This window comes from Variovorax sp. LjRoot175, assembly GCF_964253805.1.
Lineage (GTDB): Bacteria > Pseudomonadota > Gammaproteobacteria > Burkholderiales > Burkholderiaceae_C > Variovorax.
In genome coordinates this window covers 2184396-2295514 of the sequence record NZ_CAXURY020000001.1, presented here as the reverse complement: position 1 = coordinate 2295514, position 111119 = coordinate 2184396, and the positions used below count along the sequence as shown (strand labels likewise).

At 68.1% G+C, this 111119-nt stretch carries 106 protein-coding genes and 2 riboswitches (2 of these 108 cut by a window edge); of the genes, 65 read left to right on the top strand and 41 right to left on the bottom strand.

Going from position 1 to position 111119, the window contains the following annotated elements; genetic code table 11:
- Window positions 1-180, top strand: the 3' portion of a protein-coding gene (locus ACSQ89_RS11530; RefSeq protein ID WP_436292453.1) for an amidase. It extends 1350 nt beyond the left edge of the window; only the last 180 of its 1530 coding nucleotides appear in the window; its start codon lies beyond the left edge, outside the window; its stop codon occupies window positions 178-180.
- Between the two features lie 21 nt (window positions 181-201).
- On the opposite strand, the gene fusA is transcribed toward ACSQ89_RS11530, so the two are convergent.
- Entirely contained in the window at window positions 202-2262 is a 2061-nt protein-coding gene (gene fusA / locus ACSQ89_RS11525) for an elongation factor G (RefSeq protein WP_436292452.1), read from the bottom strand.
- A 108-nt stretch (window positions 2263-2370) separates the two neighbouring features.
- A complete protein-coding gene (locus ACSQ89_RS11520) occupies window positions 2371-3204 on the bottom strand; it encodes a hypothetical protein (RefSeq protein WP_436292451.1) in 834 nt (277 codons plus the stop codon).
- 108 nt (window positions 3205-3312) lie between these two features.
- On the opposite strand from ACSQ89_RS11520, the gene ACSQ89_RS11515 reads away from it, so the two are divergent.
- Window positions 3313-3798 carry a SixA phosphatase family protein gene (locus tag ACSQ89_RS11515; protein WP_436292450.1) on the top strand — a complete coding sequence of 162 codons (486 nt, stop codon included), beginning with the start codon at window positions 3313-3315 and terminating at the stop codon, window positions 3796-3798.
- A gap of 9 nt (window positions 3799-3807) precedes the next feature.
- On the opposite strand, the gene ACSQ89_RS11510 is transcribed toward ACSQ89_RS11515, so the two are convergent.
- Genes ACSQ89_RS11510 through imuA form a run of 4 tightly spaced genes read right to left on the bottom strand, consistent with a single transcriptional unit; the run spans window position 3808 to window position 9830 of the window.
- Window positions 3808-4383, bottom strand: coding sequence for an NnrU family protein (locus ACSQ89_RS11510; RefSeq protein ID WP_436292449.1), 576 nt, complete (start codon window positions 4381-4383; stop codon window positions 3808-3810).
- Between the two features lie 51 nt (window positions 4384-4434).
- Entirely contained in the window at window positions 4435-7755 is a 3321-nt protein-coding gene (locus ACSQ89_RS11505; RefSeq protein ID WP_436292448.1) for an error-prone DNA polymerase, read from the bottom strand.
- Window positions 7748-9061 carry a Y-family DNA polymerase gene (locus ACSQ89_RS11500; protein ID WP_436292447.1) on the bottom strand — a complete coding sequence of 438 codons (1314 nt, stop codon included), beginning with the start codon at window positions 9059-9061 and terminating at the stop codon, window positions 7748-7750. The genes ACSQ89_RS11505 and ACSQ89_RS11500 overlap by 8 nt, the downstream gene beginning before the upstream one ends.
- Entirely contained in the window at window positions 9030-9830 is an 801-nt protein-coding gene (gene imuA / locus ACSQ89_RS11495) for a translesion DNA synthesis-associated protein ImuA (protein ID WP_436292446.1), read from the bottom strand. Before imuA ends, ACSQ89_RS11500 begins: the two co-directional genes overlap by 32 nt.
- Before the next feature lie 122 nt (window positions 9831-9952).
- Between imuA and ACSQ89_RS11490 the strand changes: the two genes are divergently transcribed.
- Genes ACSQ89_RS11490 through ACSQ89_RS11480 form a run of 3 tightly spaced genes read left to right on the top strand, consistent with a single transcriptional unit; the run spans window position 9953 to window position 11439 of the window.
- A complete protein-coding gene (locus tag ACSQ89_RS11490) occupies window positions 9953-10279 on the top strand; it encodes a type II toxin-antitoxin system RelE/ParE family toxin (protein ID WP_436292445.1) in 327 nt (108 codons plus the stop codon).
- Window positions 10276-10614: a helix-turn-helix domain-containing protein gene (locus ACSQ89_RS11485; protein ID WP_436292444.1), complete on the top strand. Its 339-nt coding sequence runs from the start codon at window positions 10276-10278 to the stop codon at window positions 10612-10614. The genes ACSQ89_RS11490 and ACSQ89_RS11485 overlap by 4 nt, the downstream gene beginning before the upstream one ends.
- A 3-nt stretch (window positions 10615-10617) precedes the next feature.
- On the top strand, window positions 10618-11439 hold the full coding sequence (locus ACSQ89_RS11480; protein WP_436292443.1) for an aldo/keto reductase: 822 nt from the start codon (window positions 10618-10620) through the stop codon (window positions 11437-11439).
- Between the two features lie 4 nt (window positions 11440-11443).
- Here the strand turns inward: ACSQ89_RS11480 and ACSQ89_RS11475 are convergent, their stop codons facing one another.
- From ACSQ89_RS11475 to ACSQ89_RS11465, 3 genes are all read right to left on the bottom strand, one after another.
- Window positions 11444-11713: a tripartite tricarboxylate transporter substrate-binding protein gene (locus ACSQ89_RS11475; RefSeq protein WP_436292442.1), complete on the bottom strand. Its 270-nt coding sequence runs from the start codon at window positions 11711-11713 to the stop codon at window positions 11444-11446.
- 297 nt (window positions 11714-12010) lie between these two features.
- A complete protein-coding gene (locus ACSQ89_RS11470; protein WP_244503962.1) occupies window positions 12011-12880 on the bottom strand; it encodes an alpha/beta fold hydrolase in 870 nt (289 codons plus the stop codon).
- 22 nt (window positions 12881-12902) lie between these two features.
- Window positions 12903-13727: a DODA-type extradiol aromatic ring-opening family dioxygenase gene (locus ACSQ89_RS11465; RefSeq protein WP_093109302.1), complete on the bottom strand. Its 825-nt coding sequence runs from the start codon at window positions 13725-13727 to the stop codon at window positions 12903-12905.
- Window positions 13728-13806: 79 nt separating this feature from the next.
- Here ACSQ89_RS11465 and ACSQ89_RS11460 point away from each other — a divergent pair, with 79 nt between their 5' ends.
- The 13 genes from ACSQ89_RS11460 (at window position 13807) to ACSQ89_RS11400 (ending at window position 30712) form a co-directional block, all read left to right on the top strand.
- Window positions 13807-14694, top strand: a complete 888-nt coding sequence (locus tag ACSQ89_RS11460; protein ID WP_436292441.1) for a LysR family transcriptional regulator — start codon at window positions 13807-13809, stop codon at window positions 14692-14694.
- 170 nt (window positions 14695-14864) lie between these two features.
- Window positions 14865-16703 (top strand): ABC transporter ATP-binding protein, encoded by a 1839-nt coding sequence (locus tag ACSQ89_RS11455; protein WP_436296185.1) that lies wholly within the window; start codon window positions 14865-14867, stop codon window positions 16701-16703.
- A 315-nt stretch (window positions 16704-17018) separates the two neighbouring features.
- The gene (locus tag ACSQ89_RS11450) at window positions 17019-18398 is read left to right on the top strand and encodes a DUF2868 domain-containing protein (RefSeq protein WP_436292439.1); all 1380 of its coding nucleotides are present in this window, start codon (window positions 17019-17021) and stop codon (window positions 18396-18398) included.
- Window positions 18395-19819 carry a GTPase/DUF3482 domain-containing protein gene (locus ACSQ89_RS11445; protein ID WP_436292438.1) on the top strand — a complete coding sequence of 475 codons (1425 nt, stop codon included), beginning with the start codon at window positions 18395-18397 and terminating at the stop codon, window positions 19817-19819. Before ACSQ89_RS11450 ends, ACSQ89_RS11445 begins: the two co-directional genes overlap by 4 nt.
- 8 nt (window positions 19820-19827) lie before the next feature.
- Window positions 19828-20643, top strand: a complete 816-nt coding sequence (locus ACSQ89_RS11440; protein ID WP_093109305.1) for a glutamine amidotransferase — start codon at window positions 19828-19830, stop codon at window positions 20641-20643.
- A gap of 34 nt (window positions 20644-20677) precedes the next feature.
- The gene (locus tag ACSQ89_RS11435) at window positions 20678-21322 is read left to right on the top strand and encodes a CDP-alcohol phosphatidyltransferase family protein (protein ID WP_093109306.1); all 645 of its coding nucleotides are present in this window, start codon (window positions 20678-20680) and stop codon (window positions 21320-21322) included.
- Window positions 21322-22875: a phospholipase D family protein gene (locus ACSQ89_RS11430; protein ID WP_093109307.1), complete on the top strand. Its 1554-nt coding sequence runs from the start codon at window positions 21322-21324 to the stop codon at window positions 22873-22875. Before ACSQ89_RS11435 ends, ACSQ89_RS11430 begins: the two co-directional genes overlap by 1 nt.
- 102 nt (window positions 22876-22977) lie before the next feature.
- Window positions 22978-25362 carry a penicillin acylase family protein gene (locus tag ACSQ89_RS11425; protein WP_436292437.1) on the top strand — a complete coding sequence of 795 codons (2385 nt, stop codon included), beginning with the start codon at window positions 22978-22980 and terminating at the stop codon, window positions 25360-25362.
- 10 nt (window positions 25363-25372) lie between these two features.
- Entirely contained in the window at window positions 25373-25987 is a 615-nt protein-coding gene (locus ACSQ89_RS11420; protein WP_436292436.1) for a histidine phosphatase family protein, read from the top strand.
- A 26-nt stretch (window positions 25988-26013) separates the two neighbouring features.
- Window positions 26014-26985, top strand: coding sequence for a DnaJ C-terminal domain-containing protein (locus ACSQ89_RS11415; protein ID WP_093109310.1), 972 nt, complete (start codon window positions 26014-26016; stop codon window positions 26983-26985).
- 5 nt (window positions 26986-26990) lie between these two features.
- The gene (locus ACSQ89_RS11410) at window positions 26991-27314 is read left to right on the top strand and encodes a chaperone modulator CbpM (RefSeq protein WP_093109311.1); all 324 of its coding nucleotides are present in this window, start codon (window positions 26991-26993) and stop codon (window positions 27312-27314) included.
- An 88-nt stretch (window positions 27315-27402) separates the two neighbouring features.
- Window positions 27403-29901, top strand: coding sequence for a chemotaxis protein CheW (locus tag ACSQ89_RS11405; RefSeq protein WP_436292435.1), 2499 nt, complete (start codon window positions 27403-27405; stop codon window positions 29899-29901).
- An 85-nt stretch (window positions 29902-29986) separates the two neighbouring features.
- Complete coding sequence (locus ACSQ89_RS11400) at window positions 29987-30712, top strand: hypothetical protein (RefSeq protein WP_093109313.1); 726 nt, start codon at window positions 29987-29989, stop codon at window positions 30710-30712.
- A gap of 3 nt (window positions 30713-30715) precedes the next feature.
- On the opposite strand, the gene ACSQ89_RS11395 is transcribed toward ACSQ89_RS11400, so the two are convergent.
- Window positions 30716-32440: a dipeptidase gene (locus ACSQ89_RS11395; RefSeq protein ID WP_436292434.1), complete on the bottom strand. Its 1725-nt coding sequence runs from the start codon at window positions 32438-32440 to the stop codon at window positions 30716-30718.
- 245 nt (window positions 32441-32685) lie between these two features.
- Between ACSQ89_RS11395 and ACSQ89_RS11390 the strand changes: the two genes are divergently transcribed.
- Entirely contained in the window at window positions 32686-33012 is a 327-nt protein-coding gene (locus ACSQ89_RS11390) for a GYD domain-containing protein (RefSeq protein ID WP_093109315.1), read from the top strand.
- On the opposite strand, the gene ACSQ89_RS11385 is transcribed toward ACSQ89_RS11390, so the two are convergent.
- The gene (locus ACSQ89_RS11385) at window positions 32942-33823 is read right to left on the bottom strand and encodes a tetratricopeptide repeat protein (RefSeq protein WP_436292433.1); all 882 of its coding nucleotides are present in this window, start codon (window positions 33821-33823) and stop codon (window positions 32942-32944) included. The two genes, ACSQ89_RS11390 and ACSQ89_RS11385, sit on opposite strands and share 71 nt — an antisense overlap.
- A 19-nt stretch (window positions 33824-33842) precedes the next feature.
- Here ACSQ89_RS11385 and ACSQ89_RS11380 point away from each other — a divergent pair, with 19 nt between their 5' ends.
- From ACSQ89_RS11380 to ACSQ89_RS11365, 4 genes are all read left to right on the top strand, one after another.
- Window positions 33843-34343, top strand: coding sequence for a hypothetical protein (locus tag ACSQ89_RS11380; protein WP_436292432.1), 501 nt, complete (start codon window positions 33843-33845; stop codon window positions 34341-34343).
- On the top strand, window positions 34336-34953 hold the full coding sequence (locus tag ACSQ89_RS11375) for a hypothetical protein (RefSeq protein WP_436292431.1): 618 nt from the start codon (window positions 34336-34338) through the stop codon (window positions 34951-34953). The genes ACSQ89_RS11380 and ACSQ89_RS11375 overlap by 8 nt, the downstream gene beginning before the upstream one ends.
- Window positions 34954-35002: 49 nt before the next feature.
- Window positions 35003-35383, top strand: coding sequence for a nuclear transport factor 2 family protein (locus tag ACSQ89_RS11370; RefSeq protein WP_093109318.1), 381 nt, complete (start codon window positions 35003-35005; stop codon window positions 35381-35383).
- A gap of 97 nt (window positions 35384-35480) precedes the next feature.
- Window positions 35481-35774: a hypothetical protein gene (locus tag ACSQ89_RS11365; RefSeq protein ID WP_436292430.1), complete on the top strand. Its 294-nt coding sequence runs from the start codon at window positions 35481-35483 to the stop codon at window positions 35772-35774.
- Here ACSQ89_RS11365 and ACSQ89_RS11360 read toward each other — a convergent pair.
- The 3 genes from ACSQ89_RS11360 to ACSQ89_RS11350 are packed head-to-tail and all read right to left on the bottom strand — an operon-like array spanning window position 35762 to window position 38791.
- Window positions 35762-37213: a bifunctional 2-methylcitrate dehydratase/aconitate hydratase gene (locus ACSQ89_RS11360; RefSeq protein WP_436292429.1), complete on the bottom strand. Its 1452-nt coding sequence runs from the start codon at window positions 37211-37213 to the stop codon at window positions 35762-35764. The two genes, ACSQ89_RS11365 and ACSQ89_RS11360, sit on opposite strands and share 13 nt — an antisense overlap.
- A gap of 10 nt (window positions 37214-37223) precedes the next feature.
- Complete coding sequence (gene prpC, locus ACSQ89_RS11355; protein WP_436292428.1) at window positions 37224-38381, bottom strand: bifunctional 2-methylcitrate synthase/citrate synthase; 1158 nt, start codon at window positions 38379-38381, stop codon at window positions 37224-37226.
- Entirely contained in the window at window positions 38378-38791 is a 414-nt protein-coding gene (locus ACSQ89_RS11350) for an acyl-CoA thioesterase (protein ID WP_093109322.1), read from the bottom strand. The genes prpC and ACSQ89_RS11350 overlap by 4 nt, the downstream gene beginning before the upstream one ends.
- 103 nt (window positions 38792-38894) lie before the next feature.
- On the opposite strand from ACSQ89_RS11350, the gene ACSQ89_RS11345 reads away from it, so the two are divergent.
- The 3 genes from ACSQ89_RS11345 to ACSQ89_RS11335 are packed head-to-tail and all read left to right on the top strand — an operon-like array spanning window position 38895 to window position 41071.
- Complete coding sequence (locus ACSQ89_RS11345) at window positions 38895-40370, top strand: short-chain fatty acyl-CoA regulator family protein (RefSeq protein ID WP_436292427.1); 1476 nt, start codon at window positions 38895-38897, stop codon at window positions 40368-40370.
- 29 nt (window positions 40371-40399) lie between these two features.
- A complete protein-coding gene (locus tag ACSQ89_RS11340) occupies window positions 40400-40657 on the top strand; it encodes an AbrB/MazE/SpoVT family DNA-binding domain-containing protein (protein ID WP_093109324.1) in 258 nt (85 codons plus the stop codon).
- A gap of 6 nt (window positions 40658-40663) precedes the next feature.
- Window positions 40664-41071: a PIN domain-containing protein gene (locus ACSQ89_RS11335; RefSeq protein WP_436292426.1), complete on the top strand. Its 408-nt coding sequence runs from the start codon at window positions 40664-40666 to the stop codon at window positions 41069-41071.
- On the opposite strand, the gene metE is transcribed toward ACSQ89_RS11335, so the two are convergent.
- The gene (gene metE, locus ACSQ89_RS11330) at window positions 41019-43391 is read right to left on the bottom strand and encodes a 5-methyltetrahydropteroyltriglutamate--homocysteine S-methyltransferase (RefSeq protein WP_436292425.1); all 2373 of its coding nucleotides are present in this window, start codon (window positions 43389-43391) and stop codon (window positions 41019-41021) included. The genes ACSQ89_RS11335 and metE overlap by 53 nt on opposite strands.
- Window positions 43392-43461: 70 nt before the next feature.
- Here metE and ACSQ89_RS11325 point away from each other — a divergent pair, with 70 nt between their 5' ends.
- Window positions 43462-44388, top strand: a complete 927-nt coding sequence (locus ACSQ89_RS11325) for a LysR family transcriptional regulator (protein ID WP_093109327.1) — start codon at window positions 43462-43464, stop codon at window positions 44386-44388.
- Window positions 44389-44394: 6 nt separating this feature from the next.
- Here the strand turns inward: ACSQ89_RS11325 and ACSQ89_RS11320 are convergent, their stop codons facing one another.
- The 5 genes from ACSQ89_RS11320 to ACSQ89_RS11300 form a co-directional block, all read right to left on the bottom strand.
- On the bottom strand, window positions 44395-46260 hold the full coding sequence (locus tag ACSQ89_RS11320; RefSeq protein WP_436292424.1) for an ATP-dependent metallopeptidase FtsH/Yme1/Tma family protein: 1866 nt from the start codon (window positions 46258-46260) through the stop codon (window positions 44395-44397).
- Between the two features lie 164 nt (window positions 46261-46424).
- Window positions 46425-47318 carry a 3-hydroxyisobutyrate dehydrogenase gene (gene mmsB, locus ACSQ89_RS11315; RefSeq protein WP_093109329.1) on the bottom strand — a complete coding sequence of 298 codons (894 nt, stop codon included), beginning with the start codon at window positions 47316-47318 and terminating at the stop codon, window positions 46425-46427.
- 91 nt (window positions 47319-47409) lie between these two features.
- A complete protein-coding gene (locus tag ACSQ89_RS11310; protein ID WP_436292423.1) occupies window positions 47410-48525 on the bottom strand; it encodes an enoyl-CoA hydratase/isomerase family protein in 1116 nt (371 codons plus the stop codon).
- Window positions 48522-49676: an acyl-CoA dehydrogenase family protein gene (locus ACSQ89_RS11305; protein WP_093109331.1), complete on the bottom strand. Its 1155-nt coding sequence runs from the start codon at window positions 49674-49676 to the stop codon at window positions 48522-48524. The genes ACSQ89_RS11310 and ACSQ89_RS11305 overlap by 4 nt, the downstream gene beginning before the upstream one ends.
- Window positions 49677-49687: 11 nt before the next feature.
- Complete coding sequence (locus ACSQ89_RS11300) at window positions 49688-51208, bottom strand: CoA-acylating methylmalonate-semialdehyde dehydrogenase (RefSeq protein WP_093109332.1); 1521 nt, start codon at window positions 51206-51208, stop codon at window positions 49688-49690.
- A 100-nt stretch (window positions 51209-51308) separates the two neighbouring features.
- Between ACSQ89_RS11300 and ACSQ89_RS11295 the strand changes: the two genes are divergently transcribed.
- A complete protein-coding gene (locus ACSQ89_RS11295; protein ID WP_436292422.1) occupies window positions 51309-52214 on the top strand; it encodes a LysR substrate-binding domain-containing protein in 906 nt (301 codons plus the stop codon).
- Here ACSQ89_RS11295 and ACSQ89_RS11290 read toward each other — a convergent pair.
- From ACSQ89_RS11290 to ACSQ89_RS11275, 4 genes are all read right to left on the bottom strand, one after another.
- Entirely contained in the window at window positions 52211-52336 is a 126-nt protein-coding gene (locus tag ACSQ89_RS11290) for a hypothetical protein (protein WP_280142653.1), read from the bottom strand. The genes ACSQ89_RS11295 and ACSQ89_RS11290 overlap by 4 nt on opposite strands.
- A gap of 189 nt (window positions 52337-52525) precedes the next feature.
- Complete coding sequence (locus ACSQ89_RS11285; RefSeq protein ID WP_093109335.1) at window positions 52526-53905, bottom strand: CoA transferase; 1380 nt, start codon at window positions 53903-53905, stop codon at window positions 52526-52528.
- Between the two features lie 2 nt (window positions 53906-53907).
- Window positions 53908-54546 (bottom strand): 3-oxoacid CoA-transferase subunit B, encoded by a 639-nt coding sequence (locus ACSQ89_RS11280; protein ID WP_436292420.1) that lies wholly within the window; start codon window positions 54544-54546, stop codon window positions 53908-53910.
- 1 nt (window position 54547) lies between these two features.
- Window positions 54548-55345, bottom strand: a complete 798-nt coding sequence (locus ACSQ89_RS11275) for a CoA transferase subunit A (RefSeq protein WP_436292419.1) — start codon at window positions 55343-55345, stop codon at window positions 54548-54550.
- A gap of 93 nt (window positions 55346-55438) precedes the next feature.
- Between ACSQ89_RS11275 and ACSQ89_RS11270 the strand changes: the two genes are divergently transcribed.
- From ACSQ89_RS11270 to ACSQ89_RS11260, 3 genes are read left to right on the top strand one after another with little or no spacing between them, the layout of a single operon-like run.
- The gene (locus ACSQ89_RS11270; protein ID WP_093109338.1) at window positions 55439-56005 is read left to right on the top strand and encodes a LuxR C-terminal-related transcriptional regulator; all 567 of its coding nucleotides are present in this window, start codon (window positions 55439-55441) and stop codon (window positions 56003-56005) included.
- 25 nt (window positions 56006-56030) lie between these two features.
- The gene (locus ACSQ89_RS11265) at window positions 56031-57101 is read left to right on the top strand and encodes an MBL fold metallo-hydrolase (RefSeq protein ID WP_436292418.1); all 1071 of its coding nucleotides are present in this window, start codon (window positions 56031-56033) and stop codon (window positions 57099-57101) included.
- 3 nt (window positions 57102-57104) lie between these two features.
- Window positions 57105-58730, top strand: coding sequence for a hypothetical protein (locus ACSQ89_RS11260; RefSeq protein WP_436292417.1), 1626 nt, complete (start codon window positions 57105-57107; stop codon window positions 58728-58730).
- Here the strand turns inward: ACSQ89_RS11260 and alkB are convergent.
- The 3 genes from alkB to ada form a co-directional block, all read right to left on the bottom strand.
- Window positions 58727-59362 carry a DNA oxidative demethylase AlkB gene (alkB, locus tag ACSQ89_RS11255; protein ID WP_436292416.1) on the bottom strand — a complete coding sequence of 212 codons (636 nt, stop codon included), beginning with the start codon at window positions 59360-59362 and terminating at the stop codon, window positions 58727-58729. The genes ACSQ89_RS11260 and alkB overlap by 4 nt on opposite strands.
- 112 nt (window positions 59363-59474) lie before the next feature.
- Complete coding sequence (locus ACSQ89_RS11250) at window positions 59475-60158, bottom strand: 2OG-Fe(II) oxygenase (protein WP_436292415.1); 684 nt, start codon at window positions 60156-60158, stop codon at window positions 59475-59477.
- Entirely contained in the window at window positions 60155-61237 is a 1083-nt protein-coding gene (gene ada / locus ACSQ89_RS11245; RefSeq protein WP_436292414.1) for a bifunctional DNA-binding transcriptional regulator/O6-methylguanine-DNA methyltransferase Ada, read from the bottom strand. The genes ACSQ89_RS11250 and ada overlap by 4 nt, the downstream gene beginning before the upstream one ends.
- Before the next feature lie 146 nt (window positions 61238-61383).
- Here ada and ACSQ89_RS11240 point away from each other — a divergent pair, with 146 nt between their 5' ends.
- The 4 genes from ACSQ89_RS11240 (at window position 61384) to ACSQ89_RS11225 (ending at window position 66640) form a co-directional block, all read left to right on the top strand.
- Window positions 61384-62979, top strand: coding sequence for a glucan biosynthesis protein (locus ACSQ89_RS11240; protein ID WP_436292413.1), 1596 nt, complete (start codon window positions 61384-61386; stop codon window positions 62977-62979).
- A 50-nt stretch (window positions 62980-63029) separates the two neighbouring features.
- Window positions 63030-63650, top strand: a complete 621-nt coding sequence (locus tag ACSQ89_RS11235; protein WP_436292412.1) for a helix-turn-helix transcriptional regulator — start codon at window positions 63030-63032, stop codon at window positions 63648-63650.
- An 80-nt stretch (window positions 63651-63730) separates the two neighbouring features.
- Complete coding sequence (locus tag ACSQ89_RS11230; RefSeq protein WP_436296016.1) at window positions 63731-64864, top strand: IS110 family transposase; 1134 nt, start codon at window positions 63731-63733, stop codon at window positions 64862-64864.
- 423 nt (window positions 64865-65287) lie between these two features.
- Window positions 65288-66640: an esterase-like activity of phytase family protein gene (locus tag ACSQ89_RS11225; protein ID WP_436295156.1), complete on the top strand. Its 1353-nt coding sequence runs from the start codon at window positions 65288-65290 to the stop codon at window positions 66638-66640.
- A gap of 103 nt (window positions 66641-66743) precedes the next feature.
- Here ACSQ89_RS11225 and ACSQ89_RS11220 read toward each other — a convergent pair whose 3' ends face one another.
- Complete coding sequence (locus ACSQ89_RS11220; protein WP_093109346.1) at window positions 66744-68177, bottom strand: PLP-dependent aminotransferase family protein; 1434 nt, start codon at window positions 68175-68177, stop codon at window positions 66744-66746.
- Window positions 68178-68337: 160 nt separating this feature from the next.
- On the opposite strand from ACSQ89_RS11220, the gene gabT reads away from it, so the two are divergent.
- The 5 genes from gabT to ACSQ89_RS11195 are packed head-to-tail and all read left to right on the top strand — an operon-like array spanning window position 68338 to window position 73930.
- Complete coding sequence (gene gabT / locus ACSQ89_RS11215) at window positions 68338-69630, top strand: 4-aminobutyrate--2-oxoglutarate transaminase (protein WP_436295157.1); 1293 nt, start codon at window positions 68338-68340, stop codon at window positions 69628-69630.
- Window positions 69631-69653: 23 nt separating this feature from the next.
- Complete coding sequence (locus tag ACSQ89_RS11210) at window positions 69654-70748, top strand: ABC transporter ATP-binding protein (protein ID WP_436295158.1); 1095 nt, start codon at window positions 69654-69656, stop codon at window positions 70746-70748.
- A gap of 51 nt (window positions 70749-70799) precedes the next feature.
- Window positions 70800-71828: a polyamine ABC transporter substrate-binding protein gene (locus ACSQ89_RS11205; protein ID WP_093109349.1), complete on the top strand. Its 1029-nt coding sequence runs from the start codon at window positions 70800-70802 to the stop codon at window positions 71826-71828.
- 6 nt (window positions 71829-71834) lie between these two features.
- Window positions 71835-73091, top strand: coding sequence for an ABC transporter permease (locus tag ACSQ89_RS11200; protein WP_436295159.1), 1257 nt, complete (start codon window positions 71835-71837; stop codon window positions 73089-73091).
- Window positions 73092-73108: 17 nt separating this feature from the next.
- Window positions 73109-73930 carry an ABC transporter permease gene (locus ACSQ89_RS11195; RefSeq protein ID WP_093109351.1) on the top strand — a complete coding sequence of 274 codons (822 nt, stop codon included), beginning with the start codon at window positions 73109-73111 and terminating at the stop codon, window positions 73928-73930.
- Window positions 73931-73975: 45 nt separating this feature from the next.
- Here the strand turns inward: ACSQ89_RS11195 and ACSQ89_RS11190 are convergent, their stop codons facing one another.
- The 7 genes from ACSQ89_RS11190 to ACSQ89_RS11160 form a co-directional block, all read right to left on the bottom strand.
- A complete protein-coding gene (locus ACSQ89_RS11190) occupies window positions 73976-75331 on the bottom strand; it encodes an MFS transporter (RefSeq protein WP_436295160.1) in 1356 nt (451 codons plus the stop codon).
- A complete protein-coding gene (locus ACSQ89_RS11185; protein WP_436295161.1) occupies window positions 75328-76326 on the bottom strand; it encodes an amidohydrolase family protein in 999 nt (332 codons plus the stop codon). The genes ACSQ89_RS11190 and ACSQ89_RS11185 overlap by 4 nt, the downstream gene beginning before the upstream one ends.
- A 9-nt stretch (window positions 76327-76335) precedes the next feature.
- Entirely contained in the window at window positions 76336-77487 is a 1152-nt protein-coding gene (locus ACSQ89_RS11180) for an acyl-CoA dehydrogenase family protein (RefSeq protein ID WP_244503965.1), read from the bottom strand.
- Between the two features lie 154 nt (window positions 77488-77641).
- Entirely contained in the window at window positions 77642-78151 is a 510-nt protein-coding gene (locus ACSQ89_RS11175) for a flavin reductase family protein (protein ID WP_436295162.1), read from the bottom strand.
- A 157-nt stretch (window positions 78152-78308) separates the two neighbouring features.
- Window positions 78309-79241, bottom strand: coding sequence for a LysR family transcriptional regulator (locus ACSQ89_RS11170; protein ID WP_093109356.1), 933 nt, complete (start codon window positions 79239-79241; stop codon window positions 78309-78311).
- Between the two features lie 23 nt (window positions 79242-79264).
- Window positions 79265-79675 carry an FKBP-type peptidyl-prolyl cis-trans isomerase gene (locus tag ACSQ89_RS11165; RefSeq protein ID WP_093109440.1) on the bottom strand — a complete coding sequence of 137 codons (411 nt, stop codon included), beginning with the start codon at window positions 79673-79675 and terminating at the stop codon, window positions 79265-79267.
- Window positions 79676-79734: 59 nt separating this feature from the next.
- Entirely contained in the window at window positions 79735-80772 is a 1038-nt protein-coding gene (locus tag ACSQ89_RS11160) for a helix-turn-helix domain-containing protein (protein WP_436295163.1), read from the bottom strand.
- Between the two features lie 156 nt (window positions 80773-80928).
- On the opposite strand from ACSQ89_RS11160, the gene eat reads away from it, so the two are divergent.
- The 5 genes from eat (at window position 80929) to ACSQ89_RS11135 (ending at window position 86505) form a co-directional block, all read left to right on the top strand.
- Window positions 80929-82335 (top strand): ethanolamine permease, encoded by a 1407-nt coding sequence (eat, locus tag ACSQ89_RS11155; RefSeq protein WP_093109357.1) that lies wholly within the window; start codon window positions 80929-80931, stop codon window positions 82333-82335.
- A gap of 7 nt (window positions 82336-82342) precedes the next feature.
- Complete coding sequence (locus tag ACSQ89_RS11150) at window positions 82343-83737, top strand: ethanolamine ammonia-lyase subunit EutB (RefSeq protein ID WP_436295164.1); 1395 nt, start codon at window positions 82343-82345, stop codon at window positions 83735-83737.
- A complete protein-coding gene (gene eutC, locus ACSQ89_RS11145; RefSeq protein ID WP_436295165.1) occupies window positions 83734-84522 on the top strand; it encodes an ethanolamine ammonia-lyase subunit EutC in 789 nt (262 codons plus the stop codon). Before ACSQ89_RS11150 ends, eutC begins: the two co-directional genes overlap by 4 nt.
- A gap of 65 nt (window positions 84523-84587) precedes the next feature.
- On the top strand, window positions 84588-85877 hold the full coding sequence (locus ACSQ89_RS11140; RefSeq protein WP_093109360.1) for a haloacid dehalogenase-like hydrolase: 1290 nt from the start codon (window positions 84588-84590) through the stop codon (window positions 85875-85877).
- A gap of 49 nt (window positions 85878-85926) precedes the next feature.
- A complete protein-coding gene (locus tag ACSQ89_RS11135; RefSeq protein WP_436295166.1) occupies window positions 85927-86505 on the top strand; it encodes a peroxidase-related enzyme in 579 nt (192 codons plus the stop codon).
- A gap of 7 nt (window positions 86506-86512) precedes the next feature.
- Here the strand turns inward: ACSQ89_RS11135 and ACSQ89_RS11130 are convergent, their stop codons facing one another.
- Together ACSQ89_RS11130 and ACSQ89_RS11125 are read right to left on the bottom strand one after the other, a co-directional pair.
- Window positions 86513-88273 (bottom strand): phosphoethanolamine transferase, encoded by a 1761-nt coding sequence (locus tag ACSQ89_RS11130; protein WP_436296184.1) that lies wholly within the window; start codon window positions 88271-88273, stop codon window positions 86513-86515.
- A 46-nt stretch (window positions 88274-88319) separates the two neighbouring features.
- A complete protein-coding gene (locus tag ACSQ89_RS11125; RefSeq protein WP_436295168.1) occupies window positions 88320-89027 on the bottom strand; it encodes a phosphatase PAP2 family protein in 708 nt (235 codons plus the stop codon).
- Between the two features lie 89 nt (window positions 89028-89116).
- Between ACSQ89_RS11125 and ACSQ89_RS11120 the strand changes: the two genes are divergently transcribed.
- Complete coding sequence (locus tag ACSQ89_RS11120; RefSeq protein WP_436295169.1) at window positions 89117-89794, top strand: winged helix-turn-helix domain-containing protein; 678 nt, start codon at window positions 89117-89119, stop codon at window positions 89792-89794.
- On the top strand, window positions 89791-91158 hold the full coding sequence (locus ACSQ89_RS11115) for an ATP-binding protein (protein WP_436295170.1): 1368 nt from the start codon (window positions 89791-89793) through the stop codon (window positions 91156-91158). Before ACSQ89_RS11120 ends, ACSQ89_RS11115 begins: the two co-directional genes overlap by 4 nt.
- 192 nt (window positions 91159-91350) lie before the next feature.
- On the opposite strand, the gene ACSQ89_RS11110 is transcribed toward ACSQ89_RS11115, so the two are convergent.
- From ACSQ89_RS11110 to ACSQ89_RS11100, 3 genes are all read right to left on the bottom strand, one after another.
- The gene (locus ACSQ89_RS11110; protein WP_093109366.1) at window positions 91351-91770 is read right to left on the bottom strand and encodes an acyl-CoA thioesterase; all 420 of its coding nucleotides are present in this window, start codon (window positions 91768-91770) and stop codon (window positions 91351-91353) included.
- Complete coding sequence (locus ACSQ89_RS11105; protein WP_436295171.1) at window positions 91767-92588, bottom strand: DMT family transporter; 822 nt, start codon at window positions 92586-92588, stop codon at window positions 91767-91769. The genes ACSQ89_RS11110 and ACSQ89_RS11105 overlap by 4 nt, the downstream gene beginning before the upstream one ends.
- A gap of 77 nt (window positions 92589-92665) precedes the next feature.
- Complete coding sequence (locus tag ACSQ89_RS11100; RefSeq protein ID WP_093109367.1) at window positions 92666-93448, bottom strand: SDR family oxidoreductase; 783 nt, start codon at window positions 93446-93448, stop codon at window positions 92666-92668.
- 121 nt (window positions 93449-93569) lie between these two features.
- Here ACSQ89_RS11100 and ACSQ89_RS11095 point away from each other — a divergent pair, with 121 nt between their 5' ends.
- On the top strand, window positions 93570-95264 hold the full coding sequence (locus ACSQ89_RS11095; RefSeq protein ID WP_436295172.1) for an FAD-dependent oxidoreductase: 1695 nt from the start codon (window positions 93570-93572) through the stop codon (window positions 95262-95264).
- Window positions 95265-95377: 113 nt separating this feature from the next.
- On the top strand, window positions 95378-95863 hold the full coding sequence (locus tag ACSQ89_RS11090) for a tetratricopeptide repeat protein (RefSeq protein WP_093109369.1): 486 nt from the start codon (window positions 95378-95380) through the stop codon (window positions 95861-95863).
- An 11-nt stretch (window positions 95864-95874) separates the two neighbouring features.
- Here ACSQ89_RS11090 and ACSQ89_RS11085 read toward each other — a convergent pair whose 3' ends face one another.
- Window positions 95875-96435, bottom strand: a complete 561-nt coding sequence (locus tag ACSQ89_RS11085) for a DUF3455 domain-containing protein (protein WP_436295173.1) — start codon at window positions 96433-96435, stop codon at window positions 95875-95877.
- 33 nt (window positions 96436-96468) lie between these two features.
- On the opposite strand from ACSQ89_RS11085, the gene ACSQ89_RS11080 reads away from it, so the two are divergent.
- From ACSQ89_RS11080 to ACSQ89_RS11005, 16 genes are all read left to right on the top strand, one after another.
- A complete protein-coding gene (locus tag ACSQ89_RS11080; RefSeq protein WP_436295174.1) occupies window positions 96469-97071 on the top strand; it encodes an RNA polymerase sigma factor in 603 nt (200 codons plus the stop codon).
- Window positions 97068-97799 (top strand): anti-sigma factor, encoded by a 732-nt coding sequence (locus tag ACSQ89_RS11075; RefSeq protein WP_436295175.1) that lies wholly within the window; start codon window positions 97068-97070, stop codon window positions 97797-97799. Before ACSQ89_RS11080 ends, ACSQ89_RS11075 begins: the two co-directional genes overlap by 4 nt.
- A 213-nt stretch (window positions 97800-98012) precedes the next feature.
- Window positions 98013-98987 (top strand): TRAP transporter substrate-binding protein, encoded by a 975-nt coding sequence (locus tag ACSQ89_RS11070; RefSeq protein ID WP_436295176.1) that lies wholly within the window; start codon window positions 98013-98015, stop codon window positions 98985-98987.
- A gap of 76 nt (window positions 98988-99063) precedes the next feature.
- Complete coding sequence (locus ACSQ89_RS11065) at window positions 99064-99576, top strand: TRAP transporter small permease (protein ID WP_093109374.1); 513 nt, start codon at window positions 99064-99066, stop codon at window positions 99574-99576.
- On the top strand, window positions 99573-100865 hold the full coding sequence (locus ACSQ89_RS11060; RefSeq protein WP_093109375.1) for a TRAP transporter large permease: 1293 nt from the start codon (window positions 99573-99575) through the stop codon (window positions 100863-100865). The genes ACSQ89_RS11065 and ACSQ89_RS11060 overlap by 4 nt, the downstream gene beginning before the upstream one ends.
- 81 nt (window positions 100866-100946) lie before the next feature.
- A complete protein-coding gene (locus tag ACSQ89_RS11055; RefSeq protein ID WP_436295177.1) occupies window positions 100947-101483 on the top strand; it encodes a hypothetical protein in 537 nt (178 codons plus the stop codon).
- 132 nt (window positions 101484-101615) lie between these two features.
- Window positions 101616-102524 (top strand): hypothetical protein, encoded by a 909-nt coding sequence (locus ACSQ89_RS11050; RefSeq protein ID WP_436295178.1) that lies wholly within the window; start codon window positions 101616-101618, stop codon window positions 102522-102524.
- A gap of 29 nt (window positions 102525-102553) precedes the next feature.
- Window positions 102554-102656, top strand: a riboswitch (glycine riboswitch).
- Between the two features lie 12 nt (window positions 102657-102668).
- Window positions 102669-102786, top strand: a riboswitch (glycine riboswitch).
- A gap of 11 nt (window positions 102787-102797) precedes the next feature.
- Window positions 102798-103994 carry a glycine cleavage system aminomethyltransferase GcvT gene (gene gcvT, locus ACSQ89_RS11045; RefSeq protein ID WP_436295213.1) on the top strand — a complete coding sequence of 399 codons (1197 nt, stop codon included), beginning with the start codon at window positions 102798-102800 and terminating at the stop codon, window positions 103992-103994.
- A 24-nt stretch (window positions 103995-104018) separates the two neighbouring features.
- Complete coding sequence (gcvH, locus tag ACSQ89_RS11040; protein ID WP_093109379.1) at window positions 104019-104393, top strand: glycine cleavage system protein GcvH; 375 nt, start codon at window positions 104019-104021, stop codon at window positions 104391-104393.
- Between the two features lie 13 nt (window positions 104394-104406).
- Window positions 104407-107301 carry an aminomethyl-transferring glycine dehydrogenase gene (gene gcvP, locus ACSQ89_RS11035; protein ID WP_093109380.1) on the top strand — a complete coding sequence of 965 codons (2895 nt, stop codon included), beginning with the start codon at window positions 104407-104409 and terminating at the stop codon, window positions 107299-107301.
- 151 nt (window positions 107302-107452) lie between these two features.
- The gene (locus tag ACSQ89_RS11030; protein ID WP_436295179.1) at window positions 107453-107872 is read left to right on the top strand and encodes a YciI family protein; all 420 of its coding nucleotides are present in this window, start codon (window positions 107453-107455) and stop codon (window positions 107870-107872) included.
- A gap of 31 nt (window positions 107873-107903) precedes the next feature.
- On the top strand, window positions 107904-108344 hold the full coding sequence (locus ACSQ89_RS11025) for a YciI family protein (protein ID WP_093109382.1): 441 nt from the start codon (window positions 107904-107906) through the stop codon (window positions 108342-108344).
- A 47-nt stretch (window positions 108345-108391) separates the two neighbouring features.
- Window positions 108392-109087: a YciI family protein gene (locus tag ACSQ89_RS11020; RefSeq protein ID WP_436295180.1), complete on the top strand. Its 696-nt coding sequence runs from the start codon at window positions 108392-108394 to the stop codon at window positions 109085-109087.
- 58 nt (window positions 109088-109145) lie between these two features.
- Window positions 109146-109589, top strand: a complete 444-nt coding sequence (locus tag ACSQ89_RS11015; RefSeq protein ID WP_436295181.1) for an SET domain-containing protein-lysine N-methyltransferase — start codon at window positions 109146-109148, stop codon at window positions 109587-109589.
- Window positions 109590-109679: 90 nt separating this feature from the next.
- The gene (locus tag ACSQ89_RS11010; RefSeq protein ID WP_093109385.1) at window positions 109680-110087 is read left to right on the top strand and encodes a YciI family protein; all 408 of its coding nucleotides are present in this window, start codon (window positions 109680-109682) and stop codon (window positions 110085-110087) included.
- 4 nt (window positions 110088-110091) lie between these two features.
- Window positions 110092-111119 carry the 5' portion of an RNA polymerase sigma factor gene (locus tag ACSQ89_RS11005; RefSeq protein ID WP_436295182.1) on the top strand. Its footprint extends 256 nt past the window's final position, so the window shows 1028 of its 1284 coding nt (coding positions 1-1028); the start codon lies at window positions 110092-110094; the stop codon falls past the right edge of the window.

Below are 111119 nucleotides of genomic sequence, written 5' to 3'. Positions count from 1 at the left end.
CTGCTGTCGGTGGCGCATGCGATGGAAGCCGCTTTCGCGCGCATGCCCGAGACGCAGCGGCCGCAACCGGATCTCGCTCGCCTCGCGAAGCCCGTGCCCGAGTTGAAATCGATCGTGACGCATCCGCCGGTTCTCGATGCAGCCACGCCCGCCGCGACCGGAGGCCATGCGGCGGTATGAGCCACCGCAGGCGACCCCGCCTCACTCCTCGTCGCGCACCCGGTGCTGTCCCATCAGCGTCTGCTGCAGCGCCGGCGGCACCGCCTCGTAGTGCGAGAGCTCGATGGTGTAGCGCCCCTGCCCGCCGGTCAGCGCATTGAGCCGCGACTGGTAGCCCGACAGCTCCGACAGCGGCACCTGCCCCCGGATCAGCACCGTGCCCGCCGAGCCGTTGGAGGTGCCCGTGACCAGGCCGCGCCGCCCCGACAGGTCGCCCGTGACGTCGCCGATCGCCGTGTCCGGCGCGGCGATGTCGATCTGCACCACCGGCTCCAGCACGATCGCGCGCGCCGCCTGGATGGCCGCGATGAAGGCCTTGCGGCCGGCGGTGGCGAAGGCGATGTCCTTGCTGTCGACGCTGTGGTGCTTGCCGTCGTAGACCACCACGCGCACGTCGACCACCGGGTAGCCGGCGATCGCGCCGCGTTCGAGCACCTCGCGCACGCCCTTCTCGACCGCGGGGATGAACTGGCTCGGAATGGTTCCGCCCCGCACCTCGTCGGCGAACTCGAAGCCGGAACCGCGCGGCAGCGGCTCGATGCGCAGGAACACCTCGCCGAACTGGCCGGCGCCGCCGGTCTGCTTCTTGTGGCGGTGGTGGCCCTCGGCCGGCACCGTCACGGTCTCGCGGTAGGCGATGCGCGGCGGCCGCGTGTTGACCTCGAAGCGGTAGACCTCGCGCAGCCGCTCGAGCAGCACGCGCAGGTGCAGCTCGCCCAGGCCGTAGACGATGGTCTCGTTGGTGACCACCACATGCTCCAGCCGCAGGCAGGGATCCTCGTCGACCAGCTTGCCGAGGATCTCCCACATGCGCTGCTCGTCGCCATGCCGCTTGGGCTCGATCGCCAGCCCGTGCACCGGGATCGGGAATTCCAGCGGCGCGAGGTGAACCCGGTCGTCCTCGGCCGCGTCGTGCAGCACGGCGTCGAAATGGATCTCGTCGACCTTGGCCACGGCCGCGATGTCGCCCGGCAGCACGCGCGACACCTCCACATGGTCCTTGCCCTGCAGCAAGAACAGGTGGCCCACCTTGAAGGGCTTGCGCCCGTCGCCGATGTAGAGCTGGCTGTCGCGCGTGAGCGTGCCCTGGTGCACGCGGAAAATGCCCATCTTGCCGACATAGGGGTCGACCGTGACCTTGAACACGTGCGCCAGCACGTGCAGCGAAGGGTCGGGCCTGGCCTCCATGGGCTTGGCCTCGGCACCCTCGCCGACGATGAAGTTCGGCGGGTTGGCCTCAGTCGGGTCGGGCAGGAGCTTGACGATCACGTCCAGCAGCTCGGCCACGCCGGCGCCGCTGCGCGACGAGACGAAGCACACCGGGATCAGGTGGCCTTCGCGCAGCGCCTGCTCGAGCGGCGCGTGCAGCTCGGCCGGATCCACGTCGCCCTCTTCGAGATAGCGGTCGACGAAGGCCGCGTCGACCTCGACCACCTGCTCCACCAGCGCGCGGTGCGCCGCTTCGACGGGGCCGAAGTCGGACTGCCCGAAGCGGTTGAAGAAGCAGTCCACCACCTGCTTGCCGACCCCGTCGGGCAGGTTCAGCGGCAGGCATTCGCGGCCGAAGGTGGCCTGGATGTCGGCCAGCAGGCCCGCCAGCGAGATGCCCTGCGAGTCGATCTTGTTGACGATGATCATGCGGGCGAGGTGGCGCGAGGCTGCGTACTCCATCATGCGCACGGCCATCGGCTCGATGCCGGTGGCGGCATTGATGACCACCGCCGCCGTTTCGACCGCCTCCAGCGCCGGCAGGCTCTGGCCGAGGAAGTCGGGCCCGCCGGGCGTGTCGATGAAGTGGATGCGCGTGCCGGCATGCGTCAGGTGCATCACCGATGCGTTGAGCGAATGCTGCATGCGCCGCTCGATCGGATCGTGGTCGCTGACGGTGCTGCCCCGCTCGACGCTGCCCGGCGCGCCGATGGCGCCCGCCTTGTAAAGCAGGGCCTCGGCCAGGGTGGTCTTGCCCGAGGCCGAGGCCCCGACGAGCGCCAGTGTGCGCACCGTCTCCATTTCGGCCGCGAGGCCGTTCGATCGGCTTGGCATGGGTGGTCTCCTCCCGCCCGGTAGGCGCGCCGGACGGCTGGTTGGGATCGCGTGTTGCCTCTGCCGACCCAGCGTACGGGATTGACCGGCCCGGCGCAAGCGGGGCAGCTACGAAGTGACGATCGCTTCGCCTCCAGGGTTTCGCAGGGTCTGCCTTCCCAGGGCGTGCAGCACGGGCAGGGCCGCGAGCGCCGCCGTCAGATGCTTGAGGGTGTGGCCCGATAGCAGCTGCTGCGTCGCCTCGTAGATCGCGTGGTCCGACAACTCGAACAGCTTGGCCAGGCCGTAGAAGAAGATCACCCAGCCCAGCTTGACCCCGATGGCGCCGCTCACCGGCTTGGCGAGCGCCAGCGTCAGGACCAGCGCCATGCCGCCGTACTGGACCAGTGCCCACGGCAGCACGTTCCCGGTTTCGTGATGGACGCCCACTGCCAGCAGCCCCCCGGCCAGCGCGAACCAAGCCGCCGGCCAGCCGGCGCGCGCACTCACCCTGTCGCAGACCGCAACACCCAGGATGCCGGCGAACGCGACCGCCATGCCGGCACGGTCTGCGGCCAGCCGCAGACCGTCGGGCTGCACGTGATAGAAGGCCGAGCCCGCGGCGGTGAGGACCAGTCCCGCGAAGAACATCCAGGCGCAATCGAGCGCGTTGTCGGGGAGCTGGTTCGGGGGCTGCGGGCCCGGCACGGCGTCCTGAGCGTCTTTGTGAGCCCGGTCCAGCCGGCGCAGCCGGAGCAGGCCCCAGATGCCGATCGCCGCAAAGGGCAGATTGCTCAGCACGTCCATCGCGTTCGGGAGCCCGTGCCAGGCACGGTTGTCGGCAAAGGCCGCAGCGGCCATTTCGGGCGTCGGCAGCGCGGGCCCAATGATGGCGGTCACCCACAGCAAGGCGAACAGGATCAGCAATCCGCGTTCGCGATGTGAGAGCGACGGCACAACCATGGCGGAACTCCAGGTAGCTCGAGGAGGCGGAATCCAATTTTCCACCACCTCAGGCAACAGCCGACAATATTCCTCACCATGCCGAGTGCATCGGCGAAAAGGCTGACCATGAAAACCTTGTTTCTGGTGCGGCATGCCAAGTCGAGTCGCGACGATCCGTCCTTGCCCGATCGGGAGCGGCCATTGAACGATCGCGGCCGCGATGATGCGCCCAGGATGGGCAAGCGCCTGACCCAGCGCGGGGTGAAACCCGATCTGCTCGTGTCGAGCCCGGCGCTGCGGGCGCTGACGACGGCGCAACTCATCGCCGACGAGATCGGCTACCCACGCAAGAACATCGTCGTCGATGAGCGGCTCTACGCCAGCAGCCCGGACGACCTGCTGGCCGTCATTTGCGCGCTCGACGACAAGCTGGACCGCGTGATGCTCTTCGGCCACAACCCCGAGTTCACCGAGCTCGCGCACCGGCTGTCGAGCGAGATCATCGACATGCCCACCTGCGCCGTCGCCGAGTTCCGCTTCGATGCCAAGGCATGGGCGGATGTCGCGGAGGCCGGCCCGGCGAAGGCGAAGCTGGACGCGCCGAAGAAGTAGTTCTGCCGACTAAGCGAGCAGCGACACCCCAGTCAGCCAACGGTGTGCCCCAAACAGGAAGCCGGCATACACCACCAAGCCACCCGCGAGCGCCATGATGTCGTTCAGAGCACCCGGCGGAGCGCCAGGCACGCTGTGTGGCACAGCGCGGCGTTGGACGGAGATCCAGTCGGCCACTGCCCAGACGAGGAAAGCCCCGAACAGCAACACGTCGGCCAGCGTGCCATTGCCCAGCAGGTGCGCCGTTGCCCAGAGCGCCACGGCAAGCAGCATGGGGTGCTTGACCGTTCGCTGGATGCGCCCGGGCAGGTAGGCCGCGAACAGCAGTGGAAACACCGGCAGCATCAACAGCAGCGCGACATGCCGCAGCGCGGGCGGCGGCGTGTAAAGCACCACCGGCGTCTGGCGAGCCAGGCCATAACCATAGATAAGCAACACCAGGCCGGCGAGCGAGGCCAGGGCGTACATGCCTTTCCAAACCCGCTCGCCGCGCCGTTCGATCTGTGCACCGCGCCAGGCGGGCGCGACGATCGACACCGAATGAATGCCAAGGAACAGGATGAGGCCAACGACAAGAAGAGACATGAGAACTACCTCCGGGCGGCGCTGCTGGCCGCAGTGGCCGTTGAACGATTGTCAGTGGAAATCGCGGCTCTTGTTGCTCTTGGCCAGCCGGCCGAGCAGCGGCGTGAGGTCCTTGAAGCCGGTGGCCACCAGGTGGCGCACCTCGCCGCCGCTGTCCACGTCGCGCTGCCAGGTGCCCTGCACCGCGAGCAGGTGCGACTTGAGCAGCGGCTCGCGCCAGGCCTCGACCACGTGGCTCCAGACGATCACGTTGACGTTGCCGGTCTCGTCTTCGAGCGTGACGAAGATGGTGTCCTTGGCGGTCTGCGGGCGCTGGCGTCCCATCACGATGCCGCAGGCGCGCACGGTCTGGCCGCTCGGCACCTCGCGCAGCTGTTCGGCGCTCGATAGCCTCATGCGCGCGAGCCGCGGGCGCAGCAGCGCCAGGGGATGGCGGCGCAGCGTGAAGCCCAGCGAGGCGTAGTCGCCCACGATCTCCTCGCCCTCGGGCGCGAGGGGCAGTTGCAGGGCCGCTTCGTGGATGGGCACGCCCTTGAGCAGCGCCGGCGCACGGCGCTGCGCGGTGGCATCCCACACCTGCTGGCGGCGGTGGCCCGAGAGCGTGATCAATGCATCGGCCGCTGCGAGCGCCGCCATGTCCTTGGCGTCGAGTTCGGCGCGCAGGGCCAGGTCTTCGGTGCTGGTGAAGGCGGCCTGGGCGCGGGCTTCGAGAATGCGCTTCGCGCCGGCCTCGCTGAGGCTGGCGATGCGGCGCAGGCCGAGGCGCACGGCAGGTTGGCTCAGGTTGCCGAGGCGGGTGGCGAAGCGCGGGTTGACGGCAGGTGGCACCTCTGCCGGCGACTCCAGGGTGCAATCCCATTCGCTCGCCGTCACATCCACCGGCCGCACCTCGACGCCATGACGCCGCGCATCCTGCACCAGCTGCGAGGGCGAGTAGAAACCCATGGGCTGCGAGTCGAGCAGCGCGGCCAGGAAGCAGGCGGGCTCGTGCAGCTTGAGCCAGCTGCTCACGATCACCAGCAGCGCGAAGCTCGCGGCATGACTTTCGGGGAAGCCGTAGTCGCCGAAACCCAGCACCTGCTGGTAGATGGCTTCGGCAAAGGCGCGGTCGTACTCTCTGTCGACCATGCCCTCCACCAGCTTGTCGTGGAACTTGTCGATGCCGCCCTTGCGCTTCCAGGCCGCCATCGCGCGACGCAGGCGATCGGCCTCGTCGGGCGTGAAGCCGGCGGCGATGATCGCGATCTGCATCACCTGCTCCTGGAAGATCGGCACGCCCAGCGTGCGCTCGAGCGCAGGGCGCAAAGCTTCCTTCGCGTATTCGATGGGAATGCCTTTGCGCACCTTCTCGCGGTTCTTCAGGTACGGGTGCACCATGCCGCCCTGAATCGGCCCCGGCCGCACGATCGCAACTTCGATCACCAGGTCTTCATAAGTTCTCGGCTTGAGGCGCGGCAGCATCGACATCTGCGCCCGGCTCTCGATCTGGAACACGCCGATGGTGTCGGCATCGCAGATCATGTCGAACACGGCCTCGTCGTCGTTCGGTATCTGGTGCATTTGCAGCGCCGTCTTGCGCCAGCCGTTGACCATGGCCAGCGCGCGCCGGATCGCGCTCAGCATGCCGAGCGCCAGCACGTCGACCTTGAGCATGCCCATGGCCTCGAGATCGTCCTTTTCCCACTGGATGACGGAGCGGTCCTTCATCGACGCGTTCTCGACCGGCACCAGGCGCGTGAGCTTGGTCTGCGTGAGCACGAAGCCGCCCACGTGCTGGCTCAGGTGGCGCGGAAAGCCCTTGAGCTGCTGCGTGAGCTCGATCCACTGGTACAGCTTCCGCATGTCTTCCCGCAGGTTCACGCGCTGCATCGCTTCTTCGAGGCGCTGGTCGAGCACGACGTGGTCGAACCAGTAGTGGTCCTTGGCGAACTCGTCGACGAGACGCGCATCGATGCCCAGCGCCTTGCCCACGTCGCGCAACGCGCTGCGCGAGCGGTAGCAGATCACGACCGCGGCGATGGCGGCGCGGTCGCGGCCGTATTTCTGGTAGATGTACTGGATCACCTCCTCGCGCCGCTGGTGCTCGAAGTCGACGTCGATGTCGGGCGGCTCGCGGCGCTCGCGGCTCAAAAAGCGCTCGAACAGCAGGTGGCCGGTATCGGGGTCGATGGCGGTGATGCCGAGGCAGTAGCAGACGGCCGAGTTGGCGGATGAGCCGCGGCCCTGGCACAGGATGTCTTTGGAGCGTGCGAAATGCACGATGTCTTCGACGGTGAGGAAGAACATCTCGTAGTGAAGTTCGACGATCAGGTCGAGCTCGTGCTGGACCTGCGCTCGCACCTTCTGCGGAATGCCCGCGGGATATTTCACTCGCGCGCCCTCCCAGGTCTTGCGCACCAGCGTCTCGGCCGGCGTCTCGCCGCTCGCTACGCTCTCGAGCGGGTACTTGTAGTGCTCGCGGATCACGTCGAGATCGAAGCGGCAGCGCCGCGCGACTTCGAGCGTGTTGGCGAGCAGCTCGGCCGGATAGAGCTCGGCCAGGCGCAGGCGCGAACGCAGATGCCGCTCGGCATTGGACTGCAGCGCAAAGCCGCACTCGGCCACCGGCCTGCCTTCGCGCACGGCGGTGATCACGTCCTGCAGCGGCTTGCGCGAACGCACGTGCATGTGCACGTCGCCGGCCGCCACCAGCGGCACGCCGGTTTGCGCACTCGCCTGCTGCAAGGCGGCGAGCCAGAGGTCGTCGTCGAGCTCGTTCTGCAACTCGACCGCAATCCAGAGATGCCCCTCGAAAAGACGCGCGGCCTCAGCCACATCGGCGCAGAGCGCTGCAACATCGGGCATGGCGCCCGGCGTGCGCAGCGGCACGAAAAGAATTTCGCAATCGCGCAGCGAGGCCACGTCGCTTTGCGCCCAGCTCACGCGGTAGCTGCCCTTGGGCGCCGTGGTGCGCGCCGCGGTGATGAACTCGCAGAGATTGCCCCAGCCTTCGAGGTCGTGCGCGATCGTCACCAGCTTGAAGCGCTCGAACGCGAACTCGCTGCCGAACAGCAGCCGGAACGGATGTCGTTCCGTGGGGGCCAGCGTTTCGAGGTATTCCCTGAGCCCCTCGTGCGCGCGCACCACGCCGGCCACCGAGCATTCGTCGGTGATCGCGAGCGCCTCGTAGCCGAGGTCGTAGGCACGCTGCACCAGCTCTTCGGGGTGCGATGCGCCACGCTGGAAGCTGAAGTTCGTGATGCAGTGCAGTTCGGCATAAGAAGGCAGGCTCGGCGCCTGCAGCGGCTCGGGCTGCGACCGCCACGGCAGCGCATGCACCGTGGCCGAGGCCCGTGCGCGCTTCTGGATCTGCTTGTCGCTGAGTTCAGGCATACATGCCCTGCAGGTACCAGCGCGGCGCCTCGGAAGTGAAGCAGGACGAAGGCCGCTCGCGATAGATCCACACCAGGCCGGCCTTCGGGCTTTCCGCGATGTAGTAATCGCGCACCACGGGCTGGCCCTCGCCCCACCAGCCGGCCTCCACCCGCTGCGGCCCGACCAGCTTGCGCAGGCGGCCCTGGTAGCACGGGCGCTCGCCCTCCATGTCCAGCCGCAGGGGCTCGCGCAACAGCCACGATGGATAGAGCGCATCCGGCTGCGAGACAGGCGACGCATCGGCGCGCGCCTTGTGCAATGCGGGCTTCCACACCTGCTTGCGTTCCGGCCGATGGTCGGCCTGTGCGACCGCGCGCAGCACCTGCTGCGCGCCCAGCCGCGCGCTGAGCCGCTCGACCAGCTCGTGCAGCTTGTCGCCCTTGCGGTTGTCTTCCGGCAGAAAGCTCGTGCTGGCGCCGGCCCAGGGCGTGGTCTCGATCGAGCGCAGGCGCAGCCAGCTGGCGGGCGCGGCCAGCGTCGTGAGCGCGAGCCGCTCGGCCAGAAGACGCCGCAGGTGCGCCATGTCCTGCGTGGGCTCGGCCGTGCGCACCGTGACCTGCTGGTGCGGCGGCAGGTCGACGCCGTTGAAGCGCCGGAGGTCGAGCGTCCATTGCAGTTCGAGCGCCACCGCGCCGCGCTGGCGCGCGGCGAGCCAGATCTGCAGCGCGCTGAGCAGGCGGTTGGCCGACCACATGAGTTCGGGCGCGCTTTCGGCCAGCGCGGGCAGCTCCAGCTTCTGCTCGAACGCGTCGGGCAGCGTGAGCCAGGCATGGCTTTCGGGGCGCAGGCCCCAGGCGGCATCGAGCGCTTCGCGCAGTTCCTTGCCGAAGCGGCGCGTGAGCCCGCCGCGCGGCAGCGCCGCCACGTCGCCCCAGGTGCGGCAACCCAGGTGCGCCAGCACGTCGAGGTGATCGCGCGCCGCGCTCAGCGTGTCGAGCGGCAGGTCGGAAGACGAGTCGCCCGGCGGCTCTTCGCCGCGCGCGAACATGCGCAGCCGTGCGAGCGCGATCAGGCTGGTCGCGCCCTGTGCCCGCTGCACGGGCACCGGCGCGGGATTGGTTCGCGCCAGCTCGCGCATCAGCGCCAGGCGCCCGCCCCAGAGCCGCTCGCAGGCCGAGACTTCGAGCAGCAGCGCCTCGTCGTCGACCCAGGCGACGCGCGGCGTGAACTGCAAGGCCCACCAGCCGAGCGCCTCGAGGGGCGGCAACGGCAGCGCGGTATCGGAGAGGAGCTCAGGCGGCCAGCGCAATGCGATCCAGTGCATGGCCTTTCTCCTGGTGGAGGCCGAGGCGGACCACGGTCGCGCCCTCCGCCATCGGCTGCAACCCGCCCTCCTGCTGCCGCCGCAACTTGCGCCTGAGCTGGCTGGCCGCGAGCAGCGCCGTCATGCGTTCGCTGCGCGCCGGCAACCGGATGGGCGAAGCCAGCGGCGGGCCGCGGCGCTTGAGGATGTGGACGTCGATTTGCGCGCTGTCGTCCTCGCAGCTCGCCAACCGCAGGCGCAGCCGCGCCGGCGAGGTCGAATGGGCCGCTGTCTCGGGCCGGAACACGAACAGCAGGCTGTCGTGCTGCGCCGCCGCGAGCTGCAGCCGCCGCAGCTCGCCCACGCGCGCCTGCGGCAGCCAGGCCAGCACGGCGGCCATGTCGGCGCAGCGCAAGGCTTGTTCGCAGGCCCACAGCCTGGCCGCCGATGCCTCGCAACGAACCCACAGCAGCGCCTCCACCGGCAAGCCGCGCGCCGCCAGCGCGGGGCCAAAGGGCTCCTGCGGTGCGCCGATCAAGACCACGGGGCCGGTGCCGCCCTGCACCGCCTGCGCCAGCGCAGGCAGCAGCAGTTGCCAGGCATGCGCCTCGGGCGCGGACTGCAGCAGCTCGGTCATCGCCCCCACCGGCCAGCCGCCGCCGGGCAGCTGCGCATCGAGCGCCGCATGGCCGGTGCCGATGACCTGCCCGTCGGCCAGGCCCAGCTCGTCCCCGCGCCAGACCTTGTGGCGCGCAGAAGAGGAAAAGGAGTCGAAGGAAGGGAGGCCCATGATGGATCGAATAACTGTATTTTTATACAGTATTCTTGGGCCGTCTCAGGATTTTTTAATCCCCTGCCCTCCGCGCGCCTTCAAGACACGCTTGATCGATCTATATCCATTTGAATATACTCATGAAGCCGATCCGCTTTCTGGGCGACGCTCTCAAATGCTTGAAGGAATTTCCGCCGGATGCCCAACAAGATGCCGGTTATCAACTCGACAAGGTGCAGCGTGGCCAGCAGCCTGATGACCTCAAGCCCATGCCCGCGATCGGCAAGGGCGTCGAAGAACTCAGAGTTTGGGACAGCGCCGGCACCTATCGCGTCATCTACACCGCACGGATGGCTGACGCCGTGATCGTTCTGCACGCCTTCCAAGAGAAAACACAGGCCACGTCGCGACAGCACATCGAAACCGCACGACGCCGCTTTCAACAATGCATCAAGGAGCAAGCATGAACCGCCAGGCCGTTCCCAAGGCGAATACCGCAGCGCGCAGCGCGGAGGTTTATCCAATGAGCACCACCACTTACGCCAGCGTCTGGGATGCGATCGCCGACACGCCCGAGCAGGCAGCCAATCTCCGCACGCGCGCAGAGCTGATGCAAAAAATCGCGGCCATCGTGCAAGCAAATGGCTGGACTCAAACACAAGCCGCCACGCACTGCGGCATCACGCAGCCGCGCATGAACGACTTGCTGCGAGGCCGCGTATCCCGTTTTTCGCTCGACGCGCTGGTCAACATCGCGACCGCCATCGGGCGCCGCGTGCACGTCGAGCTGACGCTCGCCTGAGGCATGACCACCCGCCCCATCCCCTCCACCCAGGAAGCCCTCCCCGTCATCGGCTGCGGCACCTGGATGGGCTTCGATGTCGCCGCCGGCAGCGCCGAGCACCAGCGCCTGCCCGGCGTGCTCGATGCGCTGTTCGCCGCCGGCGGCAAGCTGATCGACAGCTCGCCTATGTACGGCCGCGCCGAGGCCGTGACGGGCGAGCTGCTGGCCGCGGCCGGGCATCGCGACAACGCCTTCCTCGCCACCAAGGTCTGGACCAGCGGCCGCGAGGCCGGCATCGCGCAGATGGCGCAGTCCTTCCAGCGCCTGCGCACCGAACACATCGACCTGATGCAGGTGCATAACCTGGTCGACTGGCGCACCCACCTCGAAACGCTGCGCGGCTGGCAGGAGCAGGGCCGCGTGCGCTATCTCGGCATCACACACTACACCTCGTCGGCTTACGCCGAGGTCGAGGCCGTGCTGCGCGAGCAGAAGCTCGACTTCCTGCAGATCAACTACTCGCTCGATGCGCGCGAGGCCGAACAACGCCTGCTGCCGCTCGCGGCCGAGCGCGGCGTCGCGGTCATCGCCAACATGCCTTTCGGCGGCGGCAGCCTCATGCGCCGGCTGCGCGGCAAGCCCCTGCCCGCCTGGGCCGCCGAGATCGGCTGCGCGAGCTGGGCGCAGCTGTTGTTGAAGTTCGTGCTGAGCCACCCGGCCGTGACCTGCACCATCCCCGGCACCAGCCGGCCCGAGCACATGGCGGACAACGCGGCGGCCGGTGCGGGCGGCTTTCCCGATGCCGCCTTCTGGCAGCGCCACGCGCACAGCATCGACCGCTGAGCTGCTACTCGAACTTCAGCTTGTGCTGCCTCACCGTCGCGCCGAAGGCGTCGTACTGCGTGCGAAAGAAAGCGGCGAACTTCTCCGGGCTCATGCCGTAGCCCTCGAAGCCCTGCTGCACGAGCTGCTCGCGCACTTCGGGCCGCGCCAGCGTGTTCTGCAGCTCGGTCGAAAGCCTGTCGGTGATCGCTGCAGGCAGCCCCGGCGGCCCGAAGAAGCCGGCCCACGGCGAGATAGTGAGCTTGCCCAGGCCCAGCTCGCTCGCCGTCGGCACCTCGGGCAGCAAAGCACTGCGCTGCGGCTGCAGCGTGACGAGGGCGCGGATGCGCCCTTCCCACGAAGCCAGGTGCCAGGGTGCCGGTGGTGAACATCATGTGGATCTGCCCGCCCAGGAGATCGGTCATGGCCTGCATGTCGCCCTTGTAGCGCGCGTTGACCACCTTCCGCTGCTCGCCGAGCAACTGCAGCATGGCGAGTTCGGATGCGCTGTTGCTCGAGGCCGAGTTGTAGCCGCCGGGCCTGGCCGCGACCGCTGCCATCATTCGCAGGCTGGGGCTGACGAAGCAGTAACTCAGGCAAAGAAGCGCAGCAGCAGCGCATTCACCTCGGCCGCGCGCTCGTACTGCACCCAGTGGCCCGCGCCGTCGACCACCGCGCCCTCGCGCTGAGGATGGCCGGCCGTGAGCTGCGCAACCAGCGGCCGCGAATCGGCCGTCACGTCGTGTTCGCCCCAGACCAGCAATTGCGGCCCGCCGAGCGCGTCGAGCGCGGCCTGCAGCCCGCCCGTCATCGAGACTTCCTTGCTGCGAAAGCGCGTGCCGTGGCAGGACACGTCATGGATGGCGAAGGCCAGCGCATCGATGGCCGAGGGCTCGTGCAGCATCAGCGCGCCGAGGTTGTGCAACAGCGCAGCGCGCTCTTCCTCGCGGTCCTCGGCGGCGCGCCAGTTGATCATGTCGACCGTCATGCGACGCATCGTTCCGTGCCCGCCGCTGCCCATCAGGGCCAGGCGCCGGATGCCGCCGCGCCGGAGTGCGAACTTCGCCGCAACCAGGCCGCCGAAGGAGAAGCCACCGAGGTCGATCTCGGTCTGCGCGCCGATCAGGCTGTCGAGCGTGGCGACCATTGCATCGAGCGAGGGGCCCAAGGCCTCCTGGCCCGGCGCGGGCCGCGGCGGCGTGTCAGAGTCGTTGAAGCCCGGCATGTCGGGCAGCCACAGCGTGTGCGCGGCCGACAGCGCCTCGATATTGCGCAGCCAGTGCATCCAGCTGCCATGGCCGCCATGCAGCAGCACCAGCGGCGGGCCGTCGCCGAAGCGGCGCCAGCGCACGCGCAGGCCGTCGTGCAAGGCATCGTGATGAATGGACAGCGCGTCGGTGCGGGCAATCAGCCGATGCGCCTGGGCATCGGCCACGGGGTCGAAAGTGTGGAGATCTGGCACCGGCACATTGTGCCGGCGTCGATCAAGCCGCGTCGCCGGCCGCCGCACCGAAGCGGTAGCTCGACACCGCGATGCCGCCCATGAAGGCGTCCTCGTGGTAGATGCGCTTGCCGGTGTCCTGCTCGGCGGCGCCGACCGCGACCATCAGCGGGATCAGGTGCTCTTCGCGCGGATGCGCAATGCGAGCCGCGGGCGCCTGCGACCAGTCGAGCAGGCGCTCGGCCCGCTGCGCCGGCGCCGCATCCACGGTCGCGGCCAGCCAGTCGTCGAAGGCCTTCGACGGCTCATGCGCCTGCGGACCGAAGTTGCGCAGGTTGTGATAGCTCAGGCCGCTGCCGACGATCAGCACGTTCTCGTTGCGCAGCGGCGCGAGCGCCCGGCCCAGCGCCAGGTGCTCGGCCGGATCGAGGCCGCGCTTGAGCGACAGCTGCACCACCGGCACGTCTGCCTTCGGATAGATCGCGGCCATCGGCGAGAACATGCCGTGGTCGAAGCCGCGTTCCGGATCCAGGCTCGCGGGCAGCCCGGCGGCCTCGATCAGCCCCTGCACGCGCCGCGCGAGCTCGGGCGAACCGGGCGCGTCGTAATGCACGTGGTAGGTGTGCTCGGGGAAGCCGCCGTAGTCGTAGATCATGGGCGGCTTGGGGTTGCCCATCACGGTGAACGCCGGCGCTTCCCAGTGCGCCGAGATCATCAGGATGGCGTCGGGCCGGCGGCCGATCTGGCGCGGCATGTCGGCCAGCGCGGCTTCGAGCTGGGCATAGGCATCGCCCATTTCCTTCTTCATCCACGGCCAGGGGCCGCCGCCGTGGGAGATGAAATAGGTGGGAAGGGTTTGGGTGGTCATGACTGCCAGTCTAGAGATTTCCCTTCGAGAAATCGATAGGCTAGGATTCATCGAATCGTTTCTCTGCAGGAAATCAACCATGGACCGGCTGACCAGCCTGCGCGTGTTTCGCGACGTCGTCGAATCGGGCAGCTTCGTCGCCGCGGCCGAGCGCCTGGGCGTCTCGGCGCCGATGGCCAGCAAGCACGTGGCGCAGCTCGAGAAGTCGCTCGGCGCGCGCCTGCTGCATCGCTCGAGCCGGCATCTGAGCCTGACCGAAGCGGGCCAGGCCTGGTACGAGCAGAGCCGGCGCGCGCTCGACCTGCTCGATGCGGCCGAGGCCGCGATCGGCCAGAAGAACGAGGCGCCGCGCGGCCAGCTCAAGGTCAGCGCGCCCGTGTGGTGCGCCACGCCGCGCATTGCCCGCGTGCTGGCCGATTACCGCGAGCGCTTTCCGGAAGTGCTGGTCGACATGCACTTGGAGAACCGCAAGGTCGATCTCGCGGCCGACGGCTACGACCTCGCCCTGCGCGCGACGCAGGAGCCCTCGCCGGCGCTCATCGCGCGACCGCTGTGCCGCCTGCAGTTCCACCTGGTCGCCGCGGCCGACTACCTCGCGCGCGCCGGCGTACCTGCCGTGCCGGCCGACCTGGCGAAGCTCGGCGCCATCGTGCCGAGCTACGTCAATATCGAAGGGCTCGCGCTCAAGGGGCCGGGCGGGCGGCAGGTGCCGCTTAGGCTGCAACCGGTGATGAAGTCCGACGACACCACGCTCACACTGCATGCGGTGCGCGCGGGGATGGGCATGTCCTTTCTGCCCGAGTGGCTCATCGATGACGACCTGGCTGCCGGACGGCTGGTGCGCCTGGTGCCCGACTACACCGCGCCGGCGGTGACGCTGTTCGCCGTCTACACCAGCCGCCAGTACATGGCGCCCAAGATGCGCAGCTTCATCGACTTTCTGGGAGAGCGCTTGTCGGGGCGATAGGCGTTCGCTCTGGCCTGGCGCGAGCAGCTCAGGGAAGCCCGAAGGGCCGGTGACGTCGGCCGGCGCAGGGCACACCGCCCGCCTCCGCACCCATGGCACACCCATAGGCCTTGCGCATGCACAAGCACCTGCCCGCCGTTACAGTGGCGCCTCACTGGAGACAGCCCGCCTTGTTCCGCTACTTCGAAAAACTGCTCCATCCCTATCCCCCCGCCGAACCCGCACTGCCGCCACTCGGCTTCTTCGCCTTTCTCTGGGCCTGCACCGAAGGCCTGCGCGGCAAGATCCTCGCCATGGCGCTGTTCACGGCCGCGATGTCGGCCTTCGAGGCGCTGCTGTTCGCGATGCTCGGGCGCATCGTCGACTGGCTCGGCGGCCAGGTGCCGGCCCGGCTGTGGGAAGAGCGCGGCGACACGCTGATGTGGCTGGGCGCGGCCCTGGTCGCCAGCATCGCGGTGGTGGCGCTGCAGACCGTGGTCAAGCACCAGACGCTGGCGGTCAACCTGCCGATGCGGCTGCGCTGGAACTTCCACCGCCTGATGCTGGGCCAGAGCATGGCCTTCTACCAGGACGAGTTCGCGGGCCGCATCACGGCCAAGGTGATGCAGACCGCGCTGGCGGTGCGCGAGACCGTGTTCGTGCTGGCCGACGTGCTGGTGGCCATGGGCGTCTACGTCGCGACCATGATCGTGCTCGCGGCCGTGCTCGACCCGCAGCTGATGCTGCCCTTCGTGATCTGGCTCCTGCTCTACATCGCCATGCTCGTCTTCTTCGTGCCTCGGCTCGGCGAGATCGGCAAGGCGCAGGCCGATGCGCGCGCCATGATGACCGGCCGCGTGACCGATGCCTACACCAACATCGCCACCGTCAAGCTGTTCTCGCACACCCAGCGCGAGGCCGGCTTCGCGCGCGCGGCGATGAAGGAATTCATGATCACCGGCTACGGCCAGATGCGGCTGGTGAGCGCCTTCGAGATCGCCAACCACACGCTCAGCATGGGCCTGACTGCCGGCATGGCAGGCACGGGCCTCTGGCTGTGGTCGCAGGGCGCGGTCGGCGTCGGCGCGGTGGCCGCGGCGACCGCGATGGCGCTGCGGCTGCAAGGCATGTCGCACTGGATCATGTGGGAGATGACCAGCCTGTTCGAGAACATCGGCACGGTGCAGGACGGCATGAAGACGCTGTCGCGCCCGCGCACCGTGCTCGATGCGCCCGATGCCGCCGTGCTTGCCGTGCCACGTGGCGAAGTGCGCTTCGATCATGCGAGCTTCCGCTACGCCGACGGCGGCCGCCGCGTGATCGACGACCTCACGCTCAACGTCGCGCCCGGCGAGAAGATCGGCCTGGTCGGCCGTTCGGGCGCCGGCAAGTCGACGCTGGTGAACCTGCTGCTGCGCTTCCACGATCTCGAAAGCGGCCGCATCCTGATCGACGGCCAGGACATCGCGCACGTGACGCAGGATTCGCTGCGCACGCACATCGGCATGGTCACGCAGGACACCTCGCTGATGCACCGCTCGGTGGCCGACAACATCGCCTACGGCCGGCCCGACGCGAGCGCGGAGGCGATCCGCGTGGCGGCCGAACGCGCCGAGGCGCACGACTTCATCCAGACGCTGGGCGACCCGAACGGCCGCCGCGGCTACGAGGCGCACGTGGGCGAGCGCGGCGTCAAGCTGTCGGGCGGCCAGCGCCAGCGCGTCGCGATTGCGCGCGTGATGCTGAAGGACGCGCCGATCCTGCTGCTCGACGAAGCCACCAGCGCGCTCGACTCCGAGGTCGAGGCCGCGATCCAGGCCAGCCTGTACCGCCTGATGGAAGGCAAGACCGTGATCGCAATCGCGCACCGGCTCTCGACCATCGCGGCCATGGACCGGCTGATCGTGCTCGACGAGGGCCGCGTGGTCGAACAGGGCGACCACCGCACGCTGCTGGCGCAGGGCGGGCTCTATGCGCGGCTGTGGGCGCATCAGAGCGGCGGCTTCCTGGGAGATGGTGACGACGAGTAAAAGAAGGCCAAAGGCTTTCCGGCGAGTCCTACAGTGCGCGAAGACAGCCGACTACAGCTTGAAATCCTGTGCCTGTCACCCTGGAATCGTCTTCAACAAGAGGAGTCCTCGCCGTGAATTCCATCATCTACATCGTTGGGCTGGTCGTGGTCGTGGTCGCCGTGCTCTCCTTCTTCGGCCTTCGCTGAGATAAACACACCGTTGCTTTTTCCGCGTCCTTTCGGCGCGGATCCGGGGCCATCGCGGCCCCGTTTTTCATGAGCGAGCGGCCGGGGGGCGCCGGGCATAATTTCGCGCTCTCTTTGAAGGAAGCCGTTGAACCCCGCAGCGCAGCGCTTTGATTTCCAGGATGCGACGATCGCCGAGGCCTTGCAACTGGTCGAAGAGGCGGGCCCGCTCGACGACGCGCAGGCAGTGCGCGAGGCCATGGCGCTACGGTCCGACGGCTGTGGCCGGATCATCGAACGCGCACGCCTGCTCGGGCAGCGCATCGGCCTGCTGAACGAACTGGAACGCGCCCGCGCCTGGGCCCCCTGGGTGCTGCTGGCGCTGGTGGCGCTGATCGTCGCGGGCGGCCTCACGCTCGCCGGCAGCGTGGTCGACGGCAGCGCGCGCAGCATCAACGTGGTGGTGGCGCTCGCCAGCCTGCTGGGCCTGCACCTCTTGACCCTGCTGCTGTGGCTCTTCGGATTGTTGGTGCCGCTGGGCTCTTTCAACGCCTCCTTCGGCTGGCTGTGGCTGGCGCTCACGGCCCGCGTGGCCGGCGGCAAGCGCGGCCAAACGCCGATCCTGCTGCGCGCGGCCACGCGCCTCCTGGCGCGCGCGCGTCTCCTGCCCTGGGCGTTGGGCTTCGCGAGCCACGCGATCTGGTCGCTCTCCTTCGCGGTGATGCTCGCCGTCCTGCTCTTCGCGCTGGCCTTCCGCAACTACACGCTGAGCTGGGAGACGACCATCCTCGACCCGGCCTTCTTCGTGCGCGGCGTGCAGCTGCTCGGGGCGGCGCCGGCCTGGCTGGGCTTTCCGGTGCCGGACGCGCAGACCGTGCTTTCGCCGCTCGCCGCCGCGGCCGGCCAGCGCGCCTGGGCGCTGTGGCTCACCGGCTGCATCGTGGTCTACGGGCTGCTACCGCGCCTTTTCTTCGCGCTGCTCTGCGCGCTGGTCTGGCAGGCGCGCAAGAAGGCGCTTGCGCCGGATCTTTCGCAGCCCTACTACCGCCGGCTGCTGGCGCGCTTCGAAGCGATGGCGCCGCGGCAGATCGTGGATGCCGATCCTGGCCGCCTGCCGCATGGCGCTGCTACCGGACTGGTCGCGGGCGAGACCGCCGACACGCTGATGGCCATCGGCTTCGAACTGCCGGACGAGCTGCCCTGGCCGCCGGCCGCGCTCGCTGCGGCGGGCGCGCAAGTGTTGCGCATCGACGGCAGCGCGAGCGCGCGGCGCGAACTGCTCGACACACTGGCCCGGCTACGGCCGCGGCGCGTGCTGGTCGGCTGCAACGCGGCTTCCAGCCCGGACCGCGGCACCGAGCGCTTCCTGCGCGAGGTGGCCTCGCTCAGCAGCGAGTGCCGGCTGTGGCTGCTCGGCGGCGATGCGCAAGCGACGCCTCAGCGCTGGCATGCCTGGCTGGCCGATGCCGGCCTGGAAGGCATCGTCGCCAGCGACGCACCGGAGGCCGCGTTGCGCGGATGGGCATGACGACGACGGAGCCCATCCGCATCGCCGTCGTCGGCCATACCAACGCAGGCAAAACCTCGCTGCTACGCACGCTGACGCGGCGCGTGAATTTCGGCGAGGTGTCGCAGCAGCCCGGCACCACGCGCCATGTCGAAGCCGTCGAGCTTCAGGTGAGCGGCCGCGCCGCGGTGCGCTTTCTCGACACGCCGGGCCTGGAAGACGCGGTCGCGCTGCGCGAACATCTGGCCGCCTTCGACGACAAGGACCTCACGCCGCCCGAGCGCGTGCGCCGCTTCCTCCAGGGACCCGAGGCGCACGGCGTCTTCGAGCAGGAGGCCAAGGTGCTGCGGGCACTGCTGGAGGTCGATGCCGCCTTCCTGGTGATCGATGCGCGCGAGCCGGTGCTGCCCAAGTTCCGCGCCGAGATCGAGCTCCTCAACGCTTGCGCGCGGCCGGTGCTGCCGGTGCTCAACTTCGTGCGCGATGCGGCGACTCGCGAGGCCGCCTGGAAAGAACTGCTCTCGGCCTACGGCCTGCACGTGGTGGTGCGCTTCGATGCAGCCGCGCCCTTCGTCGGCGCCGAGCGCGAGCTCTACCGCGACCTCGCGACGCTCTTGCGCGACCGGCGCGCACAGCTCGACGGCGTGGCCGCTTATCTCGAAGCCGAGTTCGCCCAGCGGCGTCGGGCGGCGGCGACGCGCGTCGCCGAGCTGCTGGTCGATGCGGCCGCGATGCGCCGCAGCGTATCGGCCGTCGAATTCGCCGTCGAAAGCAGCCGCCAGCGCCTGATCGCCGCGCTGCAGAAAGACGTGTTCGACAAGGCGCAACGATGTGCGGACGACCTGCTCGCGCTCTACGGTTTCCGCGAGGGCGATGCCGACGAGGCGCCGCTGCCGATGGTCGAAGGCCGCTGGACCATGGACTTCTTCCACCCCGAGGCGCTGAAGGACGCCAGCGTACTGCTCGGCAAGGGCGTGGCCGTCGGTGCCGCCGTCGGCGTGGTGGCCGACCTGGCGCTCCATGGCCTCTCGCTGGGTGCGGGCGCAGCGCTCGGCGGCGCCATCGGCGGCGCGGTCTCGCAAGGCCTGGGGCCGCTGGGCCGCAAGCTCGCCAACAAGCTGCGCGACGTGCACGAGCTCACGGTGGAAGACCGCGTGCTGTTCGTGATCGCAAGCTGGCAGCTCAAGCTTTTGCGCGCGTTGGAGCAGCGCGGCCATGCGGCCGTCGACCGCATCGCCGCCGGCGCGGCCGCGGGCAGTACCGAAGCCGCCCAGCGCCCCCTGGCCGAGCTCGTGCGCGCCGCGCAGCCGGCACGCAGCCACCCCGACTGGGAAAGCAGCGCCCGCCTGCGCTGGCGCGAGGCGCCGCAGCGCCAGGACGTGGTGGCGCGGGTGGCCGAGCGCGCCGCGGCCGCCATCGAAGCGCTCGAGACTGCGGCATGATCCGGGAGATGGAAGACACCTGCCCCCGACCTCTCGCGATCATCAAGCTCGGCGAGACCTTCGACGCGCTGCGCGAGGCCCGTGGCGACTTCGAGCACTGGGTGGCGGCCGGCCTCGGCGCCACCCGGCTGCCGATCATGGTGCTCGATCCGCGCCGCGGCGACACGCTGCCGCCGCCCGAACAGATCTCGGGCGCGATCGTGACCGGCTCGCATGCGATGGTCTCGCACCGCGAGCCCTGGAGCGAAGCCACCGGCGCCTGGATGGCGCAACTGGTCGCCCACGGCACGCCGGTCCTGGGCATCTGTTTCGGCCACCAGTTGCTGGCGCATGCGCTGGGCGGCGAGGCCGGCAATCACCCGGGCGGGCTGGAAATCGGCACCGTCGAGATCGCGCTGGCCGACACGGCAAAGGACGACCCGTTGCTGCAGGGGCTGCCCGCGCGCTTCGACGCGCAGGAGGTGCATTGGCAACGCGCGCTGCGGCTGCCCGAAGGCGCCGTGCTGCTCGCAGGCAACGCTTTCGAACCTCACCAGGCCTTCCGCGTCAGGCTGCGCGCCTGGGGCGTGCAGTTCCATCCCGAATTCGATGCCGAGGTCATGCGCGGCTACATCGACTGCATGGCCGGCGAGCTGCAGGCAAATGGCATCGACCCGGCCGCGCTGCGCGAGCGCGTCGCCGGCACCGCGACGGCGGCGCAACTGCTCGGCCGCTTCGCCCACATCGCGGAAGAACATGACGCCGGAGTGCGCACGCCCGGCCCGGCTGAACGCGGGGCCCGGCATCGGATTGCGACTACAGAAAGCCCCCCGCAGTTGCGCTAAGGTGCAGCGCAGCTTTCCCTTCGAAAGAACAGCCATGGCCACCACCCCACCCGTCGTCGCACGGGCCCGCAAGCATTTCTCGATGATCCGCGGCTTCCACCTGGCCGACGTGTTCACGCTCGGCAACGCGGCCTGCGGCGTCGGCGTCGTGTTCCTTTCGATGGCCTATGTGGCGAGCCAGTCGCTCGCGCAGTTCCTCTGGGCCGCGGCGCTGGCGCCCGCCGCCTTCGTGTTCGACGTCTTCGACGGCCGCATCGCGCGCTGGCGGCAAACCCAATCGGCGCTCGGCCGCGAGCTCGACTCGCTGGCCGACGTGATCTCCTTCGGCGTGGCGCCCGCCGCGCTGGCCTTCGCCGCCGGGCTCGACGGCGGCTGGGATTGCGTGATCCTGATCTATTTCGTCGGCTGCGGCGTGAGCCGCCTGGCGCGCTACAACGTCACGGCCGAAGCGCTCTCGGCCGGCGCCGACAAGGTCAAGTACTTCGAGGGCACGCCGATCCCGACCAGCGTGGTGCTGGTGGGCGTGCTCGCCTGGGCCGCCTGGCAGGGCCGCATCGGCGACGCGGTCTGGGGCGGCGTGTGGATGCTCGGCCCCTGGGCCCTGCATCCGCTGACGCTGCTGTTCGCGCTCTCGGGCACATTGATGATCAGCAAGACGCTGCGCATTCCAAAGCTGTGATGCGCGCCGCCCGCGTTGTCGCTTGCGTCGCGCTGGGACTGGCTCTCTCGGGCTGCGCCAGCCTGCCCGACCGTGTCGAGCGCAGCGAGTCGGTGGCACTCGCCGACACCGCCGGCACCCGCCTCGGCCAGGCGCTCGCGCCGGAGCTGGCGACGCATGCGGGCAAGTCGGGCATCCTGCCGCTGGTCGCCGCGCAGGAAGCTTTCGCGGCCCGCGTGGTGCTGGCCCAGGCCGCGGAGCGCAGCCTCGATCTGCAGTACTACATCTGGCGCGGCGACACCACCGGCCAGCTGCTGTTCGAGGCCGCGAGCAAGGCGGCCGAGCGCGGCGTTCGCGTGCGCCTCTTGCTCGACGACAACAACACCAGCGGACTCGACGCCACCCTCGCCGCGCTCGATGCGCATCCGAACATCGAGGTCCGGCTCTTCAATCCCTTCGCGAATCGCGGCTTCCGGGTCGGCGACTTCGCGCTTGACTTCTCGCGCGTCAACCGCCGCATGCACAACAAGTCCTTCACGGCGGACAACCAGGTCGCGATCGTCGGCGGGCGCAACGTGGGCGACGAGTACTACGGCGCCGATCTGCAGCTCGGCTTTCAGGACCTGGACGTGATCGCGATCGGGCCGGTGGTGCGCGAGGTCTCGCGCGAGTTCGACCTGTACTGGAACAGCGAGGCTGCTTATCCGGTCGCGAGCCTGCTGCCGTCGGCGCCTGCGGATGCCGCAGCGCGGCTGCGCGAGCAGTGGGCGCAGCTGCGGCGGCAAGCCGAGACGCAGCGTTACCTCGAAGCCGTGCGCCAGACGCCGCTGATGCGCGAGGTGGCCGAGCGCCGCCTGCCCTTCGAGTGGGCCGATGCGCGCGTGGTGAGCGATGTGCCCGCCAAGGTGCAGTCGGCGGCGGGGCAGGAAGAGCAGCTCATGTTCCCCCTGCTCAAGGAGGCCATGGGTGAGCCGAAGCGCGAGCTCGACCTGGTGTCGCCCTACTTCGTGCCCGGCGCCGGCGGCACGCGCGAGCTGGCCGCGCTCGCCGCACAGGGCGTGAAGGTGCGCATCCTGACCAACTCGTTGGCCGCGACCGACGTGGGCGCGGTCCATGCAGGCTACGCCCGCTACCGCAAAGAGCTGCTCGTCGGCGGTGCCGTGCTCTACGAGCTCAAGCCGAGCGCCGCTGCGCCGCCGCGTCCGGAGGAGGAGAAGCGCCAGAACCCAGGCGGAAGTTCGGCCGCGAGCCTGCATGCCAAGACCTTCGCGGTGGACCGCAGCCGCATCTTCGTCGGCTCGCTCAATCTGGATCCGCGCTCGGTGCACCTCAATACCGAGATGGGCGTCGTGATCGACAGCCCCGTGCTCGCCGAGCGGCTGGCCGTTGAGATCGACAATGTCGTTCCGACGCTCGCCTACGAGGTGCGCCTGCCGGCCGACGGACGCGGCATGGAGTGGATCGACCGCGGCCCGGCGGGCGAAACCCGCTACACGACGGAGCCGGGCGCCGGCGCCATGCGGCGCCTGTGGATCGACTTCCTCTCGATCCTGCCGATCGAGTGGCTGCTGTAGCGCTGGCTCGTCGGCGACAGCTCACCCGGGTTATCACGCAATCGTCACCTGCAAGCGGCAACCTGTAATCGACAGCTTCGTTTTCACTGCAAGGCTTCGACCATGACAAACACGACATCTTCCCGGTTTGCACCGAGCGCGATCGCCCTGGCCTTCGCCGCCTTGCTCGCGGCTTGCGCGAGCAACCCTGCGCCGGGCTCGCGCAGCGTGACGATCGAACGCACCACCTACGGCATCGCGCACATCACTGCGCCGGACTACGAAGGCATCGCCTACGGCGTGGCCTACGCGCATGCGCAGGACAACGTGTGCCAGACCGCCGAGCATCTGCTCACCGTGCGCGGCGAGCGCGCGCAGTTCCTGGGCGCGCAGGCCACCGGCGAACTCGGCCTGGGCCGGCTGCCGAACACGCAGATCGACCTGTTCGTGCGCGCCCACATGGACGACGCCGCGCTGGCGCGTGCCGCCGCCGCCAACAACGAGGACGTCAAGGCCTCGCTGCGCGGCTACGTGGCCGGCTACAACCGCTACCTGCAGGATGCGGGCCCGAACGGCCTGCCCGAAGCCTGCCGCAACAAGCCCTGGGTACGGCCGATGTCGCTGGCCGACCTGTCGCGCACCACCGAGATGTCGATGATCCAGGGCGGCATCGGCGCGCTGGCCGGCGCGGTGCTCGCGGCAGCGCCGCCCGCGCCGGGAACGCGGAACGCCGCAGAGCCGGTCGCGCTGCAGCAGGCGGTCGCGGAGATCGGCCGCCACAGCTTCAATGCGAACCCCGAGGGCGGCGAGCTCGGCTCCAACGGCTGGGCCTTCGGCCGCAACGCCACGCCCGACGGCCGCGGCCTGGTGCTGGGCAATCCGCATTTCCCGTGGGCCGGCACCAACCGCTTCTGGGAGATGCACCTCACCATCCCCGGCCAGCTCGACGTGATGGGCGCCACCGGCGGACTGAGCCCGGTGGTCGCGATCGGCTTCAACAAGGACGTGGCCTGGACGCACACGGTCTCCACCGGCAAGCGCTTCACGCTGTATGAACTCAAGCTCGACCCGGCCGACCCCACGGTCTACATCGTCGACGGCCAGCGCAAGAAGATGACGACCAGGAACGTCAGCCTGCCCGCCGTGGGCGGCCCGGCACCGCCGAGGACTTTCTACGGCACCGAATGGGGCCCGGTCGTCTCGCTGCCGCGCGCCGGCCTCGGCTGGACCGCCACCACCGCCTACGCGATCCGCGACGCCAACGCGCAGAACGTGCGCTCGGCCCAGAGCTGGATGCAGATGGCGCTGGCGCGCAACGTCGGCGAACTGCGCGCCGCGATGGGCAACCAGGGCATGCCGTGGATCAACACCATCGCGGCCGACCGCGAGGGCAATGCGATGTACGCCGATCTCTCGGTAGTGCCCGACGTGTCGGCCGAAATGCTGAAGGCCTGCGCGCCCTCACCCCGTGCCGCCGCGCTGCTCAACGCCGCCGGCCTGCCGGTGCTCGACGGCTCGCGCTCGGCCTGCGCCTGGAACCGCGACGCCGCAGCCGCGATGCCCGGCGTGACCGCTCCGGCGCGCATGCCGGTCGTCGTGACGCCGGACTGGGTGCAGAACAGCAACGACAGCTTCTGGCTCAGCAACCCGCACATCGAAGCGCCCGCCGGCATCTCGCCGCTCGTTGGCTTCACCGGCACGCCGCAGCGGCTGCGCACGCGCAGCGGGATCATGGAAATCGAAGCCCGGCTGGCCGGCAACGACGGCCTGCGGGGCGACAAGATGGGCGCGGCCGAGCTGCGGAGCGTGATCTTCCGCGACCGCAACCTGGCCGGCATGCTGGTCGCCGATGACCTGGTGGCGGCCTGCAACGCCGGCGCCTCGGCGCTCACGCCGGACCAGGCGCTCGGCTGCCGCGTGCTCGCCGCCTGGGACCGCACCAGCAACGGCGCATCGAAGGGCGCGCCGCTGTTCCGCGAGTTCTGGCGCAAGGCCAAGGACGTGCCGAAGGTCTGGCGCGTGCCCTTCGACCCGACCCGTCCGGTCGCGACACCGGCCGGCCTCGACATGGCCACGCCGGCCACGCGCGAGGCCGTCTTCAAGGCGCTGGGCGACGCGGTCGCCATCGTGCGCACCGCCGGCTTCGCGGCCGACGTGCCGCTGGCCGAAGTGCAGACCCGCACGGTGCGCGGCCAGAAGGTCGCGATCCACGGCGGCGACGAGTTCGAGGGCGTGCTCAACAAGGTGGAGAGCCAGGGCCAGTCGCTGATCGATCCCAAGGGCTACAACATCAACTACGGCAGCAGCTACATGCAGGTGGTGGGCTTCGACCAGCGCGGGCCGGTGGCACAGGCCATACTGACCTACGGCCAGAGCAGCGACCCCGCATCGTCGCGCGCCTACGACCAGTTGCCGCTGTTCGCCGCCAAGCAATGGCATCCGCTGCCCTTCCACCGCGCCGACATCGAGGCGCAGCGCGTGGGCGCCCCCCTCCGACTCGCCTATTGAAAGAAGCTCGATGAACGACGGTCTGGATCAACTGGTGCAACTGGCCGCCGCAGTGCCGCTGGCGCCGGCCTGCGATCACTTCTACTTCCTGCGTCACGGACAGACCGAAGGCAACGCGCGGCGGATCTTCCAGGCGGTCAACACGCCGCTGAGCGTGCTCGGCCTGCAGCAGGCCACGCGCGCGGCCGAACTGCTGGCCGGCGAACCGATCAGGAGCGTGGTGTGCAGCGATGCGAAGCGCGCCTTCGACACCGCCCACACGGTCGCGGCCGGCCTGCGCATCGCGCCGCTGGTGCTCGAAAGCCTGCGCGAGCGCAATTTCGGCGCGCTGATCGGCACCTCCTCCGCCAACCTGGACTGGGCCTGCGAACCCGAGGGCGGCGAGACGCTGGCCCAGTTCATCGCCCGCAAACGGGCCGCGCTCGAAGTCGCGCTGGCCCATCCGGCACCGGTGCTGGTGGTGGCGCATGGCGGCTCGCTGCACGTGCTGGCGGCGCTGCTCGGCGTGGCTATCGACCTCGGCGTGATGGGCAATGCCCAACCCTTGCGTTTCGAGCGAAACGGTCCTACATGGCGGGTGAAGCCGCTCCTGCAACATGTGGATGGCGGAGCGGCGGTGGCCTGAAGGCCGCACCACGCATCCTCACCACCATGGAATTCAAGGACTACTACCAGGCACTGGGCATCGAACGCGGCGCGTCGGACGACGAGGTCCGCAAGGCCTACCGCAAGCTCGCGCGCAAGTACCACCCCGACGTCAGCAAGGAACCCGACACCGAGCGGCGCATGCGCGAGATCAACGAGGCCAACGACGTGCTGCGCGACAAGGAAAAGCGCGCCGCCTACGACGCGCTGGCCGACCAGGTCGCGCAGGGCCGCTACGCCGGCGGCCGCCCCGGCGAGGGCTTCCAGCCGCCGCCGGGCTGGGACGAGGGTTTCGAATTCCATCGCGGCCCGGGCCAGGGCCCGGCCGACCATGCCGAGTTCAGCGAGTTCTTCTCTTCGCTCTTCGGTGCGGCCGAACGGCGCAGCGCCGAGCGCCGCCACTACCGCGCACGCGGCGAGGACCACCACGCGGCCATCGAGATCTCGCTCGAAGACGCGCTGCACGGCGCCGAGCGCGAGATCACGCTGCGCTCGCAGGAGATCGACGCCCGGGGCCGGCCCGAATGGAAGACGCGCACGCTCAGCGTGAAGATTCCCGCCGGCGTTCATCCGGGCCAGTACATCCGGCTCGCCGGCCAGGGCATGCCGGGCCATGGCGGCGAGCCGGCCGGCGACCTCTACTTCGAGGTGCGCATCGCGCCCCACAAGCTCTACCGCATCGAGGACCGCGACCTCTACATGACGCTGCCCGTGACGCCGACCGAAGCCGCGCTCGGCGCCCAGGTGAAAGTGCCGACGCCCGCCGGCGGCGTGGTCGAGGTGACCGTGCCGCGCGGCGCGCGCAACGGCCTCAAGCTGCGGCTCAAGGAACGCGGCCTGCCGGGCAAGCCGCCGGGCCACCTCTACCTGCTGCTGGAGATCGCGCTGCCGCCGGCCGACACCGAGGCCGCGCGCAAGGCTTACGAGCAACTGGCGCAGGCCGCGCCCTTCGACCCGCGCCGCCATCTCGGAGTGTGACGAACATGGCTACCCATTCCTTCACTGCCACGATACTGAGCAGCTCGCACCCGCTCCCCGCGCACGAACTGGCGCATGCCTGCGGCGCCGAGATCGAGTGGGTCGTTCAACTGGTCGAGGTCGGCATCGTCGAGGTGCGCACGCCGGCCGAGCGCCCGGAGGACTGGTGCTTCCACAGCGCCGACCTGCAATGCGCGCTGGCCGCGCGCCGGCTCGAGCGCGACTTCGGTGTCGGGCTCGACGCCGCGGCGCTGATCCTCGACCTGGAGCACGAGGTGCGCCGGCTGAAGGCGGTGCTGCGCGCCCGGGGACTCGAACGCGAAGCCTGAGCGTTTTGCAGGGCGGCGCATGTCGCCGCAAAATCGTTATTTCACATACCATTCGCCCGCGTTGCCGCGCGGTTCGAAACATCACACCATGCAAAAGACATCCGTTGTCAAAGGAGTGCGCTTCGACGCTGCCGTGGCGCCACTGGTGTCGCGCATGGAGCTGGTGAACGACCATCGCGAGTCCCTGCAGCGCCTTGCGGACATCTGGGACCAGCTGGCGCTGCTCGGGCAGATGAGCGACAGCGGCACCGACATCGCATCCACCGGCGCCCGCTTCCACGAACTCACCGGCGTGCTGCTCGATTCGCTGGCGCGCAGGCTGCTGCAGGACGCGCTGCGCACCGCGCGCGCCAAGGCCCAGACCGGCATCGACATCCTGGTGCGCAACCTCTATGAGCGCACGGCCGACATCGGCTTCCTCGCAACCGACTCGGCGCTGCGCGATGCCATCGCCGGAGGCGCCCAGGTGCGCCAACGGCTGCGCGCCTACGCGACCAAGTACAGCGTCTATGACGACGTGATCCTTCTAGGCACGGATGGCGCGGTGCTCGCTCGCCTGGACGAGAGCGTTGCCGCTACGGCTGCCGACGGCGAGCTCATGCAGGCCGTGCTGCACTCGGGCGCCCCCTTCGTCGAATCGTTCGGACGCTTCGAACTGCTCGGCGGCCGGCGCGGCCTGCTCTACGGTGCGCCGGTACGGGAGAGCGATGCCGGCGCCGTGATCGGCGCCCTGTGCCTGTCGTTCCGCTTCGACGACGAGATGCGCGCGATCTTCGCCGCGCTGGCCTCGCGCGACGACGCCTCGGTCGTGCTTCTGCTGGACGCTGGCCGCACGGTGATCGCCAGCTCCGACGCGCAACAGGTCCCGGTCGGCGCCGTCCTTCCCCGTGCCAATGCGCTGGGCCATGGCCTGCGCTTCGGGGGCCGCGATTACCTGGCGGCGCAAACGCCGGCAGCGGGCTACCAGGGTTATCGGGGCCCCGGCTGGGATGGCTGCGTCCTGGTGCCCGTGGATCTGGCCTTTCGCGCCGACATCGCAGGCAGCACGAGCGATGCGGCGCTGTCGAGCCGCGTCGTGGCGGCCAGCCGCCTGTTCGGCGAGGAGCTGCAGGCCATTCCGGCGCACGCCAAGAGCATCCAGCGCGGGCTCGAACGCCTGGTGTGGAACGGCCAGGTGCGAATCCGCCACGAGCAGGACGGCCATGCCCCCAATGCGCACTTCGCCGGCGCGCTGCTGGAGCGCGTGACGCGCACCGGCCAGCGCATCAGCGCGGTGTTCGAGCACGCGATCGGCGACCTGCAGCAGTCGGCCGTGGCCTCGGTGCTCGAAGAGGTGCGCGCCTGCTCGGCGCTCGGCATCGACATCATGGACCGCAGCTTCTACGAGCGGGCCAACGACTGCCGCTGGTGGGCCCTGGACAGCAGCTTGCAGCGCGCCGCCCGCGAGCGCGACGCGCGGGCCTGCAGCGAAGCGACGGCGGTGCTGGGCCGCATCAACGGCTTGTACACGGTCTATTCCCAGTTGCTGCTGCTTGACCCGCAAGGGCATGTGCTGGCGGCCTCCAACGGCACGCCCGCCACTGCGCCGCTCGTGGCCGCGTGGCTTCCGGCCGCGCTGGCCTTGCGCGACGAACAGGCCTTCGTGCGCTCGAGCTTCGCCGCCTCGCCGCTCTACGGCGACCGGCACACCTACGTGTTCGCGGCGCCGGTGCAGGGCGCCGGCGGCAACGCCGGCTGCGTTGCCATCGTGTTCGACAGCGAGCCGCAGATGCAGGCCATGCTGCGCGACGCCCTGCCGGTGGACGCCGAAGGCCGGCCGATGCCGCAGGCACTGGGCCTCTTAGTCGCACGCGGCGGAGCCGTGGTGGCCAGCACCGGCGGAGCCTGGAAAACCGGCACCACGGCCCCCTTCGCGGACCGCCTCGCGCAACTTGCGCGCGGCGCCTCCAGCGGCACGGTGCTCGAGATCGATGGCATGCTGTATGCCGCCGGCATCACCATGTCCTGCGGCTACCGCGAATACGAGAGTGGGGGCACGTGCGGACCGGACGACGTGGCTTGCGTGATCCTCATTGGCCTCTGCGAACGTGCGGCCCAGGATGGCGCGGCAGCGTTGGAACCCTTCGATCCGCCGGCGGGTTCGCTCCCCGGCACGGACCGCGTCGCCATCGCCAGCGCGCTCGTCGGCGACCAATGGCTGGGGCTTCCGGCCTCACAGGTGATCGAGGCCGTGGTGGTGCCGCAGGTCGCATCGGTGAGCGGCGTTGCCGCCGGCACGACAGGCATCGCGATACACGATGGCCAGGCGCTTGCCGTGGTCGATCTGCAACGGCGGCGCGGCCAGCCCTCGACGGCTTCGGGCGCCGACCGCCTGCTCGTGGTGTGCAAGACGGATTCGGGCCAGCGATTCGCGCTGCGGGTCGACGAAGTCGGCACGGTGTTCGACGCGCAGCGATCGGCCCTGCAGGATCTGCCAGCCGCGCTGGCGGCGCATGATCCGCTCGCGACCGCGGTCGTGCGCGGGGGCAATCCCTCGGATCAGCGCATGCTGACCGTCATCTCGGTCGACAAGCTGATTTCGAAGTAGGAGGCGGCTGGCAGACAGCGGCCGACGGTCGTGCAGACTCCTAGGGCCTATTAACCCTAGCATTCCGGCTTCGAAGGAGTTCCCCATGTCCGTGGTCTGCGCCGCCTGCAAGACCGAGAACCGCGCCAATGCCATGTTCTGCCGCGGCTGCGCGGCCAAGCTGCCCGGCTTTGCCGCCACCGGGCCGTCCGCGCTCGAAGGCATGAAGCCGGTGCGGACGGCGCCCGCACCGGCGCAGGCCCCGGGCCCGACGCCCGGCATGCTGCCGATCGAGACGCGCGCCTTCTGGATCCGCTTTGCGGTGTTGTCGATCGTGATCACCGCCTGCTTCGGCAGCTGGGTGGCCTATGTGACGCGCAAGCCGCCGGCACCCGCGCCCGCTGCCGTAGCGGCCGCTCCAGCGGCGCGCGCGGCACCGGTGCGCGCATCGGCGCCTCCGGCGGCGCCGCTCGATCGCGTGCCCATGGTGCCGTCCGTGCCGGTGCGGACCGTGGAAACGCTCGGCCCGGCCGAGACGATCGTGGAGCCGGGCCCCGTGCGCTCGGAGCCGGAACGCCCCATCGCCTCTTACCAGCCCACCGTCCCGGTCGAGCGGACGGTTCCACCCCGAAAGATCGTGGCCCGCAACGACGGCAACGGCGGCAACGGCGCTGCCGATCCGCGGCCCGGCTGCGCGCACCTCAACTTCATCGCCGCGGCCCGTTGCGAGGCGGCGCAATGCGCCAAGAGTCCGTTCAACCACCACCCGCATTGCAATGCGGTGCGAGAGCAGACGCGGCGCGACATCGCACGGCGCAACCCGAGCTTCTGAGCCCTACTGCATCTGCCCCAGGTTGCCGATGCGCACCAGCATCTCGGTGAACATCTGCATGTCGGCATCGAGGTCGGCGACTTCCTTGAACTCCTTGGCGTTGTGCGCGGTGTACTTCTTGCCCGGCATGGCCGGGCCGAAGTTGATCGCGTTGGGCATCAGCTTGGCGGTGGTGCTGCCGGCCGTGGGCACCGGCTTGGCTTCGAGGCCGGTGGTGTCGCCGAAGATGTTGAGCAGCGTGGACAGCCACGCGCCCTTGGGGTCGCGCGCCATCCAGTCGCCCTGCTGGTAGTCGATCTCGACCTTGGCCTGGCTCTCGGCCGCCCAGCCCTTGACCCTGGCCGTGACGGCCTGAGTCAGCTTCTCGGGCGTGTTGCCGCGCGACATGCGCACGTTGGCCGTGACTTCGAGCTTGCCGTCCTTCTCGCGGATCAGGTTGGGCGACATGGTGAGCGGTCCCATGAAATCGTCCTTGTAGCCCACGCCCATCTTCTCGCCGAGATAGTCGGTGCCGTAGAGCGCGTTCAGGTACTTGACGGCCTTCGCATGGTGGTTGTCGTCCAGCGCCACGCCGGACTCCTGCAGGAAGAGCGCAAGGCGCGGGAGGGGATTGACGCCCTCCTCCGGCCGCGAGCCATGGGCCGAGACGCCGACGACCTTGATCTCGATGCTGTCGGCACTTTTCGCGATGTCGATGCCGAACTTGCCGCCCTGGCCTTCGTACTTCTGGATGAAGGCGGCCTTCGCGCCTTCCAACTGCGACGCGGCCCGCGCGAGATCGCCAGCCTTGAGCGTGGCGGTGGCGTTCTGCGGCACCGCGTTGGCGGCCGCTGCGCCGGCCATCGCGGTGATGGCGGTGCGCTTGCCGTCCGATGCTTCGACCGGAAAGAACACCTTGAGGGCGCCCGATCCCTTCTCCGCCACCACCGCCGGGTACTTGCTGTCGAGCACGATGTTGTACTCGGGCAGCGACGTTTTCTCGCGGTAGTACTTCATGGCGTCGCCGCCGGTTTCCTCGGTGGTCTCGATCATGAGGCGGATCGTGCGGTCCAGCGGCAGGCCGCTCTCCTTCACCGTTTTCATTGCATAGAGCACGGCCGCGATCGAGCCCTTGTCGTCGATGGTGCCGCGGCCGTAGAGGTAGTCGCCCACGCGCGTGAGCTTGAAGGGGTCGAGCCGAGTGCCGTCGTCCAGCACCCATTCCGCGAGCACCGCGGGCACCACGTCGGCATGGGTGAGGATGCCGAACTCCTCCTTGCCGCGGCCCGGCAGCTTGACCTCGAAGATCCGGTTGTCGACGTTGCGGTATTGCAGGCCGAAGTCACCCGCCATCTTCTCGACCAGCTGGCCGAACTCGATGATCGCCTTGTTCTCGTGCGGCGGCACGCGGTCGATGCGCACGGTGGGAATCGCCACCATGGTCTCCATGCTCGCGATCACGGCCTTCTGGTTGTGCAGGCGGTTGTAGAGACCGAGCAGGCGGGCGATGTTGACCAGGTCGTCGCCGTCCAGCGGCGCCTTCTTCTCGTAGGCCGCGACGCTGGCCTTGAGCTTCGGCTGGGTCTTGGCGGCCTGCGCGAGGAAGGCGCGGAAGCTCGGCGACGACTTGGCCTGCTGGGCTGCGGCCAGCTGGTCGAGCTCGGGTTTCTTGAGAGTGTCTGCTTGCGCCGGCAGGCCGAGCGCGAGGGCCAGGCCCAGGGACAGGATGGACAAGGAGAGATGCTTCATGGGTGACTCCCGGGGAGGGGAAATTCGCTTGGGAGCGGCGAGTCTACAAAGCGCAGTCCGCCCGCGTGGTCAACATCTCCATGCAGAAGGCTTTGCGCAGGATGGTGGTTGTCGGCGCCCGGCCGGACTCCGAATATTCGGGTTCACATGAATGAAATGTCTATCCGTCACCCAGTCGACGGGACTAGACTTTCCATGCTCGCGTATCGCGAGCGGCACGGAACGCTGGAAGGAGGGTTGTGGCCATGGCTTTCTATCTGACGCGCTTCAGCTACACGCCGGAAACCTGGGCTCGATTGACGAAGAAACCCGAAGACCGTCGCGAAGCTGCACGCAAGTACATCGAGTCGGTCGGCGGGAAGCTGCACGGCTTCTGGTACGCGTTCGGCACCTACGACGGCTATAACCTCTGGGAGGCGCCTGACAACGTCTCGATGGCCGCAGTCGCGATTGCCCTAGGTGCAGGCGGCGCGCTGTCGAAAGTCGAGACGACGCCGCTGCTCACCGTCGAGGAGACCCTGGACGCCCTCGGCCGTGCGCAGGCGGTCGGCTACCGGCCGCCCGGCGCGTAGTTGTCGATGTCAGATCGGCGACAGACCAGGTCCGTAGCGATCCAGCTTGAGGGCTTGCATGAGCGTCACAAAGCGTGGCTCCGAGCGCAGGCCCGTCCAGTGGACATCGCCTTTCAGAAACACCATTCGAGTGTCTCGCAGCACCAACCCCCTGTTCCAGTGCAGTGAGAGCCGACCCGACTTCACCCAGCGCCGCATGCAACGATGCAATTGAAGTCGGGGTGACGTAGCGCGACTTCGATGCGGTCAAGAGCTGGTTCAGGATCGATCGAGCCTCTTCGGTTTCTCCAAGGCGCGCCAATTGCACGCCCAGCACCGACCAGGACCGGGTGGTGGCATCGGACAGCGCCACCGCGCGCCGGATCGAGGCAATGCCTTGTTCCGGTCGCGCATCGGACATGTGCATCAAGCCCGCTGCGAGATGGGTAAGCCAGAGATCCGGAGAAATATCGAGCGAGCGGTTCAGCCGAATTCGGGCTTCTTCTCGTTGACCGTTTGCCATCAAAAGGCTTGCTTCCACGGTGTTGTAGACCGGGGACATCGGGTCGAGTGATCGCGCTGTCCGCAAATGGACGAACCCGTCGGCGAGGCGGCCTTGGCTCAGGAGCAGCAGTGCCAGGCCCCAGTGCGCAGTGGCCGTGTTCGGGTTGATGGTCAACCCGCGACGAAATGCATGCTCGGCGCCCACCCAGTCGAAGTCGAACCAGAAGCGGCTGAAGCCGAGACCCGCGTGAGCCTCCGCCAGATTGGGGACCAGCGCGAGCGCATGCTTCAAGGCAGCGTTCGCCGGCTCGAACACCTCGGCAGCCAAACCATCGGAATTCCACAGCTTGCGCCGATGGACCTACCTGGGCCAGTTCCACCCACGCCATCGCATATGCAGGATCGACGCTGAGCGCCTGATTGAGCAACGCCACGCCCTTGTCGACTTCATCGGCCCGGCCTCCCTGCGCCCGCCATCGCGCGGCCAGATAGAGCTGGTAGGCGTCCATGTCGCGCGTGCCACCGATGTCCGCAAGCCGCGCAGGGGTACCCAGCCCCACGCGCAGCACGGGCAGCAATGCCTGCGTCACCAGATTCGAGATCTGATCCTGCACGTCGAATACGCTCGTGAACTTCTCGTCGAACCCGCCGCTCCAGGCGGCGACACCATCGGCGGCATGCAGCAGGCGGGCCGTGGCACGCACCAGATCGCCGCGTCGCTGCAGCGATCCATCGACGATCCAAGTCACTTCGAGTTCCCTTGCGGCACGCACCGGGTCTTGCATGGGACCGGCGTAGCGCTGCACCGAGCCGGTCGAGCGCACAACCAGCCCGGGTACCGTGGATAGCCTGGCGATCAAACTGTCTGCCATTCCGACTTCAAGCAGCTCGTCCCGGCTTTCTGTCGCCAGTGGCTTGAAGGGCAGTACAGCAAGGGTGGCCGTTGATTGCCCGGCCGGAGGGCGACTCCGGATCCACCAGCCCGCAGCTCCCAATGCTGCAGCCTGCGGCGGTGGGGAAGGCGGTTTCGGAAACGCCTTCGCTGCCGGTGAAAGCAGTCCGAACAGCGCACCGGACCCCATCGTCGGAGTGTGGGAGTCAACGGCCACCGGCAAGGACTGCAACACCGGCGCAGTGCTTGCCGGCTTCAAGGGATTGGCCGTGTTCAATAGCGCAGCCACGGCGTCGTTCGACAATTCCCGCCCTCCTACCTCTCAGGGCTCTGCGTTCGGAACATGGAAGCGCGAGGCCGGCGACAACTACAGCTTGACACTGGTGTTCATGCGCTTCAATCCCGACGGCACGCTCGCCGGCACGCAAAAGGCAAAGGTAGTTCGTACCCTGTCAGCAGATGGCAACAGCTACACAGGCACAGTGGCCGGTCAGATCATCGACACCGCGGGCAATGTGATCTCGTCATACTGCGCAACAGATGCAGGTTCGCGCGTGAGTTGGTGATCTCCGCCGGAAGGTCCTATCGAACCCGCCACAGAAAAGGAAGAAACACATGCCCAGCGCCGAAACACTGGAACGCTTCATCGCCCGCGTCGAAGAGAACGCACATGCCGAAGCCGTCGAGGAGTTCTACGCCCCGAATGCCTCGTTGCAGGAGAACCAGGAAGCGCCGCGCGTCGGCCGCGACGCGGCCGTGGCACGCGAACGCGCCATGCTGGCCAAGGCCTCGTCGATCTCCTCGACCTGCGTGCGCCCGGTGTTCGTGAACGGCGACCGCGTCGTCATCCGCTGGATCTTCCACTTCGAGTGGAAGGACGGCACGGCCACGCACATGGAGGAACTCGCCTACCAGCGCTGGGAGGGCGAACGCATCGCCGAGGAGACCTTCTTCTACGACCCGGCGCAGCGCGTGCCCGTCAAGTCGAAACACTAATACCCAAGTTCCTGCGCAGCGCGTAGGAAGCTGCCGACAGACATGCGGCAGTCTCTATGGAAAGTGGGAACCTTGGTTCAATTCAAGGAGTTCCCCCATGTCCGTGGTCTGCGACGTCTGCAGAACCTCCAACCCCAACAGCGCGATGTTCTGCGACGGCTGCGCCAGCGCGCTGCGAGGCCTCGCGCCCACCGGCTTCTCCGCGATGGAATGGAGCAAGGGGCCGCGCCTGAACGGCTGGCCGATATCGAACAGGGCACCGCTGCTTGCTGACAGGCAGCCCGGCCAGAAGACCACGGGGTTGCGAACGCGCCTCGGCCTGCTGGCGTTCGCGGTGGGCACCGCCTCGCTGGCGGGATTCCTGTTCCTCCAGCGCGTTCACATCACGTAGAGATCGACGTACTCGTGCACCGGCAGCGCTTCGAGCGCCTGCTGGTCCAGCGAGACGGCGAGGATCGCGTCCTGCTGCTTCTTCGGGAAGCGCCGCGCGAGGTTGGTACGGAACTTGGCTTCCAGCAACGGGATGCCGTCCGCGCGGCGGCGCTTGTGGCCGATCGGGTACTCGACCACCACTTCCTCCAGCGTCTTGCCGTCCTTGAACTCGATCGTGAGCGCGTTCGCGATGCTGCGCTTCTCGGGGTCGTGGTAGTCGCGGGTGAACTGCGGGTCCTCCACGCAGGCGATTCTGTCGCGCAGCGCATCGATGCGCGGATCGGCCGCCACCGCGTCTTCGTAGTCGCCGGCAGTGAGCCGGCCGAAGATCAGCGGCACCGCCACCATGTACTGGATGCAGTGATCGCGATCGGCCGGGTTGTCGAGCGGTCCCTTCTTGTCGATGATGCGGATGCAGGCCTCGTGCGTGCGGATCGTCAGGCGCTCGATCTCCTCCACCGTCCTGCCGGCCTTCTTCAGCTGCGCATGCAGCGTCATCGCGGCCTCTACCGCCGTCTGGCTGTGGAACTCGGCCGGAAAGCTGATCTTGAACAGCACGTGCTCCATCACGTAAGAGCCGTAGGGCCGCTGGAACTTGAAGGGCTGGCCCTTGAACAGCACGTCGTAGAAGCCCCAGCCCTTGGCCGTCAGCACGCTCGGGTAGCCCATCTCGCCGGTCTTCGCGATCAGCGCCAGGCGCACCGCGCGGCTGGTGGCGTCGCCGGCGGCCCAGCTCTTGCGGCTGCCGGTGTTGGGCGCGTGGCGGTAGGTGCGCAGCGACTGGCCGTCGACCCAGGCCAGCGACACCGCATTGACGATCTCGTCGCGCGAAAGGCCGAGCATCTGCGCCACCACCGCGGTCGAGGCCACCTTGACCAGCACCACGTGGTCGAGCCCGACCTGGTTGAAGCTGTTCTCCAGCGCGATGCAGCCCTGGATCTCGTGCGCCTTGATCATGGCGGTGAGCACGTCCTTCATCGTCAAGGGCTTCTTGCCGGCGGCCACCGCGTTGCGGCTGAGCCAGTCGGCCGTGGCGAGGATGCCGCCCAGGTTGTCACTCGGATGGCCCCATTCAGCCGCGAGCCAGGTGTCGTTGAAGTCGAGCCAGCGGATCATGGCGCCGATGTTGAAGGCCGCCTGCACCGGATCGAGCTGATGCTGCGTGCCCGGCACCCGGGCGCCGTGCGGCACCACCGTGCCGGGCACAACGGGGCCGAGCAGCTTGGTGCAGGCCGGGTACTCGAGCGCCTCGAGGCCGCAGCCCAGCGTGTCGATCAGGCAGTTGCGCGCGGTCTGGTAAGCCAGCGCGCTGGTGATTTCGTAGTCGAGCACGTAGTCGACGATGTCGACGAGCACGCGGTCGGGTTCGGGGCGGATGTTGCTGATGGGGGCGGACATGGTTCTTTCTTCAAACGCGTTCTTCGATCGGCACGAAGCGCAGGTCTTCGGGCCCGGTGTAGTTGGCGCTCGGCCGGATGATCTTGTTGTCGATACGCTGCTCGATGATGTGCGCGGCCCAGCCGCTGGTGCGGGCGATCACGAACAGCGGCGTGAACATCGCGGTGGGCACGCCCATCATGTGGTAACTCACAGCGCTGAACCAGTCGAGGTTGGGGAACATTTTCTTGGCGTCCCACATCACCGTTTCGAGCCGCTCGGCGATGTCGAACATCTTGGTTGACCCAGCCTCCTGCGACAGCTTCTTCGCGACCCGCTTGATGACCTCGCTGCGCGGATCGGCCACCGTGTAGACCGGGTGGCCGAAGCCGATCACCACCTCCTTCGCCTCGACGCGGCGGCGGATGTCGGCCTCGGCCTCGTCGGGCGAGTCGTAGCGCTTCTGGACTTCGAAGGCCACTTCGTTGGCGCCGCCGTGCTTGGGCCCGCGCAATGCGCCGATGGCGCCGGTGATGGCCGAGTACACGTCGGAGCCGGTGCCGGCCACCACGCGCGCGGTGAAGGTGGAGGCGTTGAACTCGTGCTCGGCATACAGGTTGAGCGAAGTGTGCATCGCGCGCTCCCAACTCGCCGTCGGCGCCCTGCCGTGCAGCAGGTGCAGGAAGTGCGCGCCGATCGAGTCGTCGTCGGTCTCGACCTCGATGCGACGCCCCTGCGTCGACCAGTGGTACCAGTAGAGCAGTACGGAGCCGAGCGAGGCCATCAGACGATCCGCGATGTCGCGCGCGCCGGGCGTGCCATGCTCGTCCTTCTCGGGCAGCACGCAGCCGAGCGCCGAGACGCCGGTGCGCATCACGTCCATCGGATGCGCGCTCGCCGGCAGGTGCTCCAGCGCTTCCTTCACGCTGGCCGGCAGGCCGCGCAGCGCCTTGAGCCTGGCCTTGTAGGCGCGCAGCTCGGCGGCGGCGGGGAGCTTGCCGTGCACCAGCAGGTGCGCGATCTCCTCGAATTCGCAGACCTCGGCGATGTCGAGGATGTCGTAGCCGCGGTAGTGCAGGTCGTTGCCGGTGCGACCCACCGTGCACAGCGCCGTGTTGCCGGCGGTCACGCCCGAGAGCGCCACGGACTTCTTGGGCTTGAAGCCAGGCTGCAGGGTTTCTTGCGTCATGCGGGTACTTTCATTTCGTTGAGCGGGTCGTGCGCGGCCTCGGCGATCGGCGACGGCCGGCCTGCCGCGTCGACCGCCACCATCTCGAACACCGCCTCGAGCGCCACCCCGGGCTGGTCTGCGGCCAGGTCGTCGGCGAAACCCGTGACGTGGACCGTGAGCGAGCTGCGGCCAACGCGCAGCACCTGCGCATCGAGCGTCAGCACGCTGCCCAGCCGCACCGGCACATGGAACTGCGCATCGCTGCAGCGCGCCATCACCACGTCGCGCCGCGCGAAGCCGCGCGCGGCCAGGAAGGCGGCCTTCGCCATCAGGTGCAGCGCGTTGCCGCCGAACAGCGTGCCGTAGTGGTTGGCATGTTCGGGAAACACCACCTCGGTGAGCTGCGCGTGGCGCTTGCGGGTCGTCATGCTTCGCAATTTACGCAACATCCGTCCCATAATGAAGGACTGAATTAGCGAATGATTGCGAATGCAGCAGCCTCGAGTTGCGAAGTTTGCGAATCTACGGACGATGAAAAAGACCTTCATGGGCGTACGCCTGCGCCGCCTGCGCGAAGAGCGCAACCTGAGCCAAGTGGCGCTGGCGCAGCAGTTGGGCCTCTCGCCCAGCTACCTGAACCAGATCGAGCAGAACCAGCGGCCGCTCACGGTGGCGGTGCTGCTGCGCATCAGCGCCACGCTGGGCGTGGACGTGCAGGCCTTCTCGGACGACGAGGAAGCGCGGCTCATTGCGGGAATGCGCGAAGCGCTGGCCGACAACCCCGGTGGCGAGGCCGTGTCGCTCGCCGAGCTGCGCGAACTCGCCACGCAGATGCCGGCGGTCGGCCGCAGCCTGGTCGCGCTGCACCGCCGCCAGCGCGAGGCGCTGGAGCGCATCGAGGCGATCGCCGGCGTTTTGGGCGACGGCCGCGACGAACTCGCGCAGTTGCGGCCCATGCCTTTCGAGGAGGTGCGCGACTTCTTCTTCGCCCACCAGAACCACATCGCACCGCTCGACGATGCGGCCGAGACGCTGGCCGCAGCGTGGCGGCTGCGCAAAGGCAATCCCGGCGACCGTCTGGCCCGGCGCCTGCTGGAACAACACGACGTGCGCGTGGTGCCGATGGAAAGCTTCGGGCCCGAGGACCAGCGGCGCTACGACCCCGCGACGCGCGTGCTGCGGCTCTCACCCGATCTCGAGCCCGGGCAGTACGCCTTCCAGATGGCCACGCAGCTCGCCTTTCTGGAGATGGACGACGTTCTGCGTCAGCTCGTCGAGGCGGCGGCCTTCACCGGCGACACCGCGCGTGAGCTGGCGCGCATCGGCCTGGCCAACTACTTCGCAGGCGCCCTGCTGCTGCCCTACGGCACCTTCCTCGCGGAGGCCGAGGCGCTGCGCTACGACATCGACTTGCTTGCGCGCCGCTTCGGTGTCGGCTTCGAGACCATCTGCCACCGGCTCAGCACGCTGCAGCGGCCCGATGCGCGCGGCGTGCCCTTCTTCTTCGTGCGAGTCGACCGGGCCGGCAACATCTCCAAGCGCCAGTCGGCCACGCATTTCCACTTCTCGAAGACCGGCGGCACCTGCCCGCTATGGAACGTGTACGAAGCCTTCGCGCAGCCCGGCCGCATCCTGCCGCAGCTCGCGCGCATGCCCGACGGCCGCGTTTACCTGTGGATCGCGCGCACCGTCTCGCGCGGACACGGCGGCTGGGGCGCGCCGACCAAGACCTTCTCGATCGGCCTGGGCTGCGACATCAGCCACGCGCCGCGGCTGGTGTACTCCAAGGGCCTGGACCTGCGCGACCCCGAGGTGCCGACGCCCATCGGCATGGGCTGCAAAGTCTGCGAACGCGCCGCCTGCCCGCAGCGCGCCTTCCCCTTCCTCGGGCGGCCGCTCGATGTCGACGAGAACCAGAGCCGGTTCGCGCCTTATGCGGTGGCGGAGCTGCGGCCAGCGGGCGCAATCGGGACGAGACAGGGTGCTGGCCGCGGCAAAGCCATATAGTTCCTTACCCTTCGTAAGGAGCTCAAGAAGTGGCCGTCGCCACAATGACCAGCAAAGGACAGATCACCATGCCGCAGGCCGTGCGCACTGCACTCGGCCTGCGTCCTGGTGCCAAGGTGGATTTTGTCGCCGAGGGTGACGGCTTCAGACTGGTCCCGCTCAAGACCGATGTCTCTGCTCTCAAGGGCCGCTTTGCTGGACGCGTCGCAAAACCCGTCAGCATCAAGGCAATGAACGACGCCATCGGCGAAGCAGCATCGGCTCGGCAACGCAAACCCGGCCGGTAGCCTTACATGATCGGCCTCGACACCAAGGTGCTGGTGCGTTACCTCGCGCAAGACGATCCCAGGCAATCCGCGAGCGCCACACGCTTCATCGAAACGCGCCTTAGCGAACGTTCGCCCGGCTTCATCAGTCTGGTTGTGCTGGTCGAACTTTGCTGGGTGCTGGAGCGAATCTACAGCGCGACGCCTAGCGAAATCGGCGAAACCATCAGCGACCTTCTGGAGACGCCACGGTTCCACCTGCAGCAGCGTGAAGTCGTCCAACAAGCCGTTCGCCGCTTTCAAGACAAGAAGGCGGGAAAGGCTGGTTTCGCGGATCTGCTCATCGCGCAGATTGCTTTGGACGAAGGCTGCAGCTCGACCGTCAGCTTCGACCGAGGAGCTGTTCGCACGGCGGGCATGACACTGCTCGACTGACTCGAGGTTCAAGCGCCAGTTCCTGGCGCAGCACCTTCGCTGCCGCCACCATGTTCACCAGCGCCGCCTCGGTCTCCGGCCAACCGCGGGTCTTCAGGCCGCAATCGGGGTTGACCCACAGGTTGCCCGGCGGCACCACCGCAGCGGCCTTGCGCATCAGGCGCAGCATTTCGTCGACGGCCGGCACGCGCGGCGAATGGATGTCGTAGACGCCCGGGCCGATCTCGTTCGGGTACTTGAACTCGCCGAAACCGCGCAGCAGCTCCATGTCGGAGCGGCTGGTCTCGATGGTGATGACGTCGGCATCCATCGCCGCGATCTCGGGCAGGATGTCGTTGAATTCCGAGTAGCACATGTGGGTGTGGATCTGCGTGCGGTCGGCCACGCCCGAGGCGCTGATGCGGAAGGCGCGCGTCGCGCTCTCGAGGTAGGCCTTCCAGCCGGCGCGGCGCAGCGGCAGGCCTTCGCGGATGGCCGGCTCGTCGATCTGAATGATGCCGATGTCGGCGCGCTCCAGGTCGACCACCTCGTCGCGGATCGCCCAGGCGATCTGCTCGGTGGTCACGCTGCGCGGCTGGTCGTCGCGCACGAAGGACCATTGCAGGATGGTGACCGGCCCGGTCAGCATGCCCTTCATCGGCCGCGCCGTGAGGCTTTGCGCATAGACGGTCCATTCGATCGTCATCGGCGCCGGGCGCGCGACGTCGCCGTAGATGACGGGCGGCTTCACGCAGCGCGAACCGTAGGACTGCACCCAGCCGTTGGCGGTGAAGGCGAAGCCGTCGAGCTGCTCGCCGAAGTACTCGACCATGTCGTTGCGCTCGGCCTCGCCGTGCACCAGCACGTCGATGTCCAGTTCTTCCTGCTTGCGCACCGCGAGCGCGATCTCGGCGCGCATCTTCTCGCGGTAGCCTGCGGCATCGAGCGCGCCGCGCTTGAAGGCGGCGCGCGCGGTGCGGATCTCGACCGTCTGCGGAAAGGAGCCGATGGTGGTGGTGGGCAGCGGCGGCAGCGTGAAGCGCACGCGCTGTACGGCCTGGCGCACGGCGAAGGGCGAGGCACGGCTGTCGTCGCCCGCCACGCGGCGCGCGAGGCGCAATGCGACGTCGGCGCGGTGCACGCGCGGGCTGGCGCGGCGGGCAGCCACGGCGGCGCGGGCTGCCGAAAGCGCGTCCTGCACTTCGGCCTCCTTGCCGTCGAGCACGGCGCGCAGCATGCGCAGCTCGTCCAGCTTCTCCACCGCGAAGGCGAGCCAGCTCTTCAGTTCGACATCGAGCTTGTTCTCCGTCGCGAGGCTGAAAGGCACGTGCAGCAGCGAGCACGAAGGCGCGATCCACAACTCGCCCTGGTGCTTGTCCGCCACGGGCCGCAAGCGCGCGAGCGCGGCATCGGGATCGGCGCGCCAGATGTTGCGGCCGTCGACGATGCCGATCGACAGCACCTTGTGCGCCGGCAGCCAGTCGGCCACGCCGGTGAGCTCGTCGGGCGCGCGCACCGCATCGACATGCAGGCCGGCCACCGGCAGTTGGCAGGCCAGGCGCAAGTTGTCCGAGAGCGGCGAGAAGTAGGTGGCAAGCAGCAGCTTCGGCGCTCGGCGCGCGAGCTGCCAGTAGCTGCGCTCGAAGGCATGGCGCCAGGCGTCGGGCAGGTCCAGGCCGAGGATGGGCTCGTCGATCTGCACCCATTCGACGCCCTGCGCCTTGAGGCGCGCGAGCACCTGTTCGTACACTGGCAACAGCGATTCGAGCAGCGTGAAGCGGTCGAAGCCGGCCTCCTTCTCCTTGCCGAGCCAGAGAAAGCTCAGCGGCCCGAGCAGCACCGCCTTGACTGCATGGCCGGCCTTCTGCGCCTCGGCCACCTCGTCGAACAGGCGGACCGATTGCAGGCTGAAGCGCGTCGCCGGCGAGAACTCGGGCACGAGGTAGTGGTAGTTGGTGTCGAACCACTTGGTCATCTCGAGCGCGAAAGTGCCGTGCTCGGCGTGCGCGCAGCCGTGATCGTGCACCTCGTCGGCCACGCCGCGCGCCATGGAGAAATAGCGCGAGAGCTCGGGCTCGTCGCCCCGGAAGTCGAAACGCGCCGGCTCGCAGCCCAGCAGCTGGATGTGGTTGGCCACGTGATCGTAGAAGGCGAAGTCGCCCACCGTCACGAAGTCGAGGCCGGCGTCGCGCTGGGCCTGCCAGTGGCGCGCACGCAGCTCGCGGCCGACGGCTTCGAGCGCATCGCGGTCGATCTCGCCGCGCCAGTGTTGTTCGAGAGCGAGCTTGAGTTCGCGTTGTGCGCCCATGCGCGGAAGGCCGAGAGTATGGATACGTGTCATCCCCCGATGGTCGGCGTTCCTCGCCTATGATTCAAACGAAAGCTTTTGCCAGTCAACTTGAATTTCATTCATGGCCCAGTCCATCCTCGAGATCCGCCACCTGCGCACCCTGGTGGCGCTGCGCGACACCGGCAGCCTGGTGCGCGCCGCCCAGCTGCTCAACCTCACGCAGTCGGCGCTGTCCCATCAGGTCAAGCTGCTCGAAGACCGTTACGGCGCGGCCTTGTTCGAGCGCAAGTCGGTGCCGCCGCAGTTCAGCGGCGCCGGCCTGCGCCTGCTGCAGCTTGCCGATGCCGCGTTGCCGCTGGTCGAGGAGGCGGAGCGCGACGTGTCGCGCCTGGCGCAGGGCGGCGCCGGCCAGCTTCGCATCGTGGTGGAGTGCCACACCTGCTTCGACTGGCTGATGCCGGCGATGGACGCGTTTCGCAACCGCTGGCCCGAGATCGAGCTCGACATCGTCTCGGGCTTCCATCCCGACCCGATCGCGCTGGTGCTGCAGAAACGCGCCGAGGTGGCCATCGTTTCCGAGCAGGACCCGGACGAAACCGTCGACTACCACCCCCTCTTCCGCTTCGAGATCATGGCCCTGCTGGCCAACGAGCATCCGCTCACGGCAAAGACGCATCTCACGGCCCGCCACTTCGCCGACCAGACGCTGATCACCTACCCGGTGCCCGACGACATGCTCGACATCGTGCGTCAGGTGCTGGCGCCGGCCGGCGTCGAGCCGGCGCAGCGCCGCACCACCGAGCTCACGGTCGCGATGCTGCAGCTGGTGGCCAGCGGCCGCGGGATCGCGGCGCTGCCGCTGTGGGCGGTGCAGGGCTACCTGGACCGCGGCTACGTCACCGCCCGGCCCGTGGGCCGCAAGGGATTGACCGGCGAGCTGCACATGGCCTGCACCGCATCGACCTCGGCTCGGCCCTGGCTGGAGGATTTTGTTCGCATCACGCGCGAGAGCTGCTTCAAGAGCCTGCCGGGGATCGAGCTGCTCTGAGGATGCTCAGGCGACCAGCGTCATCGGCCCGCGGTGCCCGACCAGTTCGAGCACGCGCTCGCCCGACACGGTCTCGTGGGCGAGCAATTCGTCCGTGAGTTCGTCGAGCGCGCGGCGGTGCGTGCGCATGATCTGCTGGCATTTCACGTTGAGTCCTTCGAGCAGCAGGCTGGCCTGGCGCACCGCGGCCGAGACCTGCCGCGATGCGTGCTGCGCCGGCAGCGCGCCCAGGCTGAACAGCGCGCCGTCTTCGCCGAAGCCGTAGCGCCCGACCATGTCGAGCGCCAGCTTCGAGGCTTGCTGCAGGTCGTGGCTGGCGCCGCTCGATGCTTCCTCGAACACGGCCAGCTCGGCATTGCGGCCGCCCAGCAGCATCTGGATGTGCTTTTCCATGTCGCTCTTCAACACCAGCGTCATGTCTTCTTCCTGCGTCACGAGCGTGGCGCCCAGCGACCCGCCGCGCGGCAGGATGGTGACCTTCTCGACCTTGCCGTAGCCCAGCACGACGGAGACGAGCGCGTGGCCGGCCTCGTGCACCGCGATGTATCGACGCTCGCGCTCGCCGAGCGCACGCTGCGCGCCGTTGAGCTCGCCGATGCGCGTGGTCTCGATGGCTTCCATCAGATGGTCCATCGACACCGCCTCCGCGTTCGCGCGCGCCGCCACGAGGGCCGCATGGTTGACGACGTGCGCGATGGTCGCCGGCGACAGCCCGGTGGTCAGGCGGGCCAGCTGCTCGTAGTCCACCTCGCCGGCGAGGCGCAGCTTGGCGGCATAGAGCCGGAAGATGGCGGCACGGTCGCGCACGTCCGGCAGCTTGACGTTCACGCGGCGATCGAAGCGCCCTTCGCGCAGCAGCGCCTCGTCGAGGTTGTCGACCAGGTTGGTGGCACCGACGACGATGACGCCCTCGTTGGCCTCGAAGCCGTCCATCTCGACCAGCAACTGGTTGATGATGCGGTTGCCCTCCGATTCCGCCGGTCCCGAGCCGCCGGCGCTGCGCCTCGAGATGCCGTCGATCTCGTCGATGAAGAGGATGCAGGGTGCGTTCTTGCGTGCGGTCTCGAAGAGCTTCTTGACCTTCTGCACGCCGACGCCATAGAACTTGGAAGTGAACTCGCTGCCGTTGGTGGCGATGAAGCGGGCGCCGCACTCGCCGGCAAGCGCCTTGGCGAGCAGCGTCTTGCCGACACCGGGTCCGCCGAGCATGAGCACGCCGCAGGGCGGTCGCGCGCCGAGCGCGCTGAAGCGCTTCGGGTTCTTCAGGTAGTCGACGATGTCCTGCAGCGCGTTCTTGGCCTCACCGGCGCCGATGACGTCGTCGAAGCGCAGGCCGGTCGGCTTCTCGACCAGCTTGGCGCTTGCGCCGATGCTGTCGCGCATCATGTAGACAAGGACCGCGACGAGTAGGATGGGGAGGAACACCCCCACCAGATCGCGCGCCGCACTCAGCGTGCGGTCGTCTGCGGCAGGTGCGCCGACCGTGGTGTCCGGCAGCACGACCAGCTGGAACGATTTCGAATCGCCGGCCTTCGCCGCCTCGCCGACGACCAGTGCGGCGAAGGAGCCTCGGCCGTCGACCACGAAGTAGCGCTCTCCGACGGTCGTGGACACGAGGACGGCATTGGCCGCGATGCCGACAGTGCGGACCGCGCCGGCACGCAGGTCGCGCAGCAGTTCGGAGCCGTCCTTCTCGGTGGCGGTCCAGTCGGCCGGCGACGTGCGCATCTGCTGCGCGGCGCCGCCGAGCTGATGAAGCTGCGGCGTTTCGCGCAGCGCCAGGTACAGGGCGGCGATGGCCAAGGCGCCTAGGAAGGCGGCGAAAGCGAATCGAGCCACGCCCGATCGAACAAGTCTGTGGAGCTGCTTCATGGACGGCGGACGGGGCGCGGCATCCGACGATGGTAGGCAGCCCGGCAGCAATCGACACCGCCACAGCGGCGGCGGCGCAGCTTAAACACCGCTTGCGTGGAGTACTTCGCGGCCGGCCCGGCACCGGCGTTGCGCGCTCGCGTCAGCGCGGGCGGCGCAGCACCCTATTTCTTCTGCACCAGCCTGATCACACTCGAAAAATCGAGCGCTCCATTCCCAGCCAGGCTGTGCGCGGCATACAGATTGCGCGCCAGCCCGCCGAGCGGCGTGGCGGCGCGCACCGCGGCGGCGTTCTCCTGCGCGAGGCCCAGGTCCTTGAGCATCAGGTCAGTGCCGAAGCCGCCGGCATAGCCCTTGGAGGCCGGCGCGTTTTCCATCACGCCGGGCAGCGGGTTGTATTTTTCGAGCGCCCAGTTGCCGCCCGAGCTGCGCCGCATGATCTCCGACAGCACCTTGGGATCGAGCCCGTTGGCCACGCCGAGCGCGATCGCCTCGGAGGTACCGATCATCAGGATGCCGAGCAGCATGTTGTTGCAGATCTTGGCCGTCTGGCCAGCGCCCGCCTCGCCGGCATGGAAGATGTTGGCGCCCATCTTCTCCAGCACCGGGCGCGCGCGTTCAAGGTCGGCTTCGGAACCGCCGACCATGAAGGTCAGCGTGCCCGCGATCGCGCCGCCGGTGCCGCCCGAGACGGGCGCATCGATCACGGCCACGCCGCGTTTCGCGCCTGCTTCCGCCACCTTGCGCGAAGTTGCCGCGGCGATGGTGCTGCTGTCGATCACCAGCGTGCCGGCCGCGATCTTCTCCATCAGGCCGGGCTGGCCGTCGCTGCCGAGGTAGAGCGACTCCACATGCTGGCTTGCAGGCAGCATGCTGATCACCACCTCGGCGCCGGCGAGCGCGTCCACCGCCGACTTGGCGATCGGCAGTCCCTCGGCGCCGAGCTTCTTGCAGGCCTCGGCCGAAAGGTCGAAAGCGCTGAGTGCGTGGCCGGCCTTGTGCAGGTTGAGGGCCATCGGGCCGCCCATGTTGCCCAGGCCGATGAATGCGATCTTCATGTGTGTCTCCGTTTTGTGCTCTTCCCACCCGTTCGGGCTGAGCTTGTCGAAGGCCTCAGGGTGAACGGAGTCGGGGGTTGTTGTCATTCGCTCACACGAGCCCGGCGAGTTCCGGCGCCATCTCGCCGCGGACCTTCAGGTGATCTTCAATGAAGGCTGGCGTGATGTCGTCCAGCGTGGCCGGGTTCCACTTCGGATTGCGGTCCTTGTCGATCAGCACGGCGCGGATGCCCTCGGCAAAGTCCTTGTGCGCGCAGAAGCCCAGCGAGGCCCAGTACTCGAGCCGGAAGACTTCGGCCAGCGACATGCGGTGCACGCGCTGCCAGAGTTCGAAGCTGAGCGCCGCCGAGCTCGGCGCGCCCTTGGCGAAGGTTTTTGCCGCGGTCTGCAGCCAAGGGTCGTCGCTTTGCAACGCGCGCAGCCGCTTGGCGATGTCGCCCAGGTCGTCGCCGGCCATCAAGGCGTTGATGGAGTCGAAATTCTCGCGCACCTTGGAAGGCGGCAGTTCGGTGCCTTCGCCCGCACGCAGCAGGATGCGCGAGAGCGCGGCGCGATCGGCCTTGGCCTCGCCGGTCCATGTGCCTGCGGCGATCTCGTCCAGCACCTGCGCCTTGCGCTCGTGCGGCACCAGCAGGTCGGCCAGGCCGCAGAAGATGGCATCGGCTGCATTGAGGTGGGCCCCGGAGAGCGCGAGGAACAAGCCCACGCGCCCCGGCATGCGGCGCAGGAACCAGCTCCCGCCCACGTCGGGGTAGAGGCCGATGCCGATCTCGGGCATCGCGAGGCGGCTCTGGGCCGTGGCCACGCGGTGCGAGGCACCCGCCATGAGCCCGATGCCGCCGCCCATCACGATGCCGTGTCCCCAGCACAGGACGGGCTTGGGAAAGGTGTGGATCAGGTAGTCGAGCTCGTACTCCTCGGCGAAGAAACGCTCGGCGTAGGGGTTGCGTTCGGGTCCGCATTCCAGCAGCGTCTGGTAGAGCTGGCGCAGGTCGCCGCCGGCGCAGAAGGCCTTCTCGCCCGCGGCCTGCAGCAGCACGCCGGCAACGCCCGCATCCTGCGCCCACTCGCGCAGCTTCGGCGTGAGCAGCCGCACCATCGCGACCGAAAGCGCGTTGAGCGCCGCCGGCGTGTTGAGCGTCGCCACGCCGAAGCGCCGGCCGCCGGTCGTTTGGATCTCGTCGAACAGGACCACTTCATCGCTCATCGGATATCACTCTCGCCTTCCAGCAATTTGCGCGCGATGATCACGCGCATGATTTCGTTGGTGCCTTCGAGGATCTGGTGCACGCGCGTGTCGCGCACCAGCCGCTCCAGCGGGAACTCGCTCAAATAGCCGTAGCCGCCGTGCAGCTGCAGCGCGTCGTTGCAGACGTTGAAGCCGACGTCGGTCGCAAAGCGCTTGGCCATCGCGCAATAGGTGCTCGCATCGGCATGCCCGGCGTCGAGCCTGCTCGCGGCCAGCCTCACCATCTGGCGCGCGGCCACCAGTTCGGTCGCCATGTCGGCCAGCTTGAACTGCAGCGCCTGGAAGCTCGCGAGCGGCTTTCCGAACTGGCTGCGTTCGTGCAGGTAGCGGCGCGACGCGTCGAGCGCGCCCTGCGCCGCGCCGACCGAGCAGGTCGCGATGTTGATGCGGCCGCCGTCCAGCCCCTTCATCGCGATGCGAAAGCCCTCGCCTTCGCTGCCGAGCAGGTGGGCGGCGGGCACGCGCACGTTGTCGAAGTTGATGGTGCGCGTGGGCTGGCTGTTCCAGCCCATCTTGTGCTCTTTCTTGCCGTAGCTGATGCCCGGCGCATCGGCGGGCACCGCGAAGGCGGAAATGCCGCCCGCACCGCCGCCGCCGGTGCGCGCCATCAGCACCAGCACGTCGGTCGAACCGGCGCCCGAGATGAAGGCCTTGCCGCCGTTGATGACGTACTCGGCGCCCTGGAGCTCGGCGCGCGTCTTCAGCGAACCGGCATCCGAGCCGGCGCCCGGTTCGGTCAGGCAGTACGAGGCCAGCTTGCGCCCGCTCGTGAGATCGGCACCCCACTGCTCGCGCACGACGGGTCCGCCCCAGGTACCGAGCATCCAGGTCGCCATGTTGTGGATCGTGATGAAGGCCGTGGTCGACGGATCGACCGCGGCCATCTCCTCGAACACCAGCGTGGCGTCAAGGCGCGGCAGCGCCAGGCCCTCGATGCTTTCGGGCGCATAGAGGCCGCAGAAGCCGAGCTCGCCCGCCTTCGCGATGGCCTCTTTCGGGAAGATACCTTCGGCGTCCCAGCGCGCGGCATGCGGCGCGAATTCGGCCGATGCGAATTCGCGCGCGGTCTGTGCGAAGGCCCGCTGCTCTTCGGAGAGTTCGAAGTCCATGCGCCCTGAGATTACTTCAGGCTGATGGTGGTGTTGAGCCCGTGCGCCGTGTCGTCGTCGAACCAGCGCTCCGTCACCGTCTTGGTCTGCGTGTAAAACATGATGACCTGCTTGCCATAGGGGCCGAGGTCGCCGAGTTTCGAGCCGCGCGAACCGGTGAAGGAGAACATCGGCACCGGCACCGGGATCGGCACGTTGATGCCGACCTGCCCGACGTCGATGTCTTCCTGGAAGCGGCGCGCCGCGGCGCCCGACTGCGTGAAGATCGCGGTGCCGTTGCCGTTCGGGTTGGCGTTGATGAGCTCGATGGCTTCGTCGATGCTCTCGGCATTGGCCAGGCACAGCACCGGGCCGAAGATCTCCTGATCGTAGATGGTCATGCCGGGCTTGACGTCGGCGAAGACCGTCGGGCCGACGAAGTTGCCCTTTTCGTAGCCGGGCACCGTGGGGTTGCGGCCGTCCAGCGCCAGCGTGGCACCGTCGGCCACGCCGCGTTCGATCAAGCCGTTGACGCGCTCGTAGGCCGCGCACGACACCAGCGGACCGACGTCCACGCCCTTCTCGGTGCCGGCGCCGATCTTCAGCGTCTTGGCCTTCTCGACCAGTTCGGGCACCCACTTCTGCGCCTCGCCCACCAGCACCGCGACCGACACCGCCATGCAGCGCTGCCCGGCCGCACCGAAGCTCGCGCCGGCCAGCGCATTGAGCGTCTGCTCCTTGTTGGCATCGGGCATCACGATGGCGTGGTTCTTGGCGCCCATCATGCATTGCACGCGCTTGCCGGCGAGCGTGGCGCGGTTGTAGACGTGGGTGCCGACCTTGGTCGAGCCGACGAAGGAGATCGCCTTGATGTCCTTGTGATCGCAGATCGCGTTGACCACCGCCTCGCCGCCATGCACGACGTTGAGCACGCCGGCCGGGATGCCGGCTTCGAGCGCGAGCTCGGCCAGGCGCATCGTGACCATCGGGTCCTGCTCGGAGGGCTTCAGCACGAAGGTGTTGCCTGTGACGATGGCCATCGGGAACATCCACAGCGGGATCATGGCCGGGAAGTTGAAGGGCGTGATGCCCGCGCACACGCCCAGCGGCTGCAGCAGCGTGTAGGTGTCGACGCCGTTGGCGACGTTGTTGGCCAGCTCGCCGAGCTGCAGGTTGCCGATGTTCGATGCGTGCTCGACCACTTCGAGGCCGCGGAACACGTCGCCTTCGGCATCGGGCAGGGTCTTGCCCTGCTCGGCCGTGAGGATCGCGGCCAGCTCGGCCATGTTCTCGCGGATGAGTTGCTGGTACTTCAGGAAGATGCGCGCGCGGGCGCCGATCGGCGTCTTGCGCCAGGTCTTGAAGGCTTCCTTGGCCGAGGCCACGGCGGCATCGACTTCGGCTTGCGTGGCGAAGGGCACGCGGGCCAGCACTTGCTGCGTGGCCGGGTTGACGATGTCGCGCCACTCGGTGGTTTTCGACTCGACGAACTTGCCGCCGATCAGCAGCTTGACGGTCGCGATCTGGGTCGCGGGTGTGGTGGTGGCGTCCATGAACTTTGTCTCCTGATGGGGTGCAGCAACCGATGCTAGCTTTGCACTTTTGCCATGGCAATAGACAAATACGCACCAACGATCTGCATAATTGCAAAGCATGGACTGGGACAACCTGCGCTTCTTTCTGGAGCTCGCGCGCACCGGCACGCTGGTGAGCGCTGCACGCCGGCTCGCGGTCGACCACACGACGGTGGCGCGCCGCATCCAGGCGCTCGAGAAGGAAGTCGGCCTCGCCCTCTTCTCGCGCGAGGCCGGCGGCCATCGCCTCACCGAAGCGGGCCGCCGGCTGCAACCGCAGGTGGAGGCGATGGAGAGCGCCTTTCTCGCGGTCGAGAGCGCGGCGCCCGCTTCGCGCGAGGGCCTGTCGGGCCTGGTGCGCATCGGCGCCACCGAGGGCTTCGGCACCATCGTGCTGGCGCCGAGGCTCGCGCTCTTCGCGCAGCAGCACCCCAAGCTCGTGATCGACCTGCTGGCGATGCCGCGGCTGGTGCACCTGTCGCGCCGCGAGGCCGACATCGTGATCTCGCTCGAACGCCCGGCGCGCGGGCCGGTGGTGGTGACCAAGCTGACGGACTACGTGCTGCGTCTCTACGCGTCGGAGCACTACCTGGCATCGCACAAGCCGATCGCTGCGCGCGAGGACCTGCGCGGCCACAGCTTCATCAGCTACGTGGACGACCTGCTCTTCAGCAAGGAGCTGCAGTACCTCGACGAGCTGTACCGGCCCGATTCGTTCGCGCTGCGCAGCACCAGCATCCTCGCGCAGCACCAGGCCGCCGCGGCGGGTGCGGGCATCGCGGTGCTGCCGGCCTTCATCGCCGAGCGCGACGCCTCGCTGCGCCGCGTGCTGCCGGGTGAAGCCAATTTCACGCGCACCTTCTGGATGTCGGTGGCGGCCGAGACGCGGCACCTGGCGCGCATGCAGGCCACCTGGAACTTCCTGCGCGAGACGGTGGAGGCGCAGCGCGAGGTGCTGCTGCCGGCGGATGCCGCCGCCGGCTAGTTGCGATGCTGCGAGCCCTGGCGCTTGCGGTACCAGTCCGCCGCTTCTCCGGGCGAGGCCAACTCCAGCCGCTCGAGGATGCGCGCCAGGTGTCGCTTGACGGTATGGGGACTGAGATTCAAAAGGCGACGGCGAAGGCCGGCATCCCGGAGTTGCTGAAACGGTTGGCGCCGCTGGGCCTTGCTGCCCGGGCGCGCCGGGTCTGGCACAGGCTCTCGCACAAAGCCAGGCTCCTGTGCGCCGCGCTCCTCATGACTGCGTCGAGCTTTGGCTTGTCGATGGTGGTCGCTTTTCTTGGCGCGCTTTAGGACTTACGGCCAGATCGGCGGGTGGCTGCCGGGTGGCATCGAGGGACGCGCCCAGCCGGCCGCCGTTCGCGCCAGCCGCGCGCTGTGGCGCATGGCGCGGAGTTCGCCGAAACCCGATGACGCGCTCTCGAGCCAGGGCTCCCTGTCGGGCTTGACCAGCGCCAGGCCGCCGGGCACCCGTCCGAGCCCGCGCAGCCAATGCCCGGTCTGCGCCAGCGAGACCTGCACATGCCAGCTGCCGCCCTCCTGCTGCTGGCGCCACAGCGCAGTGGCTGCGCCCATCGCGATCAGGTAGCCGGTCGCCTCGTCGATGATCTGCATCGGCAAGGGCCTGGGCTTGCCGTCGCCGGCCGCTTCGCCCTCGGCGTGGTTGAAGCCCATGGCGGTCTGCACCAGGGAATCGAAGCCGCGGCGCTGCGACCAGGGCCCCTCGGTCCCATAGGCCGAGAGCGAAACGTAGACGATGCCCGGACGCCGGATTGCCGCGTCCTGGGCCCCGAACCCGAGCGCCGCCAGGCCGCCGGGCCGGTAGCCCTGCACGAACACGTGAGCATCGGCCAGCAGGCGCGCGAGCGCGTCGCGTCCCGCCTCGCTGCGCAGATCCGCGTGGGCCGAGAGCTTGCCGCGGCTGGTGTCGGCGATGGCTTCGATGTTGGGCAGTTGCGGCGAATTGACCAGCATCACGTCGGCACCGTAGGCCGCGAGCGCGCGGCAGCCGGCCGGCCCCGCGAGCACACGCGTGAGATCGAGCACACGCAACCCGGTCAGGGGCCGTTCGTGGACGTGCAGCGGCGGCAAACCCAGCGGCGGCGCGTCGCCGATGCGCTCGATGGTGAAGAGCGGCTGTACCGCCACGGCCCGGCCCTGCGGCGTCGCGTCCCATTCGTCGAAGCGGCGCAAGGCAGTGGCTACGAGGCCGGCTTCGGCCGCCGCCTGTTCGAAGTCGTTGGCCCTCCACGCCGCCATGGCCGCCTCGGCGTCGGCGCGCTGCACGGTCGGCGGCGCCAGCCCCATCAGGCGCAGCGCGCCGTCGCGATGGTGGGCAAAGTTGGCATGCACGCGCACCCAGCCGTCTGCGCAACGGTAGAGGCCGGAGAAAGGATCCCATTGCGGCGGCACGTGGCCGTCGATGCTGAACCAGGCCGTGCAATCGAGCGCGGCATGCAGCATGTCGACCGCGACCTGCTGGCGCGGCACGCCGCGCAGGTGGCCCAGCTCGCAGGCCGCGAGCGCGGCAGCGGCGATGGTGCTCTGCGCCGCCGCGCCGACGGCGAATGACGAGGGCAGCACCGGATCGGCGCCGCTCAGTTGCACGAAGTCCAGCGCATCGGCGGGCAGGCCGGCCTGCTGCCAGAGCCCCTGCAACGCGCCGATGACCTTCATCTTCAGTGAAGCAGCTTCACACCCGTCTTGGCCTGCAGCGCCTCGAAAGTCACGCCGTCGGCGAGCTCGATCACCTTGAGACCCTCGGGCGTGACGTCCATCACGGCCAGGTCGGTGATGACGCGGTCGACCACGCCCACGCCGGTGAGCGGCAAGGTGCACTGCTCGAGGATCTTGAGGTCCTCGGTGCCGTCCCTCTTCTTCGCGACGTGTTCCATCAGCACGATCACGCGCTTGACGCCGGCCACCAGGTCCATGGCGCCACCCATGCCCTTGACCATCTTGCCGGGGATCATCCAGTTGGCGAGGTCGCCCTTGGCGCTGACCTGCATGGCACCGAGGATCGACAGGTTGATCTTGCCGCCGCGGATCATCGCGAAGCTCTCGTGGCTGCCGAAGATGGCCGAGCCGGGGATCGTGGTCACGGTCTGCTTGCCGGCGTTGATCAGGTCGGCGTCGACCTGGTCCTCGGTGGGAAAGGGGCCGATGCCGAGCATGCCGTTCTCGCTCTGCAGCCAGACTTCCTTGTCGCCGACGAAGTTGGCCACCAGCGTGGGGATGCCGATGCCGAGGTTGACGTAGAAACCGTCTTCGAGTTCTTGCGCGGCGCGTGCCGCCATCTGGTCTTGGGTCCAGGGCATGTCAGGCTCCTTTGTTCTTGATGGTGGCCGGGCTGCCCGTGTTCACGGCAGCCTGCGCGATGGCGGCCTGCGCCTCGACCTTGGCGGCAGCGACATCGACCGCAGCGCTCACGGTGCGCTTCTCGATGCGCTTCTCGGGCTTGGCATTGAGTACGATGCGGTGCACGTAGATGCCCGGCAGGTGGATGTCGTCCGGCGCGAGCTCGCCGATCTCGACGATCTTCTCGACCTCGACGATGCAGATCTTGCCGGCCATGGCGGCGGCCGGATTGAAGTTGCGCGCCGTGAGGCGGAAGCGCAGGTTGCCCGACTTGTCGGCCACGTCAGCCTTGACCAGCGCCACATCGGGCACCAGCGAGCGTTCCATCACATAGGTCTCGCCATCGAACTCGCGCAGCTCCTTGCCCTCCGCGACCATCGTGCCCACGCCGGTCTTGGTGAAGAAGGCCGGGATGCCGGCGCCGCCGGCGCGCAGCTTCTCGGCCAGCGTGCCCTGCGGCGTGAACTCGAGCTCGAGCTCGCCGGCCAGGTACTGGCGCTCGAACTCCTTGTTCTCGCCCACGTAGCTCGCGATCATCTTCTTGATCTGGCGCGTGCCGAGCAGCTTGCCCAGGCCGAAGCCGTCGACGCCGGCGTTGTTGGAGATGCAGGTCAGGTTCTTGGCGCCCGAGTCGTGCAGCGCATCGATCAGCGCCTCGGGAATGCCGCAGAGGCCGAAGCCGCCGACCGCGAGTGTCTGGCCGTCGGCGACGACGCCCTTGAGCGCTGCGTCGGCGGAGGGATAGATCTTGTTGGCCATGGTTCCTCGTTCGGAAATGGTTGATGAAGCGCCTGAGACGATACTACGTACAGGCATACGTAGTATTTCGTAATGGAGACACCCGACACTCTTTTGCACGCGATCGACTACCGGCTCGCCTTCGAGCAGGCGCCGGTGGGCATGGTGCTGTCGCGCCACCGCATCATCGTCGACTGCAATGCGCGCCTGTGCGAGATGTTCGGCACCACGCCTCATGACCTCGTCGGTGAATCGTTTCGCGTGCTCTACCCGAGCGTCGCCGAATTCGAGCGCATCGGCAAGCGCATGGAGCCGATTCTCAACGCGAGCGGCCGCTATGCCGACAACCGCATGATGAGAAGGGTCGGCAGCCTGCATGGCGCCTTCGCGGGCGAGACCTTCTGGTGCCACGTGAGCGGCCAGGCGCTCAACCGCGCCGCACCGCACGAAGCCGGCATCTGGACCTTCGAGGACCTCGGCTCGCGCAGGGCGGCCAAGGCCGAACTCACGCCGCGCGAGCGCGAGGTGGCGGCCCAGGTGATGCAGGGCCTGACCTCGAAGGAAATCGGCAAGGTGCTCGGCATCAGCCACCGCACGGTCGAGATCCACCGCGCGCGGCTGATGCGCAAGTACGCGGCGGCGACCACGGCCGAGCTGGTGCAGAAGCTCATCGCCGGCTAAGCCGGCTACGGCACGATCCGACACCATGTCTTCGTCCCCCGGCCCCACCAAGCCGCCGCACCATCGCGCGCGCGGCTTCCAGAACAACTACATCGAGTTCCAGCCCAAGAGCCTCGCCGAGCTGCTGCGATGGCGCCGCGAGGCCGCGCGCGCCGGCCTGCCCCGCTCGCCGCTCGCGCCCATCCCCCGGGCGGCGCCCGATCTGCCGTGGCTGCACGCCAACGCAAAGGCCGGCGCACGGATGGCGCCCGCCGTCACGTGGATCGGCCACTCGACTGTGCTGGCCCAGCTCGGCGGCCTCACGCTGCTGACCGACCCGATGTTCTCCGAGCGCGCCTCGCCCGTGCAGTTCGCGGGGCCGCGGCGCCATGTGCCGCCCGGCATCGCGCTGCCCGAGCTGCCGCATGTGGACCTGGTGCTGGTCTCGCACAACCACTACGACCATCTCGATGCCGCGTCGGTGACGGCGCTGAAGCGGCAGCCCGGCGGCCCGCCGCTCTTCGTCGTGCCGCTGGGCCTCCAGCCATGGTTCAGGGCGCAGGGCATCCGGCATGCCGTGGAGCTGGATTGGTGGGACAGCCATCGCATTGCGACGCCGCAGGGCGAGGCCGAGGTCGTGCTGGTGCCGGCACAGCACTGGTCCTCGCGCGGACCGCGCGATGCGCTCGCCACCTTGTGGGGCGGCTTTGCGGTGTTCGCGCCGGACTGCCATCTGCTCTTTGCCGGCGACACCGGCTACTCGCGCGACTTCAGCGACATCCGCCGGCATTTCGAGAACAGGCAGACAGCCGCACAAGGCGGCGGCTTCGACATCGCACTGCTGCCCATCGGCGCCTACGCGCCGCGCTGGTTCATGAGCGCGCAGCATGTGAACGTCGAGGAGGCGCTGCAGATCCACGACGACCTCGGCGCCAAGCGCTCGCTCGGCGTGCACTGGGGCACCTTCGAACTGACGGACGAGTCGCTGGACGAGCCGCCGCGGAAGCTGGCCGAATTGCGCGTGGCGCGCGGCATGCCGGAGGACGAATTCTTCGTGATGGCGATCGGCGAGACGCGCAAACTCGCTCCCCGGGTTGCCGCAACGAAGAGAACTTGAACCATGACGAACATGCCGCGCGCCGCCAGCTGCATCCTGGCAGCCATGGCCTTGCTGGCCGGCTGCAGCAACGCGCCGCCTCGCGAGGCCCGCACCGCGCCGCCATCCACCGACTGCACGGCGCGCGTCGGCACCGACCGCAATGCCGAACTGCCCGGCTACCTCCTGCCGAGCACAGCCGGCGGCACGGTCTGCGTTCCCTTGCTGTTGACCGCAAACCGCCAGCCGAAGGACTACGCAGGCCGCGACTTCCACGTCGATGAATTCACCGACGCCAAGCTCAAGGCGCGCTGGAACGCTTGCAAGGCCGATGCCGCCTGCTTTCGCCACATCGATGCGCAGATGCAGCGCTGGCTGCCGCCCAACAAGGAGCGCGCGACGCGCTCGACCGGCGTGGTCGATCCCTCGGGCCGGATCGATCCCGACGGCCAGGTCGACCTGCGGCAGATCCGGCGCCCGGCCTTCTTCGCCAAAGCGCCCTACAACGAATCGATCGCCGAGGCCGAGCCGCGCAGCTACACGGTCGAATTCAGCGCACCGCGCGACAGCTTCGAGCGCATCGACCTGAAGATGCACGACACCATCAAGCTGCGCGGCTGGTACATCGAGGGCAGCGGCGTGGACGACGGCAAGGGCGGCAAGCTGCGTGCGCTGGTCATCATGGCCAGCGGTGGTGGAGGCCAGCTCACGGCGATCCAGCATCCTGACGAGAAGTCCTACCGCATCGATCCGGCCACCGGCAAGACGGTGGACATCGCCTTCCCCAACGCCACCACCGAGACCATGGGCCAGCGCTGGTGGCGCGAGAACCTGCATGCGCTGAACATGGCCGGCTTCGACGTGCTGGGCTACGACCGCCGCGGCGAAGGCCTCTCGGGCGGCTTCAGCGACACCCACACGCTCGAACAGGGCGAGGACGTGTTCCGCGTGCTCGAGCAACTCGAGACCGGGCGCGGCATGCGCATGCTGACGCCTTCGGGCCAACTGCTCGAAGGCAGCGCGGCCGGCGGCCGGCTGCTCGCGGGCACGAAGGCCGACCGGATTCCGATCATCCTCGCCGGCTATTCGCGCGGCTCGATGTCGACCGCCTGGGCCATGACGAAGAACTTCGTCGAATCGTGCAGCTACGACATGCCGAGCGTGACTTGCACGCCGCCCAAGGGCCTGAAGAACATCAAGGGCGCGATCCTGCTCGCGTCCTTCGCGAGCGGCGCGGGCTACGTGCCGGCATCGCCCGACCTGGCCAACCGCAACCTCTTCGCGGCCGGCATGGCGGCCGACCATCACATCGTCTTCTATCCGAGCTCGGCCACGCTCGCGGGCATGGACAAATGGCCAGCAGCCTTCTTCGGCAAGGGACTGTGGGACCGCGCCGAGAGCGTGGAAGGAACGATCGCGGCCTACGACCGCATCCGCGGCGCGAAGGAGATCGTGGTGGCCCGCGGGCCGCATTCGATGGAGACCTGGGCGCCGGCCGACCTGCGCTACCTGCAGGAGCGCATGGTGGCCTTCGCAAAGGTGGCGGTGACGGGCGGCACGCGCGTGCCGGGTGCGAAGCCGTGGTCCGATCTCAGGTCGCTCGTCGCGACCACGCCCGATTCGTGGGAGCCTTCCTCGCGCCCCCGCTAACCGGCTTTGCGAAAGGTCAGGTTGATGCGGCAGGCGCCCATGAAAGGATGCGCCTCTTCCTTCAGCGGCAGCACGCCGTGGTAGTGCAGCCGCGCCGGCCCGCCCCACACGACCACGTCGCCGTGCGCGAGCGGCACGCGGCACGCCTTGTCCGCACGCTTCGCGCCGCCGAAGAGGAAGACCGCCGGCATGCCGAGCGACACCGAGACGATGGGCCAGCGCATGTCGCGCTCGTTGCGGTCCTGGTGCAACGAAAGGCGCGTGCCTGCTTCATAGCGGTTGAGCAGGCAGGCATCCGGCACAAAGCCCTCGAAGCCGGCGGCCGCCGCGGCCTCGGTCGCGAGCTGCGAGAAGGCCTCCGGCATACATGGCCAGGGCCGGCCGGTGTCCGGATCGATGGTGTCGTAGCGGTAGCCCGTGCGATCCGTGACCCAGCCCAGCGCGCCGCAGTTGCTCATCGCGACCGACATGCGAAAGCCGCCCGGCGTGATCATGTGGCGCAGCGGCGCCTGCGCCGTCACTTCGTTCACGCCGGCCAGCAGCGCGGCTTCATGCGGCGTCGCAAAAGCACGCAGCCACACCGCGCCCGGGCCCAGCGATTCGACAGACGATTCAAACAGATCCTCTGTCACGCGCGGCTCCTTCGGGGAACACCGCGGAACCGGCTTTGCCGGGCCGCTGGTGTTGCCCCCGGTGAGGGGGTTGGCGTAGCGACACGAAGTGCGCGAAGCCTGGGGGTGAGCTTCATGTCGCGTCGTGGAAGATGATGCCGGCCGTGTGGCGCTGGCCCGAACGCACGCGGCTCACACCATGCCGCAGATTGACGCGGTAGACGCCGCGCGTGCCCTGCACCGGCCGGTGGTGCACCGCGATGACGGCCGCGTCGCCCTGGCGCAGCGGCAGCACCATCGGCCGCGACTGCATGCGCGGCCGCTGCTCGGTCATCACGAACTCGCCGCCGGTGAAATCGCGGCCGGGCTCCGACAGCAGGATCACGAGCTGCAGCGGGAACACGTGCTCGCCGTACAGGTCCTGGTGCAGGCAGTTGTAGTCGTCGGCGCCGTACTGCAGCAACAACGGCGTGGGCCGCGTCTGGCCCGCCGCATGGCAGCGCGCGATGAAGTCGGCATGCCGTGGCGGATAGCGCACCTCGATGCCCATGACTTGGTTCCACCGGTTGGCGATGGGCGCGAGCTGCGCGTAGACCGCTTCGCGCAAGCCCGCCAGGCGCTCCGGCAAGGGATAGTCGAAGTACTTGTACTCGCCGCGCCCGAAGCCGTGCCTTTCCATCACCACGCGGCTGCGAAACAGCGGATCGAGCGGGTACAACGCCGACAGCGACTCGCACTCCTCGCGTGTCAACAACCGCTCGATCAAGGCGCTGCCCTCGGCATCGAGGTCCAGCGCCACTTGGTCCCAATCGATCATGCGGCGCTCGCCTCCCGCTCGAGCAAGGCACTCTTGCGCTCCACACCCCAGCGATAGCCCGACAGGCTGCCGTCGCTGCGCACCACGCGGTGACACGGGATCGCCACGGCAATCGCATTGGCGCCACAGGCCTGGGCCACGGCACGCACCGACTTCGGGCTGCCGATGCGCCGGGCGATCTCGGCATAGCTCGCGGTCGTGCCGGCCGGGATCTCGCGCAGCGCCTGCCACACGCGCTGCTGGAAGGCGGTGCCGCGCACGTCCAAGGGCAGGTCCAGGCCCAGACCTGGTGTCTCGACGAAGCCCACCACCTTGGCCACCAGTTCCTCGAAGGCCGCATCGCCGCCGATCAACCGTGCCTGCGGGAACTGGTCCTGCAGCGCGCGCACCAGCGCATCCGGATCGTCGCCCAGCGCGATCGCGCAGACGCCGCGCTCGCTCTGCGCGACCAGGATCGCGCCGAGTGCGCATTCGCCGATCGCGAAGCGGATATCGGTGTTGGCGCCGCCGGCGCGCCACGCGGTCGGCGTCATGCCGAGCATCTTGTTCGAGCTCTCGTAGAAACGGCCGTTGGAGTTGTAGCCGGCGTCGTAGATCGCATCCGTCACCGTGTCGCTGCGCGCGAGCTCCAGGCGCACGCGCTTCGCGCGGTGCGCGGCCGCGTAAGCCTTGGGCGTGAGGCCCGTGACCTCCTTGAAGATGCGATGCAGGTGGTAGCTGCTGAGTCCGGCACGCTCGGCGAGCTGGGCTAGCGTGGGCGCCTCTTCGGCGCGCTCGATGAAGCGGCACAGCTCGGCCACCTGCGCCGCATGCTGTTCGGCCAGCGCGGGCTGGTCGGGCTTGCAGCGCTTGCAGGGCCTGAAGCCCGCGCGCTCCGCGTCGGCGGCCGTGGCGTGGAAGTCCACGTTCTCGGGCCGGGCCGGGCGCGCGCCGCAGGAGGGCCGGCAATACACCCCCGTGGTCCTGACCGAATAGAAGAACTTGCCGTCGGCCGCCGGATCGCGCGCGGCCACCGCCTCCCAGCGCGGATCGCTCACGGTCGCGAGGGCGCGGATTTCGTTGGGGTTGCTCATGTTCATGTGGATCCTCTAGCAGAGTCGTTGATCGATGCATCCACTCTAGGGATCAGGGGTTGCATGCGCACTCCGGCTCTTGCTTTCGAATTCGGACATTTCCGGCCTTGGCCTACGGGCCAGCGCGTCGGGCCTCGTTACCATTTCGGCCAATGATCGATCGCCGCTCACTCCTCACCGCCAGCGGCGCCTCCATGGCGCTCGCCGCTCTCGGATTCCCTCCAGATGCCCTCGCAGCCGGCGGAATCAAGCTCGCACAACCCCGGCCCTTCTCTTTCGAACGTCTTGTTACCTTCGCGAAATCGCAGGCCGCCAAACCCTATGCGGCCGACAACACGCTGCCGACCGACGTGCTCCAGCGCATCGACTACGACGCGCACGGCAAGATCAAGTACAACCCCGACAACGCGCTGTTCCGCGACGGCCCCGGCCCCTTCCCGGTCACCTTCTTCCACCTCGGGCGCTACTTCCAGACGCCGGTCCACATGTATGTGACCGAGGCCGCGAGCGGCGACGGTTTTGCGCGCGAGATCCTCTACGACAGCGCATATTTCTCGATGCCGGACGACAGCCCCGCGCGCAAGCTGCCGGACGGCGCCGGTTTCGCGGGCTTCCGCCTGCAGGAAAGCCGCAACGGCGATCAGAAGAAGCTGCCCTGGCAGACCAACGACTGGGTCGCCTTCCTCGGCGCCTCCTACTTCCGCGCCATCGGCGAGCTCTACCAGTACGGCTTGTCGGCCCGCGGCATCGCGCTCGATGCGGCCATGCCCGACCGGCCCGAGGAGTTCCCGAACTTCACGCGCTTCTACTTCGAGCCGCCGGCTGCGCCGGATGCGAACACGATGACGGTCTATGCGCTGCTCGAGGGACCGAGCATCACCGGCGCCTACAAGTTCATGATGCAGCGCGGCAAGGCGGTGCTGATGGACATCGAGTCGCGCCTCTTCCTGCGCCGCGACATCGGCCGCCTCGGGCTGGTGCCGCTGACCTCGATGTACTGGTACTCGGAAAGCAGGCCCACCGGCATCGACTGGCGGCCCGAGGTGCACGACTCCGACGGCCTCGCGATCTGGAACGGCGCCGGCGAGCGCATCTGGCGACCGCTGAACAATCCCACGCAGACCCGCGCCTCGTCCTTCAGCGACACGCGCCCGCGCGGCTTCGGCCTCCTGCAGCGCGACCGCGCCTTCGACCACTACCAGGACGGCGTGTTCTACGAGAAGCGCCCCAGCCTCTGGGTCGAACCGCTGGGCGACTGGGGTGAAGGTTCGGTGCAACTGGTCGAGATACCGACCGACGACGAGATCCACGACAACATCCTCGCCTGCTGGGTGCCCAAGGCGCCGGCCGCCGCGGGCTCCAGCTACAACCTCAAGTACCGGCTGCACTGGACCGACCAGGAGCCCTTTCCCTCCCCGCTCGCGCGCTGCGTGGCGACGCGCCTCGGGCGCGGCGGGCAGCCGGGCACGCAGCGGCCGCAGGGCGTGCGCAAGTTCATGGTCGAGTTCATCGGCAAGCCGCTGGAGACCATCCCCTTCGGCGTCAAGCCCGAGCTCGTGCTCACGGCCTCGCGCGGCAAGTTCTCCTACATCTTCTCGGAAGCGGTGCCCAACGGCGTGCCGGGCCACTGGCGCGCGCAGTTCGACTTCACCGTGGATGGCAGCGAGCCGGCCGACATGCGCTTGTACCTGAAGAACGGCGACCAGACGCTGACCGAGACCTGGCTGTACCAGTACCAGCCGGGCTGATCCCCACGACCGACTTGGACGCTTCGTCCAATGTTGGATACATTCGGCCGATGAAGAAAAAGCCGAACAAGCTCCTGCTGCGGGAGCTGCAGACCATCGCGCAGGGCCTCGGGAAAACCTTCGCTCCTTTCTGCGAGGTGGTCGTCCACGACCTCACCCATCCGAAGAACGCGATCTTCGCGATCGAGAACAACCTGAGCGGGCGCCGCGTGGGCCAACCGGTGACGGAGCTGGGCCTGGCGCGCATCGGCGACCCGGACTACCCGGCCGTCATCACCAACTACGCCAACCAGTTCGCCGACGGCCGCAAGGTCAAGAGCACCTCGATCGGCATCAAGGACGAGAGCGGCGAGTACGTCGCCGCGCTGTGCCTGAACGTGGACCTCGCGCTGTTCCAGGGCTTCCAGGCTGCGCTCGCGCAGTTCACCCGCATCGAATCGAGCGAGATCAGTGAAACGCTGGACGCGCGGCATGCCGACCGCATCTGCGAGCGGGTCGACGAGTTCGCCGCCACGCGCGCCACCAGCGCACGATCGCTCAAGCCGGCGGACCGCAGGCAGCTTGTGCAGGAACTGAAGAAAGCCGGCTTCCTCGACATCCGCCGCGGCATGGAGATCGCCGCCGCACACATGGGCGTGTCGCGAGCGACGGTGTACAGCGACGCGAAGTAGGTGCTATGAAGGACTGCCTCAGGCCAGTCCCGTTGAGCTAGAACGGGAACCCCCAGGCAGCGAACCAAAGGAGCACGGCCATGTCTGCACCCAAGACAGTCCTTCAAGGCAAGGATAGGACGAATGCGCACGATCTGTATATGAGTTTGGAGCTGAGTGACAAGCGTTGGAACCTGACCTTCGGCGACGGCATCCGCAACCCCAGTCGCAGCGCTGTGGCCGCTGGCGATTGCGCGGCCGTGCTGGAACGTATTGGCAAGGCCCGAGTGCGCTTTGGGATACCAGCCGAGGCGGCGGTTCACGCGTGCTACGAAGCAGGCCGCGATGGCTGGTGGCTGCACCGCTGGCTGCTCGAGCAAGGCATCGACAACATCGTGGTCGACTCGGCCAGCATCGAGGTCAACCGGCACGCCAAGCGCGCCAAGACCGATCGACTCGATGGTGACAAGCTGTTGGCGATGCTGCAGCGCTACCGCGCAGGCGAGACGCGCGTATGGTCGGTGCTGCGCGAACCCACGCCCCAGCAGGAAGACGAGCGCCGGCTGCACCGCGAGCTGCAGCGACTGTCGCACGAACACACCGCCCACACCAACCGCATCGGCTCGTTGCTGGTGCTGCACAACCTGCGAGTGCATTCCATCGGTGGACGGAACTGGCAGGCGTGGTGGGACAGCCACGGCGCGCAGGTACCGCCGGCGCTGCGCGGCGAGATCGAGCGCGAGTGTGTGCGGCTGATGCTGGTCAAGCAGCAGATGCGCACGCTCCAGGCGACGCAGCGCAAGGAAGTGGACGACCGTGCGCAGCCGCAGGTAGCGCAACTGGCCAAGCTGCGCTCGATCGGGGTCGCCAGCGCCTGGTTGCTGGTCAAGGAGTTGTTCGGCTGGCGACGCTTTGCGAACCGGCGCGAACTGGCAGGCTGTCTGGGGCTCGCACCCACGCCCTATGCCAGCGGCGACAGCCAGATCGAGCAAGGCATCAACAAGGCCGGCAACAAACGAGCGCGCACCTTGCTGGTGGAACTGGCGTGGAGCTGGTTGCGCTATCAGCCCGACAGCGTCTTGAGCCAGTGGTTCGCGCGTCGCTTCGGTGCAGGCGCCAAGCGTATGCGCCGCATCGGCATCGTGGCGCTGGCGCGCCGACTGGCGGTGGCGTTGTGGCGCTACCTCGAGCATGGCGAGATCCCGGCCGGCGCCACTCTCAAGCCGGTCGCGTAGAAACCGTCCGGCCCTGGCTTGGTATGACGAAGGCATCTTCATGATCACAGGTCGACGCGCCCGAAACAGGCCCGGGTCACCGCATAGGGACCGTCCTACTAGATGGGGCGCGCCGGTAACAGGGGTAAGCCCAAGCGCATTGCGCGCATGCTGCATGTGGTGCCGGATGCGCACATTCGGCACGGATAGAAGGTTGTCCGAGCCTTGGCTCGAACGCTTGTCACTCCCCCGACCTCGGATCTCGATGCACCTCCTTCCAGCGGCCACCGCACACAGGCACTTATCGCAATCAACGCCACTGATCGATGTCTGCAGCGAAAAGCCCTTGACAATTCAGTCCTCATAGAAGGGCCTGTTAACTTGTCACGGCGTCGTCACCCGGCGCCGGCATTGTGCAAGGCTTTATCTCAAGCCACCCGGAACATGATGCGCATCGCCTCCCTCTCCTTCACCGCCCTGGCCGCCGCCCTTGCCTGCGGCAGTGCCGTGGCACAGACCGCCTACCCCGCCACCCTCGCCGGCCATGCGCTGCTGCCGGCGCAAAGCTTCATTGCCGCGCCGAAAGACGCGCCGGCCGACCTGCAAGTGAGCGGCAAGTTCACCAGCGGCAAGCGCGTCGAGGCGCTGGGCAGCATCGAAGGCCTGTCGGCCGGGCGCGGCACGGGCGTTTCGCTGCCCTTCAAGGGGCAGCCGGTACAGGGCCATTCGGGCATCAAGAAGATGGACGACGGCAGCTTCTGGATCCTCACCGACAACGGCGCCGGCGCCAAGGCCAACTCGCCCGACTTCATGCTCTACCTCAACCACTACAAGGTGGACTTCAAGAGCGGCAAGTTCGAGCGCACGGGCACGGTGTTCCTGCACGACCCGGACAAGAAGGTGCCCTTCCGCATCGTCCATGAAGGCAGCAAGCAGCGCTTGCTGACCGGCTCCGACTTCGACCCCGAGAGCTTCCAGTTCGCGGGCGGCGCGCTGTGGATCGGCGAGGAGTTCGGCCCCTACCTGGTCAAGGCCGATCTGAAGGGCAAGGTGCTCGCGGTGTTCGAGACCCGGGTCGACGGCAAGACGGTGCGCTCGCCCGATCATCCCGCCGTGACGACGCCGGGCGCCCCCGGCGGCGCGGTCGATTTCCAGATCCGGCGCTCCAAGGGCTTCGAAGGCATGGCTGCATCGAAGGACGGCAGCAAGCTCTACGCCCTGCTCGAAGGTCCGGTGTGGAACGCCGAGGCCAAGGACTACGAGCGCATCGACGGCAAGGAGGCGCTGCGCGTGCTCGAGTTCGACGTCGCGAGCGAGAAGTGGACCGGCCGCCACTGGAAGTACCCGCTGGAGGCCAACGGCCACGCGATCGGCGACTTCAACATGATCGATGCGACGACCGGCCTCATCATCGAGCGCGACAACGGCGAAGGCACGGCCGACAAGGCCTGCCCCGAAGGCCAGAAGCGCAGCGACTGCTTCCACGACCTCGCGAAGTTCAAGCGCGTCTACAAGATCGAGCTGAACGACGCGAACGCCGGCCAGGCGGTGCGCAAGATCGGCTACATCGACCTGCTCTCGATCGCCGATCCCAACAAGCTGGCGCGCAAGCCGCTCAACGACGGCGTGCTCAAGTTTCCCTTCTTCACGATCGAGAACGTCGAGGTGGTCGATGCCACGCACATCGTGGTGGGCAACGACAACAACCTGCCCTTCTCCAGCAGCCGCGAGCCGAACAAGGCGGACGACAACGAGCTGGTGCTGCTGGAGGTGGGGGAGCTGCTGAGGGCCAAGTAGCGCAATTGCCCAACCAACCGTTCGGCCTGAGCTTGTCGAAGGCGGGGCGAGCCCTTCGACAAGCTCAGGGCGAACGGCTGTTGGCGCCTCACACCGCCCGCGTTCATCCTTCGACCTGCTGCGTCAGCTCGCCGCTCTGCAGCTGTTCGATGCTGCGGCTCAGAAAGCTCCAGAGCCGCTCGTCCTCGCTGAATGCGACATTGAAGCGCAGCCAGCCGGTCGGGTGCGGGTTGACCAGGAACAGCTGGCCCGGGCCGAGCATGATGCCCTCGGCGGCCGCGCGCGTGGAGAGTTCGGCGCTGTCGACGATGTCCGGGTGCCTGGCCCACAGGTACATCCCCGCCGATGCCTCGTGGAACAGCTCGAAGCCGAGCGCGTCTAGCCTGCGCGCCACGCCGGCCTGCGCCTGGGCCAGCCGGTCGCGCAGCGACTTGAGGTGCTTGCGCCAGCGGCCGTCGGTCACGGTGCCGAAGGCCAGCCGCTCGGTGATGTCCGAGGAGGTCAGGCCGGAGACCATCTTGAGCTGCGCCAGGTCTTCGAGCAGTTCGGGCCTGGCGACGACGTAGCCGACGCGGATGTTCGGCGAGATGGTTTTCGAGAAGCTGCTCACGTAGACGACCTGGCGCAACTGGCCCAGGCTGGCCAGCGACGGGCGCATCGAGGCGTCCATGTCGGCGTAGATGTCGTTCTCGACCAGCATGAAATCGTGCGCCTGGGCAAGTTCCAGCAGCCGCACGAGTTGCGGCAGGGAAGCCGTCGAGCAGGTCGGGCTTTGCAGCCGCGGCTGCGTGAAGAAGGCCTTGGGCCGGTGCGCCGCCAGCAGCGCTTCCAGCGCCGGGAGGTCGTAGCCGGTCGGCGTGCGCGGCACGCCGATGAGCTGGACGCCCAGGAAGCGCAGCATGAACATCAGGTTGGGATAGCCGGGGTCGTCCACCAGCACCGCTTCGCCCGGCTTCAGCAGGCGGCGAGCCACCAGGTCCAGCGCCTGGCTGGAGCCCTGGGTCAGCAGCACCTGCGCGGCGTCGACCACGATCTGGCGCTCCGAAAGCGATTCGGCCACCGCCATGCGCAGCGCCATGTGCCCGAAGGGCAGGCCGTAGCCGCCGATGTCGGTGCCGCCGGCGGACAGGTGGCGCAGGCTGCGGCGCATGCCGTCCTCGAACAGCCAGTCGTGCGGCAACCAGCCGCAGCCCGGCTTGAGCTGCAGGTTGCGGTTCTCGAAGATCTGCTGCAGGTACCACCGGGCGTCGAAGCGCGGGTCGGCGCGCGGCGTGCCGGCCGCACCGGCGGCGCCCTCCTCGCTGCGTCGCTTGACGAAGAAGCCCGCGTTGGCGCGCGACACCAGCAGGCCCTGCGCCACCAGCCGGTCGTAGGCCTCGACCACGGTGAAGACGCTGACGCCGTGGGCGGCGGCAAAGGCCCGGATCGACGGCAGCTTGCTGTCGGCCTTGAGTTTCTGGGTGCCGATCAGCCCGCGCAGCCCCTCCACGATCTGGCTGACCAGAGGTGTCGGAAGTTCGGGGCGAAGAATGAGCATCGAGGGCGTCTCGGCAGACCGATCTGCACCATATGGAGGAAAGTATGTACAGGATACAAGACCAGTACAGTCCGCCGAACGAGCGCTCCGGCTGTACATGGCCGCGCCGGCCTGCGAAACCTAAAGTGCCGCCATTCCCATTCAGGCACAGGTCGTATCCATGCAGCGCGAACCCCATCTCAGCAACGCCGCCCTCATGGCACGCCGCACCGCGGCCGTCGCCCGCGGGGTCGGCCAGGCCCATGACATATTCGTCAGCCGCGGCAGCAACGCCGAGATCTGGGATGTCGAGGGCCGCCGCTATATCGATTTCGCTGGTGGCATCGCCGTGCTCAACACCGGGCACTGCCACCCCGAGATCAGTGCGGCGGTCAAGGCGCAGCTCGATCTCTATTCGCACACCTGCTTCCAGGTGCTGGCCTACGAGCCCTACGTCGAGCTGGCCGAACGCCTCAACACGCTGGCGCCCGGCGACTTCGCGAAGAAATCGATCTTCCTGAGCACCGGCGCCGAGGCGGTGGAGAACGCGGTCAAGATCGCGCGCTCGTTCACCCGGCGGCCCGGCGTCATCGCCTTCACCGGCGGCTACCACGGCCGCACGATGATGACGCTCGGCCTGACCGGCAAGGTGGCGCCCTACAAGCTCGGCTTCGGACCGTTCCCGGGCGAGGTGTTCCATGCCCTGTATCCGAACGCGCTGCACGGCGTGAGCGTCGACGACGCGCTGCACTCGGTCGAACTGCTGTTCAAGAACGACATCGAGCCCGGGCGCGTGGCGGCCTTCATCCTCGAGCCGGTGCAGGGCGAAGGCGGCTTCTACGTGGCGCCCAACGATTTCGTCGAAGGCCTGCGCGCGCTGGCCGACCGCCACGGCATCCTGCTCATCGCGGACGAGGTGCAGACCGGCGCCGGCCGCACCGGCACCTGGTTCGCCAGCGAGCAGTGGCCGGTGGCACCCGACCTGATCACCACCGCCAAGTCGATGGCGGGCGGCTTCCCGATCTCCGGCGTGGTGGGCCGCGCCGAGGTCATGGATGCGCCCGCGCCCGGCGGCCTGGGCGGCACCTACGCCGGCAGCCCGATCGGCTGCGCCGCGGCGCTCGCGGTGCTCAAGGTGTTCGACGACGAGCAGCTGCTGGCGCGCAGCAAGGCCCTGGGCGAGCGCCTGAAGACCGGCCTGCGCCGCATCGCGGCCGAGGTGCCGGCGATCGGCGACGTGCGCGGGCTCGGGGCGATGGTGGCCATCGAGCTGTTCGAGGAGGGCGACACCTCCCGCCCCGACGCCGACCTAACCCGCAAGGTGGTCGCGGAGGCAGCCCGGCGCGGACTGATCCTGCTGTCCTGCGGCAGCTACGGCAACGTGATTCGCGTGCTGGTGCCGCTGACGGCATCCGACTTGCTAGTGGACGAAGGCCTGGCGATTCTGGCGGACAGCTTCGCCGCGCTGCGCTGATCGGTCCATACTTGAACACCTCCATGACCCAAGAACCTCTGGTGCGCTTCCAGCGCGTCCAGAAAACCTACGACGGCGAGCACCTGGTGGTGCGCCAGCTCGACCTGGACATCCACCGGGGCGAGTTCCTGAGCCTGCTCGGGCCTTCGGGTTCGGGCAAGACCACCACGCTGATGATGCTGGCCGGCTTCGAGTCGCCGACCTCCGGCGACATCCTGCTCGATGGCCAGCAGATCACCGGCACGCCGCCGCACAAGCGGCACTTCGGCATGGTGTTCCAGAACTACGCCTTGTTCCCGCATCTCAGCGTGGGCCAGAACGTGGCCTACCCGCTCACGGTGCGCAAGGTGCCGAAGGACGAGCAGCAGCGCCGCGTGCAGCGCGCGCTCGAGATGGTCCAGCTGCGCGGCATGAACGACCGCCTGCCCGGCCAGCTTTCCGGCGGCCAGCAGCAGCGCGTGGCGCTGGCGCGCGCCCTGGTGTTCGAGCCGCAGCTGGTGCTGATGGACGAGCCGCTCGGCGCACTCGACAAGCAGCTGCGCGAACACATGCAGATCGAGTTGAAGGAACTGCATCGCCAGCTCGGCGTGACCTTCGTCTACGTGACGCACGACCAGGGCGAAGCCCTCACCATGAGCGACCGCGTCGCGGTGTTCAACGAGGGCGTGATCCAGCAGCTCGACTCGGTGGAGCAGCTCTACGAGGCGCCCGCCAACCGCTTCGTGGCCGGCTTCGTCGGCGACAACACGGTGCTCAAGGGCGTGCTGCGCAGCGCCGGCGACTGCGCCGAAATGGCGCTGCCCGACGGCCGCGTGCTGACCGGCCTGAACGTGAGTGGCGCGGCCGCGGGTGCCAAGGTCGAGGCCTGCATCCGCCCCGAGCGCGTGGTGCTGCAGCGGCAGAGCGAGGCATCGGGCCCCGACGTGCTCGCGGCCGAGGTGGCACGCGTCATCTACTTCGGCGACCACCTGCGGCTGCTGTGCAGCATCGGCGGCGACCAGGCGGACGCCACGGTCAAGCTGCCGCTCAGCGGCCTGCAAGGCGCCGCGCCACCGCAAGGCGGCGAGCGGGTCTCGCTCAGATTCCCGGTCGACCACGTGCGCATCTATGCGGCTTGAGCGCCTTCGCATCCCATTTCTCGTCACCGCCAACCCACAAGGAATCTTTCCATGAAAAAGACCCGCCTCGCCCTCATCGTCGCCGCCGCGCTCGCGCTGCCGGCATTTGCGCAGCAGCAGATCACCGTCGTCAACTTCGGCGGCGCCAACGCCAATGCCCAGAAGAAGGCCTACTACGAGCCCTTCGAGAAAACCGGCATCAAGGTCATCCCGGTCGAATACAACGGCGAGCAGGCCAAGATCAAGGCCATGGTCGAGACCAAGAAGGTCACCTGGGACGTGGTCGAGGTCGAATCGCCCGACGCTGCGCGCGGATGCGACGAAGGCCTGTTCGAGAAGCTCGACTACTCGAAGATCGGCAACAAGGCGGACTTCCTGCCGGCCGCTGTCACCGAATGCGGCGTCGGCGTGTTCGTGTGGTCCACCGTCATGGCCTACAACGGCGAGAAGCTCAAGACCGCCCCCACCTCCTGGGCCGATTTCTGGGACGTGAAGAAGATCCCGGGCAAGCGCGGCATGCGCAAGGGCGCGCGCTACAACCTCGAATTCGCGCTGATGGCCGACGGCGTGAAGCCGGCCGACATCTACAAGGTGCTGGCCACCAAGGAAGGCGCCGACCGCGCCTTCAAGAAGCTCACCGAGCTCAAGCCCAACATCCAGTGGTGGGAAGCCGGCGCGCAGCCGCCGCAGTTCCTGGTGGCCGGCGATGTGGTGCTGACCACGGTCTACAACGGCCGCATCGACGCCGCCAACCGCGAAGGCCGCAAGCTGAAGATCTTCTGGCCGGGCGGCATCTACGACCTCGACTACTGGGTCATTCCGAAGGGCGCGCCCAACAAGGAGGCATCGCTCAAGTTCATCCAGTTCGCCATGCAGCCGGCGGCGCAGGCGGTCTATGCGCAGAACATCGCCTACGGCCCGACCAACACCAAGGCCTTGGCTTCGCTCGACAAGAAGGTGCTGGACGACCTGCCGACCTCGGCCGCCAATGCCAAGGAAGCCATCCAGTTCAGCGTCGCCTTCTGGGCCGACCAGGGCGAGGCGCTCGAGAAGCGCTTCGCCTCGTGGGCCACGCAGTAAGCGGCCATGCACGCGGCAACGCTCGCCTCCCACCTCCCGGCGGAGGCCCCGCCGGGAGAGCTTCGGCGCGCCCTGGCGCGCGCCGAGGCGCGCCGCAAGTGGCGCGCGTTCGCGCTCACGCTGCCGCTGCTGCTGTTCCTGCTGCTCACGCTGCTGGTGCCGATCGTGGCGCTGCTGCAGCGCGCGGTCGAGAACCCGGAGGTGGCCAACGCCCTGCCCCGCACGGTGCGCGCGCTCGACGGCTGGAATCGCCAGGAGGCGCCCGCGCCGCAGGCCTACGCGGCGATCGCGGCCGACCTCGGCCAGCTGCCCGACAGCGCCGATGCGGGCGCGCTGGCGCGCCGGCTCAATACCGAAATCGCCGGCGCCCGCTCGCTCGTGATGAGCACCTACCGCGCGCTGCCGATCGCCGGCACGCCGGAGGAAATCAAGGCGCGCCTGCTGGAGATCGACGCGCGCTGGGGCGAGGTGCCCTACTGGCAGGCGATCGCCAAGAACGGCTCGCGCTGGACGCCCGACTACCTGCTGGCCTCGGTCGACCTGCGGCGCGACGCCGCGGGCAGCGTCGAGCGCATGCCGCCGGACCAGCGCGCCTTCGGCGGCATCCTCTTGCGCACCTTCGAGATCAGCGCCGTGGTCACCTTCTTCTGCCTGCTGCTGGCCTACCCGCTCGCATGGTGGCTGTCGACGCTGCCGGCGCGCAAGGCCAACGTGCTGATGATCCTGGTGCTGGTGCCCTTCTGGACCTCCATCCTGGTGCGCGTGGCGGCCTGGATCGTGCTGCTGCAGTCCGAAGGGCTGGTCAACCGCGGCCTCATGGGCATCGGGCTGATCGACCACCCGCTGGCGCTGCTGTTCAACCGCACCGGCGTGATCATCTCGATGGTCCACATCCTGCTGCCCTTCATGATCCTGCCGCTGTACAGCGTCATGAAAAGCGTGCCGCCGACCTACCTGCGCGCAGCCGTCTCGCTCGGCAGTCCCCCGCTGGCGGCCTTCTTCCGCGTCTACGTGCCCCAGACCTACCCCGGCATCGGCGCCGGCGCGCTGCTGGTGTTCATCCTGGCGATCGGCTACTACGTGACGCCGGCGCTCCTGGGCGGGGCCGACGACCAGATGCTGAGCTACTACGTCGCGCGCTACACCAACGTCGAGGTCAACTGGGGCATGGCCTGCGCGCTCGGCGCGCTGCTGCTGGCCGCCACGCTGGTGCTCTATGCCGTGTACCGCCGCGTCGGCAAGGCCGACCTGAGCCTGGGCTGAAGGCACGAAAGACAAGCATGCCGAAGCTTCTTCCCGAATTTCCCGCCTACGCCACCTTCGCCGACAAGCTCGGCTGGTGGGCGGTGCGCGCCGGCTGCGTGGCGGTGCTGGCCTTCCTGCTGGCGCCGATCCTGGTCGTGATCCCGCTGTCCTTTTCCGACAGCTCCTTCCTGGCCTACCCGATCCCCGGCTGGTCGCTCAAGTGGTACCGCAACCTGTTCGAGTCGCCGGAATGGGCCCGGGCGGCGCGCAACAGCTTCATCGTCGCGCCCGCCGCGACGGTGCTCGCCACCGTGCTGGGCACGCTGGCCGCGGTGGGCCTGTCGCGCACGGATTTCGCGTTCAAGGGCCTGCTCATGAGCGTGCTGATCTCGCCGATGGTGGTGCCGATCGTGGTGGTGGGCGTGGCGACGTACCTCTACTTCGCGCCCATCGGCCTGGCCGACAGCTACCTCGGCCTGATCGTGGTGCATGCCGCGCTGGGCGCGCCCTTCGTGCTGACCACCGTGCTGGCGACGCTGGCCGGCTTCAACCACAACCTGGTGCGCGCCTCGCTGAGCCTGGGCGAAACGCCTTTCAACACCTTCATGCGCATCACGCTACCGGTGATCGCGCCGGGCGTGATCTCGGGCGCGCTGTTCGCCTTTGCCACCTCCTTCGACGAGGTGGTGGTCACCCTGTTCCTGGCCGGGCCCGACCAGGTCACGCTGCCGCGCCAGATGTTCACCGGCATCCGCGAGAACATCTCGCCCACCATCGCCGCCGTCGCGACGCTGCTGATCGTGTTCACAACCAGCCTGCTGCTGGCGCTCGAATGGCTGCGCGGCCGCCGCCGCTGAACCTGCCTGGGCGACATCCAGAAGATCGCGCGCCAGGCATGCTTGCTATCCATGCACATGCAGTACCGCGGCCTCGCGCGTCGGCGCCGGCCGCGCTGCCAGCGAAGCGATTGCAATAGCGGCGACGATCGAGGCGCAGCCGATCAGAACGAACATGGGCATGGGCCCTGCAGAAACCTGCTGCAGCGTACCGACGACGAACGGCCCGAGGATCGCGCCGAAGCGGCCGACGCTGAGCATCATGCCAACCGCCGTTGCACGGACGTTGGTATCGAAGGAGCGGGCCGTGAAGTTGTTCAGCACGTACTGCGCACCGATCACGAAGAAACCGGCCGCTGCCGTGCACACGATGTTGACGACATGCCCGTCGAGGAAGACCAGCGAGAGCACCGAGAGCCCGCCCAGCGCCCACCAGGTCGCCAAAACGCTGCGGCTCGAGCCCCGACGGTCGGCCAGATAGCCGCAGGCCAGGCCGCCGGCGAATGACATGATCTGCATCAGCGCTCCGAATCCGAAGCTCGCCGCGAAGGTCTCGCCCCGCTTCATCATCACGGTCGGAATCCAGCCCGTGAGGCCGAAGATGCAGAAGAGGCTCAGGAAGGCGGCCAGCCAGATCGTGAGCGTCGTGCGGCGCGTCTGCGGCCTGAGGAGCGCGGCGACCGGATTGCGTTGAGTGACCGCTCCCGTCACCACCAGGCGCGCATTGCGGTACACCTCGGCGCGTTCGGGACGCAGGCGCGTCAGCAGCGCCCGGATGTCTTCGATGCGGCCCTTCAGCGCCAGGAACTTGACGGACTCCGGCAGGCAGAAATGCAGCGCGATGGTCAGCGGGATCGACAGCGAGCCGATCCAGTACAGCACCTTCCAGCCGAACAGCGGCGTGAGGAACACGCCCACCAGGCCGGCCATCGTGCCGCCCAGGGCCCAGCCGAACGCAACGCCCCACAGCGAGAAGGTGTTGGCCACGCGGCGCGGCGCGAGCTCGTTGATATAGGTCGTCGCGAGAGGCAGCAGCACGCCGAGGCCGAGGCCGGTCAGGACGCGAAGCGTACAGAACATCACGAACGAGTCGCCGAACAGGGGCGTCGCCAAGGTGAAGACACTGGTGATCCAAAGGCCGCCGAGCAAGGTCGCCCGCCGTCCCACGCGGTCGGCCACGATGCCATGTACTCCGGCGCCGATCAGGAAGCCCACCAGCCCGCTAGAGACCAGAAAGCCCGCCTGTCCCGGCGCGAGGCCCCAGGGTCCCGCCACGTAGTGGATGACGTAGGCCGGATTGAAGGTGTCGTAGCCGTCGAACAATGTGAGCGTCGCCATCATGACGCCCAGCCACTTGTGCAAGCGGCCGACCTTCGCTTCGGCCAGCTCCTCGTTGACGTCGATGTTGACGTGATCAGTCATGTCTGTCTCCTTTGTAATGTGTCCAGCCCGAACAGTTCGATCGCGTTGGTGCGCCCTATCTTTTCGCGATCGCGCTCGCTGATGCTGGCCGAATCGAACCAGCGGGCGGCATGGTCGACGTTCTCGAACGGCCAGTCGGTCGAGAACAGGATCCGGTCGGCGCCGATCTCCAGGATCGCGTCGATGAGCGTCTGCGTGCGGAAGTTGCCCGAGGTCGTGAGGTAGAAGTTCTCGCGGAAGTACTCGGCGATCTTCCGGCGCGCGGGATAGGCGGGCGGCGTCTCGAGCCACGCATTGCGGTTGTCGATGCGCCACATGCTGTACGGCAGCCCCTCGCCCATGTGTCCGAGGATCAGGGTGAGCTTCGGATACTCGTCGAACAGGCCGCTGCACATCAGGCGCAAGGCGTGAACGGCCGTCTCCTGGCCGAAGCCCCAGGTCGGCCCCAGCAGCCAGGGATGACCGTCGTAGATGCGTGCGTCGGCCGGCAGCGGGTTGCGCGGATGCAGATAGAAGGGCACGTCGAGCTTCTGCACGACGTCCCAGAAGGGCCAGTACCGGGCATGGTCGTAGTAGAGGACCGAGTTGGGATCAGCGGTCTGGGAGAAGCCATTGACCAGCGCGCCCTTGAAGCCAAGTTCCTTGACGCAGCGCTCGAGCTCGCGGGCCGCCAGCTCCGGGTCCTGCATCGGCAGTGCCGCGAAGGCCTGGAAACGGTCCGGCCGCCTGGCGACCTGCTCGGCGAGGAAGTCGTTCGCGCGGCGAGCGACGTCGTTGGCACGCGCCGTGTCCGGGATCGCCTGAACGGCCGGCGCGTTGAGCGACAGCAGCATCATCTGCATGCCGTTGGCATCCATCTCGCGCAGGCGCCGGTCGTGGATGTCGAGCAGGCGGGAGCGCAACTCCGGCCAGTGCGTCTGCGGAACGAAGCCCGCGGAGTCCATCAGGGTTTCTTCGAGAGCGAAGTGCTCTTCGAGTCCAATCTTTCCTTGCATGTCCGATCCTTAGTATTGGCCCTTGGGCTCGAGACCGAGCGCCATCTGGCCGGCCATGGTTCCCACTGCATCCCAGTTCAGGCTGATGTGGCGACCCACGGCGTTGGCGTCGCGCCAGGCGCGCTGGACAGGGTTGGACATCGCGAGTCCTTGCCCGCCGGTGGAAGCATTCAATGCCTCTGCGCTGCGGATCGCAAGCGAGACCGCGAAGGCCTGCCCGCGCCGGCTGGAGATCCGGTCTTCCACCGTGATCTCCTCGCCGGACCGGGCCGTCAGTGCCCGGGCTCGGAGGTCGCGCAGCAGGATCTCGCGGGCCGCATCGGTGCCCGCCCCCGCTTCCGCTACACGCAGCTGGATGGTCGGGAATTCCGCCATCCGGTTGTTGCCTCCGGCCACGGCCCCGCGGGTCACGCGCTGGCCGGTCGCCTCGAGGTAGTCGTCCAGCGCGCCGGCCGCAGCACCCACACCCGCCGCTGCAAGGCATGACGGGATGTTCGACAGCATCGGGATGCCGAAGCCCGGGTTGTCGTGCACCCGACTGCCCGGCGTGCGGCCGCTGGTGGTCTCGCGGAAGGTGAGGATCCGGTGCTTCGGCACGAACACGTCGTCCAGCACCAGCGTCTTGCTGCCGGTGCCTGCAAGGCCGACCACATCCCAGGTGCCGTCGATGAGGTAGTCGGTCGCGGGCACCAGGAAAAAGGCAGGCCCCGGCGCAGGTCCGGCTTCCTGGGCAGGCAGAACCGATGCGCAGACCGCCCACTGGGCGCCGTCGCAGCCGCTGGCGAAAGCCCAGCGTCCGGTGAGCCGGTAGCCATCAGCCACCGCGACGGCTTTTCCTGCCGGGGCGTAGGAGCCACAGATGGCCGCGTCCGCGTCGTCATCCCAGACATCGCGCTGCGCCTGGGCATCGAAACTGGCGACCAGCCACTGATGGGCGGCATAGAGACCATAGACCCATGCAGTCGATGCGCATGCGCGGGCGAGTTCCATCACGAGTTCGACCAGCACGTCGAAGTCGTATTCGTGGCCTCCGAAGCTCGTCGGCTGGACGACGCGGTACAGGCCTGCTTCGCGCAAGGCATCGAGACTGTCGGCGGGGATGCGTCCGAGCCGCTCGGTGTCGCCGGCCCTGGCCTTGATGGCGGGCAGCAAGGCCTTCATCCTCGAATGGAGTTCGGCAGGCGTCGGCCGTTGTGCGAACGAAGGAATCGATTGAGGTTTTTCGCGCGAAATGTCGCAGGACATGGGACCACCTGTCGAGAAAGAAGTAGAGAAAGGAAGAAGTGGCGCGGCACGCCCCGCGCGGCACGGCCGGTCAGGCCGCTGGACTCGTCACGCAGTACGAAGCGTCCTGGTAGACCAGGGGAGCGATGGCATCGCGCAGGCCGACATGCTCGACCTGGCCGACCAGGATGGTGTGCGTGCCGTACGGAATGGCGGCCGCCTTCCGGCAGAACAGGTTGGCCTGGGCGTCCTCAAGATAGGGAATGCCATCCTCGGTGCGCGACCAGGTGCCCAGCGCGAAACGCTCCTCGGCCGCAACCGCGCCGCTGAAGGCGGCCGACAACTCGACCTGCTCGCAGTGCAGCACGTTCACGCAAAAGCGTCGCGCACGGAACATGATGTCGTGCAGCAGGGTCTTCTGGTTAAGACAGATGAGGAGCGATGGCGGGCTCATCGAGAGCGAGGTCACTGCTGTGGCCGTCATGCCGTGACGACGCTCGTGGTCGGCTGCAGTGATGATCGTCACCGTCGAGGCGAACCGGCGCATCGCGGCGCGGAATGCGGTGTCGACCTGCTGCGGATCTACCGTCACAGTATTCATCTTTGTCTCCTCGGGTCGACTCCATGAACGAAGCGTGTCGACCTCTGAAGAAACTGTATGCGGCGGGATGAAAACTGGCCAATGCAAAGGTTGCACATGCAAAGTGCACGCCGTCGATGAGCTCGCCGCCGCGTGCAGAGCACAGACGGGCGCCCGTCTAGGCGGCCTGCTCCGAGGCGCTGCTCGCTTCCGCGGCGGCGCCGATGGCCACCAGCTTCTGCCTGAGCCAGCGGTGCTGCGGACTTTGCTGCAGGCGGCGGTTCCAGATCAGGCGGAACTCGACGCGCGGCACGGCGAAGGGCAGTTCCATCGCAACCAGCCGCCCCGACTGCGCGAAGACGCGCGCCGCGCCTCGCGTCACGGTGGTGACCATGTCGGAGCGGGTCAGGGCGATGACCGCGGCCAGCCCATGGGGCAGGCGCATCGCGATGCTTCTGCGCAGATTCCGATCGGCCAGCGCCGAGTCGACCAGATCGTCCGACGCGCCGCTCATGCTGACCAGCAGGTGCGGCGCCTGCAGGTAGCTCTCCAGCGTCAGCGGCGCAGTGGCGAGCGGATGGTCCGCACGCATCACGCAAACGTGGCTGTCGCCCAGCAGACGGCAGGTCATGAACCGATCGGGCAGCCCGCGAAAGAAGCCGATGCCGATGTCGGTGCGTCCCTGATCGATTCCAACCAGGATATCGTCGACCGAGCCCGGGCGAACGGTCAGGGACAGCAGCGGTGCCTCGGTCCGCATCTCGTCGACCAGTTGCGGCAGGATGATGATGGTCTCGTGGGTTTCGACGGCGATCTGAATCTCGCCCTGCGCTTCCTCCGGAACGAAGCGCTCCGGCGTCAACGCCGTCTGTATGCTCTGCAGCGCGATCCGCAACGGCCCGGCCAGGCTCAGCGCCCTCGCCGTGGGCTCCATGCCGGTCGTGGTCCGAACCAGGATCTCGTCGCCGAGCAGTTTGCGCAGGCGATCGAGCGCATGACTGGTCGCCGACTGGCTCAGGCCGATGCGCTCTCCGGCCCGGCGCACCCCGCGCTCTTCGATGAGCGCTTCGAGCACCACCAGCAGATTGAGATCGATCGAGCGAAGATTCATGAACCGGATGCGAGCGGCCGGCCTCAGCGCTTGGTGACCGAGATCAGCTCGATCTCGAAGTTGAGCGTGGCATTGGGCGGAATCACGCCGCCCGCACCGCGGGTGCCGTAGGCGATCGACGGCGGGCAGGTCAGCTTGGCCTTGCCGCCCGGCTTCATCTTCTGCACGCCCTCGGTCCAGCACGGGATCACACCGTTCAACGGGAACTCGGTAGGCTCGTTGCGCTTATAGGAGCTGTCGAACTCCTTGCCGCTGTCGGGGAAGGTGCCGCGGTAGTGCACCTTGACCGCGTCGGTGGCGGCGGGCGAGGCGCCCTTGCCTTCGACCAAGGACTGGTAGATCAGCCCGCTCGGGGTGGTGACGGGGCCCGACTGCGCCCAGGCAGTCGGCAAGACGAACGCGGAAACAAGGGCAGCGCAGAAAAGTGATCGCACGGGGCAGGCCTTCGGTGAGTGGATGACCACTCATTATTGCCAACCGGCACCCAGGCGCCTCAGTGCGTCAGCCTGGCCTGCCGAAGCGTCTCCGAGGGCAGCTCGCCGAACATGGCCTTGTACTCCTGCGAGAAGCGGCCCATGTGGAAGAAGCCCCATTGCGCGGCGACATCCTGCACCGTGCTTGCGGCCTGCGGCAGGCGCAGCTTGCGCCGGCAGGCATTGAGGCGCACGGCCCGCAGGAACTCCACCGGCGACTCGCCGACCACGCTGCGGAAGTGATTGCGCAGGGTGCGCGGTGTGAGGTGCAGCTGCAGGCACAGGTCGTCCACGGACATGGCGTGGTTGAGCGGATGCACGACGAGCGAGCGCGCCGCCATGACGGCCGCCAGGCGGCGCTGGCTGGCTTGCAGCTGGGCGATGAAGCCGTCGGCTTGCGTCGTGCCCGCCAGCAGACCCAGCAACTGGTCGAGCAGGGTCTGCAGGGCGGCACGGCCCCAGCTCTGCTCGGTTTCGCCGCTGGCACCGAGGCCCAGCAGCGACTCGATGGTCTGGCACAAAGCGACATGCACGTGGGGCGCAACCGCGGCCGCATGCACCAGCGCACCCTGGCCGATGAGCGGTGGGCGAAGGCCCAGGCGCTGTATCTGCGTGCCCAGCCATTCCTCGTCGACGACGACGCCGTAGATCCCGAAGTTCCGGGGCGTGCGCAGCACGAAACCGTCGTTCGCCCGGGCCGACATCACCAAGCGCATGCGATCGGCACGCTGCAGGCGCCCCGAGAAATGCAATGGCTCGTGGCTGTGGCCGTCAGGCACGCCGAACCAGATCGACCCGCGCCAGGGCAGGCATTGCTGGCTGGTCTGCTGGCCGGTGTGTTCGTGGAATATCTGCAGGCGCGGCCCATCGATCCACAGCTCGCGCACGGCGCCCTCGAAGCGCCCGCAGGACAGCTGGTCGTACTCCTGGCGCCAGGCGGAGATGTGCGTCGCGTGTTCGTCCACATCGCAGCTCACGCGCTCGGCGTATCGCAGGCGATGGCCGCCTGCCGGGAGCGCCGGCGGGTTCGGCAAGGGTGCGGACGCGTCGATGGGCAAGGCCGGATCCAGTGAACGAAGGGTAGGTCTCCTGTCGAAAGCAAGACAGATGCCAGATGCCGCGAGGCTTGCCGCCGTGCTTTTTCCGATTCCGGATAGCGCCGCGGCCCCTGATTTGGTCGAATCCGCTCATTGCCATCCAAGAGGGAAAACACCATGAGTTCATTGGAAGCACCGCCTGTACCCGGCCCCGCGTCGGGCCATCTCAAGAAGGTGCTCGGACCCATGCAGCTGTGGGGCATTGCCGTCGGCCTGGTGATCTCGGGCGAGTATTTCGGCTGGAGCTACGGCTGGAACACCGCCGGCACGCTGGGCTTCCTGGTCGCGACGGTGCTCGTGGCCACGATGTACACGACCTTCATCTTCAGCTTCACCGAGCTCTCCACGGCGATCCCGCATGCGGGCGGACCCTTCGCCTATGCGCGGCGCGCCTTCGGGCCCAACGGCGGCTTCGTCGCCGGCTTCGCGACGCTGGTGGAGTTCGTGTTCGCGCCGCCGGCCATCGCGCTGGCGATCGGCGCCTATCTCAACGTGCAGTTCCCTGGCATCAACCCGAAGTGGTTCGCGCTCGGTGCCTATGTGATCTTCATCGGCCTCAACTGGATCGGCATCGGCATCGCCGCGGCCTTCGAGCTCTTCGTCACGGTGCTGGCCATCTTCGAGCTGCTGGTGTTCATGGGCGTGGTCGCGCCCGGCTGGTCGATGGCCAACTTCACGGCCCACGGCTGGGCCGGCGGCGAGGTGCTCAACGGCGCGGCGATCTCGGGCATCTTCGCCTCGATCCCGTTCGCGATCTGGTTCTTCCTGGCGATCGAGGGCGCGGCGATGGCGGCCGAAGAGGCGCGCGATCCGCACCGCACCATTCCGCTGGCCTACACGACCGGCATCGTGACGCTGGTGGTGCTGGCCTTCGGCGTGATGATCTTCGCCGGCGGCGTGGGCGACTGGCGCAAGCTCGCCAACATCAACGACCCGCTGCCGCAGGCGATGAAAGTGGTGGTCGGCGAGAACAGCGGCTGGCTGCACATGCTGGTGTGGATCGGCCTGTTCGGGCTGATCGCCTCCTTCCACGGGATCATCATGGGCTACTCGCGCCAGATCTTCGCGCTGGCGCGCGCCGGCTACCTGCCCGCCACCTTCGCGGCGCTCAGCCCGCGCTTCAACACGCCGCACCGCGCGCTGGTGGCCGGCGGCGTCATCGGCGTGGCCGCGATCTTCAGCGACGAATGGGTGCAGTTCGGTGGCCAGACGCTGACGGCCAACATCGTCACGATGGCGGTGCTGGGCGCCATCGTCATGTACCTGATCTCGATGGCCGCGCTGTTCAAGCTCAGGCGCACCGAACCCGGCCTGGAACGCACCTACCGCGCGCCCTTCTACCCGGTGTTTCCGGCCATCGCCCTGGGGCTCGGAGTGGTTTGCCTTGGCGCGATGATCTGGTTCAACGGCATGCTGACGCTGCTGTTCCTGGTGTTGATGGCGCTGGCCTACGGCTACTTCCGGCTGACGGCCGATCAACGCAAGGCGGCAGCGCCGGACGAGATGTTGTCCACCACCGTCTGAGCTTTCGATGCGCTACCGCACCACGATCGATTCGCAGGCCTTCTCCTTCGAAGACCTCAAGCAGGTCATGGCCGTCGCGAGCCCGGCGCGCTCGGGCGACTACCTCGCCGGCGTGGGCGCGGCCACCGCGCAGCAGCGCATGGCGGCGCGCCATGTGCTGGCCGAGACGCCGCTCAAGCAGTTCCTGACCGAGGCACTCGTTCCCTATGAAGAAGACAACATCACGCGGCTCATCATCGATGGGCACGACGCGCAGGCGTTCGCGCCGGTGGCGCACCTGAGCGTCGGCGACTTCCGCAACTGGCTGCTGTCCGAACAGGCCGACACCGCGGCGCTGACCGCGCTGGCCCCCGGGCTCACGCCGGAGATGGTGGCCGCGGTATCCAAGCTCATGCGCAACCAGGACCTCGTCGCGGTGGCGCGCAAGTGCAGCGTGGTCACGCGCTTTCGCGACACCATCGGCCTGCCCGGCCATCTCTCGGTGCGGCTGCAGCCCAACCATCCGACCGACGACCTGCGCGGCGTGGCGGCCTCCACGCTGGACGGCCTGCTCATGGGCGCCGGCGACGCGGTGATCGGGCTCAACCCGGCCTCCGACAGCATGCAGGTGCTCGGCGATCTGCTGCGCATGCTCGACGAGGTGATCCAGCGCTTCGAGATCCCGACGCAGAGCTGCGTGCTGACCCACGTCACCAACACGCTGAAGCTGGCCGAGGCCGGCGCGCCGGTCGACCTGGTGTTCCAGTCGATCGGCGGCACCGAGAAGACCAACCGTTCCTTCGGCGTCACGCCCGAGCTGCTCGACGAAGCCTACGCCGCCGCGCTGGCGCTGAAACGCGGCACGGTCGGCGACAACGTCATGTACTTCGAAACCGGCCAGGGCAGCGCGCTCTCGGCCAACGCCAACGCCGGCCTCGACCAGCAGACCTGCGAAGCGCGCGCCTATGCGCTGGCGCGGCGCTACAAGCCGCTCCTGATCAACACCGTGGTCGGCTTCATCGGGCCCGAGTACCTCTACGACGGCAAGCAGATCATCCGCGCCGGCCTCGAAGACCACTTCTGCGGCAAGCTGCTGGGCCTGCCGCTGGGCTGCGACGTCTGCTACACCAACCATGCCGAAGCCGACCAGGACGATATGGACACGCTGCTGGTGCTGCTCGGCACCGCCGGCATCAACTTCATCATGGGCGTGCCGGGCGCGGACGACGTGATGCTCAACTACCAGAGCACCTCCTTCCACGACGCGCTGTTCCTGCGCGAAACCATGGGCCTGCAGCGCGCGCCCGAGTTCGAGGCCTGGCTGCAGCGCATGCAGATCACCGGCAGCGACGGCCGGCTGCAGCCGCCCTCTTCCAACCGGCTGCTGGCCGACATGGGCGCGCTGAAGGCGCTGGCCTCATGACGGACGAGGCGGTCACACGCAGTCCCTGGGGCGAGTGGCGCAACGCGACGCCGGCTCGCCTGGCGCTGGGCCGCGCCGGCGCCGGCATGCCGACCGACGAGGTGCTGCGCTTCGGCTGGGCCCATGCGATGGCGCGCGACGCGATCCATGCCGCCCTGGATGCCGGCGCACTCGAGCAGGCGCTGAAGGCCGCGGGATGGACAGTCGCGCACGCCCGCAGCCGGGCCGAGGATCGCACCACCTATCTGCGGCGCCCCGACCTCGGCCGCCAGTTGCACGCCGACGATGCGATGCGACTGCGCGAATCGGCAGGCGCCGCAACGGATGTCTGCATCGTCGTCGGCGACGGCCTGTCCTCGCTCGCGGTGGAGCGTCATGCCGTGCCGCTGCTCACGGCATTGCGTTCGCAACTGCCGCCGGGCACGCGCTTCGCGCCGGTCGTCATCGCCACGCAGGCGCGCGTCGCGCTGGCCGACGAGATCGGCGAGCTGTTCGCGGCCCAACTCTCGGTGATGCTGATCGGCGAGCGGCCCGGCCTCAGCTCGCCGGACAGCCTCGGCATCTATCTCACGCACACGCCACGCCGCGGCCGCCACGATGCGGAGCGCAACTGCATCTCCAACGTGCGGCCGCAAGGCCTGTCCTACGACGCCGCCGCCTTCAAGCTGGCCTGGCTGATGCGGCAGGCCCTGCGCCTGGGCCTGACCGGCGTGGCGCTGAAGGATGAAAGCGATGCGGCGGTGCTCGAAGGCGGCACGACGCCGCCCACGCTTCCGGCGCCCTGAGCCGCCGCCGCAACACCGTTTCGTCTCGTTTCCCATCCCCCTGTCACTTGAAGGAAGAAAACTCCATGAAGAGGAACTTTGCCCGTGTCTTGCCGATGGTCCTGGCCGCTGCCTTGGCGGCCGGCTGTGCCGGCGGGCCATTCGGGGCGGCAGCGCCCAGCGCCAGCATTCAGCCGCTTGCCGCGGGCCGTTGGGACCCTTTCAACCGGCAGCAGATCGATGCGTTGATCGCCGGCCTCGGCAGAGGCAGCCCGGCCTACAACGCATCGAAGCCGCCGTACGTGGTCTTCGACTGGGACAACACCAGCATCTTTCTCGATATCGAAGAGGCATCGCTGATCTACCAGCTGGAGAACCTCGCCTTCGGCGCCACGCCGGCACAGCTCGAAACGGCGTTGCGCAAGAACATTCCGAAAACCAACTTTGCGCCGGCCCACAACAACGCGGCGGGGCAGCCGGTCAACATCGACAGCATCGTGCCGGACATCGTTGCCAGCTACACCTGGCTCTACCGGAACTACAGCGGCCTCCAGGGCAGCATGCCGCTCGCGGCCGTCAAGCAGAACCCGAACTACACGGCCTTCGTGACCAAGGTCCGCTACTTGTACGAAGCCATCGGCGACACCTTCGACCACGACACGGCCTACCCCTGGGTCACCTATCTCTTCGTCGGGCTCAACGAGGCGCAGGTGCGCAAGCTCACGGCCGATACGGTGGCCTGGCAACTCAAGCAGCCGGTGGAAAAGGTCAAGTGGAGCACGCCGGCCGCCCTGCCCGGCCAAGCCGGCGTCGTCTCGGTGAGCTGGAAGAACGGCCTGCGCCTGGTTCCCGAGATGCAGGAGCTGTACGCCAGGTTCCGCAACGCGGGCTTCGATGTCTGGGTCTGCTCGGCCTCCTTCGTCGACGTGATCAAGGAGATCTCCTCGAACCCGGCCTTCGGCTACGACAACCCGGCAGAGCGCGTGCTGGCGATGGAACTCGAACGCGATGCCAAGGGCGTGATCCAGCCCGAATACCGTCGCGGCTACGACCAGACCCAGGGACGGGGCAAGACCAAGAACATCCAGCGCTTCCTGGTCAGCAAATACGGCTATGGGCCCAGCTTCATCGCCGGCGACAGCGAAGGCGACCAGAACATGATGGCCGACTTCGCGGACACCAAGAAGGTGCTGATCGTCAATCGGCTGCGCGACGGCAAGACGGACATCGGCAAGTTCTCGGTGCTCGCCGCGCAGGGCTACGGCAAGGCCGATACGCGCTACCTGCTACAGGGCCGCGACGACAACACGGGCCTGTTCGTGCCGTCGCAACTGCACACGCCACTGGGCGCCACGCAGGGCAAGACGCTCAAGTAGACTCGTCTCGAAGCGCACCGGCTGCCGTGCCGGACACCAGGAGACGACCATGGCCGAACGCTATCCCCTCGCCGAGCTCGAGGACCTGCCCGAAGATATCCGCATCAAGGTGCTCGAAGTGCAGGAGAAAGCCGGCTTCGTGCCCAACGTGTTCCTGGCGCTCGCGCGCCGGCCGGCCGAGTGGCGCGCCTTCTTCGCCTACCACGATACGCTGATGCTGAAGGAGGAAGGCACTCTCACCAAGGGCGACCGCGAGATGATCGTCACCGCCACCAGCGCCGCCAACCAGTGCCTCTACTGCGTGGTGGCGCACGGCGCGCTGTTGCGCATCTACGAGAAGAAGCCGCTGGTGGCCGACCAGGTGGCAGTCAACTGGCGCAAGGCCGACATCACGCCGCGCCAGTACGCGATGCTCGAGTTCGCGATGAAGGTCTGCGAGCGCTCGCACGAGATCGACGACGCCGACTTCCCGCCGCTGCACGCGCACGGCTTCAGCGACGAGGACATCTGGGACATCGCCGCCATCACCGCCTTTTTCGGCCTTTCCAACCGCATGGCCAGCTTCAGCGGCATGCAGCCGAACCCGGAGTTCTTCCTGATGGGGCGGCTGCCGCGCGAGAAGAAGTAGGGCCTATTCAGGCCGGCGCGCCGCGGCAAGAGGCCAGCGCATCGAGCGCGGGCTTGTAGCTCGGCGTCTTCAGGTCCATCAGGCCCAGCACCGTGTGATAGAGGTTGTCGTGCGTGAGCGGCGTGTCGAGCCCCGCCTCCATGCATGAACGCGAGAGCTTGTCGCGCGCGCTCATGCCCTCGCCGAACCACGCGACCATCGGTATGTGCTTCTGCACCTCGGGCGCAAAGCTGTAGGGCACGCCATGCAGGAACAGCCCGTACTCGCCCAGCGATTCGCCGTGATCGCTGAGATAGAGCAATGCAGGGTCGTAGCTCCTGGACTGCGCCTTCAGCCAGTCGATGGTCTTGCCTAGAAAGCGGTCGGTGTAGGCAATCGAGTTGTCGAAGCCGTTGATCAGCTCGGCGTGGCTGCATTCGGCCAGCGCGTTGCTCTTGCACTCGGGCAGGAAGCGCTTGGCATCGGGCGAAGAGCGCTTGTAGTAGGCCGGGCCATGGCTGCCCATCTGGTGCATGACCAGCACCACGCCCTTGCCGCGGCGCTCGGCCGGCAAGGCGGCCAGGCGCGCATCCAGGCCATGGAGCATGACGTCGTCGAGGCATTCGTCGCCTTCGCAAAGCGCGCTCTTCACGCTCGGGTCGACGGTGTCGAAGGCCGACGCGTGCGGCACGCGGTCGCAGACGCCCTTGCAGCCGCCGGCCTGGTTGTCGAGCCAGAACACCGCGAGGCCGGCGGCCTGCAGCACGTCCATCAGGTTCTCGTACTCGTCCTTGCGCGCCTCGAAGGCGGTCTTGCCCAGCGGCGAGAACATGCAGGGCACAGAGGCCAGCGTGTTGGTGCCGCAGGAATGAACGTCGCGCCAGCTCAACACCTTGTGCGCAGCGAGTGCCGGCGTGGTGTCGCGCGCATAGCCGTTCAGCGCAAAGTGGTCGGCCCGCGCCGTCTCGCCCACCATCAGCACGAAGAGCGGCGGCCGGGCCTGCGCCGCATAGCTGGCGCCCAGTGCCGCGCCGCCGGACACCGGGATCAGCTCGCGGCTGTGCTTGAACATCGGCCTGATGGCGACCGCGCTGGCCGAATAGATGCTGGCCAGCGGATTCATCATGTAGCGCAGGTGGACGTTGTTGCGCATCAGCGGCGCGAGCTCCCGGCCCATCGCCAGCGCACCGCCCACCGCCACGGCCACCGCTGCGACGAGCAGCAGCGCATTGCGCCAGGCTTGCGAGACGAAGCGCATCGGGACGACCTGCACGCGCCACAGCGCCCAGGCAGGCAAGGCGGCGACCAGCAGCACGTGGAACAGCAGGCGCCAGCTCAGCAGGTCGTTCACCTCGTGGGCATCGGTCTGCATCGCGTTGGCCAGCATGCTGGGGTCCATCACCACCCGGTAGCTCTGCATGTAGTGCTGGGCCACGGCGGCGACCACGACGACGGCGAACCAGACCGGCTTCATCCAGCGCGACCAGGCGGTGAAGGACAGCAGCGCGACGCTGCCGCAGACGACGAGCAGCGCCATCGCCGCGATCGACGGCAAGTACATGCTCGGCGCACCGCCGATGCGCGCCAGCTCGTTCCACAGCGGCCAATTGGTGGCCAGCGCCAGGTAGAGGCTCAGCCAGAGGACCACGCTGCGCGCCGAGCGCGGCCGCGCGAGCCAGGCATCGATGTGCTGCCAGAGCGACGTGGACGCCTCAGCGCCCTGCGCCGGCGTGGCGAGCGGCAGGTCATGCGCAGATGGGGGGAAGGAGCGAGCATTCGAAACAGGCATCCAGCGAGTCTGGAAAGCTGGACTGAAAACTCACTGAATGCGCAGCTCAGGATTCGTTCAGCTTCGGAAGGCCGGCCAGCCGCGCAACCCCGGTCGGGCCCCGGTGCACGAAGGCATCGATCGCGAAGCCTACCGTCCAGCAGATCCACGCGGTCCAGAGCGTGTGGCTCATGTAGTGGGCGCCGCGCAGCTGCTGCACCAGCCCCAGCAGCAGCCCGGCAGCGAGCGCGCCGAAGAGCCATCTTCGCGCCACCGCGGGCGCGGCGCGGCGCCATGCGAACCAGCCGCCCGCATAGGCAAAGGCCGCAGACGCGTGGCCGGCCGGAAAGCAGCCGCCCGGGCCGCCGTCTTGCACGCCCCACGACCAGTGGGAGACGTAGTGCGCGACCCCGCCGAAGAGCTGGAGGTCCCAGGGACAGCTGGTATGGCTCGTAGTCTTGACCAGCGAGACGGCCAGCACGGAGGCCAGCACGGTGAATGCGAGCTGTGCTCTTTCGCGCATGCGCAGCAGACGCAGGATGCCGATGGGCCAGCGGATGCCGGCAAACAGCGCGAGCACCATCAGCCAGCTCAGGGACCGCGCGCCCTCGTGCACGACCTGGACCAGGAACCAGTCGCTGCGCCACGGAAAACCCATCGGCGTGCCCGCCATCGCCGCGAGCTTCAGGTCGAGGCCGGTGGCATCCCAGAGCAGGAGAAGAGCCAGTGTCAGAAGAATCCAGGCGAGCGGACGAGCGGCAAGGGAACGGATCATGCGCGGCCAAGCTTAGGGTCCGCGCCTGAACTGAATCTGAAGCGACGGCCGCACTAGACTCCCCTCTTTTGAGATAAGAGCGAGGCGACGTGCGCATATTGCTGGTCGAAGACGATGCCGCCCTGGCGGGCGCGGTCTGCAGCTACCTGGTGGCCAAGGCCTTCGTGGTCGACGTGGCGCCCGGCCTCGCGGACGCGCGCGCCGCGCTGGCGGCTGTGCAGTACGCGGCCGTGTTGCTCGACCTGCACCTGAGCGACGGCGACGGGCTCTCGCTGCTGCCGGACGTGCGGGCGCTGCGCGAGCGCCCGATCGTGATCGTGCTCACCGCCCGCGACCAGGTGACCGACCGCATCCGCGGCCTCGACGCCGGTGCCGACGACTACCTTATCAAGCCCTACGACCCCGCGGAGCTGCTGGCGCGCTTGCGGGCCGTCGAGCGGCGGCGCAGCACCACCAGCTCGCCCGTGCTGAAGCTCGGCACGCTCGAGATCGACCTGGCGCGCGACCTGGTGCGCAAGAACGGTCTTCCGATCACGCTGACGCAAAAAGAGTGGGCGCTGCTGCGCGTGATGGCGACGCGGCCCGAACGCATCCACACGCGCGAGAACCTGGCCGACGCGCTCTACGGCTTCGGGGACGAGGCCGACAGCAACACGCTGGAAGTGTTCATCAGCCGCCTCCGGCGCAAGCTCGGCCGCAGCCACATCCAGACCCTGCGCGGCCTGGGTTACCGGCTTTCCTTCTCACCCGAAGACGACGACGAATGAAGCTGAACTTCCTGCAGCAGGCGGGCGCGGAGCTCGGCACGCGCGATTCGCTCGCCGGCCGGCTGACCCGCACCCTCATCGTCTGGGTCGGCGGCGTCTGGCTTCTGTGCGTGCTGGGCGTGGTCTGGTATGTGGACCGCGAGATCAACCACAACTTCGACAGCGAACTGGTGGAAGTCTCGCACCGCATGTTCGACATGGCGGTGCGCGAGCTCGACAAGCTCCGAAGCGAGCGCGGCGAGACGCGCACGCCGCTGATCGCGCCGCCGCAGCTGTTTCCGACCGATGCGGTGCTGTACCAGGTGGTCGACCTGCACGAGCGCGTACTGCTGCGCTCCGCCGAGTCGCCGCCCAACGCCTTCGACGTTCCGCTGGCGGCCGGCTTTGCCAATGCCGAGGCCTGGCGGATCTACACCGTGCGGCATCCCTCGCGCGATCTCTTCTTCCAGGTCGCCGACCCGCTGGACGAGCGCCGCACCGCGCTCAACCGCACCCTGTTCGGCCTGATCGTGCCGCTGTTCGCCGTGCTGCCGCTCCTGGCGCTGGTGCTGCGCAACGTGGCGCGCACCGAGCTGCGCGCGCTGCAGCAGCTCGCCGGCGAGATCGCGCAGCGCAGCGGCACCGACCTGCGCCCGATCGGGCTCCCCGGCCTGCCGCAGGAGCTGCGCACGGTCGGCGACCATGTCAACCGCCTGCTCGAGCGCCTCTCGCAGGCGCTCGATGTCGAGCGCGCGCTGGCCGCGAATGCGGCGCACGAGCTGCGCACGCCGCTCGCGGCGGCGCGGCTGCGGCTGCAGACCGCGCTCGAGCACGAACTGCGGCGCGACGATGTCGAGGCCGCGCTCGATGCGCTGCAGATGCTCGGCCACCGCACCGAGAAGCTGCTGCAACTTTCCAGGGCCGAATCGGCCGCCTCGCTGACGCGCACGAAGACCGACCTGGTCCAGCTGGCCGGCACGGTGGCGCAGGAGTTCTGGCAGGACCCGCGCGTGAACGAGCGCCTGTCGCTCAAGGTGCCGGACACCGAGCCGCCGGTCGCGCTCGGCGACGTCGACGCGCTGGCGATCGCGCTGCGCAACCTGGTGGAGAACGCGCTGCGCTACGGCCGCGGCCGCGTCGTGATCGAGGTGATGCAGCCCTGCACGCTGGCCGTGCGCGACTTCGGCCCGGGCGTCGGCGAGGTCGAGCTGCGCACGCTGCAGCAGCGCCACGTGCGCCACAGCTCCAATCGTGCGGGCTACGGGCTGGGGCTGTCGATCGTCGGCACCATCGTCGAGAAGCATGGGGCACGGCTCGAACTGATGTCGCCGCCGCCGGGGGCGGCGACAGGCTTCGAGGCGCGCATCGTGTTGAGTCCGGCATGAAGGGCTGAAGGAGCCAGGGCTGACGACGAGTAGGACACCTCCCGCTTGCTCTATGGCGCATGGCTGAATTGCGCAGCGAGCACGCGCATGCAGAATATGTTCACGGACTCGGCAACACCCATCGCGGCACTCCGAGACTGCGAAAGGCCCTCCTGCGCGAACGAAAGTTGGCGGAGGGCCTTTTGTTGCTCCCTAGCTGACGATCGAGCGCAGCCAGTCCGGCAGCGGCAGCGCCTTCTGCTTCGGAAAGTCGACCCACATCGTGGTCGCGCCGCCGGCCGCGCAGATCACCTCGGGCGCATCGGTCCGGGCCATGGTGGCCCAGCTCTCGAAGGTGGTGCGGCCCGGGTCGCTCACGTACATCTTGACCAGCACGTCGCCCGGGTATTCGAGCTGCTTGTAGAAGTTGCAGAAGGCATTGACGATCACCATGCCCTGCCCGTCCGGTGCGGGCTCGGCGCCCAGCGAGTGGAACCAGTCGATGCGCGCCGTCTCGAGGTAGCGGAAGTAGCTGGCATTATTGAGATGGCCCATCGCGTCCATGTCGCCCCAGCGGATCGGGATCGTCATTTCGTAGACGAGCTTCTTGATTTCGGGAATTTCGATTCTCATCGGTGTGCCTTGATGGATGCGAGGATGCCGAGGACGAACAGCAACGCGGCCGTCAGCTCGATGGCATTCGGCCAGCGCCCGTCCCACAAAAAAGAATAAAGCAAGGCGAACAAGGTCTCGCTCACGATCAGCTGACCACACAAGCTCGCGGAAAGCCGCTGGCTCGCGACGTTCCAGAGCACCGTCGCCAGCCACGAAGACCCGAGGCCGCCGGCCAGCGCAAGCAGCACGAACAGCTTGCCCTCGGGCTGTGTGCGCAACGTGGCCATGTCGGAGCCCGCGACCAGCCACAGCACGAAGGCACCAAGGCCGGTCGCGATGCCGAGCCAGTTGGCCCAGTCGGCCGCGTGCACCTCGGGATGCCGCTTGAGCCAGGCCGCGTTCAGGAGGCCGAAAGCCGTCCAGCTCGCCATCGCGAGCAGCGCCAGCACCAGGCCCCAGCCGAAGTGCGCACCGCTCGCGCCGCCTTCCGGCCAGGCACTCGCGACCATCAGCGCGATGCCCGCGGCCGTGAGAGCCAGTCCCGGCACCAGGGCCTGCAGCGCCAAGCCGGCCGGACGGCCCAGCAACATCATCCAGACCGGAATGGTGCCGATGATCAGGCTCGGCACCTCGGTGCCCGCGGCCACGATCGAGAAGGCCAGCAGCAGGTAGTAGCCGGTGAAGCCGAGTCCGCTGAGGCCGAGCACGGTGAGCGCCTGGCGCGCGCGCGGCCAGCGCCGCTCGGCCGGCCGCCACCAGACCGCCAGCCCCGCGACCGCGCCGAAGACGATGAAGCGCGCGGCCGTGATGTCCACCGTGCCGAAATGCCCCACCATGCGCGGCGCCACGAACACCAGCCCCCAGAGCGCACCCGCGGCCAGACCGGCCGCGATGCCGATGAGCGCGCGCGGACTCAGAGCGCGAATCCGTCGTCGGCCGCGATCACCGCGCCATTGACGAAATGGCTCTGGCCGCTGGCCAGCAGCACGATCAGTCCGTCCAGGTCTTCGGGCTTGCCCACGCGCTTGCGCGGCAGCATGCCCACCAGCTTCTGGCCGTCGTCGGAGGCGAAGTGCTCTTCGTTGAGGTCGGTCGTGATGTAGCCCGGGCACAGCGCGTTGACGTTGATGCCGAAGCGGCCCCACTCGAGCGCCATCGCCTTGGTCATCTGCACCACCGCCGCCTTGCTCATGCAATAGACACCGATCTTCGGCAGCACCTTCAAAGCAGCTACCGAAGCGATATTGATGATGCGCCCGCCGATGTAGGTGCCGGGCGCCGCACCCTTGGCGCGCGCCAGCATGCGTTTGCCGACTTCCTGGGCAACGAAGAAAGAGCCCTTGACGTTGGCGTCGAAGATGAAGTCGTAGTCCTCGGCCTTCACCTCTTCGAGGCGCTGCGTGGTGCTCACGCCCGAGTTGTTGACCAGGATGTCGATCGGCCCGACCTCCGTCTCGGCGCGTGCCACCGCGGCCTTGATGCTGTCGATGCTTGTCACGTCGAGCTCGACCACGTGGGCGTCGCCGCCCTCGCCCTCGATGCGCGCGCGCAGTTCCTTGAGCTTGTCGGTGTGACGGCTGGCCAATACCACTGCGGCGCCCGCGCGCGCCAGCGTCTTGGCGAACTGCGCGCCGAGACCGCTCGACGCACCCGTGACGAAGGCCACGCGGCCCGAAAGATCGATGCTGTAAGCCATGGGGAAAGTCCTGTTGGAGTCGCCGATGCGACGGGCCTAAAGCCGCTCCGGGCGCCGCATAAAATGGCCCGGCCCCTTCGCGGTGCCTCGCACCTTCAAATCATTATCGACGAGACCCCACATGACGCATGACGAAATACTTGCCCGGTTCGGCCCCCGCGAAGCGATGGAATACGACGTGGTCGTGGTCGGCGCCGGTCCTGCCGGCCTCGCCACCGCCATCCACCTGAAGCAGCTGGCCGCCTCGCACCACAAGGAGATCTCGGTCGTGGTGCTCGAGAAGGGCTCGGAGCCCGGCGCCCACATCCTGTCAGGCGCGATCATGGATCCGCGCGCGCTCTACGAACTGCTGCCCGACTGGGAGGAGCTCGGCGCGCCGCTCAACCAGCCGGTCACGCGGGACACCTTCCTGATGCTCTCCGAAACCGGCGCCACGCGCACGCCCGACTTCCTCTTGCCCAAGGTCTTCCACAACGAAGGCAACTACATCGTGAGCCTGGGCAACGTGGTGCGCTGGCTCGCGCAGCAGGCCGAGGGCCTGGGCGTCGAGATCTTCGCCGGCTTTCCGGCGGCCGAGGTGCTCTACACCGAAGACGGCAAGGTGCGCGGCGTGGCCACCGGCAACATGGGTATCGGCAAAGATGGCGAGCCGACCGAGAATTTCCAGCTCGGCATGGAGCTGCGTGCCAAGTACACGGTGTTCGCCGAAGGCGCGCGCGGCCACCTGGGCCGCCAGTTGATCGCCAAGTACAAGCTCGATGCCGGCAAGGATCCGCAGAGCTACGGCATCGGCATCAAGGAGCTGTGGGAGATCGACCCCGCGCGCCACGAGCCCGGCCTGGCCGTGCACACCGCGGGCTGGCCGCTGCCGCCGGACACCTACGGCGGCTCCTTCGTCTACCACGCCGAGAACAACCAGCTGATCATCGGCTACGTGGTCGGCCTCGACTACCAGAACCCGCACCTGAGCCCCTTCGAGGAGTTCCAGCGCTTCAAGACGCATCCCAACATCCGCTGGTACTTCGAAGGCCAGGACAAGGGCCTGAAGGCGCCCAAGCGTTTGAGCTACGGCGCGCGCGCCATCACCGCGGGCGGCCTGCTCTCGCTGCCCAAGACGGTGTTCCCGGGCGGCGTGCTGGTGGGCTGCGACGCCGGCTACCTCAACGCGAGCCGCATCAAGGGCAGCCATGCCGCGATCAAGACCGGCATGCTCGCGGCCGAGGCCGCCTACAACGCCGTGGTGGCCGGCCGCCAGCACGACGAGCTCACGGCCTACCCGGCCGCCTTCGAGAAGAGCTGGCTGCACAAGGAGCTCCACAAGGCGCGCAACTTCAAGCAGTGGTTCAAGAAGGGCCTGACGGTGGGCACGTTGATGACCGGCATCGAGCAGTATGTGCTGCGCGGCCACATCCCGTGGACCATCCACCGCCACCAGGCCGACCACGAGCGCCTCAAGAAGGCCTCGGCCTGCAAGAAGATCGTCTATCCCAAGCCGGACGGCAAGCTCACCTTCGACCGGCTCTCGTCGGTGTTCATCAGCAACACCAACCACGAGGAGAACCAGCCCGCCCACCTGACGCTGAAGAACGCCGCAGTGCCGACCGAGATCAACCTGCCCGAGTACGACGGTCCCGAAAGCCGCTATTGCCCGGCCGGCGTCTACGAGTTCGTGGAGGGCGAGAACGGCAAGCCGCGCCTGCAGATCAACGCGCAGAACTGCGTGCACTGCAAGACCTGCGACATCAAGGACCCGACGCAGAACATCGTCTGGGTCACGCCCGAGGGCGGCGGCGGACCGAACTACGTCGGCATGTAGCAGCCGGCGATTTTTTTCGGATGCCGGTGCGTCCGATTCGCGAGCGGTGACGTAAGTGGGTGCAGGACAGCAATTGCGCTGTCCGCCAACCTCACCCCAAGGACCTCGACGTCATGAACATCACGCTCCATCGCATCCTCGCCGCCGTCAGCCTGGCGCTCGCCGCCAGCCAGGGTTTTGCCGCCGACTCGGTGCCCGCCCCGGCGCCGGCCGCCAAGGCCGCGCCGGTCGGCAACAAGCTCGCGCCGGCCCGGGCCCTCATTGCCGACAGCAAATGGGCCGCCGCCGTCAGCGAGCTCGAAAGAGTCAACGACAGCGCCAGCGCCGACTGGAACAACCTCATGGGTTTCAGCCTGCGCAAATCCGGCACGGCCAAATGGGTCGCCTCCGAGAAGTACTACGACGCCGCCCTGCGCATCGACCCCGGCCACCGCGGCGCGCTGGAATACTCGGGCGAGCTGTACCTCTCGATGAACGATCTGCCCAAGGCCGAACAGCGCCTGGCGGCGCTGGGCCGGGCCTGCGGCATGTCCTGCCCGGAGTACGGCGATCTCAAGAGCTCGATCGAGAGCTACAAGGCCAACGGCAAGAAGAACTGAGCGCGGTGCACCTAGCGGGCTACCAGGAACACGTAGTCCGCGCTGTAGCGCTCCTTGCTGCGCTTGCCGGCATCGGCCTGCGTTTCGCAGCCCCTGGCCGGGGCGCTGCCACCCAGGGTGTTGATGCGCTGCACGCCGGTGACGCTCGCCATGCGGCCCGCGGTGCCGGCCGATTTCGCGGACAGCAGCAGCCATGGAATGTCGGACGCGCGCGGCGCATCGGCACGCGCCTTCACCGCCCCCAGCGTCTTGCTGCCGTCGAGCGCGGTCCAGTGCGGCCCGGCGCCATGCGTGCCCACCTTCTCGCCGCCCGGACCGAACAGGTCCGCTTCGGGCGCCACGAACTGCCAGGCCCAGCCGCCCTTCTCGGCGGCACGGCACTCGTAGATCTGCGAGCCCGTGGCATGCCAGGTGAAAGCCGCGCGCTCGCCGGCGGGCGCCTGGATGGCGGCGGGCAAGGCCGCAGTGCGAGCGCTGGGATGGCCCGGCTCCGACATGGAAGAACAGGCGCCGAGCGCGGCGGCACCGAGCAGGGTCGCGGCAAGACGAGGGATTCGCGGATTCGATTTCATGGCATCTCCTGGGTCGATGGAATACTCGGCCGCATGAATAGAAATATTCTGAACCTTCAGCAGCTGATCGCCCAGGCGGCGCGCGGCGACCACGCCGCCTTCGCCGAGATGTACGAACGCACGCACGTGCATCTGTTCGGCATCGCGCTTCGCATGCTGGGTCAACGGCAGGTGGCCGAGGACGTGCTGCAGGAGGCTTATGTGAGCATCTGGAAGAACGCCGCCAGCTACCGCTCCAACATCGACGGGCAGGAGATCCAGCCGATCACCTGGCTGATCGCGATCGTCCGCAACAAGGCGCTGGACGCGCTGCGCGTGCGCACGCGGCGCAACGAACATGCATGGACGGAACAGGACGAACACGAGCAGCAGCAGGAGAACGCACACGCGCCCGACCCGGCGCCGAGCGCCATGCAGCTGCTCGAACAGGCGCTGCAGGCCCTGCACATCGAAGGCTGCATGTCCGCGCTGGACGGCAGCTTCCGCCAGAGCCTCGCACTCGCCTACTACCAGGGCCTGTCGCACAGCGAGGTGGCCGCGCAGATGAACGCGCCGCTGGGCACGGTGAAGGCCTGGATACGGCGCGGCCTGGACAAGCTGCGCGCCTGCCTCGCGACACAGGGGGTGGCGCCGTGAGATACACCGACACCCGATTGCTCGACGAGCTCGCGGCCGCCTATGTGCTGGGCACCCTGGCGGGCGGTGCGCGGCGGCGCTTCGAACGCCTGCAGCGCGACCGCAGCGACGTGCGCGGCCTGGTGGCGCAATGGGAAGAGCGGCTGGGGCGGCTGGCCCAGTCAGTGCCGCCGCAACAGCCGTCGGCCGGACTCTGGCGCGCGATCGCGGCGCGCACGCAGCCTGCACCGGCGCGCTCGGGCTCGGTTTCGTCCTGGCTCAGGCCGGCCGGCTTCGGACTGGGCGGCGTCGTTGCGGGCGTCATCGCTGCGAGCACCCTGTTCTTCGCAGCGCCGGGGCTTTTCGTGACGAGCGACCAGCTGGCCATGCGCTCGGGCGAGAGGCTGCCGCAAAGCTATGTGGGCGTGCTCACCGATGTGGCAGGCAACAGCAGGCTGCTGGTGAGCTCGCTGCGCCATGGCAGGACGCTGACCCTCAAGGTGCTGGGGCCGATCGCTTCCCTGGCCGAGGGAGAGCGCCTGGTGCTGTGGGCTGTGCCGGCGGAAGGGCCCGCGTTTGCAATGGGGGTGGTGCCGGCGAGCGGGACGGCGGTGTCCCTGCTGCCCGATACCTCGGAGAAGCTTCTTTCCAAGGTGTCGCGCTTGATCGTGACGCGGGAGACCGCTTCGGCGCCTGCGATGCCCAGCGCTGCGGTTGTTTTGAGTGGGAACTGCGCCAAGCTGTGGTGAGGTTCTTTGATTTGTGCGTTGCGCTTGATCTAAGGCCGGAGCCGGACCTTCAAAGGCCCAGTGCCCTTACCCCCACCCTCTCCCGGAGGGAGAGGGTGCAACAGTCATCGCCGGCACGCAACTGCGTCCGTGAAACTCCCGACGTGATGAAGCCTCCCATTGATGCATAGTCATACGTTTGCAACACGTCCACGCTCACAGGAGACTCCCCCCATGAAGTTGAACCGACTGGCCGCCGGCCTCGTCGTCGGCCTCGGTATGGCTTGCGCCGCATTTGCGCAGACCACCACGCTCAAGATCGGCTTCGCGACCACCAAGGAATCGCACTACGGCGTCGGCTCCACCACTTTCTGCGACGAGGTCGAGAAAGGCACGCAAGGCCGCTACAAGTGCCAGCAGTTCCCCAACTCGGCACTCGGCGGCGAACGCGAGCAGATCGAGGCCGTGCAGCTGGGCACGCAGGACCTGGTCAACACTTCCACCGGCCCGGTCGGCAACTTCGTGCCCGAGGTCAAGATCGTCGACATCCCCTTCCTGTTCCGCGACTACGAGCACGCGCGCAAGGTGATGGACGGCCCGATCGGCCAGGACATCCTGGCCAAGTTCCCGAGCAAGGGCATCATCGCGCTGGCCTGGACCGAGAACGGCTTCCGCCACATGACCAACAGCAAGCGCGACATCGTGAAGCCGCAGGACACCGCGGGCCTCAAGATGCGCACGATGGAGAACAAGGTGCACATGGACGGCTACCGCACCTTCGGCATCCTGCCGACGCCGATGGCCTTCCCCGAACTGTTCGGCGCGCTGCAGCAGGGCACGGTCGACGGCCAGGAGAACCCGATTCCCGTGATCCTGTCCTCCAAGTTCGCGCAGGTGCAGAAGCATCTCTCGCTGACCGGCCATGTCTACTCGCCGGCACTGCTGCTGCTGTCGCCCAAGGTCTGGAACAAGCTGTCGGATGCCGACAAGAAGGTCTTCGTCGAAGCCGCCAGGAAGGCCGGCGCGGCGCAGCGCAAGAAGGTCAACGACGACGAGAACAGCGGCATCGCCCAGCTCGAGAAGGACGGCATGAAGGTCGTGCGCACCGTCGACGGTGCCGCCTTCCGCGAAGCGCTGAAGCCGGCCTACACCGGCTATGCCAAGGAATTCGGCGCCGACAACATCAAGAAGATCAGCGACGTCAAGTAGCGCGGCAACGCGCGTGCCGCGTTGCGGCACTCCCGCCCGGTGAACCCGCAGTGGCACCGGGCGGTTTTGTTTTGATATGAAAACCTTCGAACACTACTTTCTGGCCGCGAACCGCTGGGCGCTGATTCTGCTGCTCGCATCGATGTCGGTCATCATCTTCATCAACGTGGGGATGCGTTACCTCACGAGCAATTCGCTCGAATGGGCCGAAGAGGTTTCGCGCCACATGATGATCTGGCTCACCTTCCTCGGCGCCGGCCCGGTGCTGCGCTACGGCGGCCACATCGCGGTCGAGAACCTGCAGGACGCGCTGCCGCCCAGGGGCGCGGTCGCGGTCCGCGCCGTGGTCGCGGCGCTGCTCTTCGCCTTCTTCGGTTTCATGGTCTGGTACGGCTGGCTCTACATGGAGCGCACCATGTTCCAGCTGACTGCCGTCACGCAGATTCCCTTTGCCTACATCTACAGCGCGATGCCGATCGGCGGCGTGCTGCTCATCGTCCACTGGCTTTTGATCGTGCGCGGCTACGTGCAAAAGCGCGAGTTCGCGTCCGACGCGCACTTCGATGCGAATGCGAGCGCCTCGCTATGAACGCCAGCATCATCCTGATCCTGTCGGCCTGCCTGTTCCTCGCGATCGGCGTGCCCGTGGCCTTCGCGCTGGGCCTGGCCACGGCCGCGACGCTGATCCTCGCCGAGTCCTATCCGCTGATGGTGCTGCTGAAGGAAACCTTCACCGGCATCGACAGCTTCCCGCTGATGGCGGTGCCCTTCTTCATCCTGGCGGCCGAACTCATGAGCGGCGGCTCGCTGACCGAGGTGCTGCTGCGCTTCGCGGGCCAGTTCGTCGGCCACCGGCGCGGCGGGCTCGGCTACACCAACGTGGTCTCGCTCACCTTCTTCTCGGGCATCTCGGGCTCGGCGCTGGCCGATGCCGCGGGGCCGGGCTCGATGCTCATCAGGATGATGGAGAAGGCCGGCTACCACCGCTCCTACGCGGCGGCGCTGACGGCCTCGACCGCGATCGTCGGCCCGATCATTCCGCCCTCGATCATCATGATCATCTACGCGCTGCAGGACGACAGCGTGTCGGTCGGCAGCCTGTTCGTGGCCGGCCTCGTTCCCGGCCTGCTGATCGCGGTCGCGATGTGCGTGGTGAACTTCCACGTTTCCAAGCAGCGCAACTACCGCGGCGACGGCGGCATGCCGCCCTGGCGCGAAGTGCTGCTGACCACCTGGAAAGCCATCCCCGCCATCCTGCTGCCGGTGGTGATCCTCGGCGGCATGCGCGCCGGCTGGTTCACGCCCACCGAGGCCTCGGTGGTGGCGGTGTTCTATGCGCTGGTGTGCGGCAAGTTCGTCTACCGCACGCTCGAATGGAAGGCGCTGCCGGACATCCTCGCGCGCTCGGCGCTGCTGTCGGCCTCGGTGCTGATCATCATCGGACTGTCGGCCTCCTTCGCCTGGATCCTGACCATCGAAGGCGTTCCCCAGTCCCTGGCCGAATGGCTCGTCAGCATGCAGCTCTCGCCGTGGATGTTCCTGATCATCGTGAACGTCTTCCTGCTGCTCTTCGGCATCTTCATCGAGCCCTTGCCCGGCGTGATGGTGCTGGCACCCATCCTCGCGCCGGTGGCCATCAAGCTCGGCATCGACCCGGTCCACTTCGCGATGATCGTGATCTACAACCTCACGCTCGGCATGATCACGCCGCCGGTAGGCGGCCTGCTGTTCGTGACCTGCAACGTCTCGAAGGTGCCGATGTCGCAGCTGGTGCGCGAGCTCGTGCCCTTCCTGTGGGCGCACGCGGCCGTGCTGCTGGTGCTGACCTTCGTTCCGGCGCTCAGCACCTGGCTGCCGCGTTTGTGGGGCTTCAAATAGCGGCAGCGGCCCGGTCATTCACGAGGATGTCATGCGGATCCCCGATGCTGCGGCGCTCGACCCCGAACGCCCGAGCATCCCATGTTCCTCATCAAGACCGAGAAAGCGCGCCAAGAACTCCAGCCGGGCCGCCGCACGCTGGGCCAGCGCGAGCGCGCCCTGCTGCTGATGGCCGACGGCCAGCGCTCGGTCACCGACTTCGGCCAGCTCTTCGGCAGCCGCGACGAGGCCGGCCGCGTGGCGCTGCACCTGGTGCAGGAGGGCTATCTGCATCGTTCGCAACCCGCTACGCCCGCCGTGGCGCCGCCGGTGCAGGCAGCTCCGGCGCCCGACGCGAGCCCCGAGCCGCCGGTCGCGGCGGATGTCTTCGACGGCAAGCGTTCGCTCGCCACCACGCGGATGTTCCTGTTCGACCTGTGCGAGCGCATGTTCGTCAGGCGCGATCCGATCCTGGCCGGGCAGTTCCGCGAGCTGCTGCGCGAAGCGCGCGACCGGGAGTCGATGCTGGCCGCCGCATCCGCCATGCTCGGCGAGATCGAGAAGCTCGCGGGTGCCGAGCGCGCCACGTCGATCCGCGAACGCATCGACAAGCTGCTGCCGCCCCAGCTCGTGCATTGAAATCGGCCCCGACGGCCGCCATGGCCGCATCCGGGCAAACTCGGCGTCTCCGCTGACAAGACGAGGAGGGATACTCGTCGCGTCGCGCCCATCCGGCGCCCCGACCCTCCCTTCTTTTTTCTGTCAACAGGCATGACGAACTACGGTTTTGTTCATCTGGAGTACGGGAGTCGGCATCGTGATCATTCGGTCCAGGTGCTGACCAAGCTGCGAAGGCAGTTGGCCGGCGAGAGCGATCGTGTCGTTCTCGCGATCGTCGACAACGCCAGGTCCACCGGAGGCGAAGCATTGCGCAATGCGGAATTCGAGGACGGCTTCGTCATCGCAGGCGACAACTCCAACCGCGAATTCACTGGGTGGGACCAAGGAGTCGCAGCCATTCTTGCCCGCAGCGGCGAGCCCGACGTGTGGATCTTTTCGAACGACACCGTCGCGCGAAACCACGGATGGAGCGAACGCAGGGTGGCCGGCTTCGGCGGTGAAATCAAGAGGCTGGGGCTGCACCCGGGCCCGTGGCTCTTCGGCGAGATCAACGATTTTCCGCGCTCGACGATGACGCCGCTCGGTCCCCTGCTCGAATGGGTTTCGACCTACTGCTTCGCGATGAACGGCAACCTGCGCAGCCAGCTCGGTGCGCTTTCGCCGGGCAACGAATTCCTGGATTCGCTGGTCTACGACCGCTTCGAACCCGAGCACCGTCTGTTTCGCGACAGCGTCGACGAGGCCTATGTCGATTTCGTGTCAGCCTGGCTGATCAAGGACGAGAGCGATCCGTCCAGGCAGCGCAGATTCAAGTGGTCCCACGAATGGCACAAGGCCAGTGCGCTCTCGCCGGAGAACTTCGGCGACCTGCGCATGAAGGCGCGCTGCGTTCTCTCGGAGAGCATGCTCAGCGTGCGCGCCCGGCAGCTGGGCGCCGACATCCGCTCGCCCTACGACGCGCGCAATGCCAGAGCGCACATTCGCAGCTCCCTGCAGCTCGTCGCCGACAAGCTGTGGGAGAAGTTTCTGCTCAGGCGGCTGCGCCTGGAGCGCTCCTGAGCGGCCAGGACCGGGCTCATCCCTTACACTCGGACGGGTCAGGAGAGAGCCTCGCAGCGCGGGGCCGCCGAAGGCGCAGGTCCCCTCGAAAAACGGGCCCGAACGCTCAGGCAAAAGGACTGACGAAGCGCCCCATTTTCCGGGCGTTTCCTTGCTGGAGAGAGGCGGCGCATCGCGTTCTTTGTTCGCAGTGCCGTCCACCGAAGGAGCAAACCCCGATCGTGGGGCGAATCTCTCAGGTAAAGCGGACAGCAGGGGTGGCCCATGGCAAGAATGTCATGGATCTGGACTGCCCCTTTGGAGAGTGCCTTGGCCTCCGCATCCGACGATCTGCAAAAGACCCCGCTCTACGACCTGCACCTGGAGCTCGGCGCCCGCATGGTGCCCTTCGCGGGCTATGTGATGCCGGTGCAGTACCCCGCCGGCCTGATGGCCGAGCACAAGCACACGCGCGAGGCCGCCGGCCTGTTCGACATCTCCCACATGGGCCAGCTGCGCCTGGCTGGCCCCGATGCCGCCGCCGCGTTCGAGAGCCTGATGCCGGTCGACGTGATCGGCCTGGCGCCGGGCAAGCAGCGCTACGGCCTGCTCTTGAACGACGAAGGCGGCATCCTCGACGACCTGATGTTCTTCAACGAAGGCCACGACTCGCTGTTCGTGATCGTCAATGGCGCCTGCAAGGTGGCCGACATCGCGCACATCCAGGCCAGGATCGGCGCGCGCTGCCAGGTGCTGCCGATGCCCGACCACGCCCTGCTGGCGCTGCAGGGCCCGCAGGCCGTGACCGCGCTGGCCCGGCTCGCGCCCGGCATCGAGCGCTTCGTCTTCATGACCGGCGGCGCGGTGCAGATCGGCGGCATCGCGGCCTTTGCCACGCGCAGCGGCTACACGGGCGAGGACGGTTTCGAGATCTCGGTGGCCGCCAAGGATGCCGAAGCGCTCGCGCGGCTGCTGCTCGCCCAGCCCGAGGTCAAGCCCGTCGGCCTGGGTGCGCGCAATTCGCTGCGGCTCGAAGCGGGCCTGTGCCTCTACGGCAACGACATCGACGAGACCACCACGCCGGTCGAAGCCTCGCTCAATTGGGCGATCCAGAAGGTGCGGCGCACCGGCGGTGCGCGCGAAGGCGGCTTTCCGGGCGCGGCCAAGGTGCTGGCGCAACTCACGGCGGCCAATGGCGTCGCAGGCCACCTGGACCACCACACGCTCAAGCGCAAGCGCGTCGGCCTGGTGGCGCTGGAGCGCGTGCCGGTGCGCGATGGCACCTTGCTCGAATCCTTCGAGGGCGCGCCCATCGGCCAGGTGACCAGCGGCCTGCTCGGCCCCACGGTCGACCGGCCGGTCGCGATGGCCTATATCGCGCTTGCCTATGCCGAGCCCGGCACCCGCATCCAGGCCATCGTGCGCGGCAAGCCGGTGCCGATGGAAGTGAGCACCATGCCTTTCGTGCCGCAGCACTACTACCGCGGTTGAATTCTTTTCTTCAAGGAGCCTTTCATGAGCATCAAGTACACCAGGGACCACGAGTGGGTCCAGGCGGTCGGCGACGGCGTCGCCACCGTCGGCATCACCGTTCATGCGCAGGATGCGCTGGGCGACGTGGTCTTCGTCGACCTGCCGGAAGTCGGCAAGAGCTACAGCCAGGGCGATGTCGCCGGCGTGGTCGAGTCGGTCAAGGCGGCGGCCGACGTGTTCATGCCCATCACGGGCGAGATCACCGAAGTCAACGAGGCGCTGCGCGCCGACCCTTCGCTGGCCAACAGCGCGCCCGAAACCGAGGGCTGGTTCTTCAAGATGAAGATCAGCGACGCCTCGCAGCTCGATGCACTGCTCGACGCCACCACCTATCAAAAGTTCGCCGACGAAAACTGAACCGAACACGCCAATGCCGAAGTCTTCCCTGCCCTCCCTCAGCGAACTCGAGAACGCCGAGGAATTCATCGCCCGCCATATCGGCATCGAGGCCGATGACGAAGCGCGCATGCTCGCCGCCGTCGGCTCGACCACCCGCGCCGAGCTGATCGACGGCATCGTGCCGCCGGCCATCCGCCGCACGAAGCCGATGCGCCTGCCCGCCTCGGTGACGGAGGCCGACGCGCTGGCCGAGCTGAAGGCCATTGCGGCGAAGAACAAGGTGGCGAAGAACTTCATCGGCCAGGGCTACTACGGCACCCACACGCCCGGCGTGATCCTGCGCAACGTGCTCGAGAACCCGGCCTGGTACACCGCCTACACGCCCTACCAGGCCGAGATTTCGCAGGGCCGCATGGAGGCACTGGTCAACTTCCAGACCATGGTGTGCGACCTCACCGGCATGGCCATCGCCAATGCCTCGATGCTCGACGAGGCCACGGCGGCGGCCGAGGCGATGACGCTCGCCAAGCGCAGCGTCAAGAGCAAGAGCAACGTGTTCCTGGTCTCGGGCGACTGCCATCCGCAGACCATCGAGGTCATCAGAACGCGCGCGGCGCCGCTCGGCATCGAGGTCAAGGTCAGCACCGTGTCGGAGACCCTGCCGCACCTGATGGCCAGCGGCGATTTCTTCGGCGCACTCGCGCAGTACCCCTCGACCACCGGCCACGTGCACGACCTGCGCCCGCTCGCCGGCCACGCCCATGCGTGCGACGCCGCCTTCTGCGTGGCGGCCGACCTGCTGGCGCTCACGCTGCTGGCGCCGCCCGGCGAATGGGATGCCGACATCGTCTGCGGCACCACGCAGCGCTTCGGCATGCCGATGTGCAACGGCGGCCCGCACGCGGCCTATCTGGCCTGCCGCGACGAGTTCAAGCGCTCGCTGCCCGGCCGCCTGGTGGGCGTGAGCGTGGACACGCAAGGCCAGCCGGCCTACCGGCTCGCGCTGCAGACGCGCGAGCAGCACATCCGGCGCGAGAAGGCCACTTCCAACATCTGCACGGCGCAGGTGCTGCCGGCGGTGGTCGCGAGCATGTACGCGGTCTACCACGGGCCCGAAGGCCTGACGCGCATCGCGCAGCGCGTGGCTGCGCTCACCGCAGTGCTGGCGCAGGGCCTCGAACAGATGGGCCGCGAGCTGGCCAATGAGACCTCCTTCGACTCGCTCACCGTCAAGACCGGCGAGGACACGCCGAAAATCCAGGAGCGCGCGCAGGCGGCAAGCATCAATCTGCGCCAGCGCCTGCAGAACCACCTGGGCATTTCGCTCGACGAGACCACCACCCGCGCCGACATCGAGACGCTGTGGGCCCTGTTCGTGCCTGCCGGCACGCCGATGCCGCGCTTCGACGAGCTGGCCGGCAGCATCGCGCCGCGCATCCCCGAGGACCTGCGCCGCACCAGCGCCTTCCTCACGCACCCGGTGTTCAACACCCACAAGAGCGAGACCGCGATGCTGCGCTACATCCGCAGCCTCTCCGACAAGGACCTGGCGCTCGACCGCAGCATGATCCCGCTCGGCAGCTGCACCATGAAGCTCAACGCGACCAGCGAGATGATCCCGATCACCTGGCCCGAGTTCGCCAACATCCATCCCTTCGCGCCGGCCGAGCAATTGCAGGGCTATGCGCAGCTCGACGCCCAGCTGCGCGCCTGGCTCTGCGAGGCCACCGGCTATGCGGGCATCAGCCTGCAGCCCAATGCCGGCTCGCAGGGCGAGTACGCCGGCCTGCTGGCGATCAAGGCCTTCCATGAAGCCAAGGGCGAAGGGCATCGCAACATCTGCCTGATCCCCTCCTCCGCGCACGGCACCAACCCGGCGAGCGCGCAGATGGTCGGCATGCAGGTGGTGGTGACGGCCTGCGACGCGCAAGGCAACGTCGACATGGACGACCTGAAGCGCGCCTGCGAGAAGCACGGCGACAAGCTGGCCGCGGTGATGATCACCTACCCCAGCACGCACGGCGTGTTCGAAACCCGCGTCAAGGAACTCTGCGAGATCGTGCATGCGCACGGCGGCCGCGTCTACGTGGACGGCGCCAACATGAACGCGCTGGTCGGCGTGGCGGCGCCCGGTGAGTTCGGCGGCGACGTGAGCCACCTGAACCTGCACAAGACCTTCTGCATTCCGCACGGCGGCGGTGGCCCGGGCGTCGGGCCGGTGTGCGTGGTCGAAGATCTCGTGCCTTATCTGCCGGGGCATGCGACGGCAGGCGTCGCGTCCAACGGCGTCGGCGCCGTGTCGGCCGCGCCGCTGGGCAATGCCGCGGTGCTGCCGATCAGCTGGATGTACTGCCGCATGATGGGTGCCGTGGGCCTGCAGGCCGCCACGGAGATCGCGATCCTGAGCGCCAACTACATCAGCTCCCGCCTCAAGGAGCACTACCCCACGCTCTATGCGAGCCCCAACGGCCACGTGGCGCACGAATGCATTCTCGACCTGCGACCGCTCAAGGACACGAGCGGCGTGACGGCCGAGGACGTGGCCAAGCGGCTGATCGACTACGGCTTCCACGCACCGACGCTGAGCTTCCCGGTGCCGGGCACGCTGATGGTGGAGCCGACCGAGAGCGAACCGCTGGCCGAGCTCGACCGCTTCATCGACGCGATGATCGCGATCCGCGGCGAGATCCGCCGCGTCGAGGAAGGCGTCTGGCCCAAGGACGACAACCCGCTCAAGCATGCGCCGCACACCGCGGCCAGCCTGCTCGTGAGCGAATGGACGCATCCCTACTCGCGCGAGCTCGGCGCCTTTCCGCTTGCCACGCTCAAGGGGGCCAAGTACTGGCCGCCGGTCGGCCGCATCGACAACGTCTACGGCGACCGCAACCTGTTCTGCAGCTGCGTGCCGGTAGGCGAATACGCCTGATTGCACCCGTTCGGGCTGAGCTTGTCGAAGCCGGCCCCGTGCAACAAATTTTTACAAAGGGCAGGGTCGCACCTGTCGATCCCGCCGTCGCTGCTTCGACGTCCAGGTAGAGCCCCGATTCCAGCGGGCTCCCAACCCCAGGAGAAACGACATGCGATTCATGGTGATTGTGAAAGCGAGCAAGGATTCGGAAGCCGGCGTGATGCCCACCGAGCAGCTGCTCACCGAGATGGGCAAATACAACGAAGAGCTCGTGAAGGCCGGCGTGATGCTGGCCGGCGAGGGACTGCAGCCGAGCTCGAAGGGCGCGCGGGTGCGGTTCGAAGGCAAGCAGCGCACGGTGATCGACGGGCCCTTCAGCGAAACCAAGGAGCTGGTCGCCGGCTACTGGCTGTGGCAGGTGCGCTCGAAGGACGAAGCGATCGAATGGCTCAAGCGCGCGCCCTTCACCGACAACGAGGAGGTCGAACTGCGCCAGGTCTTCGAGATGGAGGACTTCGGTGCCGAGTTCACGCCCGAACTGCGCGAGCAGGAAAAGCGCTTGATGGACGAGATCAAGAAAAAGAAGTGAAGCCACCCATCAAGTCAACGGAGATCCCAAGATGAAATTCATGGTCATTCGCAAGGCCGACCCGGACACCGAGGCCGGCGTGATGCCGACCGAGCAGCTGGTCACCGACATGCTCAAGTACAACGAGGAGATGATCAAGGCCGGCGTGATGCTCGACGGCATGGGGCTGCAGCCCAGCGTCAAGGGCGCGCGCGTCAAGTTCAGCAACGGCAAGCCGGCGGTGATCGACGGCCCCTTCACCGAGGCCAAGGAGCTGATCGCCGGCTTCAGCCTGATCCAGGTGAAGTCGCGCGAAGAAGCGATCGAGTGGGTCAAGCGCTGGCCGCCGATCGACGGCGGCGGCAACGTCGAGATCGAGATCCGGCAGGTGTACGAGGCCGAGGACTTCGGCGCCGAGTTCACGCCCGAGATGCGCAAGCACGAAGAGTGGCTGCGTGAAGCGGCCGAGAAACGCGCCTCATCCGGCCACTGAGGGCCCTCGACGTATATCCTTGCGGCTCCTCGAAAAGGACTGCTCGGATGAGATACGTGATCCTGCGCAAAGCCGGCCCGCATGGCGAGGCCGGCCTTTTTCCGCCTCTTTCCCCGGTGCCCGGCATCGTGCTGCATGAAAGTGCCGAGCTGCAGCCCAGCGCCGCGGGCGTGCGCATCAGCTTCTCGGATAAGGGGCCGCAACAGAACCCGGGGCCGTTCACCGAATCGAAGCAAGTGGTCGCCGGCCTCAGCATCGTCGAGGCCGACTCGCAGCAAACGGCGATCGACTGGTTGCGAGACGCGCCGGTCGGCGATGCCGAAGCCGAATTCGAGATCCGTGAAACCGGCTGCGCAGGCGGCCTGCCCGGCATCGACCCGTCGGGCGCCGCGACCAAGCCGCGCTTCCTGATCCTGGTGAAGGCCGATGCAGCCACCGAAGCCGAAGCGCCCAGCGACCCGGCGCGGCTGGCGGCCATGGCGCGGCGCAACGACGAAGGCGTGAAGGCCGGCCTGCTGCTCTCGGGCGACGGACTCCGATCGACCGCCAGGAGCACGCGCGTGAAGCTCGCAGGCGGCAGGGCCAGCGTGATGGACGGGCCTTTCGCGGAAGCGAAGGAACTGGTCGCGGGCTACTGGCTGATCCAGGCCGATTCGCTGGACGAGGCGATCGCCTGGGTCCGTCGCTATCCCTACGCCCAGGAGCGGCCCGAAGTCGAGATTCGCCCGGTCGTATGGCCATGAACGCCGCCCGGCCGCCCGAAGGCGCTCGCACCGCAGCGCGAAGCGCGAAGGTACTCCAATGAACTTTCGCGACATCGACCTCTTCGCCGACCGCATGCTGGGCGGCGCACCCTTCATCGAAACCATCGCCGGTGCCGAGCTCGCGTCGAGCACCATCCAGGGCCGCGGCATGTTCGCCCGGCGTGCCTGGGCCACTGGCGAGCTGCTCTGCGTCCTCGACGGCCAGGTGGTCGACGTCACGCGCCACCCGGCCGTGATCGACGCGCTCGAATGGAACGCGCTGAGCCCGCAGCGGCTGCTGGTGCGCGCGCTGCGCACCAGCTACGGCTTCATCAACCACAGCGGCCGGCCCAACACCCGCATCGACGCCGACGGCCGCACGATGCGCGCCTGCAGGCCGATCGCGCCGGGCGACGAGCTGACGATGGACTATTTCGAGCAGCCCGTGCCGCCTGTGTACCTCGCAAGCCTCGAAGCGGCCGTGCTGAAGAAAAATTCCTGAAGGTCTTGTCGATTCCGGCGTCCCTGCTTCGACGTTCAAGAGAGAGCCACGCCATCCGGCTCTTCAACCCAACCGCAAGGAGTGACTGACATGCGATTCATGATGCTGATGATCCCCAAGGGCTACGAGAGCGCGCCCCCCGGCACCATGCCCGACGCGAAGGCGGTCGAGGCGATGATGAAATACAACAAGGCACTGAAGGACGCGGGCGTGCTGATCACGCTCGACGGCCTGCGCCCGCCCTCCGAGGGCGCGCGCGTCAGCTTCCCCGGCGGCAAACCCAAGGTGACCGACGGCCCCTTCGCCGAGGCCAAGGAAGTGCTGGGTGGCTACTGGATGATCGATGTGAAGTCGCAGGAAGAGGCGATCGCCTGGGCCTCGCGCTGCCCGGCGTCGGAGAACGAGGTCATCGAGATCCGCCGGGTGCAGGAAATGGAAGACTTCCCGCCCGACGTGCAGAAGGCGGCCGAGGGCTTCGACCAGTTGCAGAAGCGCTGAAGCGATGACCACGCCGGACATTCACCGCACCATCAGCGCCGTCTGGCGCATCGAGTCCGCCCGGATCATCGGTGCGCTCGCGCGCATGGTGCGCGATGTCGGCGTGGCCGAGGAGCTGGCGCAGGACGCGCTGGTGGCCGCGCTCGAGCAATGGCCGCGCGAGGGCGTGCCGGACAACCCCGCCGCGTGGCTCATGCAGGCCTCCAAGCACCGCGCGCTGGACCTGCTGCGCCGGCGCAAGCTGCATGCGAGCAAGGAAGGCGAGATCGGCCGCGAGCTCGATGCGCAGCACGAGATGGCGGCGGCGGACTTCGCCGAGGCGGTCGATGCCGCACTCGACGACGACGTCGGCGACGACCTGCTGCGCCTGGTGTTCACGGCCTGCCACCCCGTGCTCTCGCCCGAGGCGCGCGTGGCGCTGACCCTGCGCATGCTGGGCGGCCTCACCACCGACGAGATCGCGCGCTCCTTCCTCGTGCCCGAACCCACCATCGCGCAGCGCATCGTGCGCGCCAAGCGCACGCTGGCCGCCGCGCGCGTGCCCTTCGAGGCGCCGCGTGCGGACGAACTCGCAGCGCGCCTCGCCTCGGTGCTGGAGGTGGTCTACCTGGTGTTCAACGAGGGCTACTCGGCCACCGCCGGCGACGACTGGATGCGCCCCGCCCTGTGCGAGGAAGCGCTGCGCCTGGGCCGCATCCTGGCCGAGCTCGTGCCGGACGAACCGGAAGTGCACGGCCTGGTCGCGCTGATGGAGATCCAGGCCTCGCGCTCGGCCGCGCGCGTCGATGCCGAGGGCGAACCGGTGCTGCTGCTCGACCAGAACCGCGCGCGCTGGGACCAGCTGCTGATCCGGCGCGGCTTCGCGGCGCTGGCGCGGGCCGAGGCCCTGGGCGGCGCGCTCGGACCCTATGCGCTGCAGGCCGCGATCGCCGCCTGCCATGCGCGCGCGCGCACCGCACAGGAAACCGACTGGACGCGCATCGCAGCGCTCTACGAAGCGCTGTCGCAGCTCGCGCCCTCGCCCATCGTGGA

What these genes read in the sequence shown, in the direction of transcription:
- fusA (WP_436292452.1), bottom strand. Translation starts at nt 2,262, where the DNA reads ATGCCAAGCCGATCGAACGGCCTCGCGGCCGAAATGGAGACGGTGCGC.
- ACSQ89_RS11520 (WP_436292451.1), bottom strand. Translation starts at nt 3,204, where the DNA reads ATGGTTGTGCCGTCGCTCTCACATCGCGAACGCGGATTGCTGATCCTG.
- ACSQ89_RS11515 (WP_436292450.1), top strand. Translation starts at nt 3,313, where the DNA reads ATGAAAACCTTGTTTCTGGTGCGGCATGCCAAGTCGAGTCGCGACGAT.
- ACSQ89_RS11510 (WP_436292449.1), bottom strand. Translation starts at nt 4,383, where the DNA reads ATGTCTCTTCTTGTCGTTGGCCTCATCCTGTTCCTTGGCATTCATTCG.
- ACSQ89_RS11505 (WP_436292448.1), bottom strand. Translation starts at nt 7,755, where the DNA reads ATGCCTGAACTCAGCGACAAGCAGATCCAGAAGCGCGCACGGGCCTCG.
- ACSQ89_RS11500 (WP_436292447.1), bottom strand. Translation starts at nt 9,061, where the DNA reads ATGCACTGGATCGCATTGCGCTGGCCGCCTGAGCTCCTCTCCGATACC.
- imuA (WP_436292446.1), bottom strand. Translation starts at nt 9,830, where the DNA reads ATGGGCCTCCCTTCCTTCGACTCCTTTTCCTCTTCTGCGCGCCACAAG.
- ACSQ89_RS11490 (WP_436292445.1), top strand. Translation starts at nt 9,953, where the DNA reads ATGAAGCCGATCCGCTTTCTGGGCGACGCTCTCAAATGCTTGAAGGAA.
- ACSQ89_RS11485 (WP_436292444.1), top strand. Translation starts at nt 10,276, where the DNA reads ATGAACCGCCAGGCCGTTCCCAAGGCGAATACCGCAGCGCGCAGCGCG.
- ACSQ89_RS11480 (WP_436292443.1), top strand. Translation starts at nt 10,618, where the DNA reads ATGACCACCCGCCCCATCCCCTCCACCCAGGAAGCCCTCCCCGTCATC.
- ACSQ89_RS11465 (WP_093109302.1), bottom strand. Translation starts at nt 13,727, where the DNA reads ATGACCACCCAAACCCTTCCCACCTATTTCATCTCCCACGGCGGCGGC.
- ACSQ89_RS11460 (WP_436292441.1), top strand. Translation starts at nt 13,807, where the DNA reads ATGGACCGGCTGACCAGCCTGCGCGTGTTTCGCGACGTCGTCGAATCG.
- ACSQ89_RS11445 (WP_436292438.1), top strand. Translation starts at nt 18,395, where the DNA reads ATGACGACGACGGAGCCCATCCGCATCGCCGTCGTCGGCCATACCAAC.
- ACSQ89_RS11440 (WP_093109305.1), top strand. Translation starts at nt 19,828, where the DNA reads ATGGAAGACACCTGCCCCCGACCTCTCGCGATCATCAAGCTCGGCGAG.
- ACSQ89_RS11435 (WP_093109306.1), top strand. Translation starts at nt 20,678, where the DNA reads ATGGCCACCACCCCACCCGTCGTCGCACGGGCCCGCAAGCATTTCTCG.
- ACSQ89_RS11430 (WP_093109307.1), top strand. Translation starts at nt 21,322, where the DNA reads ATGCGCGCCGCCCGCGTTGTCGCTTGCGTCGCGCTGGGACTGGCTCTC.
- ACSQ89_RS11425 (WP_436292437.1), top strand. Translation starts at nt 22,978, where the DNA reads ATGACAAACACGACATCTTCCCGGTTTGCACCGAGCGCGATCGCCCTG.
- ACSQ89_RS11420 (WP_436292436.1), top strand. Translation starts at nt 25,373, where the DNA reads ATGAACGACGGTCTGGATCAACTGGTGCAACTGGCCGCCGCAGTGCCG.
- ACSQ89_RS11415 (WP_093109310.1), top strand. Translation starts at nt 26,014, where the DNA reads ATGGAATTCAAGGACTACTACCAGGCACTGGGCATCGAACGCGGCGCG.
- ACSQ89_RS11410 (WP_093109311.1), top strand. Translation starts at nt 26,991, where the DNA reads ATGGCTACCCATTCCTTCACTGCCACGATACTGAGCAGCTCGCACCCG.
- ACSQ89_RS11405 (WP_436292435.1), top strand. Translation starts at nt 27,403, where the DNA reads ATGCAAAAGACATCCGTTGTCAAAGGAGTGCGCTTCGACGCTGCCGTG.
- ACSQ89_RS11400 (WP_093109313.1), top strand. Translation starts at nt 29,987, where the DNA reads ATGTCCGTGGTCTGCGCCGCCTGCAAGACCGAGAACCGCGCCAATGCC.
- ACSQ89_RS11395 (WP_436292434.1), bottom strand. Translation starts at nt 32,440, where the DNA reads ATGAAGCATCTCTCCTTGTCCATCCTGTCCCTGGGCCTGGCCCTCGCG.
- ACSQ89_RS11390 (WP_093109315.1), top strand. Translation starts at nt 32,686, where the DNA reads ATGGCTTTCTATCTGACGCGCTTCAGCTACACGCCGGAAACCTGGGCT.
- ACSQ89_RS11370 (WP_093109318.1), top strand. Translation starts at nt 35,003, where the DNA reads ATGCCCAGCGCCGAAACACTGGAACGCTTCATCGCCCGCGTCGAAGAG.
- ACSQ89_RS11365 (WP_436292430.1), top strand. Translation starts at nt 35,481, where the DNA reads ATGTCCGTGGTCTGCGACGTCTGCAGAACCTCCAACCCCAACAGCGCG.
- ACSQ89_RS11360 (WP_436292429.1), bottom strand. Translation starts at nt 37,213, where the DNA reads ATGTCCGCCCCCATCAGCAACATCCGCCCCGAACCCGACCGCGTGCTC.
- prpC (WP_436292428.1), bottom strand. Translation starts at nt 38,381, where the DNA reads ATGACGCAAGAAACCCTGCAGCCTGGCTTCAAGCCCAAGAAGTCCGTG.
- ACSQ89_RS11350 (WP_093109322.1), bottom strand. Translation starts at nt 38,791, where the DNA reads ATGACGACCCGCAAGCGCCACGCGCAGCTCACCGAGGTGGTGTTTCCC.
- ACSQ89_RS11345 (WP_436292427.1), top strand. Translation starts at nt 38,895, where the DNA reads ATGAAAAAGACCTTCATGGGCGTACGCCTGCGCCGCCTGCGCGAAGAG.
- ACSQ89_RS11335 (WP_436292426.1), top strand. Translation starts at nt 40,664, where the DNA reads ATGATCGGCCTCGACACCAAGGTGCTGGTGCGTTACCTCGCGCAAGAC.
- metE (WP_436292425.1), bottom strand. Translation starts at nt 43,391, where the DNA reads ATGACACGTATCCATACTCTCGGCCTTCCGCGCATGGGCGCACAACGC.
- ACSQ89_RS11325 (WP_093109327.1), top strand. Translation starts at nt 43,462, where the DNA reads ATGGCCCAGTCCATCCTCGAGATCCGCCACCTGCGCACCCTGGTGGCG.
- ACSQ89_RS11320 (WP_436292424.1), bottom strand. Translation starts at nt 46,260, where the DNA reads ATGAAGCAGCTCCACAGACTTGTTCGATCGGGCGTGGCTCGATTCGCT.
- mmsB (WP_093109329.1), bottom strand. Translation starts at nt 47,318, where the DNA reads ATGAAGATCGCATTCATCGGCCTGGGCAACATGGGCGGCCCGATGGCC.
- ACSQ89_RS11310 (WP_436292423.1), bottom strand. Translation starts at nt 48,525, where the DNA reads ATGAGCGATGAAGTGGTCCTGTTCGACGAGATCCAAACGACCGGCGGC.
- ACSQ89_RS11305 (WP_093109331.1), bottom strand. Translation starts at nt 49,676, where the DNA reads ATGGACTTCGAACTCTCCGAAGAGCAGCGGGCCTTCGCACAGACCGCG.
- ACSQ89_RS11300 (WP_093109332.1), bottom strand. Translation starts at nt 51,208, where the DNA reads ATGGACGCCACCACCACACCCGCGACCCAGATCGCGACCGTCAAGCTG.
- ACSQ89_RS11295 (WP_436292422.1), top strand. Translation starts at nt 51,309, where the DNA reads ATGGACTGGGACAACCTGCGCTTCTTTCTGGAGCTCGCGCGCACCGGC.
- ACSQ89_RS11285 (WP_093109335.1), bottom strand. Translation starts at nt 53,905, where the DNA reads ATGAAGGTCATCGGCGCGTTGCAGGGGCTCTGGCAGCAGGCCGGCCTG.
- ACSQ89_RS11280 (WP_436292420.1), bottom strand. Translation starts at nt 54,546, where the DNA reads ATGCCCTGGACCCAAGACCAGATGGCGGCACGCGCCGCGCAAGAACTC.
- ACSQ89_RS11275 (WP_436292419.1), bottom strand. Translation starts at nt 55,345, where the DNA reads ATGGCCAACAAGATCTATCCCTCCGCCGACGCAGCGCTCAAGGGCGTC.
- ACSQ89_RS11265 (WP_436292418.1), top strand. Translation starts at nt 56,031, where the DNA reads ATGTCTTCGTCCCCCGGCCCCACCAAGCCGCCGCACCATCGCGCGCGC.
- ACSQ89_RS11260 (WP_436292417.1), top strand. Translation starts at nt 57,105, where the DNA reads ATGACGAACATGCCGCGCGCCGCCAGCTGCATCCTGGCAGCCATGGCC.
- ACSQ89_RS11250 (WP_436292415.1), bottom strand. Translation starts at nt 60,158, where the DNA reads ATGATCGATTGGGACCAAGTGGCGCTGGACCTCGATGCCGAGGGCAGC.
- ada (WP_436292414.1), bottom strand. Translation starts at nt 61,237, where the DNA reads ATGAACATGAGCAACCCCAACGAAATCCGCGCCCTCGCGACCGTGAGC.
- ACSQ89_RS11240 (WP_436292413.1), top strand. Translation starts at nt 61,384, where the DNA reads ATGATCGATCGCCGCTCACTCCTCACCGCCAGCGGCGCCTCCATGGCG.
- ACSQ89_RS11235 (WP_436292412.1), top strand. Translation starts at nt 63,030, where the DNA reads ATGAAGAAAAAGCCGAACAAGCTCCTGCTGCGGGAGCTGCAGACCATC.
- ACSQ89_RS11230 (WP_436296016.1), top strand. Translation starts at nt 63,731, where the DNA reads ATGTCTGCACCCAAGACAGTCCTTCAAGGCAAGGATAGGACGAATGCG.
- ACSQ89_RS11225 (WP_436295156.1), top strand. Translation starts at nt 65,288, where the DNA reads ATGATGCGCATCGCCTCCCTCTCCTTCACCGCCCTGGCCGCCGCCCTT.
- ACSQ89_RS11220 (WP_093109346.1), bottom strand. Translation starts at nt 68,177, where the DNA reads ATGCTCATTCTTCGCCCCGAACTTCCGACACCTCTGGTCAGCCAGATC.
- gabT (WP_436295157.1), top strand. Translation starts at nt 68,338, where the DNA reads ATGCAGCGCGAACCCCATCTCAGCAACGCCGCCCTCATGGCACGCCGC.
- ACSQ89_RS11210 (WP_436295158.1), top strand. Translation starts at nt 69,654, where the DNA reads ATGACCCAAGAACCTCTGGTGCGCTTCCAGCGCGTCCAGAAAACCTAC.
- ACSQ89_RS11205 (WP_093109349.1), top strand. Translation starts at nt 70,800, where the DNA reads ATGAAAAAGACCCGCCTCGCCCTCATCGTCGCCGCCGCGCTCGCGCTG.
- ACSQ89_RS11200 (WP_436295159.1), top strand. Translation starts at nt 71,835, where the DNA reads ATGCACGCGGCAACGCTCGCCTCCCACCTCCCGGCGGAGGCCCCGCCG.
- ACSQ89_RS11195 (WP_093109351.1), top strand. Translation starts at nt 73,109, where the DNA reads ATGCCGAAGCTTCTTCCCGAATTTCCCGCCTACGCCACCTTCGCCGAC.
- ACSQ89_RS11190 (WP_436295160.1), bottom strand. Translation starts at nt 75,331, where the DNA reads ATGACTGATCACGTCAACATCGACGTCAACGAGGAGCTGGCCGAAGCG.
- ACSQ89_RS11185 (WP_436295161.1), bottom strand. Translation starts at nt 76,326, where the DNA reads ATGCAAGGAAAGATTGGACTCGAAGAGCACTTCGCTCTCGAAGAAACC.
- ACSQ89_RS11180 (WP_244503965.1), bottom strand. Translation starts at nt 77,487, where the DNA reads ATGAAGGCCTTGCTGCCCGCCATCAAGGCCAGGGCCGGCGACACCGAG.
- ACSQ89_RS11175 (WP_436295162.1), bottom strand. Translation starts at nt 78,151, where the DNA reads ATGAATACTGTGACGGTAGATCCGCAGCAGGTCGACACCGCATTCCGC.
- ACSQ89_RS11170 (WP_093109356.1), bottom strand. Translation starts at nt 79,241, where the DNA reads ATGAATCTTCGCTCGATCGATCTCAATCTGCTGGTGGTGCTCGAAGCG.
- eat (WP_093109357.1), top strand. Translation starts at nt 80,929, where the DNA reads ATGAGTTCATTGGAAGCACCGCCTGTACCCGGCCCCGCGTCGGGCCAT.
- ACSQ89_RS11150 (WP_436295164.1), top strand. Translation starts at nt 82,343, where the DNA reads ATGCGCTACCGCACCACGATCGATTCGCAGGCCTTCTCCTTCGAAGAC.
- eutC (WP_436295165.1), top strand. Translation starts at nt 83,734, where the DNA reads ATGACGGACGAGGCGGTCACACGCAGTCCCTGGGGCGAGTGGCGCAAC.
- ACSQ89_RS11140 (WP_093109360.1), top strand. Translation starts at nt 84,588, where the DNA reads ATGAAGAGGAACTTTGCCCGTGTCTTGCCGATGGTCCTGGCCGCTGCC.
- ACSQ89_RS11135 (WP_436295166.1), top strand. Translation starts at nt 85,927, where the DNA reads ATGGCCGAACGCTATCCCCTCGCCGAGCTCGAGGACCTGCCCGAAGAT.
- ACSQ89_RS11130 (WP_436296184.1), bottom strand. Translation starts at nt 88,273, where the DNA reads ATGCCTGTTTCGAATGCTCGCTCCTTCCCCCCATCTGCGCATGACCTG.
- ACSQ89_RS11125 (WP_436295168.1), bottom strand. Translation starts at nt 89,027, where the DNA reads ATGATCCGTTCCCTTGCCGCTCGTCCGCTCGCCTGGATTCTTCTGACA.
- ACSQ89_RS11115 (WP_436295170.1), top strand. Translation starts at nt 89,791, where the DNA reads ATGAAGCTGAACTTCCTGCAGCAGGCGGGCGCGGAGCTCGGCACGCGC.
- ACSQ89_RS11110 (WP_093109366.1), bottom strand. Translation starts at nt 91,770, where the DNA reads ATGAGAATCGAAATTCCCGAAATCAAGAAGCTCGTCTACGAAATGACG.
- ACSQ89_RS11105 (WP_436295171.1), bottom strand. Translation starts at nt 92,588, where the DNA reads ATGGTGGGGCATTTCGGCACGGTGGACATCACGGCCGCGCGCTTCATC.
- ACSQ89_RS11100 (WP_093109367.1), bottom strand. Translation starts at nt 93,448, where the DNA reads ATGGCTTACAGCATCGATCTTTCGGGCCGCGTGGCCTTCGTCACGGGT.
- ACSQ89_RS11095 (WP_436295172.1), top strand. Translation starts at nt 93,570, where the DNA reads ATGACGCATGACGAAATACTTGCCCGGTTCGGCCCCCGCGAAGCGATG.
- ACSQ89_RS11090 (WP_093109369.1), top strand. Translation starts at nt 95,378, where the DNA reads ATGAACATCACGCTCCATCGCATCCTCGCCGCCGTCAGCCTGGCGCTC.
- ACSQ89_RS11085 (WP_436295173.1), bottom strand. Translation starts at nt 96,435, where the DNA reads ATGAAATCGAATCCGCGAATCCCTCGTCTTGCCGCGACCCTGCTCGGT.
- ACSQ89_RS11080 (WP_436295174.1), top strand. Translation starts at nt 96,469, where the DNA reads ATGAATAGAAATATTCTGAACCTTCAGCAGCTGATCGCCCAGGCGGCG.
- ACSQ89_RS11070 (WP_436295176.1), top strand. Translation starts at nt 98,013, where the DNA reads ATGAAGTTGAACCGACTGGCCGCCGGCCTCGTCGTCGGCCTCGGTATG.
- ACSQ89_RS11065 (WP_093109374.1), top strand. Translation starts at nt 99,064, where the DNA reads ATGAAAACCTTCGAACACTACTTTCTGGCCGCGAACCGCTGGGCGCTG.
- ACSQ89_RS11060 (WP_093109375.1), top strand. Translation starts at nt 99,573, where the DNA reads ATGAACGCCAGCATCATCCTGATCCTGTCGGCCTGCCTGTTCCTCGCG.
- ACSQ89_RS11055 (WP_436295177.1), top strand. Translation starts at nt 100,947, where the DNA reads ATGTTCCTCATCAAGACCGAGAAAGCGCGCCAAGAACTCCAGCCGGGC.
- ACSQ89_RS11050 (WP_436295178.1), top strand. Translation starts at nt 101,616, where the DNA reads ATGACGAACTACGGTTTTGTTCATCTGGAGTACGGGAGTCGGCATCGT.
- gcvT (WP_436295213.1), top strand. Translation starts at nt 102,798, where the DNA reads ATGTCATGGATCTGGACTGCCCCTTTGGAGAGTGCCTTGGCCTCCGCA.
- gcvH (WP_093109379.1), top strand. Translation starts at nt 104,019, where the DNA reads ATGAGCATCAAGTACACCAGGGACCACGAGTGGGTCCAGGCGGTCGGC.
- gcvP (WP_093109380.1), top strand. Translation starts at nt 104,407, where the DNA reads ATGCCGAAGTCTTCCCTGCCCTCCCTCAGCGAACTCGAGAACGCCGAG.
- ACSQ89_RS11030 (WP_436295179.1), top strand. Translation starts at nt 107,453, where the DNA reads ATGCGATTCATGGTGATTGTGAAAGCGAGCAAGGATTCGGAAGCCGGC.
- ACSQ89_RS11025 (WP_093109382.1), top strand. Translation starts at nt 107,904, where the DNA reads ATGAAATTCATGGTCATTCGCAAGGCCGACCCGGACACCGAGGCCGGC.
- ACSQ89_RS11020 (WP_436295180.1), top strand. Translation starts at nt 108,392, where the DNA reads ATGAGATACGTGATCCTGCGCAAAGCCGGCCCGCATGGCGAGGCCGGC.
- ACSQ89_RS11015 (WP_436295181.1), top strand. Translation starts at nt 109,146, where the DNA reads ATGAACTTTCGCGACATCGACCTCTTCGCCGACCGCATGCTGGGCGGC.
- ACSQ89_RS11010 (WP_093109385.1), top strand. Translation starts at nt 109,680, where the DNA reads ATGCGATTCATGATGCTGATGATCCCCAAGGGCTACGAGAGCGCGCCC.